109 protein-coding genes and 5 tRNA genes (2 of these 114 running past the window's edge) are annotated in these 115343 nt (G+C 37.5%); 45 read left to right on the plus strand and 69 right to left on the minus strand.

Annotated features, from left to right (window positions below; all coding sequences use genetic code 11):
• A protein-coding gene (locus tag AC1RJ8_RS15530) for a zinc dependent phospholipase C family protein (protein ID WP_492954616.1) crosses the window boundary here: on the plus strand, positions 1-204 show its 3' portion. It extends 753 nt beyond the left edge of the window; the window shows 204 of its 957 coding nt (coding positions 754-957); the start codon falls outside the window, past its left edge; it ends in the stop codon at positions 202-204.
• Here the strand turns inward: AC1RJ8_RS15530 and AC1RJ8_RS15535 are convergent, their stop codons facing one another.
• The 15 genes from AC1RJ8_RS15535 to AC1RJ8_RS15605 form a co-directional block, all read right to left on the minus strand.
• Positions 205-891 carry a DedA family protein gene (locus AC1RJ8_RS15535; protein WP_492954615.1) on the minus strand — a complete coding sequence of 229 codons (687 nt, stop codon included), beginning with the start codon at positions 889-891 and terminating at the stop codon, positions 205-207. It abuts the gene before it with no gap.
• Between the two features lie 64 nt (positions 892-955).
• Positions 956-1657, minus strand: coding sequence for a DUF4397 domain-containing protein (locus AC1RJ8_RS15540; RefSeq protein WP_492954614.1), 702 nt, complete (start codon positions 1655-1657; stop codon positions 956-958).
• Positions 1658-1716: 59 nt separating this feature from the next.
• Complete coding sequence (locus AC1RJ8_RS15545; RefSeq protein ID WP_492954613.1) at positions 1717-2394, minus strand: DUF4397 domain-containing protein; 678 nt, start codon at positions 2392-2394, stop codon at positions 1717-1719.
• A gap of 87 nt (positions 2395-2481) precedes the next feature.
• Positions 2482-3606 carry a DNA polymerase III subunit beta gene (dnaN, locus tag AC1RJ8_RS15550; RefSeq protein ID WP_086545224.1) on the minus strand — a complete coding sequence of 375 codons (1125 nt, stop codon included), beginning with the start codon at positions 3604-3606 and terminating at the stop codon, positions 2482-2484.
• 33 nt (positions 3607-3639) lie between these two features.
• Positions 3640-5325 carry a gliding motility-associated ABC transporter substrate-binding protein GldG gene (gldG, locus tag AC1RJ8_RS15555; RefSeq protein ID WP_492954612.1) on the minus strand — a complete coding sequence of 562 codons (1686 nt, stop codon included), beginning with the start codon at positions 5323-5325 and terminating at the stop codon, positions 3640-3642.
• The gene (gene gldF, locus AC1RJ8_RS15560; RefSeq protein WP_492954611.1) at positions 5325-6050 is read right to left on the minus strand and encodes a gliding motility-associated ABC transporter permease subunit GldF; all 726 of its coding nucleotides are present in this window, start codon (positions 6048-6050) and stop codon (positions 5325-5327) included. The genes gldG and gldF overlap by 1 nt, the downstream gene beginning before the upstream one ends.
• Positions 6051-6318: 268 nt before the next feature.
• Positions 6319-6975 carry a porin family protein gene (locus AC1RJ8_RS15565; protein WP_492954610.1) on the minus strand — a complete coding sequence of 219 codons (657 nt, stop codon included), beginning with the start codon at positions 6973-6975 and terminating at the stop codon, positions 6319-6321.
• 195 nt (positions 6976-7170) lie between these two features.
• Entirely contained in the window at positions 7171-7701 is a 531-nt protein-coding gene (locus AC1RJ8_RS15570; RefSeq protein WP_477584828.1) for a hypothetical protein, read from the minus strand.
• Between the two features lie 225 nt (positions 7702-7926).
• Positions 7927-8469 (minus strand): hypothetical protein, encoded by a 543-nt coding sequence (locus AC1RJ8_RS15575; protein ID WP_492954609.1) that lies wholly within the window; start codon positions 8467-8469, stop codon positions 7927-7929.
• A 4-nt stretch (positions 8470-8473) separates the two neighbouring features.
• On the minus strand, positions 8474-9181 hold the full coding sequence (locus AC1RJ8_RS15580; RefSeq protein WP_492954608.1) for an ATP-binding cassette domain-containing protein: 708 nt from the start codon (positions 9179-9181) through the stop codon (positions 8474-8476).
• Between the two features lie 87 nt (positions 9182-9268).
• Positions 9269-10189, minus strand: a complete 921-nt coding sequence (locus AC1RJ8_RS15585; RefSeq protein WP_492954607.1) for a glycerophosphodiester phosphodiesterase family protein — start codon at positions 10187-10189, stop codon at positions 9269-9271.
• A gap of 132 nt (positions 10190-10321) precedes the next feature.
• Positions 10322-10954 carry a response regulator transcription factor gene (locus AC1RJ8_RS15590; RefSeq protein ID WP_492954606.1) on the minus strand — a complete coding sequence of 211 codons (633 nt, stop codon included), beginning with the start codon at positions 10952-10954 and terminating at the stop codon, positions 10322-10324.
• The gene (locus AC1RJ8_RS15595) at positions 10951-11736 is read right to left on the minus strand and encodes a sensor histidine kinase (protein ID WP_492954605.1); all 786 of its coding nucleotides are present in this window, start codon (positions 11734-11736) and stop codon (positions 10951-10953) included. Before AC1RJ8_RS15595 ends, AC1RJ8_RS15590 begins: the two co-directional genes overlap by 4 nt.
• The gene (locus tag AC1RJ8_RS15600) at positions 11715-12362 is read right to left on the minus strand and encodes a hypothetical protein (RefSeq protein WP_492954604.1); all 648 of its coding nucleotides are present in this window, start codon (positions 12360-12362) and stop codon (positions 11715-11717) included. Before AC1RJ8_RS15600 ends, AC1RJ8_RS15595 begins: the two co-directional genes overlap by 22 nt.
• Positions 12363-12374: 12 nt before the next feature.
• Positions 12375-12929 carry a hypothetical protein gene (locus AC1RJ8_RS15605; RefSeq protein WP_492954603.1) on the minus strand — a complete coding sequence of 185 codons (555 nt, stop codon included), beginning with the start codon at positions 12927-12929 and terminating at the stop codon, positions 12375-12377.
• 338 nt (positions 12930-13267) lie between these two features.
• On the opposite strand from AC1RJ8_RS15605, the gene AC1RJ8_RS15610 reads away from it, so the two are divergent.
• The 7 genes from AC1RJ8_RS15610 to AC1RJ8_RS15640 all read left to right on the plus strand — a co-directional run bounded on the left by AC1RJ8_RS15610 (position 13268) and on the right by AC1RJ8_RS15640 (position 20385).
• Complete coding sequence (locus AC1RJ8_RS15610) at positions 13268-14704, plus strand: S8 family peptidase (RefSeq protein ID WP_083505339.1); 1437 nt, start codon at positions 13268-13270, stop codon at positions 14702-14704.
• Complete coding sequence (locus AC1RJ8_RS15615; RefSeq protein WP_492954602.1) at positions 14701-14904, plus strand: hypothetical protein; 204 nt, start codon at positions 14701-14703, stop codon at positions 14902-14904. Before AC1RJ8_RS15610 ends, AC1RJ8_RS15615 begins: the two co-directional genes overlap by 4 nt.
• Before the next feature lie 597 nt (positions 14905-15501).
• On the plus strand, positions 15502-17145 hold the full coding sequence (locus AC1RJ8_RS15620) for a glycine--tRNA ligase (RefSeq protein WP_492954601.1): 1644 nt from the start codon (positions 15502-15504) through the stop codon (positions 17143-17145).
• 230 nt (positions 17146-17375) lie between these two features.
• Positions 17376-18056: a 2'-5' RNA ligase family protein gene (locus AC1RJ8_RS15625; protein ID WP_492954600.1), complete on the plus strand. Its 681-nt coding sequence runs from the start codon at positions 17376-17378 to the stop codon at positions 18054-18056.
• 109 nt (positions 18057-18165) lie between these two features.
• Positions 18166-19008: a ThuA domain-containing protein gene (locus AC1RJ8_RS15630; RefSeq protein ID WP_492954599.1), complete on the plus strand. Its 843-nt coding sequence runs from the start codon at positions 18166-18168 to the stop codon at positions 19006-19008.
• A 118-nt stretch (positions 19009-19126) separates the two neighbouring features.
• Positions 19127-19534, plus strand: a complete 408-nt coding sequence (locus tag AC1RJ8_RS15635; RefSeq protein ID WP_057932418.1) for a helix-turn-helix domain-containing protein — start codon at positions 19127-19129, stop codon at positions 19532-19534.
• A gap of 86 nt (positions 19535-19620) precedes the next feature.
• Positions 19621-20385, plus strand: a complete 765-nt coding sequence (locus AC1RJ8_RS15640; RefSeq protein WP_492954598.1) for an SDR family NAD(P)-dependent oxidoreductase — start codon at positions 19621-19623, stop codon at positions 20383-20385.
• 150 nt (positions 20386-20535) lie between these two features.
• Here AC1RJ8_RS15640 and AC1RJ8_RS15645 read toward each other — a convergent pair whose 3' ends face one another.
• Complete coding sequence (locus tag AC1RJ8_RS15645; protein ID WP_492954597.1) at positions 20536-21741, minus strand: NlpC/P60 family protein; 1206 nt, start codon at positions 21739-21741, stop codon at positions 20536-20538.
• A gap of 139 nt (positions 21742-21880) precedes the next feature.
• On the opposite strand from AC1RJ8_RS15645, the gene AC1RJ8_RS15650 reads away from it, so the two are divergent.
• The 8 genes from AC1RJ8_RS15650 (at position 21881) to AC1RJ8_RS15685 (ending at position 28409) form a co-directional block, all read left to right on the plus strand.
• Positions 21881-22570 carry a CAP domain-containing protein gene (locus AC1RJ8_RS15650; protein WP_492954596.1) on the plus strand — a complete coding sequence of 230 codons (690 nt, stop codon included), beginning with the start codon at positions 21881-21883 and terminating at the stop codon, positions 22568-22570.
• A gap of 226 nt (positions 22571-22796) precedes the next feature.
• Entirely contained in the window at positions 22797-23318 is a 522-nt protein-coding gene (locus AC1RJ8_RS15655) for a GtrA family protein (protein ID WP_492954595.1), read from the plus strand.
• A gap of 697 nt (positions 23319-24015) precedes the next feature.
• A complete protein-coding gene (locus tag AC1RJ8_RS15660) occupies positions 24016-25797 on the plus strand; it encodes an aromatic amino acid hydroxylase (protein ID WP_492954594.1) in 1782 nt (593 codons plus the stop codon).
• Between the two features lie 31 nt (positions 25798-25828).
• Complete coding sequence (locus AC1RJ8_RS15665; protein ID WP_492954593.1) at positions 25829-26083, plus strand: hypothetical protein; 255 nt, start codon at positions 25829-25831, stop codon at positions 26081-26083.
• Positions 26061-26441, plus strand: coding sequence for a type II toxin-antitoxin system VapC family toxin (locus AC1RJ8_RS15670; protein WP_492954592.1), 381 nt, complete (start codon positions 26061-26063; stop codon positions 26439-26441). The genes AC1RJ8_RS15665 and AC1RJ8_RS15670 overlap by 23 nt, the downstream gene beginning before the upstream one ends.
• Before the next feature lie 178 nt (positions 26442-26619).
• Complete coding sequence (locus AC1RJ8_RS15675; protein ID WP_492954591.1) at positions 26620-27321, plus strand: SDR family oxidoreductase; 702 nt, start codon at positions 26620-26622, stop codon at positions 27319-27321.
• Positions 27322-27372: 51 nt separating this feature from the next.
• Positions 27373-27747 carry a DUF4870 domain-containing protein gene (locus AC1RJ8_RS15680; RefSeq protein WP_492954590.1) on the plus strand — a complete coding sequence of 125 codons (375 nt, stop codon included), beginning with the start codon at positions 27373-27375 and terminating at the stop codon, positions 27745-27747.
• 116 nt (positions 27748-27863) lie between these two features.
• Entirely contained in the window at positions 27864-28409 is a 546-nt protein-coding gene (locus AC1RJ8_RS15685; protein WP_492954589.1) for a C40 family peptidase, read from the plus strand.
• Position 28410: 1 nt separating this feature from the next.
• Here AC1RJ8_RS15685 and AC1RJ8_RS15690 read toward each other — a convergent pair whose 3' ends face one another.
• The 4 genes from AC1RJ8_RS15690 to AC1RJ8_RS15705 all read right to left on the minus strand — a co-directional run bounded on the left by AC1RJ8_RS15690 (position 28411) and on the right by AC1RJ8_RS15705 (position 31705).
• Complete coding sequence (locus tag AC1RJ8_RS15690; RefSeq protein ID WP_492954588.1) at positions 28411-29016, minus strand: YdeI/OmpD-associated family protein; 606 nt, start codon at positions 29014-29016, stop codon at positions 28411-28413.
• 24 nt (positions 29017-29040) lie between these two features.
• Positions 29041-29928, minus strand: a complete 888-nt coding sequence (locus AC1RJ8_RS15695) for a flavin reductase family protein (protein ID WP_492954587.1) — start codon at positions 29926-29928, stop codon at positions 29041-29043.
• Between the two features lie 258 nt (positions 29929-30186).
• Positions 30187-31182 (minus strand): fumarylacetoacetate hydrolase family protein, encoded by a 996-nt coding sequence (locus AC1RJ8_RS15700; RefSeq protein WP_492954586.1) that lies wholly within the window; start codon positions 31180-31182, stop codon positions 30187-30189.
• Positions 31183-31249: 67 nt separating this feature from the next.
• Positions 31250-31705, minus strand: a complete 456-nt coding sequence (locus AC1RJ8_RS15705) for a hypothetical protein (protein ID WP_492954585.1) — start codon at positions 31703-31705, stop codon at positions 31250-31252.
• Between the two features lie 281 nt (positions 31706-31986).
• On the opposite strand from AC1RJ8_RS15705, the gene AC1RJ8_RS15710 reads away from it, so the two are divergent.
• The 3 genes from AC1RJ8_RS15710 to AC1RJ8_RS15720 all read left to right on the plus strand — a co-directional run bounded on the left by AC1RJ8_RS15710 (position 31987) and on the right by AC1RJ8_RS15720 (position 35094).
• Positions 31987-33153, plus strand: coding sequence for a homogentisate 1,2-dioxygenase (locus AC1RJ8_RS15710; RefSeq protein WP_492954584.1), 1167 nt, complete (start codon positions 31987-31989; stop codon positions 33151-33153).
• Positions 33154-33278: 125 nt separating this feature from the next.
• Complete coding sequence (hppD, locus tag AC1RJ8_RS15715) at positions 33279-34409, plus strand: 4-hydroxyphenylpyruvate dioxygenase (RefSeq protein WP_492954583.1); 1131 nt, start codon at positions 33279-33281, stop codon at positions 34407-34409.
• Positions 34410-34623: 214 nt separating this feature from the next.
• Positions 34624-35094 (plus strand): hypothetical protein, encoded by a 471-nt coding sequence (locus AC1RJ8_RS15720; protein ID WP_492954582.1) that lies wholly within the window; start codon positions 34624-34626, stop codon positions 35092-35094.
• Positions 35095-35176: 82 nt separating this feature from the next.
• Here AC1RJ8_RS15720 and AC1RJ8_RS15725 read toward each other — a convergent pair whose 3' ends face one another.
• Entirely contained in the window at positions 35177-35512 is a 336-nt protein-coding gene (locus AC1RJ8_RS15725) for a winged helix-turn-helix transcriptional regulator (protein ID WP_492954581.1), read from the minus strand.
• 141 nt (positions 35513-35653) lie between these two features.
• On the opposite strand from AC1RJ8_RS15725, the gene AC1RJ8_RS15730 reads away from it, so the two are divergent.
• Complete coding sequence (locus tag AC1RJ8_RS15730; RefSeq protein WP_492954580.1) at positions 35654-36658, plus strand: NADP-dependent oxidoreductase; 1005 nt, start codon at positions 35654-35656, stop codon at positions 36656-36658.
• Between the two features lie 170 nt (positions 36659-36828).
• On the opposite strand, the gene AC1RJ8_RS15735 is transcribed toward AC1RJ8_RS15730, so the two are convergent.
• The 4 genes from AC1RJ8_RS15735 to AC1RJ8_RS15750 form a co-directional block, all read right to left on the minus strand.
• The gene (locus AC1RJ8_RS15735) at positions 36829-37347 is read right to left on the minus strand and encodes a DsbA family protein (RefSeq protein WP_492954579.1); all 519 of its coding nucleotides are present in this window, start codon (positions 37345-37347) and stop codon (positions 36829-36831) included.
• A 3-nt stretch (positions 37348-37350) separates the two neighbouring features.
• Positions 37351-37812 carry a redoxin domain-containing protein gene (locus AC1RJ8_RS15740; protein ID WP_492954578.1) on the minus strand — a complete coding sequence of 154 codons (462 nt, stop codon included), beginning with the start codon at positions 37810-37812 and terminating at the stop codon, positions 37351-37353.
• Between the two features lie 64 nt (positions 37813-37876).
• Positions 37877-38794 (minus strand): DUF58 domain-containing protein, encoded by a 918-nt coding sequence (locus tag AC1RJ8_RS15745; protein WP_492954577.1) that lies wholly within the window; start codon positions 38792-38794, stop codon positions 37877-37879.
• A 567-nt stretch (positions 38795-39361) separates the two neighbouring features.
• Positions 39362-40579, minus strand: a complete 1218-nt coding sequence (locus AC1RJ8_RS15750) for a PQQ-dependent sugar dehydrogenase (RefSeq protein WP_492954576.1) — start codon at positions 40577-40579, stop codon at positions 39362-39364.
• Positions 40580-40913: 334 nt separating this feature from the next.
• Between AC1RJ8_RS15750 and AC1RJ8_RS15755 the strand changes: the two genes are divergently transcribed.
• The gene (locus AC1RJ8_RS15755; RefSeq protein ID WP_492954575.1) at positions 40914-43223 is read left to right on the plus strand and encodes a TonB-dependent receptor domain-containing protein; all 2310 of its coding nucleotides are present in this window, start codon (positions 40914-40916) and stop codon (positions 43221-43223) included.
• A 147-nt stretch (positions 43224-43370) separates the two neighbouring features.
• On the opposite strand, the gene trxA is transcribed toward AC1RJ8_RS15755, so the two are convergent.
• The 3 genes from trxA to AC1RJ8_RS15770 all read right to left on the minus strand — a co-directional run bounded on the left by trxA (position 43371) and on the right by AC1RJ8_RS15770 (position 49290).
• A complete protein-coding gene (trxA, locus tag AC1RJ8_RS15760) occupies positions 43371-43691 on the minus strand; it encodes a thioredoxin (protein ID WP_029275428.1) in 321 nt (106 codons plus the stop codon).
• A gap of 157 nt (positions 43692-43848) precedes the next feature.
• Positions 43849-48282 (minus strand): DNA polymerase III subunit alpha, encoded by a 4434-nt coding sequence (gene dnaE, locus AC1RJ8_RS15765; RefSeq protein WP_492954574.1) that lies wholly within the window; start codon positions 48280-48282, stop codon positions 43849-43851.
• Positions 48283-48837: 555 nt separating this feature from the next.
• Positions 48838-49290 (minus strand): lipocalin family protein, encoded by a 453-nt coding sequence (locus AC1RJ8_RS15770; RefSeq protein ID WP_086545182.1) that lies wholly within the window; start codon positions 49288-49290, stop codon positions 48838-48840.
• Between the two features lie 150 nt (positions 49291-49440).
• Between AC1RJ8_RS15770 and mdh the strand changes: the two genes are divergently transcribed.
• From mdh to AC1RJ8_RS15815, 9 genes are all read left to right on the plus strand, one after another.
• On the plus strand, positions 49441-50379 hold the full coding sequence (gene mdh, locus AC1RJ8_RS15775; RefSeq protein WP_057932519.1) for a malate dehydrogenase: 939 nt from the start codon (positions 49441-49443) through the stop codon (positions 50377-50379).
• Positions 50380-50610: 231 nt separating this feature from the next.
• Positions 50611-51036, plus strand: coding sequence for an aspartyl protease family protein (locus AC1RJ8_RS15780; RefSeq protein WP_492954573.1), 426 nt, complete (start codon positions 50611-50613; stop codon positions 51034-51036).
• A 64-nt stretch (positions 51037-51100) separates the two neighbouring features.
• A complete protein-coding gene (locus tag AC1RJ8_RS15785) occupies positions 51101-51544 on the plus strand; it encodes a hypothetical protein (protein ID WP_492954572.1) in 444 nt (147 codons plus the stop codon).
• Positions 51525-51920: a group III truncated hemoglobin gene (locus AC1RJ8_RS15790; RefSeq protein ID WP_492954571.1), complete on the plus strand. Its 396-nt coding sequence runs from the start codon at positions 51525-51527 to the stop codon at positions 51918-51920. The genes AC1RJ8_RS15785 and AC1RJ8_RS15790 overlap by 20 nt, the downstream gene beginning before the upstream one ends.
• A gap of 62 nt (positions 51921-51982) precedes the next feature.
• Entirely contained in the window at positions 51983-52519 is a 537-nt protein-coding gene (locus tag AC1RJ8_RS15795; RefSeq protein WP_492954570.1) for an SRPBCC family protein, read from the plus strand.
• Positions 52520-52818: 299 nt separating this feature from the next.
• Positions 52819-53496 carry a response regulator transcription factor gene (locus AC1RJ8_RS15800; RefSeq protein WP_492954569.1) on the plus strand — a complete coding sequence of 226 codons (678 nt, stop codon included), beginning with the start codon at positions 52819-52821 and terminating at the stop codon, positions 53494-53496.
• Positions 53496-54848 (plus strand): sensor histidine kinase, encoded by a 1353-nt coding sequence (locus AC1RJ8_RS15805; protein ID WP_492954568.1) that lies wholly within the window; start codon positions 53496-53498, stop codon positions 54846-54848. Before AC1RJ8_RS15800 ends, AC1RJ8_RS15805 begins: the two co-directional genes overlap by 1 nt.
• Before the next feature lie 217 nt (positions 54849-55065).
• Positions 55066-55563: a hypothetical protein gene (locus AC1RJ8_RS15810; RefSeq protein WP_492954567.1), complete on the plus strand. Its 498-nt coding sequence runs from the start codon at positions 55066-55068 to the stop codon at positions 55561-55563.
• Between the two features lie 24 nt (positions 55564-55587).
• Complete coding sequence (locus AC1RJ8_RS15815) at positions 55588-56514, plus strand: bestrophin family protein (RefSeq protein WP_492954566.1); 927 nt, start codon at positions 55588-55590, stop codon at positions 56512-56514.
• 416 nt (positions 56515-56930) lie between these two features.
• On the opposite strand, the gene gyrB is transcribed toward AC1RJ8_RS15815, so the two are convergent.
• Entirely contained in the window at positions 56931-58889 is a 1959-nt protein-coding gene (gene gyrB / locus AC1RJ8_RS15820; protein WP_086545171.1) for a DNA topoisomerase (ATP-hydrolyzing) subunit B, read from the minus strand.
• A 739-nt stretch (positions 58890-59628) separates the two neighbouring features.
• On the opposite strand from gyrB, the gene AC1RJ8_RS15825 reads away from it, so the two are divergent.
• The gene (locus AC1RJ8_RS15825) at positions 59629-60228 is read left to right on the plus strand and encodes an OmpH/Skp family outer membrane protein (RefSeq protein WP_492954565.1); all 600 of its coding nucleotides are present in this window, start codon (positions 59629-59631) and stop codon (positions 60226-60228) included.
• Between the two features lie 82 nt (positions 60229-60310).
• Positions 60311-60787, plus strand: coding sequence for a nucleoside deaminase (locus tag AC1RJ8_RS15830; RefSeq protein ID WP_492954564.1), 477 nt, complete (start codon positions 60311-60313; stop codon positions 60785-60787).
• A gap of 150 nt (positions 60788-60937) precedes the next feature.
• Here the strand turns inward: AC1RJ8_RS15830 and AC1RJ8_RS15835 are convergent, their stop codons facing one another.
• On the minus strand, positions 60938-62863 hold the full coding sequence (locus AC1RJ8_RS15835) for a TlpA family protein disulfide reductase (RefSeq protein WP_492954563.1): 1926 nt from the start codon (positions 62861-62863) through the stop codon (positions 60938-60940).
• Between the two features lie 110 nt (positions 62864-62973).
• Here AC1RJ8_RS15835 and AC1RJ8_RS15840 point away from each other — a divergent pair, with 110 nt between their 5' ends.
• Positions 62974-63744 carry an EcsC family protein gene (locus tag AC1RJ8_RS15840; protein WP_492954562.1) on the plus strand — a complete coding sequence of 257 codons (771 nt, stop codon included), beginning with the start codon at positions 62974-62976 and terminating at the stop codon, positions 63742-63744.
• On the opposite strand, the gene AC1RJ8_RS15845 is transcribed toward AC1RJ8_RS15840, so the two are convergent.
• Positions 63745-64146 carry an RNA-binding S4 domain-containing protein gene (locus tag AC1RJ8_RS15845; RefSeq protein ID WP_492954561.1) on the minus strand — a complete coding sequence of 134 codons (402 nt, stop codon included), beginning with the start codon at positions 64144-64146 and terminating at the stop codon, positions 63745-63747. It lies immediately after the preceding gene.
• Positions 64147-64350: 204 nt separating this feature from the next.
• On the opposite strand from AC1RJ8_RS15845, the gene AC1RJ8_RS15850 reads away from it, so the two are divergent.
• Both AC1RJ8_RS15850 and AC1RJ8_RS15855 read left to right on the plus strand, forming a co-directional pair.
• The gene (locus AC1RJ8_RS15850; RefSeq protein WP_184469604.1) at positions 64351-65169 is read left to right on the plus strand and encodes a 2,3,4,5-tetrahydropyridine-2,6-dicarboxylate N-succinyltransferase; all 819 of its coding nucleotides are present in this window, start codon (positions 64351-64353) and stop codon (positions 65167-65169) included.
• 15 nt (positions 65170-65184) lie between these two features.
• On the plus strand, positions 65185-66384 hold the full coding sequence (locus AC1RJ8_RS15855) for a glycosyltransferase family 4 protein (protein ID WP_492954560.1): 1200 nt from the start codon (positions 65185-65187) through the stop codon (positions 66382-66384).
• Positions 66385-66751: 367 nt separating this feature from the next.
• Here AC1RJ8_RS15855 and AC1RJ8_RS15860 read toward each other — a convergent pair whose 3' ends face one another.
• Positions 66752-67309 carry a DUF4136 domain-containing protein gene (locus AC1RJ8_RS15860; RefSeq protein WP_492954559.1) on the minus strand — a complete coding sequence of 186 codons (558 nt, stop codon included), beginning with the start codon at positions 67307-67309 and terminating at the stop codon, positions 66752-66754.
• Positions 67310-67586: 277 nt separating this feature from the next.
• Here AC1RJ8_RS15860 and AC1RJ8_RS15865 point away from each other — a divergent pair, with 277 nt between their 5' ends.
• From AC1RJ8_RS15865 to miaA, 4 genes are all read left to right on the plus strand, one after another.
• Entirely contained in the window at positions 67587-68153 is a 567-nt protein-coding gene (locus AC1RJ8_RS15865) for an L-threonylcarbamoyladenylate synthase (RefSeq protein WP_492954558.1), read from the plus strand.
• 89 nt (positions 68154-68242) lie between these two features.
• Positions 68243-69697 (plus strand): CCA tRNA nucleotidyltransferase, encoded by a 1455-nt coding sequence (locus AC1RJ8_RS15870; protein ID WP_492954557.1) that lies wholly within the window; start codon positions 68243-68245, stop codon positions 69695-69697.
• A gap of 99 nt (positions 69698-69796) precedes the next feature.
• Positions 69797-70444 carry an IS1096 element passenger TnpR family protein gene (locus AC1RJ8_RS15875; RefSeq protein WP_057932466.1) on the plus strand — a complete coding sequence of 216 codons (648 nt, stop codon included), beginning with the start codon at positions 69797-69799 and terminating at the stop codon, positions 70442-70444.
• Between the two features lie 108 nt (positions 70445-70552).
• On the plus strand, positions 70553-71488 hold the full coding sequence (miaA, locus tag AC1RJ8_RS15880) for a tRNA (adenosine(37)-N6)-dimethylallyltransferase MiaA (protein WP_492954556.1): 936 nt from the start codon (positions 70553-70555) through the stop codon (positions 71486-71488).
• A 175-nt stretch (positions 71489-71663) separates the two neighbouring features.
• Here miaA and AC1RJ8_RS15885 read toward each other — a convergent pair whose 3' ends face one another.
• The 21 genes from AC1RJ8_RS15885 to rpsU all read right to left on the minus strand — a co-directional run bounded on the left by AC1RJ8_RS15885 (position 71664) and on the right by rpsU (position 92499).
• Positions 71664-72959, minus strand: a complete 1296-nt coding sequence (locus tag AC1RJ8_RS15885) for a G-D-S-L family lipolytic protein (RefSeq protein WP_492954555.1) — start codon at positions 72957-72959, stop codon at positions 71664-71666.
• Positions 72960-72970: 11 nt separating this feature from the next.
• The gene (locus tag AC1RJ8_RS15890; RefSeq protein ID WP_492954554.1) at positions 72971-74194 is read right to left on the minus strand and encodes an OmpP1/FadL family transporter; all 1224 of its coding nucleotides are present in this window, start codon (positions 74192-74194) and stop codon (positions 72971-72973) included.
• A gap of 77 nt (positions 74195-74271) precedes the next feature.
• Positions 74272-74583 carry a DUF3467 domain-containing protein gene (locus AC1RJ8_RS15895; RefSeq protein WP_055914859.1) on the minus strand — a complete coding sequence of 104 codons (312 nt, stop codon included), beginning with the start codon at positions 74581-74583 and terminating at the stop codon, positions 74272-74274.
• A gap of 202 nt (positions 74584-74785) precedes the next feature.
• Positions 74786-76519, minus strand: a complete 1734-nt coding sequence (locus AC1RJ8_RS15900; protein ID WP_492954553.1) for a DUF4091 domain-containing protein — start codon at positions 76517-76519, stop codon at positions 74786-74788.
• Positions 76520-76679: 160 nt separating this feature from the next.
• Complete coding sequence (rpoC, locus tag AC1RJ8_RS15905) at positions 76680-80966, minus strand: DNA-directed RNA polymerase subunit beta' (protein WP_131030857.1); 4287 nt, start codon at positions 80964-80966, stop codon at positions 76680-76682.
• Between the two features lie 88 nt (positions 80967-81054).
• On the minus strand, positions 81055-84858 hold the full coding sequence (rpoB, locus tag AC1RJ8_RS15910) for a DNA-directed RNA polymerase subunit beta (RefSeq protein ID WP_057932471.1): 3804 nt from the start codon (positions 84856-84858) through the stop codon (positions 81055-81057).
• A gap of 157 nt (positions 84859-85015) precedes the next feature.
• Positions 85016-85393: a 50S ribosomal protein L7/L12 gene (gene rplL / locus AC1RJ8_RS15915; RefSeq protein ID WP_010601097.1), complete on the minus strand. Its 378-nt coding sequence runs from the start codon at positions 85391-85393 to the stop codon at positions 85016-85018.
• Positions 85394-85459: 66 nt separating this feature from the next.
• The gene (gene rplJ, locus AC1RJ8_RS15920; protein WP_086545152.1) at positions 85460-85981 is read right to left on the minus strand and encodes a 50S ribosomal protein L10; all 522 of its coding nucleotides are present in this window, start codon (positions 85979-85981) and stop codon (positions 85460-85462) included.
• Between the two features lie 2 nt (positions 85982-85983).
• Positions 85984-86682, minus strand: a complete 699-nt coding sequence (gene rplA, locus AC1RJ8_RS15925; protein WP_025143259.1) for a 50S ribosomal protein L1 — start codon at positions 86680-86682, stop codon at positions 85984-85986.
• A gap of 20 nt (positions 86683-86702) precedes the next feature.
• Positions 86703-87146: a 50S ribosomal protein L11 gene (gene rplK / locus AC1RJ8_RS15930; RefSeq protein ID WP_010601094.1), complete on the minus strand. Its 444-nt coding sequence runs from the start codon at positions 87144-87146 to the stop codon at positions 86703-86705.
• A gap of 384 nt (positions 87147-87530) precedes the next feature.
• Positions 87531-88070: a transcription termination/antitermination protein NusG gene (gene nusG / locus AC1RJ8_RS15935; RefSeq protein ID WP_025143263.1), complete on the minus strand. Its 540-nt coding sequence runs from the start codon at positions 88068-88070 to the stop codon at positions 87531-87533.
• Positions 88071-88079: 9 nt separating this feature from the next.
• The gene (gene secE, locus AC1RJ8_RS15940; RefSeq protein ID WP_029279332.1) at positions 88080-88277 is read right to left on the minus strand and encodes a preprotein translocase subunit SecE; all 198 of its coding nucleotides are present in this window, start codon (positions 88275-88277) and stop codon (positions 88080-88082) included.
• 109 nt (positions 88278-88386) lie between these two features.
• Positions 88387-88457: transfer RNA gene (locus AC1RJ8_RS15945), tRNA-Trp, on the minus strand.
• Between the two features lie 84 nt (positions 88458-88541).
• Complete coding sequence (gene tuf, locus AC1RJ8_RS15950) at positions 88542-89729, minus strand: elongation factor Tu (RefSeq protein ID WP_057932476.1); 1188 nt, start codon at positions 89727-89729, stop codon at positions 88542-88544.
• 125 nt (positions 89730-89854) lie between these two features.
• A tRNA-Thr gene (locus AC1RJ8_RS15955) sits at positions 89855-89926 on the minus strand.
• An 80-nt stretch (positions 89927-90006) separates the two neighbouring features.
• Positions 90007-90082, minus strand: a tRNA-Gly gene (locus AC1RJ8_RS15960).
• A gap of 81 nt (positions 90083-90163) precedes the next feature.
• A tRNA-Tyr gene (locus tag AC1RJ8_RS15965) sits at positions 90164-90246 on the minus strand.
• A 39-nt stretch (positions 90247-90285) separates the two neighbouring features.
• Positions 90286-90358: transfer RNA gene (locus AC1RJ8_RS15970), tRNA-Thr, on the minus strand.
• A 536-nt stretch (positions 90359-90894) separates the two neighbouring features.
• The gene (gene hpf, locus AC1RJ8_RS15975) at positions 90895-91242 is read right to left on the minus strand and encodes a ribosome hibernation-promoting factor, HPF/YfiA family (RefSeq protein ID WP_025143266.1); all 348 of its coding nucleotides are present in this window, start codon (positions 91240-91242) and stop codon (positions 90895-90897) included.
• Positions 91243-91256: 14 nt separating this feature from the next.
• Positions 91257-92141 (minus strand): phage lytic cycle repressor MrpR family protein, encoded by an 885-nt coding sequence (locus tag AC1RJ8_RS15980; RefSeq protein ID WP_492954552.1) that lies wholly within the window; start codon positions 92139-92141, stop codon positions 91257-91259.
• A 163-nt stretch (positions 92142-92304) separates the two neighbouring features.
• Positions 92305-92499 (minus strand): 30S ribosomal protein S21, encoded by a 195-nt coding sequence (gene rpsU, locus AC1RJ8_RS15985; RefSeq protein WP_086549247.1) that lies wholly within the window; start codon positions 92497-92499, stop codon positions 92305-92307.
• Positions 92500-92668: 169 nt separating this feature from the next.
• Between rpsU and AC1RJ8_RS15990 the strand changes: the two genes are divergently transcribed.
• Positions 92669-93055 (plus strand): hypothetical protein, encoded by a 387-nt coding sequence (locus AC1RJ8_RS15990; RefSeq protein WP_029277247.1) that lies wholly within the window; start codon positions 92669-92671, stop codon positions 93053-93055.
• Between the two features lie 78 nt (positions 93056-93133).
• On the opposite strand, the gene AC1RJ8_RS15995 is transcribed toward AC1RJ8_RS15990, so the two are convergent.
• The 3 genes from AC1RJ8_RS15995 to AC1RJ8_RS16005 form a co-directional block, all read right to left on the minus strand.
• Positions 93134-93310 (minus strand): DUF6496 domain-containing protein, encoded by a 177-nt coding sequence (locus AC1RJ8_RS15995; protein ID WP_477584846.1) that lies wholly within the window; start codon positions 93308-93310, stop codon positions 93134-93136.
• Between the two features lie 258 nt (positions 93311-93568).
• On the minus strand, positions 93569-94723 hold the full coding sequence (locus tag AC1RJ8_RS16000) for an acyl-CoA dehydrogenase family protein (RefSeq protein ID WP_492954551.1): 1155 nt from the start codon (positions 94721-94723) through the stop codon (positions 93569-93571).
• A gap of 1084 nt (positions 94724-95807) precedes the next feature.
• A complete protein-coding gene (locus AC1RJ8_RS16005) occupies positions 95808-96707 on the minus strand; it encodes a ComEA family DNA-binding protein (RefSeq protein ID WP_492954550.1) in 900 nt (299 codons plus the stop codon).
• A gap of 95 nt (positions 96708-96802) precedes the next feature.
• Between AC1RJ8_RS16005 and AC1RJ8_RS16010 the strand changes: the two genes are divergently transcribed.
• From AC1RJ8_RS16010 to AC1RJ8_RS16025, 4 genes are all read left to right on the plus strand, one after another.
• Positions 96803-98554 (plus strand): bifunctional lysophospholipid acyltransferase family protein/GNAT family N-acetyltransferase, encoded by a 1752-nt coding sequence (locus AC1RJ8_RS16010; RefSeq protein ID WP_492954549.1) that lies wholly within the window; start codon positions 96803-96805, stop codon positions 98552-98554.
• A 339-nt stretch (positions 98555-98893) separates the two neighbouring features.
• Positions 98894-99700 (plus strand): lysophospholipid acyltransferase family protein, encoded by an 807-nt coding sequence (locus AC1RJ8_RS16015; protein ID WP_492954548.1) that lies wholly within the window; start codon positions 98894-98896, stop codon positions 99698-99700.
• Positions 99701-99881: 181 nt separating this feature from the next.
• Positions 99882-101036 (plus strand): hypothetical protein, encoded by a 1155-nt coding sequence (locus AC1RJ8_RS16020; RefSeq protein WP_492954547.1) that lies wholly within the window; start codon positions 99882-99884, stop codon positions 101034-101036.
• A 134-nt stretch (positions 101037-101170) separates the two neighbouring features.
• The gene (locus tag AC1RJ8_RS16025) at positions 101171-101446 is read left to right on the plus strand and encodes a hypothetical protein (protein ID WP_492954546.1); all 276 of its coding nucleotides are present in this window, start codon (positions 101171-101173) and stop codon (positions 101444-101446) included.
• Here AC1RJ8_RS16025 and AC1RJ8_RS16030 read toward each other — a convergent pair.
• Positions 101443-101595, minus strand: coding sequence for a hypothetical protein (locus AC1RJ8_RS16030; protein WP_492954545.1), 153 nt, complete (start codon positions 101593-101595; stop codon positions 101443-101445). The two genes, AC1RJ8_RS16025 and AC1RJ8_RS16030, sit on opposite strands and share 4 nt — an antisense overlap.
• A 147-nt stretch (positions 101596-101742) precedes the next feature.
• On the opposite strand from AC1RJ8_RS16030, the gene AC1RJ8_RS16035 reads away from it, so the two are divergent.
• Entirely contained in the window at positions 101743-102036 is a 294-nt protein-coding gene (locus AC1RJ8_RS16035; RefSeq protein ID WP_492954544.1) for a hypothetical protein, read from the plus strand.
• 90 nt (positions 102037-102126) lie between these two features.
• Here the strand turns inward: AC1RJ8_RS16035 and AC1RJ8_RS16040 are convergent, their stop codons facing one another.
• From AC1RJ8_RS16040 to AC1RJ8_RS16095, 12 genes are all read right to left on the minus strand, one after another.
• Positions 102127-103332 (minus strand): beta-helix domain-containing protein, encoded by a 1206-nt coding sequence (locus tag AC1RJ8_RS16040; RefSeq protein WP_492954543.1) that lies wholly within the window; start codon positions 103330-103332, stop codon positions 102127-102129.
• Between the two features lie 115 nt (positions 103333-103447).
• The gene (locus AC1RJ8_RS16045) at positions 103448-106264 is read right to left on the minus strand and encodes a TonB-dependent receptor (protein WP_492954542.1); all 2817 of its coding nucleotides are present in this window, start codon (positions 106262-106264) and stop codon (positions 103448-103450) included.
• A 111-nt stretch (positions 106265-106375) separates the two neighbouring features.
• Positions 106376-106891, minus strand: coding sequence for an Mpo1 family 2-hydroxy fatty acid dioxygenase (locus tag AC1RJ8_RS16050; protein ID WP_492954541.1), 516 nt, complete (start codon positions 106889-106891; stop codon positions 106376-106378).
• A 189-nt stretch (positions 106892-107080) separates the two neighbouring features.
• Positions 107081-108652, minus strand: a complete 1572-nt coding sequence (rny, locus tag AC1RJ8_RS16055) for a ribonuclease Y (protein ID WP_029277270.1) — start codon at positions 108650-108652, stop codon at positions 107081-107083.
• 331 nt (positions 108653-108983) lie between these two features.
• Positions 108984-109274: a cell division protein ZapA gene (locus tag AC1RJ8_RS16060; protein ID WP_492954540.1), complete on the minus strand. Its 291-nt coding sequence runs from the start codon at positions 109272-109274 to the stop codon at positions 108984-108986.
• Positions 109275-109307: 33 nt separating this feature from the next.
• The gene (locus AC1RJ8_RS16065; RefSeq protein WP_492954539.1) at positions 109308-109598 is read right to left on the minus strand and encodes a hypothetical protein; all 291 of its coding nucleotides are present in this window, start codon (positions 109596-109598) and stop codon (positions 109308-109310) included.
• A 31-nt stretch (positions 109599-109629) separates the two neighbouring features.
• Positions 109630-112029 (minus strand): phenylalanine--tRNA ligase subunit beta, encoded by a 2400-nt coding sequence (gene pheT, locus AC1RJ8_RS16070; protein WP_492954538.1) that lies wholly within the window; start codon positions 112027-112029, stop codon positions 109630-109632.
• A gap of 133 nt (positions 112030-112162) precedes the next feature.
• Entirely contained in the window at positions 112163-112357 is a 195-nt protein-coding gene (locus tag AC1RJ8_RS16075; RefSeq protein ID WP_029277278.1) for a hypothetical protein, read from the minus strand.
• Between the two features lie 15 nt (positions 112358-112372).
• Positions 112373-112567, minus strand: coding sequence for a hypothetical protein (locus AC1RJ8_RS16080; RefSeq protein ID WP_492954537.1), 195 nt, complete (start codon positions 112565-112567; stop codon positions 112373-112375).
• Between the two features lies 1 nt (position 112568).
• Positions 112569-113963, minus strand: a complete 1395-nt coding sequence (locus AC1RJ8_RS16085; protein WP_492954536.1) for a radical SAM protein — start codon at positions 113961-113963, stop codon at positions 112569-112571.
• 5 nt (positions 113964-113968) lie between these two features.
• The gene (locus AC1RJ8_RS16090) at positions 113969-114727 is read right to left on the minus strand and encodes a prolipoprotein diacylglyceryl transferase (protein ID WP_492954535.1); all 759 of its coding nucleotides are present in this window, start codon (positions 114725-114727) and stop codon (positions 113969-113971) included.
• Between the two features lie 3 nt (positions 114728-114730).
• Positions 114731-115343 carry the 3' portion of an endonuclease/exonuclease/phosphatase family protein gene (locus AC1RJ8_RS16095; protein WP_492954534.1) on the minus strand. 224 nt of this gene lie beyond the right edge of the window, so only the last 613 of its 837 coding nucleotides appear in the window; its start codon lies off the right edge, out of view — the gene reads right to left on this strand; it ends in the stop codon at positions 114731-114733.

The following is a 115343-nucleotide window of genomic DNA, read 5'->3' on the forward strand; positions in this document are numbered from 1 at the left end:
ACTAAAATGAATAACATGGTAGAAAAGCAAATGCGTGCTGCCATATTAAAAACAGGATCGTTCTGGTACTCTGCCTGGGTTGACGCGGGTCAGCCAGTGCTTAAAAACCTCATTAAAACAGCGTTATTACCTGATGAGAAAATAGAAAGTGAAGCTGTAGAAAGAAAATATCAAAATGGTTCCCTAATTGGTAGGGAACTATAATTATGCCTTTATATCCTCTCCTTCAATTATTGCCTCAATCTTTTTAGGTTGAAAACGACTTCTGATGGCTGCCCAGATGGCGGGAACAAAGGTTACCACAGCAATAAAAATAATAACCAGTTCGAAGTTGTTTTTAATTACCGGAATTTGCCCTAATAGATAACCACCTAACAATAATGCAAATATCCAGGCTACTCCACCAATAATGTTATAATAGGTAAAACGACCGAATGGCATTTTGGCAATGCCAGCTACAAATGGTGCAATGGTTCTGAAAATTGGAAGAAATCGGCTCAACATAATGGCCTTACCACCATGTTTCTCAAAAAATTCGTGAGATTGATGATAATATTTAAGCTTCAAAATCTTATTTTTTTCTTTAAATACACCTGCACCTAAAACACTGCCAAGTTTATAGTTAACTGTATTTCCTAAAATTGCTGCCACAATTAGAATAATAAGCATGATCCAGATATTTAAGCCGGTTTCATGTTCGCCAGCAATTAAAGCGCCCATTGCAAATAGCAACGAATCGCCAGGAAGGAACGGTGTTACAACAAAACCGGTTTCGGCAAAAATGATCAGGAATAAAATGAGGTAAGTCCAGGTACGGTATTCGTTAACAATTTCAGCTAAATGTACGTCTATATGAAGAATAAAATCTATAAGCTGCTGTAGTAGTTCCATTTATCTAATTTTGGGCAAAAGTATGAATATCAAAGGGATTAAATGCTAGTATATTGCAATAAAATTAGTTGGCAGAAATAATTCGATTTTTAAGTTCTCCCTTTTTATCGCCATCCAATAATATCAGGTAAACTCTACCATTATTAATATTAAGAGAATCTAAGCGTGGTACCACAGGCGGTGGGTTTGTTGCAGTAGGACTAGTTAATTTAAAGGCAAATTTCATGTTTCTATTAACTTTAACCTTGAAAGTTTTAATCGCTCCATACGCAATTGTAGATTCTACAGGTTTGGCCGTATTTGTGCTATCGGTAATTACAACACTAGAGCCTAGCGTATAACCAAGGTTTAAAAAAGTTAGTTTAGCTGAATCAAGGTCTGGTTTTACATCATCGGCATAAACCTTCAATTTTGCAGGGTCTCCTGTTTTTTCTTTATAATAAAAAACAGAATAATTCTGTCCGATTTTAAATGTTTGTTCTCCTAATGAGGCTACATCAACACCCGTGTTTATATCTCTTGTAGTTATATTATAAGCAGCATCGCCTGCAACAACCACATAACTTGTATTTGTACCATGAGCAACAGGTGTTCCTATTTGTATCCCATTTAAATAGAAAGTTTGGGTAGTATCAGTCGAAGCAGCCTGAAAGAATCTAACTTTAGCATCACCTTCAATTAAATTGTCGTTTTTGATGCATGAGCTGATTAAAACGGCAAGTATAAGAAGAAGAAATATTTTAGGAAACAATACTTTGTTTTTCATAATTAATCGCTGATGCTAATAAAACGTAAAGATAGCAGAAAGCATATTAAACTTTGAAATTAATTATCGGTAATGATATGTGCTTCTAAGGTTGCTGCCGTTGTACCACTAAACCAAATGGTATATATCTTCCCCCCTTCTAAAGCTGTACTTTGAATGGTTTTAACATTACCAGAACCCACTACCGTGTATCTTAAATTGAATCCAGTATCTACTGTAAAATAGCTTGACGCTTCTTTGAACGCCAATCCATTAACAAACTGGGTACCACCCTGTACCATAACATTTATGCCAGTGGCAAAATTAGGTGTAAGATTAATCAGTTTAATTTTAGCTTTATCTGACTCGGTATTACTTAAATTATCTTCATAACTTACTATTTCCATTTCTCCTTTTTTATTGGTAACCAAAAAAGTAGTGTAAGTAATAGATGGTGTAAAGTTTAATGAGGTATCTGTAGTGGTGTTATTTGTGCCGGCATAAGAAACACTTCTATTGCCAGAAGGTATTTTTACATAATCGCTGGTTTCGCCAAAGGCTAAAGCAGCAGTAGTTAGTTTTTCATTATCTAAATAAACATCCTGATACACATTGGCCTGCGCTGCATTGACCATTTTTACCTTGGCCTGGCCTTTTACTACTTCATCCGGGTTGTCCTTTTTACAGGATGATAGGCCCATACTAAATAAGACAGTGAGCAAAATCAGTGATTTCGAGAGATTGTTATAGATTGTCATTAGTTGTGTTAGTTGATTGTAAACAAAAATGGCTCGGTCAAAAACCAAGCCACTTTGTTATTAAAACTAATAAATTAGTTTTTTTTCTTAATAACTATTATTTAACATCACAGGCATCACCAACATTAAAACGTCTTCATTTTCATCATTGGTCTGTGGAATTAAAAGCCCTGCCCTGTTTGGTGTTGAAAGTTCTAAAGTAACTTCATCACCGCTTAAATTACTCAACATCTCGATCAAAAAGCGTGCATTAAAGCCTATTTCAAGGTCTTCGCCATCATACTGGCAACTTAAACGCTCGTGTGCTTCGTTAGCAAAATCTAAATCTTCTGAAGAGATATTTAATTCACTTCCACTAATTTTCAGCCTTACCTGATGTGTTGTTTTATTCGCAAAAATTACAACCCTGCGAAGTGTATTTAAAAACAAACTTCTGTCGATAATTAGTTTGTTAGGGTTATTGGTTGGAATTACTGCCTCATAATCTGGATAGCGCTCGTCTATTAAACGACACACTAAATTGATATTTTCGAACTTAAAGAAAGCGCTTGTTGCATTATAATCTACTGATACATTAATATCAGTTGAAGGTAAAGCAGCCTTCAAAAGTGTTAAAGCCTTTTTAGGGAGAATAAATGATGTTGCTTTATCTGCCTTGCTATCCATGCGGCGGTATCTCACCAGCTTATGTGCATCGGTAGCTACAAAGGTAATGTGCTGAGGGGATAACTGACAGAATACACCTGTCATAGCCGGGCGCAACTCATCATTACTTACAGCAAAAATAGTTTTTGTAATGGCTTCAGTTAAAACTGACGCAGGTAAGTTTACAGAAGACGCGTTTTCCACTACTGGAATCTTAGGAAAATCATCACCATTTTCACCACTTAATTTATATTTACCATCTCCGGCACTGATCTCGATCGCAAAAGTACTATCATCGATATTAAATGCGATGGGCTGATCTGGCAATGTTTTAAGCGTATCTAATAAAATTTTAGATGGAACAGCTACTTTACCTTCTTCTTTTGATTCTACAGCCAAAGCAGTTGTCATGCTGGTTTGCAGATCGGTAGCAGAGATAGTTAAGTTTCCATCTTTAATTTCGAAGAGAAAATTTTCTAATATAGGCAAAACCGTACTGCTGCTTGATGCACCATTTACGGTTTGTAAGTGTTTTAATAGAGTTGATGTGGATACAATAAATCTCATGATATTATTTAGTCTTCTTCAAAAATATAAAAATTATTTAGCGTACTTGTATTTGCGGTGATAATGTTGAAAAATCGCAAAGAATATTAACAATAGCAAGGGTGCCACCACATTTATAAATTGCCATTTCGTTTTTTCGAGCTTAATTTTGGCTTTATCCAACAATCTAATCTTTACTTCTTTATTTCGTAGCGCAATTAAGTTGTCGTTATCCGTAAAATAATCAACAATATTGAGCAATAAGGCCTTATTACCAAAAGTACGCTGCGAATAACGGTCGAAACCTAGCGGGAAGGGCGTTCCATTTTGCTCCGATACCTGGTTTTTAAAAATATCACCATCTCCTATTACAATCATTTTAGCCGGTTTGCTTATACTTTCCAGGGTATAAGGTTGCGTAATAGTAGCCGGTAAGGGCCGCCCGGCAAAAACTGACGGAAAATTACCTTCTAACATTAAACCAACAGGCTGTGCTTTACTTTGGAAAGACCGTGGATCTAACTGCTCGCTTACCATCTGCAAGCTAAACAATTTCGGCACATTATACACCTTATTGTAAGGAGATGTAGCCAAAATATATGATTTCTTTACACCTTTAACCCCAATAGTATCTACTGTGCTTGGAAATTCAGATTTCACGCCATCCAGTTTTTTCACCACACTTTCTGCAGTATCGGGCAATAAAATCGGGTAATAGATCCAGGGAACCAATTGCATCTGGTTTTGCCCCCCTACAACACCTGTAGAAACCGGAATTTCTGCACTGTTTGCCGGATCGGCAATAATACTATAATTAATCCTTGCTCCGTACATAAAAAGCATATCATCGAGGTTTAAATTACTGTTAACGGCCATCTGCCCGCTTTTTCCACGCAAACTATCCAATTCGGCATTTACCTGGTCAATACTCCAAAGTACTCGCCCCCCGTTCATTACGAAGTAATTGATTTTGTATTTCTCCGTTTCGGTAAAAGGTTTTTTTGGTTTGGCGATAATCAACATTTTCAATTTATCAAGCCCTGCTTTATCGATACTGTTTAAATCAATACGGCCAACCAGATAACTGCTAGATAGGGTATGAATGGCATCAGCCAATTGTAAATCGGAAAGTTCGCCGTTTGATTCTGAAAAGCCAATCCGGGGGTTATCACCCGAAAGTACTTTCTTTAAACCTGAAGTAAAAAGATACTCCAGGTTTTCAATTGAGCGGTTTATATTGTCTTCGTAATTTCCTCGGGTATCTAAATTCTGGAAAAGTTTAATAGGAAATTCCTTGCCATCGCTTTCCATCATGGCCATCGGAAATACGAGCTTCTGCGTTAATCCACTTTCAGTTTTAACACTTAAATTGGTTGCTTCTATACCGCTTTCGTACAAATTATTGATTACGGTATCCTGATCGGCCTGATTAAGACCTGCTAAAGGGTCGACAAAAACTACCTTAACTTCTGTCTTAGCATAAGCCTGATAATCAGATAAGATATCCGACACCGCAGCCTGCAGCCGTTTAAAAGCAGGAGGTAACTCTCCTGCTAAAAATACAGTAATGATTACCGGTTTTTTATTTTGCTCCAATAGCGATTTCGTTTTATCGCTTAAAGTAAAACGTTTATCAGCAGTAAAATCAAAACGATAAAAAGCGTACTGCCCCACAACATTTAAAATAATTAATGCAGCTATAACGATGATAGCATTAAGCCATATATTCTTCAGCTCCATTATCGTTTTCCTCCTATTATTATTTTGGTGAACAATAAAAACAGCACTGAAAAAGTGATAAAGTAAATCAGATCTCTCGTGTCTAAAACACCACGGCTTATCGAAGTATAATGTTGATTAATCCCTAAATTGCTGATGATGTGCTCCATACTTTGAAATGCAGCAAGCTGACTGCTGTAATCAAAACCTAAAAAAGCGAATGCACATAAAGCCGCACTGATCACAAAAGCAATCACCTGATTTTTAGTCAACGCAGATGAGAAAATGCCAATGGATGTAAAGGCAGCACCCAATAAAAACAAACCGATATAAGAGCCAATAACCGATCCTGAATCGATATTTCCTTCAGGAAAACCCAGTTTTGAAATGCTGTAGTAATAAATTAAGGTTGGGATTAGAGCAAATAACACCAGAACCAAACTTGCTAAGTACTTTGCTACAACAATCTGCCAGATTTGGATGGGCCGGGTAATTAAAAGCTCATAGGTTCCCTCTCTCCGCTCTTCGGCAAAAGAACGCATGGTAATAGCGGGAATAAGAAACATGAAAAGATAAGGTACTAAACTGAAAAAACCATCAAGTTCGGCATAACCATAATCAAGTATTGAAGTATCAGGAAAAAACCAAAGTAACAGGCCAGAAACCAATAGAAAAATGCCAATGGTAATATAAGCAACCATCGAACTTAAGAAACTGAATAACTCGCGTTTAAAAACTGCGTACATGTGCTATTAAAACGCCGAAGTTAACCATTTATTCCTGCAAATTTAAAAGGAATTGATTAAATGAGTCTATTATTAAATCAGTAATATTTAAATTTAAAAAGAGGCCGTATCATAAATAGAATTGTCATCCTGAGCCCGTCGAAGGACTTAGTTAAATAATCTTTTATGTGTTTCGACAGGCTCTCCGTAGGAGTCCTTTGGACAACATGACAAAATCTCAAAAGAAACCTTCTTTATGATACAACCACTTCTTTATTTCCCGGTTCTTTTAGAAAGAAAAACCTACACCAACTGAGAAAACTTTATTTTTAAAGGTAATATCATCCGATAGATCTGTATCTGCTATACTGCTTAGCCCCAATCCATAGCCTGCATGAATATTAAAACCATTGTTTAATTGGTAACCAGCTAAAAAGTTTAGACCGAAATCCGTCCGTTTAAATTCTGATTCTGCCTCACCAAATTTAATATCTTCTTTTATCGAGCCATATTTACCATTTGCACTTAATGCATACGCAAAATAAGGTCCCGCACCTAGAAATACCTTACCAGCGCTTCCTACTTTAAAATTCGCCAATAGGTTTACCGGTAACTCCAGATATTTAAAATTTAATGTTGCCTCTTCAGTAGTGTTAATATCGTTATCTTCGAAATCAATATCACCACTGGCCAGTTTTGTTCCTTTGTTTATAAAAGTTAAACCTGGTTGAATTGAAATTACATCAGATAATACAAATTCGGCTGTACCGCCAACATAATAAGATGTTTTTGCATCGAAACTTACTGATGCGTTTCCTGATGATATGGTCATGTTTGGAAAGGCTACTCCGGCTTTCACACCAAAAATTACAGGTTTGTTTGTTTGAGCTGAAGCTGCAAAGCTTAAACCTGCAACTGTTAATAAAGATAATACTAGTTTTTTCATCTGATTTTTTTTGAGAGTTTTTTTGAAAATTATTTTTTAGTTTCCGTGTCTTCACCTATCAAGCGAAAACAGTACAATGATAAACAAACTAACTTGATAGTTAAAATTATTTTGTAACCAATGAAACCTTAATCAGCTGATAAACAACAAAGCCCCCAATTTCTTGGAGGCTTTGGAATAAATTATGGTTTGATACTATAAACCAAATGCAAATGCAGCACGTAAGCCAATAAAGCCTGTAGAACCGCCATTTCCTGACCAATTTTCGTAACGTAAACCGAAATCTAAACTAGATTTATCGGCAACAGAAAATGATGCGCCTAAAGTTGGTGCAACTGCAAATAAAGTGCTACCACCTGTTTCAGTGCTAATTGCTGCACCTAATTCGCCAGCACCATAAAAGTTACCACCAAAATAGTATTTAGCACCAGCTTTTAATGGGATAACACCATAACTCGTTTTTGCCCCAATAGACTTCAAAAAATCTTTTGCATCTCCTGTGGCCATTAATGATAAATAACCAGCTGAACCAGTTAAATTTAAATCTTTAGCCACTGGATGTTCGTACTGCAATGAACCGCCTACGATTAAGGTATTTGAATTTTTTTCTGTCGGTAACCCAAATTCAGCACCAATGCTTAGTTTTTGAACCGCTCCTTCTGTTTGAGCTGAAGCTGCAAAGCCCAGGCCTGCAACCATTAATAAAGAAAGTAATACTTTTTTCATGTGATTTTTATTTATTGTTCGTTAATTATTTGTCCATTTTAGACAATCATGATGCCAAAAACGTTACAAATAAAACCTGAAAAAGAAATTTTAAAGCATAAAACACTGACTAACTGAATGTTAAGGAAAAAATAATTTATTCTAAAACGTTGTATTAAGTTATAAGTTTTAGGAGTATTGTATTTTTTTGACCAATAAACCAAACATTTAAACACTACAATTGTTTCACAGCCCAAAAACATAGGCAAATCTTATTCCCACAAATCCTTTTGTATCAGATCTGTTCAAGCCGATCGTATTATTCTTTCCTGTCCACGCTTCATAGCGGATGCCTAAATCGAGTTTATTTCCTCCTGAAAGTTTGAATTGATTGCCTATGCCGGGCGACCAGGCAAATAAGGTTTCCTGATTTTTATTTAAAGGCAATGCTGCGCCTAACTGCCCTTCGGCATAAAAGCTTTCTCCCAGCTGATATTTCAAGCCAGCTTTAGCGGGTATGTAAGTTAAATCCTGAACATTGAAAAGTTGATTCCGCCGACCAAAAAAGTTCATAAAACCTACATTTAAAGTTAAGGCCAAATTTTCTGCAACAGGAAGATCAGCTTTTACAGATGCGCCCAGGCCAATTCCTGAAAGATTGGAAAAGTTACCTGATGGTAAACCGATTTCTGCAGCAATGCCAATGTTAGTACTATTTTGAGCATTTAGTAGTATGGGACCTGAAAATAAAAGGGCAACGAGTAAAACTGCGATTTTTGAGCCAGACATGAAATTAAGCCGTAAGTTTTCTGAAAATATCTTCTAATGATTGTTGGTGGTGAGCTTTTTTCAAACCTTCAAGTGAGTTGTTAGCTACAATTTTACCCTTGCTGATGATGATAATATCATCGCAAATGGCTTCAACCTCTTGCATAATGTGCGTGGAGATGACGACCGTTTTAGCCGCTCCCAATGTTTTGATCAATTGCCTGATATCAACCAGTTGGTTCGGATCTAAGCCTGATGTAGGTTCATCTAAAATAAGTACCTCCGGGTTATGGATAATGGCCTGAGCCAGGCCCACCCTTTGGCGATACCCTTTAGATAACATACCGATTTTTTTATGCTGCTCGGGTGTTAAACCGACCATTTTGATGACTTCATCAATCCGCGCAGGTAAATTGCCAAGTTTATACGTTTGGCCAACAAAATTTAAAAATTCCTTTACGTACATATCCGTATAAAGCGGCGTATTCTCAGGGAGATAGCCAATATGTTTTTTAGCTTCAATAGCTTCTGAAAGAATGTTCTTTCCAGAAATTTCAGCCTCACCTGATGTAGGTTCCAAATAACCGGTAAGCATACGCATGGTAGTAGATTTACCAGCTCCATTAGGGCCAAGAAAACCCAAAATACGACCCGGCCTGGCTTCAAAGCTAATCGAATCGACCGCCTTTTGCTTATCGTAATGTTTAGAAAGGTTTTTAACTGAAATACTCATTTTATGTTTTATACCACAGATCTGCACAGATAAACACAGATTTCATCATTGGTTAAACCAATCTGTGTTCATCCTTTCCATCTGTGGTTAGTTTATATGCGCTGAACTTATTTTTTTATTATACCTAAACTTATCCAGTTCTTCTGATGCCTGCGGTAAATTATCGCCCGATAAAATATCTGCACCATTGTTAACCAAATGATAATAAACATTTTTTACCGGACTGGCCATGGCACTTTTATCGATGTTCCCCATGGTACCTAAAATAGTGGTAATGCCCTTATTGTGCAGGTATTGATACAATTCTTTATCCGGGGCAGAAACACCAACAAAAGCTACAATACGGTTATTGGGAATACCCAAGCTATTTAAACGTTTCAATTCTGCTTTCTTTTGAACAGAGGCTGAAATCATGAGTTCGGGTGCCAATTGATGCACCTCCCTGGCCTGATTGGCCGTATAGGTAATGATTATTGAATTGCTCTCTACTTTATATTGTCTTACTTTTTCGATCACTTTGGCATAAGAAACACCCTTTTTCAAATCGATGGTTAATAAAACTTTTCCTTTGCTCCAGCTTAATACACTATCTAAAGTCGGGATTTTAAACGTTGTTTCTTTGCCCTCATCATCCTTAAGGTTAAATGCCTTCAATTCTTCATAGGTATAATTGCCAATCGGCCCTTTTCCTGTCGAAGTACGATCGAGCTTATCATCGTGCATAATCACCATTACCGAATCTTTACTGTAAGCAATGTCGAACTCGATGATTACCGGATTATAAGTGGTGGCATTATCGAATGTTTCGATACAGTTTTCGGGAAAACCAGGCATTGGACCACCACGATGGGCACTGATTAATGGAAAACGGTTCTCTGGCGACCATTTTAAGAATTGATATAACTCTGCTAGTGTATTAAACTTAATATATTGATGGCTTTTTTCTTCTGGTTTGCATGAGGTAAAAACTGCAACCATAACCAAAAATAGCAAATGATGGAATTTCATGCTTCAAAAGTAAACAAATTGCTTAACTGTTAAACGGGTTAATCGGTTAATTGTCGGGGTGTTTAAATGGTTAATTCTTTAAATCGGTTAATTGCTTCATCCACAACTTTAAACATCATGTACAATTAACCTTTACGCAAATCCATTTTTGATGGCAAAAACAGCCAACCCTACCCGGGTTTTAAGTTCGAGTTTTTCGCAGAGCTGATCGCGATAGCTTTCAACAGTTCTTGGGCTACAGAACATTTTATCGGCTATTTCTTTATAATTAAGCTCGGTAACGGTGTATTTTAAAAACTCTTTCTCCCGATCTGAAATTTTGATCTCAACATCTTTGCTTTTATTTAGGCTGGAGAAAATAATTTTCGATGCCCAGTCAGGGTAAAAAAATCCGTTAATATTCAACTTTGTAAGCGCGTTTTCGAGTTCTACAGGATGCGCATTTTTTAACAGGTAACCTTTGGCACCGTTGCTAACCATTTTAATTACACTTTTTTCTTCACCCTGCATACTTAGGGCCATTACTTTTACCTCCGGATGGTGTGTAGTTACCCAGGTTACGGTTTCAAAACCGTCCATAATGGGCATACTGATATCTAAAAGTAAAATATCGGGGATTTTATTGCTGTTTTCGAAGTTTTTAATCAGCTCTTTTCCGTTCTCACAAACATACATCACCTCAAAAGCTGCAAAATTATCTATAATGCCCTGAAGTGCCTTTGCAATCAGGATATGATCATCAACAATAACTATAGTTTTTTTCATGCCGGGCCATTTAAAATAATAGTAAGTGTAGTGCCTAAATCGGGTTTGCTTTCTAAATTAAATTGTCCACCGATAATCTCGGCTCTTTTTTTCATGTTTTTTAATCCTATACCATCAGAAGTAATTTTACCATAATCAAATCCTACTCCATCATCCTGTATTTTTAATACTAAAAAAACTTCAGGAGAAGAGTTTAACTGGATTTTAATATTGCTACAATGTGCATGTTTTAAGCTGTTTTGAAGAAATTCTTGGGTTATCCTTAATAATACATTCTTTTTCACAAACTCCAGATCTATACTTTCGAAATTGTATTGAAAGGTTACCTTACATTTTTTCAAAGCATTGAGGTTGTTCACTTCTTCCTGTATTAAAGTTACAATTTCATTTTCACTTATATTATCGTTTGTTAAGTTTTTCGACAAACTTCTCAGGTCCTGCAGTGATGAATTAATAATATGATAAATCTGCTCAATTCTATTACTTGCCTGAGGCACTTTATTTTCGTGCACCAATTGTTGGGTATAAAGACTCACCAATGTTAATTTTTGCCCGATATTATCGTGTAGTTCGCGGCCAATTTGCTGCATGGTGGCCTGTTGTATTTCTAACTGGGTAGTTAAAAGTTCCTTTTGATGTATTTCGTTGGTGATTTTAATTTCATTCAGATATTCTCTTTTACGTTCCTTATATTTTTTGATATAAACCATAATGGCCACTACAAAGAGCACAAAAAACAGGTTAAAAAGGATAATTGTAATTAAGAGTTCTGTTTTCCCCATATGAATGAAATTGAGAATAATATATACATTACAATGCCCGAAACCAGGAAATAATCGAAATAAATATTCCAGATTTGGATATAAGCCCTTAATAACGAATAAAACGTAAGAAAAGGTAATGTACCGATATAGAATAAGGTTACACCCAAATTAATATAAAACATTCTATTTTCTTGAAAGTTGAGAATGTTGATTGAGTTTACCTGATTATAATATTCTTTGATAACCAAAAACATTAAGAGTAAACATCCAAAAGTGTAGCTAAAGGAAAAATATACTTTACTTTCTTTAAAGAATAACCTACTCAGTATAAATGAAATTATGTACAACAAAGCGAGTATCCAAAATAGTCTTTTATCCTTAAATGATTTTACCGCATAAAGCCAGTAAAAAAAGATAAACTGGAAAGGGATAACGATATAGTTATAATATTTAGTTTTTGAAAAGCTGATATATTCTCCTCCCCATTTCCCAATTACTTCACATATAAAAATAGTGATCAGATAATAGATAAAATACCTCCAATGTTGTCCCTTTAATTGTTTAAAGTAGCCTAACGCAATCAATGCAGTCCCTCCTTCAATCCAGAGAAAAATGTCGCTCAGAAATTTCTGGAAGTCGCTCATTTCATTAAGATATTAATAAGTTTCTATTGCTGAATCGGCTGGTGGAATGGTTTGTCCATGGTTTTGAGCCATTACCACACGCGATTGACTGTCACTACTATCCGAACTCATGGCCATTAAGGTAATGGGTTGCGCTTTTTCTCTTTCTTTTAAAGGGAAAGTAGTACGGTCTAAAGGATTAAAGTCGTAATCCTGGTAACTCCCATCACTGCTCTTCTTTTTTAAAGTAGGAATCATAACAAGTGTATGTTTTTGAGCATAATTTTTTCCTATCGATTTATCATCCTCAAAACCATTCCATTCGTTATCTTTTGGATAAGCCGCGTAATAGAAACGGATACCCAATGCACCATCAGCAATGCGTGGGTCTACTTTTTTGCTGAAAAATTCGATATCAGCAATGAATTTTTTCAGGGTTTTTAAACCGAAAGAAACAGAATGGGCATCGTTTATTCCCAATACTTTATTAATTGCTGCTAAATGGTTGTTGCGGTAATTATCTACCATTTGTTGGATTATTGCCGGATCCATTGTATTTGGACGTCCCCGCCTTTCATTTGTTTTCATAAGATCGATTAGTTTTAGTAACAGATAACATACCAGTACCCCACATAAAAATACGATAGCATAGCCAGGTAGATGTTGCATTTCCATAATTTTTGAGTTTTAATTAAAGTTAACTTTTATTCCCAAATGTGATAAAACTTTTATAGATAACAGATGGGGTTTTCCCCATATTTTACTGTTGTTTTTACCGCTTTTTATTTTGTTGCTTTTACTACTGGTTTTTAGTGTTTTACCTGCCATTTTTTCACTGTAACTATTTCAATTTTGGGTATTGTTTAACACAAAGGAACAAGCCGAAAATCCTGAATAGAGTAGGCAAAACCTAAAACATTAAAACCATGTCAAAAACATTGAAAAAAGAAGAAAAAGTAGAGTATACAGGAAGATACCTGGTACTACTACCAGAAGGATCCAACACCTCCGATTCTATTAACCAGATTAATTCTATTAGCGGATTAAACCTAAAAAGCTCTTTAGAATTTGAAAACGAGTTTTTCACTGATAAAGACCTCGCAAAAACCGATGGTATCATCTTAGACAAGCTGGGTATTGCTATCGTAAACGAAAAACCAAAAATTGAAAATTCAATCAGCAGTTTAGGCGAAAGTGAAATGATTGTAGAAAAAGAAAGGGTAGTTTATGCTATCGGAATGCTGGATGAAAGTACCCAAAATTATGTAGAGGGTTACAGAGATGCGGTAAACCAAATGACCAATGTATTAGTTGGAACCGAAACAGAAGATTACAACTATGAAGAGCAAGAATCGGAAGTAGAATCTGTTGGTGCTACCTGGGGATTAAAAGCTACTAATGTGGTACCAACCAGCTTTTTAAGGTACAACCCATATAATGGCGCAGGTATTAAAGTTGCCATATTGGATACAGGATTCGATTTCCATCACCCTGATTTTGCCGGCCGCCCTGTTGTTCATCAAAGTTTTATTAGCGGAGAAAGCACACAGGATGGACATGGCCACGGCACACACTGTACCGGTACTGCCTGTGGTCCTTCTAGCTCGCCATCTGCAACAGAAAGATACGGTATTGCTTATGCCGCCAGTATTTATATCGGAAAAGTTTTAAGCAATGGCGGTTCTGGTGGAGATGGAGGCATTCTGGCCGGCATTAACTGGGCAATTGCTAACCGTTGCGATGTGGTAAGCATGTCGTTAAGGGGTTTTGTAACCGGAGCAGGCTATTCTGCTGTTTTTGAAACCGCTGCTGCCCGTGCTTTAGCCCAAGGTACTTTAATTATTGCTGCTGCAGGAAACGATTCGGCAAGGCCAGGCACTGTAAGACAGGTAATGCATCCTGCAAATTGCCCATCAATAATGGCTGTGGGTGCTGTAGATGTAAATATGAACGTAGCGGCTTTTTCTAACGGAGGCCTTTACCCAACTTATGGTGCTGTAGATATTGCTGCTCCAGGTGTTAACGTGTATTCTTCTACAAAACTGCCTACTAAATATGCAAGCTGGAACGGAACCAGTATGGCTACCCCACATGTTGCTGGTATTGCCGCACTATGGGCACAGGCATCGGGTTTGAGAGGAATTAATTTATGGAGAAAATTAACCTCAACAGCAAAAGCATTACCTTTACCAGGTAGAGATGTAGGGGCCGGACTGGTACAGGCACCTACAAAAACAAGATTGATAAAATACCCAATTGATAGGTTCCCAATTGATAGATTCCCGATTGATAAACTCCCAATTTTAGTTAATCCGAAATTCCCTATCGATCCAATTGGCCCAATTGAAAAAATTATAAGATGAAAACAAAATGGTTAATATCTGTAAAGGATAACACGATGGATTTAGTAGTTAAAGAACTCAAGGAAATCGGTGTTAAAGATATCGAGGCTTTAGATTCAATTGGTGTAATCGTAATTGTTCCGGGCAATCATAAACTTGCAGATATCAAAAAAATTGATGGCGTTTTAAGTGTTGAAGAGGAAAGGGACATCAGCATTTAAGCCAGCAAAACCTAATCACTCTCTTAATTTTAAAATCGGTGCGACATTAGTTGCACCGATTTTTTTATAGTTGAGTTAGGCCTGATTAGATAATGCAAATGATTAGTAAAGGTGCTGTAGCATTTTATGGGGAGGGTTCGCCTGGGCTGTTGCTATATCTTTTGCTACCCTTCGATTCCGCTACCATTAACAGAATCCACAGAAAGGTCGTCATTGCGAGGAGGAACGACGAAGCAATCTTAAAGCGCAGACTAGTAACGATCGTTTTAAGATTGCTTCGTCGGCTGAAAAAGCCTTCTCGCAATGACGATTCCTCTCAAAAATCACTGCAATAAAAAAATTAAAGCGTAAAGCAGGAGCTCCGAAACCGACCAGCACGACTATTGCTTTCCATATTATTTGAACCATTTAAGAGATTTAAGGGCAAATAAGCTGACTCGCAAGGCTCCCTTTCGCCCGTTTTCGACCACCTAAAACACCTTAGCGCACCGAAGTTAAGTGCAGAAATTCTAAAATCTGCAGTTCCTTTGCCATTGATCAAAAACCTTTTACCTTTTACCTCTTACCTTTTACCTTATTTATTATCTTTGCTGCATTATGGCTCAAAAGAATAACGACGAACAATTTAAAAATGTAATATCACACGCTAAAGAATACGGTTTTGTATTTCAGAGCAGCGAAATATATGATGGCTTAAGTGCCGTTTACGATTACGGCCAATTGGGTGCTGAATTAAAAAATAACATTAAAACCTACTGGTGGAAAGCCATGGTGCAAATGCACGAAAACATTGTAGGGATCGACTCTGCAATTTTTATGCACCCTAAAGTTTGGAAAGCCAGCGGACACGTTGATGGTTTTAACGACCCAATGATCGATAACAAGGATTCTAAAAAACGTTACCGAGCCGATCAGTTATTGGAGAATAAAATTGATGAGCTATATTCGGAACTGGCTAATTTCAGCGCAGAAAATAAAGCCAAATTCGAAGAATTTCAACAAGAAATATTGGGCTTAAGTGATGAAGGTCAGGCGAGCTGGGTGCCCACATTTAAAGATGAGGAAACGATTTTAGATCACGCTAAATATCCTTTTGTGGAGGAAGCGAGCTGGAGATTTGTTAAAAAGGGTTTAACGCTTGAGGTGGAAATGAACCTAGCACTTAAATCTGAAAATCTAGCACAGCTAAAAGATTTAATTGTTGATTACAAAGTAATCTGCCCAATTTCTAAAACTTCTAACTGGACTGATGTACGCCAGTTTAACCTGATGTTTAGCACACAATTTGGTGCAATGGCTGAAGGAAGCGATGAAGTTTACCTTCGTCCGGAAACAGCACAGGGTATTTTCGTAAACTTTTTAAACGTTCAAAAATCGGGCAGGATGAAAATTCCTTTCGGTATTGCGCAGATTGGTAAGGCTTTTAGAAATGAGGTAATTGCCCGCCAGTTTATTATGCGTATGCGTGAGTTTGAGCAAATGGAAATGCAATTTTTTGTTCGTCCGGGTGAAGACAAAAAATGGTTCGAATACTGGAAAGAAGCGCGTTTGAAATGGCACAAAGCTTTAGGTACTTCGCCCGAAAAATACCGTTACCACGACCACGTTAAATTAGCACACTATGCCAATGCAGCAACTGATATTGAATTCGAATTCCCGTTCGGATTTAAAGAGGTTGAAGGTATCCATAGCCGTACCGATTTCGATTTAACACAACACCAGGAGTACTCTGGCAAAAAAATGCAATATTTCGATAACGATTTAAATGAAGAAGGTAAACCTTATGGCAACTACGTTCCTTATGTTATCGAAACCTCTATCGGTTTAGACCGTATGTTCTTATTAACCATGATTAATGCTTTTGAAGAGCAGGATTTAAGCACCGATGATAAACAGGATAGCCGTACGTTATTGCGTTTGCATCCAGCTTTGGCACCTTATAAAGTAGCTATTTTCCCATTAACCAAAAAAGATGGTTTACCCGAAAAGGCCCGCGAAATTATGGATACCCTGAAATTTGATTTCAACTGTATTTATGAAGAGAAAGATGCCATCGGTAAACGTTACCGCCGTCAGGATGCTGTTGGTACGCCTTTCTGTATCACTATTGATCACCAGAGTTTAGAAGACAATACGGTTACCATCCGCCATCGCGATAGCATGGAACAAGAACGTGTAGCCATTGCTGATTTAGGAAACATTATCGGCTCGGCAGTAAGCTGGAAAACTTTGTTGGCATAAAAAGCTTCGTTCTTCTGAGCAATCAGATCTTATCCAAAAATGTTAAAATGCCGATTATTATCTGTAAAGTCGTCATTTCGAGCGAAGTGCAACGTAGTCGAGAACCACGAAGTGCTCAGCGAAGCTAAATCTGCCATTGTAGATCTCTCCATTTCGCTACGCTTCAGTCGAGATGACGACCGTTTTATCAAGTCGCAGGTTTATCCCTGCGACTTTTTTGTGTATAAAAAATGAATTTAGCCGAGCATTACCATAAATTGTTTACCGACGCTGTTGCCAAAATATCAGCTGGCCGATATGAAATTGATCATTTAATCGATTCGGAAACTGATCAGCGTTTTGGAATCACACTGGTAATCAGACCAGATGCTGCAACGAAAGGTAAAATCCAGCAGTTTTTAACTGAAGTAAAAGCAATTGAACCTGAACAATATTATTATCAAAATTCTGATATCCACATTACCTTAATGTCTATCATTTCCTGTTATGAGGGCTTTGATTTAAAGGATATAAATATTCAGGATTACATTCAACTCATCCAACAGGTTTTAGCCAGGCATAAGCGTTTCAAGATTCAGTTTAAAGGACTTACGGCATCGGCATCCTGCATTTTAATTCAAGGTTTTTTAACCGATACCTTAAACAAAATCAGAGATGATTTGCGGGCTGGCTTTAAAAATTCAGACCTGCAACAGAGCATCGATAAACGTTATGCCATCCAAACCGCACATGCTACAGTAATCCGTTTCAGATCGGAATTAATCCATATAAACGCTTTGCTTAGTCTTATCGAAAAGTACAGGAACTTTGATTTTGGCACCTTTGAAGTGAAGCAAGTAGAATTAGTTTATAACGATTGGTACCAGCGGGAAAAATTTGTAAAAAAATTACATGTGTTTAAACTGGGATAATATTATCAATCGATTGAACTACTTGTAAAACCACGATTTGACTTTATTATCTCTTGAAGCAAATTCAATTAAACAGCATTTAATTAATTTAGTAAGATAATCTGGCCAAATGCACATCACCAAAAAATCGATACTTACTATTTTATTTATTGTTTTCAGCTTTGCCCTTACAAAGGCACAAAGCCGAGCAAAATTCAATGTAATTGCCTTTTACACGGCAAAAAACGATCAGGCGCATATCAGTTTTGTTCATGAAGCAAATAAGTGGTTCCCGAAAATGGCCAAAAAATATCATTTCAGCTACGATTCTACCGCAAACTGGAATAATTTAAATGCCGGCTTTCTGGCTAAATATCAGGTTGTTCTCTTTTTGGATACCCGTCCGGAAGATCCTGAACAACGCAAAGCTTTTGAAAAATATATGGAAAATGGCGGTGGTTGGATGGGTTTTCATTTCTCTGCTTTTGCCCTATCAAAATCGGCTTTCGATCAAAACTGGGACTGGTATCACCAGACTTTTTTAGGGTCGGGTGAATATGGCAGTAATACCTGGCGGCCTACATCAGCAATACTTAAGGTAGAAAACAAGAAACATCCCGTAACTAAAAACCTGCCCAATACCTTTAAAGCACAACCCAATGAGTGGTACCGTTGGCAAAATGATTTAAGAAAAAACCCTGACATCCAGATTTTACTGTCTATTGATTCATCTAGCTTTCCGTTGGGCACAGGACCAAAAGCACACGAAATATGGCACAGTGGATATTATCCGATAGTTTGGAGCAATAAAAAATTTAAAATGGTTTATGTAAATATGGGACATAACGATATCGATTACGAGCACAAGTACGGTAAAACCAATAGCACACTTTCTTCTACTTTTGGCAACGAAATACAGAACAAAATGATTATCAATAGCTTATTGTGGTTAGGAAGAAAAAAAACTAAATAAATGCCATAAGCTGCCTAATACTGCGTAATCCTTTGGTCACAAATATCATTACCATAGGTTTCGGATTTCATATTCATTATCCGAATATTATATTTGTTTAAACAGCAATCGCTTTAATATGAAAATCCCACAAAAGTTTTTTGCCCGTCAACACGAAATCGCAGCCGATTTTTTGAAGGAACTGGATAAACATTTAGACGATGTGGTATCGGGCAGGGCAACTGAAATGTTCGAAGTAAGAGATTTTGCCGAGCTTATTCACGTTCACCCCACACACTTAAGCAATACCATTAAATCGGCTACAGGCCACTCCCCTTGTTATTTCTTTGAAGAACGTTTAATGGAAATTTCGAAATCGATGTTACAGAATGTAAGTATGCCTATTGCCGAAATTGCAAGGACACTAACTTACGATCCATCTAACTTTACCAAGTTTTTTAAACACTTTTCTGGCCAAACACCAAAACAGTATAGAGAGGCTTATTTTCAATCTTTGGCCGCAAATAAGGAAATTGTCACCATATAAAACTTAAACAGTCACCATTTTTACTTAAGCTATCACCATTTTTACAGCGGCTTTCCATCTAACTTTGTTTAATAAATTAAAAGAAAATGGAAACACAAAATAAAATCGCCCTGGTAACCGGTGGTAGCCGCGGATTAGGAAAAAGTGCTGCTTTAAAAATCGCAGCAAAAGGAATTGGGGTAATTGTCACTTATCAATCCAAAAAAGAAGAAGCAGATGCTACTGTTAACGAAATAAAACAGCTAGGTGTACAAGCTGCCGCGATACAGTTAAATGTAGCCGACACCAAAACTTTCGATGCTTTTTTCGCAGAAGTTGCTACAGTATTGAAATCTGTTTTTAATGCCGAAAAATTTGATTTTTTAGTTAATAATGCGGGTATTGGCATTCATGCTTCATTTGCAGAAACTACTGAAGAACAGTTTGACACTTTGGTAAACATCCACTACAAAGGAGCCTTCTTTTTAACCCAAAAAGCTTTAGCATTATTAAATGATGGCAGCGGGATTATAAATCTTTCTACTGGTTTGGCACGTTTTGCTACCCCTGGCTATGCAGCTTATGCATCGATGAAAGGTGCTATGGAAACCTTAACAAAATACCAGGCAAAAGAACTAGGTGCAAGGGGCATTAGATCGAACATTGTTGCACCGGGAGCCATAGAAACCGATTTTGGTGGTGGCGTAGTGCGCGATAACGATCAAGTAAATGCAGGAATCGCCTCGAATACAGCCTTAGGCCGGGTAGGTTTGCCCGATGATATTGGTGGCGTTGTGGCCTTTTTATGTACTGAAGATGCGAGATGGATTAATGCACAACGCATTGAAGCATCGGGTGGTATGTTTTTATAAAATTTAGTTAACCGCTAAAGCGCAAGGGTCATAAATAAATTAAAACCCTTGCGTCATACTGAACTTGTTTCAGTATCTGTTACTATTAAGCCCCTGAGATGAACTCAGGATGACGCTAAAACTTGTTGAACATCTGCTTTAAACCTAACCTTAATAAGGTGAGGCTTCATACCAAGCATGTCGATTTACCCTTGTAATTTCGGAAGTACCAATCTGGTTCAGAAAACGTTTAGCACTCACCAGGGTTTTGCTTTCACGTTCATCAAAGTTAGCTGCATCTGGTTTCAAACTGTTAATCCTAACCATCCCAGCTGACTGAATAAACTCGCCATCGCCCATGTAAATAGCGGTATGTGTTATTCTTCCTCCAAGTGTTCCTTTCAATTTTGACGCAGCAAAAAACAATAGATCGCCAGCTTTTAAATTTTTAAGGCATTTAGTAAGACTAATCGAATCTTGTTCTAAAATATCTACATCTTCTCCAACCAAAGCTTGTTGCGAGGCATCTCTCGGAATAATAATTCCATTCAGGAAATAGCTTGTTTTGGTAAATCCACTACAATCTACCCCTTTAATTGATGTACCGCCCCAAAGATAGGGCACGCCAATTAATGTTTTTGCTGTAGCCAAAATAGCTTCAGCACTTGGATTAGGCCTATTTATCCAGCTCGAAAACAACTTCGCATCAGATTTTTTAATGTAGCCTATACGTTTATCGGGAAAAATAACCTGATAATAAGCTTTTTCTTCGCCAGTTAATACTAAGATATTGCCATTTACTAAATCGGAAACACGTGGGGAGTTCATATCCGCTTTGCTAAAAGCATGACCAAAATCGGAAGTAAAAATAATCCGTTTTGATTTTTTCCATTCCTCAAAAGCCGTCTTATTCATAACACTCACAGCGGTAGCATCAGTCCATGATAAGTAACCATCGGGTGTGCGTACCAAATAATAACCGCCTTGTTTTTTTAATACCTGAACAGGGGTGCCCAAAATCATCTGGGTCATCATTTCTGCTGCATTTTGAGGGGCTGCCCTATTGTTACAGACCGAAAGATTGGCTAATCCGTATTCCATTCCGGCCAGTTTGTTTGATGGAAGGAGTACATTGATCTTAACGAAACCCTTAAAATCTTTGCTTTGGTTATTTAGCACCTCAAGTACTTGCGCCGAGGTACTTTCTGCAAAAACAGTATCTCCTTTAAACTGAATATTAAAATAAACAGACCGTTTATCTGGGGCAAATTCTTTCTTTATCTGATTTGAAACTGCTCTATATGCTGCCGTATCTACCTGCGCCTTTAAGGAAACTGCAAAACTTAATAACCAGCCTAAGATCAATATTCTTTTCATCACCGTTTTCTAAAGCTAAAATTACGGATATTCATATTGCCTTATCAGATAAAGGCTGTAACTAATTGCTTACGCGAGATTATTTTTAACAGCCGAGAAATAAAAAAAATTAAATGACGTTATCCATGAAAATCATCCTATGTTTAAAATACTTCTACCTACCCTTTTGCTCTTCATTTTTTCCTGCCAGGTTAATGCTCAAAAATGGACTGATGCCGAATTCCGTAAAGCCAATACTGCAGCAAATGCTTCTTACTTAACCAACGAAGAAAAAAATATTGTGATGTATATGAACCTGATCCGCATTGATGGCGAAAAGTTTTATTATACATTTTTAGAAGACTACATCAATAACTACAATGCTAAAGTTCGGAAGTATAGAAATTACAATGAACTCAGGATTACGCGAAATAATTCCTACTACACTTCTTTACTTAAACATTTACGTGGTGTAAAAAACCTGCAGATGTTTTATCCTGATGATAAATTAACTTCGTTAAGCCGGAGCCATGCGCAGGATTTAAACAGGAATAATCTAGATACGCATGAAAGCAGTAACGGGGATAAATTTTCGAAACGATTATCCAGGTACTTCCCCAATAAAGCCATGAGCGAAAATATCGATTTCGGTTACTCGAACAGTTTAGATATTGTTTGCCATTTGTTGTTAGATTGTGGTGTACCTTCTCTTGGCCACCGTTTTAATTTACTCGATCAAAAATACAAGCTCAATACCGTTGGCGTAAGCATACAGCCCCACCCCTCTTATACCTGGTGCGCAGTAATCGATTTTGTTGCGCAACCTGCATATTACTCCAATAACGAGTAATTGCATAAATGATCTTATTACTGTGTCAATAAAAATATAATTGTAAATTGCGCCCAACAATAAAGGGTGCACAATAAATGCATATTTCAATGCCACCAGTCCTGCTGAACTCGTTTCAGCATCTTTATCGCAGGAAAAGATCCTGATCCCGAAGTTTCGGGACAGAATGACGACCGCTTATGCAATTTGATGTATGCCCAATAACAACAACGATCAGTTTTAAGTAATGCGCAAAATAATTTTAGCCGTAATAGATTTTTTTTACCCGCCTTTTAAAAAATTCATTTCCCTACATAATTTCAGGTATCTGGCCACTGGTGGCGGTACTTTGTTGTTGGGCATTTTAAGTTATTATTTTGCTTACTTTTTCATTTTTAAAACAGATGAGGTAAATTTTGGAGTTATTGTGCTTCAAAGAGAAACCGCATCATTATTGGTTGATTATGCCGTTGCCATCCCAACCAGTTTTTTGCTCAACAAATACATCATATTTACACATAGCGAATTAAAGGGCAGGGTTCAGCTTTTCAGATTTTTAAACCTCCAGTTCATAAACATATTGGCCAACTATGTTTTGTTAAAGTTTTTGCTGGAACTTTTAAGAGATTATCCAACTTTGGCAATGCTTTCGAGAATACTGGTTTCAGTTTTTATGGCGCTTTTCAGTTACCTCTATCAGCACTATTTTACGTTTAGCGTTAAAAAAATCGGAGAAAAAAAGCAAAAAGACATTAATAATCCTAAGTAATTGTTTGTCATGGAGGCAAGGAATATTTGTAGCGCAGTTTAGGTGGTCAATATTTGCTACTATTTTTGTTTTGCAGCCAACTGCTAAAAAAAACTAATTCATCAGTACCAGCCGTTGTAACTAAACGGGATGGAAGAAGTACCCTTTTTGCGGTCATCCTGAGCGGAGTCGAAGGATAGCGAACAGCCCTACAGAACCTCTATAATGAAATACCACAGCACCTTTCCACCAAAACCTTAATATTTTCGATAGTTTTTGGAAAGCAGTCTACAAGCACTTCGGTTTCTACGGTCCCGCCTTTACTTCAAGTCCTCACTCGTGCCTCGTTCCGGGCTTTACGCGCCAGTCGGGTTTAGTTGGCCAATATTTGCTACTATTTTCGTTTTGCAGCGAACTGCCTAAAAAACCAAGTTCATCAGCACAAGCCTTTGTAACTAAACAGGATGGAAGCGGCATCCTTTTGCGGTCACCCTGAGCGGAGTAGAAGGGTAGCAAAAGATACAGCGAACAGCCCGACCGAAGCTTCCCGATGAAATACCACAGCACCTTTCCTAATCAATAACAGATTATCAACGTTATCTTTTTCACACACCTAAACCTTTATTACTTTCACCTGTTAATTTATCCAATCACTTTCTTGATAAGATAAAAACAACATCCTAACTTAGCTGCCGACCAACTTATTTTCAGATTAACCATGAGCCATTTTAATGATTTTAATAATGCGCAGGTAACAAAATTGCCCAATCATTTAAAGCAATTTATTGTTGACCAGAATTACGAAAAATACACGCCGATCGACCAAGCAGTATGGCGTTACGTGATGCGTCAGAATTATAGCTATCTTAAAAATGTTGCCTACTACCCTTACATAAAAGGTTTACAACGAGCGGGTTTAAGTATTGAACACATTCCCGACCTGCAAACGATGAACGATAACCTGGGTAAGATTGGTTGGGGCGCCGTAACTGTTGATGGCTTTATTCCACCAGCTGCTTTTATGGAGTATCAGGCCTACCGTGTACTGGTAATTGCTGCCGATATCCGCCAGATTAATCACATCGAATATACACCTGCACCAGATATTATACACGAAAGTGCTGGCCACGCGCCGATCATTGCCGATACAGATTACAATAATTATTTAAGTTATTTTGGTTCGATTGGTGCAAAAGCCATGTTTTCGGCTAAAGATTTTGAACTTTACGAGGCCATTAGGAAACTATCGATTTTGAAGGAAGCCGTAGATGCAGATGAGTTTCAGATTGCCAAGGCAGAAAAAGAGCTGCGTTACATCAGCGAAAACATGGGTGAACCTTCTGAAATGGCTTTACTTGGCCGCTTACACTGGTGGACGGTTGAGTATGGACTGATTGGTACTTTAGAAAATCCAAAAATTTATGGTGCCGGTTTGCTTTCTTCTATCGGTGAAAGTGCAACCTGCATGCAAAATGATGTAGAGAAACTTTGGTACAACATCGATACGATTAACTACGCTTACGATATTACCAAACCACAACCGCAGCTTTTTGTAACCGAAACATTCCAAAATCTGATTGATGTTTTGGAAACTTTTGCCAACACCATGGCCTTTAGAAAAGGGGGCACAGAAAGCATTATGAAAGCAATTGCCTGTAAAAATGTGGCCACAGCCGTTTATAGCTCGGGCTTGCAGGTAAGCGGTGTATTTACCGATATTGGTGTGGGTACAAAAGATGAAGTAACTTTTATTAAAACAACTGGTCCTTCGGCACTGGCATTTAACGGAAAGCAATTAGCAGGCCATGGAAAACACTACCATGCTGACGGTTTTTCGTCTCCTGTGGGTAAGTTAAAAGATGCCGTAAAGACATTAGAAGATTACAACCCCACTGATTTACAGACCCTGGGGGTAATTTTAGGTGAAAAGGCTGAACTTATATTTGAAAGTGGCATTAAAGTAACCGGTATAGTTAAAGATATTATTACAGAAAAAGATAAGCTTCTTTTAATTGCCTTTAAAGATTGTACGGTTACAGAAGGTAATGGAAACATCCTGTTTAAACCCGAATGGGGCATTTACGATATGGCGATAGGTGAAACGATTGTTTCAGTTTTTAATGGGGCCGCCGATAAAGACGCCTACGAGGAGATTACTTTAATTAGCAATGAGAAAACGCATCACATTATTTATGACGATAAGACTTTAAAACTGCATAGTTTATACCAAACGGTTCGTGCGATTAGGGAAAGTGGCGAAGGTTTGGATCAGCTTGCCGAAATCTTTACACAACTTAAAACGAACCACAGGCAGGACTGGCTTTGTGCATTGGAAATTCTGGAGATTATTTACCATAAAAAGATTTATCATCAGTTGGAAAAGGAAATTCAGATCTATCTGGAAATAAAAGCTGGCAGGGAGCTTGATCATACGAAATTGATCAGCGATGGCTTACATGTAATTAAAAACCCGGTGAGTCAGCTGATTGTGGAGGATTGATTTATCTCTTTAATTTCATTAACTTTACTTTATGACAACCATCACAGTACAAGTAGATAACGAACAAAATGCTGCGCTTCTCGAAAAGATGCTTAAGGCATTATCTTTTGTAGAAGATGTTGATATAAAAAACCATCAGCCTAATATAGTGGAAGAGCCAAAAGGATCATACCAGAAATTAAAAAAGGCAATTGATAATACTGAAGGCAACATAATGTTTAAAGACATTAAAGATCCGTCTAAATGGCAAAGTGATTTAAGAGATGAGTGGGAACGTAATATTTGATACGAATATTGTTATCTATTTATCTAAAAAACTTTTAGCTCCCGAAAAAGTATTTACAGAAAATATCATGTATTCTATTTCCATAATTTCAAAAATGGAATTACTTGGGTATGCATTTAATAGCAACCTTGAAGAAAACTATATTAGCGAACTAATAGATTCTTTAAACGTCGTACCTCTAAATGATGCTGTGGTAAATATGACCATTTTGATAAGAAAAAACAATAGGATAAAGCTGCCCGATGCTATTATTTATGCTACAGCTCAGGTAATGAATGGAAAACTCTTAACCAATAATATATCAGATTTTGAAAAGCTAAATGGTAGTGTTGAACTTTTTAATCCCTTAAATTCATAAAATTACTATCACCATCGTTTGCAATATAACGCGTAAATCAAGGGATGTAATCGCTATTTTCTAATCCTTGTCGCCAAACAAGGTTCTAGTTGACTTACTCTTTTTTTCCTAACTTTGATTTCATCAGTTCCAAAACATTTCAACCTTTTAACTTTACAACAATTTTTAACTTTTTTTAATGAACATTATAATTACAGGTGCAAGTAGTGGAATCGGTTTCGAAACTGCTTTAGAATTTAGCTTACAGAAAGAGAACAAAATTGTAGCCATTGCCCGATCAGCCGATAAACTGCGCAAACTCTTAGAAATTGCTAAAGGCATTAATCCAGACTGTACACTTTTACCTGTAGAGTTTGACATTGTAAATGATGATTACGCTGCATTAGTTCCGTTTTTAAAAGAACGATTAGGGTCTGTTGATATTCTAATTAATAATGCAGGCGCTTTAATTAATAAACCCTTTTTAGAAACTACAGAAACTGATCTGGGCGAAATGTTACAGAGCAACGTGATTTCGCATTTCAGGATGATTCAGCATATTTTGCCTTTAATGCAAAGCGGAAGCCACATTGTAAACATCGGCAGTATGGGTGGTTTTCAAGGGAGCGTTAAATTTCCAGGGCTTTCGGCCTACTCGGCAAGTAAAGCGGCGCTGCATACCCTAACTGAATGTTTGGCGTTCGAATTGGCTGAAACAGGAATCAAAATCAATTGCCTTGCATTAGGATCGGCACAGACCGAAATGTTGGAAGCTGCTTTCCCTGGGTACCAAAGCCCGGTTATGGCCTTCGAAATGGGGAAATATGTTGCCGATTTTGCCAAAACCGGACATAAATTCTTTAATGGTAAAATTTTACCTGTTGCTGTTACCACACCATAATATTCCATATTATTTAGTAATTTACATGCTAAATCGAAAAACTAAAAACCTATGGAAACAAACTCACCTTTTAAAACAGCCGACAATGGAAAAAATGCCGCAATAGTAAGCTACTTTTGGTTTATTGGATGGTTAATTGCCTATTTCGCCATGTATAAAGATAATCAAACAGAATTGAGTAGATATCATTTAAAACAAACGCTTCTGTTCCATCTGGTATCAACCGTTTTGAGCTGGGCTTTAAGCTTATTTTTAATCCCTTTAATTTTTGCAACCGGCTTTTTAGATGCAGTTTATATACTCCGTATTGTTCAAATTGGATTATTCGTATTGTGGATTATCGGATTAATTGCTGCAATCCAGGGAGAAAAAAAACCTATTCCATTAATTGGTGAAAGAGCACAAAGCATGTTCCCAAGTATTTAACCGAAAACAAATATCTTAATCAGAAGTCCAGGCAAATTGTTTGGACTTTTTTATTTGCACTCATTTTCAACATTTTAATCGACTTTGGATATTTTTTATATCTTTGGTTCCTACATATGAAGAAAATAATAGTCCCGATTGCGTTTTTCATTTTGTCTGCCACGGCAGGAAAAGCCCAAACCATCATCCCGGCTCAGTACCAGGAGTTAGTTAAAAAGCTAGTTGCCAGCCTCCCTAAAGAGGATAAGCCATCAGGCAATTCCTCAGCTAAACAATCCGAAAGTTTAATCGAATTTGCTAAAAGCATGTTAGGTATCCCCTATCGTTATGCAACAAGTAATCCTAAAGTTGGTTTCGATTGCTCTGGTTTTGTGAGTTATGTATTCAGTAATTTTGGTTTTAAGGTTCCACGTTCTTCGCGCGAGTTTAGCTATGCGGGTAAAGAAACCAGCTTGGAAAACGCAAAAGTAGGCGATGTATTGATTTTTACAGGCAGTAATTCAAGAATAAGAAGAATAGGCCATGTTGGGATTGTTTATTCTATTGATGAAAATGGGATCAAGTTCATCCATGCCTCTTCGGGTAAAGCGCATCAGGTAACCATTACGGATCTTGATGGCCATTACAAGGCCCGTTTCATGAAAATTGTAAGTATTATATAACTTACTTTTTATATTTCCACATTCTTGTTTTACCTTCTGCGAGCCATTCCAGTGTGGTATCAAGCCGTTTTTGTTTAGTTGCTTCTGTTTTTGCTTCCTCAAGCCACATAACATACTCCTTTTTATTGGATAAACTAAAATTCTGAAATACAGCCAAGGCCCTAGGGTCATCTTTTAATGCTTCGATCAAATATTCGGGAATAGTCAGTTCTTTCTGCGCTGTAGATTTCGGTTTTGCAGGCAATTTTACATTATCCTCATTTAATTTAATGGCCTCTTGTATATAGGCAATCAGGATCTCATCTGAAGGCAAATCTTCCAAAGATGTTATTTTCCCTAATAAACCCATCGCTTCAGAACGTTCTTTAAAAATGCCGTACTCATCTTGCATTAACGATCCTTTCCAAAAACCAAAGGCACAGTGGTGTTTAAAAGATGCCATATGGCAAACCGTACCTTTAAAATCAAAGAATGGCATGCTCCACTTCATTTTTTCTTCAATCCGTGCATCAGCTTTATGAACCAGATTCCTTAAATGATCTAAAATAGGAATCGCGAATTCTGCCGAATTAATAATGTACTGGTCTACCTGAACAATTGTATGCATAGCTTAAAAATTACCTTAATAAATTTAAAGTAAAACTACCTTTAAAGCAAGCTCCACCGCTCCATTATGAAGAAACTTTTTTGCCAGTTCGTGCAGCTCTCTTTCGCGGTTGGTTATATCACCTATGGTAGCATCGAGTACTTCTTTTACTTCTGCATGGGTACTAATCAGGTCGATTTCTTCGTCGCTGGGTAAATGCTCAACGTTTCCCAACATGCCCAGGTCATTTCCGGATAATACTTTAGAAAAACGGACCGAATATGGTAAACGGTCTACACCGATGCCCAATTTAGCGAGGGGTTTAGCTACTTTAAATAAATTGTCGTTAGTAACCCTACAGTACCAATCGCCACCTAAACGCGCTACAAGATCGATTTTATGCTGATCAATCCGACCGTTTTCATCTAAAATAGCCTCATTGATATGCATTACTTTTATTTCAGCCAGAACCAGGTTGCCTGCACCATGATGATCGCCTAATGAAATCACCTCATTTACAACACATTCAAACTGCACGGGTGCTTCGGCAACTCTTGGCGGCCGAACCAGATCAGATTTCAACATGGTAAATCCCGCTTTCTCGAATTCGTTTACGCCTTTGGCATATTCAGTACTGGCCAAACTCATTTGCTGCACCATATCGTAATTTACAATATTGATGACACATTCTTTAACCTGTAATACATTTTCAAGGCTATGTTTGGTGGTATTATCACGCACCCTTCTTGACGGGGAAAAAATACAGATCGGCGGATTTGTACTAAACATATTAAAGAAACTGAAGGGACTTAAATTAATATTTCCTTCGGCATCGATAGTTGAAGCAAAGCAGATCGGCCGCGGGGCGATAGCATATTGCAAATAATTTTGCAGCTCTACGGGGGTTAAATCGGAGGTGTTTAAAGTTAGCACAGGTAGTTAAGTTACTATTTGCAAGGATTAAATGGAGATTAAAACCTTAAAACGGTCGTCATTTCGAGCGGAGAGAAACGTAGTCGAGAAATCTATCATAGATCTCTCCATTACGCTGCGCTTCAGTCGAGATGACGACTTTTCTATTACATTTTATCATTGGTAACATGTAATAGAAAAAAGATCATGAAATGAATTCAGAATTAGGACCACATTATTCAAGCGCGGATGATTAAACAAAAACGTTAAAGAACCTTTTTATTTCTTCAACGCCAAAATCGAAAAATCGGTGTCTGCTTTAGTAATCGTATTGGTTAAAGCACCAAGCCCTGTAATTTCCATTTCCACAACATCGCCCGGCTGTAACCACTGTACTTTATAATTTGGATCGTTAAGCAAACCAGTACCGTTTAATTCTAAGAAACAACCCGTCCCCACGGTTCCTGAACCAATTACGTCACCCGGAAGGATATCTACGCCATAAGCGCAACGCTCAATAATTTCGGCAAAAGTCCAGTCCATATCAGCGGCATTTCCTTTCGAAACTTCTATGCCATTTACCCTGCAGGTCATCTTAAGATCGTAAGCATTACCAACATGCCCTTCTTTAGGCGCAACTTTATATTGCAATAATTCATCAGGTGTTACCAACCATGGGCCAATTACCGTAGAAAAATCTTTTCCTTTGGCCGGGCCTAAGTTCAATAACATCTCTTCCATCTGCAAAGTACGGGCACTCATATCGTTCATTACCATATAACCAGCAATATATTCATCAGCCTCGGCAGCTTTAATATTTCTACCTTTTTTACCAATAACAATCGCAAGCTCTAATTCGAAATCCAGTTTATCAAAATGATCTGGCATACATTCAATTTCTCCAGTACCTTGAATAGCGTTGTGATTGGTGAAATAAAAGATCGGATACTCATCGAATTGAGGGATCATATCAACCTTTCTATTTCTACGTGCCGCAGCAACGTGCTGTCTGAAGGCGTATCCATCGCGACAACTGGTCGGATGCGGAACAGGCGCCAAAATCTCGTAAAAAATTTCTTCTTTAGCGGCTAAACTACCATCTTTTATCTGATCGTCTATTTTTTTTGCTCTTTCCATTAACACTTCACCACCTTGCAAAAACGTACTCATATTATCTGGAAGCAATTTATCGCAACTATTTAAGTTATAAATATGTCCGTTGATAAATATACCAAGATGCTCCCTGTCTTCGGTTTTATAAGATACTAGTTTCATATATGATTTGGTTAAATATGCGGTAAAGCTAAGAAATTAGGCCATTCAAAATAAAACTTAAGCGTTATTATTTTAATACGGTATATTTCTGAAGGTTTGATTTAATTAAAGGAAAATCTTTAGCCTGAAGTGCTTTATAATGTTTTTTGTTAGAGAGTAAACCACCAATTAATAACCCGCCCGATACCCCAACTGGCACGCCTGCAGCAATAAGCACCACCGACTCGACCAATTTATCGCTTTTTGCGGCCAATACAAAAAATGTTAAGCCTCCGGCAATGGCCAGCGGTGCGGCTATCCCTTTACGGTGAATGTATAATGCGCTGATACTATCGGCACTTAATTTAATGGTATCCTTCCGGTTTCTGATAATTGTTAAACCATCATCTGCCGCAGCGTAAAAAGACCCCCTCGTTGCATTTCCACTTCGGTCTATAACCCTAATGGTGTACTTGGCCTTTTGTTGCGCAAAAGTGGCATAGCTCAAGGCTAAAAAAAATAAGCATGTAAAAATAAATTTCATTGGGATGATTATATTGTAAGTAATTAAAGGTAATTAAAATTTCAATTTTTAAATAAAATACTTACCTTGGTACCATTAAAACCATGATCTTAAAAGCATTACATATTAATTTAGTAAACGACGCTATTGCAGCCCGTCGCTATAAGATGCTATCCAAGCTGATCATGGCTCAATATTCTCTGTAATTTTCACTTACCCTTTCTTTTTAATTGAAACGCATTACCGTTTTGATTGTTAATTCATTAGGATTTTTTCTTTTCTAACCATAACATCATTTTATTATGCCTATTTATCATAAATCGGGGCAGATTCCAGCTAAACGCCACACGGTTTTTCGTAAACCTGACGGAAATCTTTATGCCGAAGAATTGGTATCAACCGAAGGTTTTTCAAGTTTATATTCATTGGTTTATCATTGTCACCCACCAACCATTGTAAAACATTTGGGCGAAGCATACAGTGTTGAGCCAAAAATTGCCCGCGAAAAACACCTGAAGCACACCAGTTTAATCGGTTTCAATATTAAACCCGAAGATGATTTTCTAAAAAGCAGAAAAGCTGTCTTAGTAAATAGCGATCTACACATCGTTTTGGCGGCACCTAGAAAATCGATGACCGATTATTTCTACAAAAACAGCCAGGCCGATGAAATGATTTTCATACATGAAGGTTCTGGAAAGCTGAAAACAGGATTTGGAGAAATTAAGTTTGCTTATGGTGATTACCTGATCATCCCGAGGGGAACCATTTACCAGATGGAGTTTGATACTGAACAAAACAGACTATTCATTGTAGAAAGTTTTAGTCCGTTAAGGCCGCCAAAAAGATATTTAAACCAGTTTGGACAGTTAATGGAACACGCACCGTATTGTGAGCGTGATTTAAGGTTACCAGAAAACCTGCAAACCTTTGATGAATACGGCGATTTTAAAGTACTGATTAAAAAACAGGGATTAATTTATCCATATACTTACGGTACACATCCTTTTGATTATGTAGGCTGGGACGGTTATCATTACCCATACGCTTTCTCTATCCACGATTTTGAGCCGATAACAGGTCGTTTGCACCAACCACCTCCGGTTCACCAAACTTTCGAAGGACACAATTTTGTGGTTTGTTCTTTTGTTCCCCGCAAATACGATTATCACCCTGATTCTATTCCAGCGCCCTACAACCATAGCAATGTAGATAGCGATGAAGTGCTTTATTATGTAGATGGTGATTTTATGAGCCGCAAGAGTGTAGTTAAGGGGCAGATTACCTTACACCCTGGAGGTATTCCACATGGGCCACACCCGGGTACGGTAGAAAAATCGATCGGAAAAGAAAAAACCGATGAGCTGGCGGTAATGATCGATCCCTTTAAACCGCTAATGCTTACGCAGGATGCCCTGGACATTGAGGATGAAAATTACCACAAAAGCTGGCAGATTAATATAGAATAAAGGAGTCGGAAGTCGGGAGACCGGGGTCCGAAGATAAAGAGCAGATAAATAAGCAATCATCTAACATTTAAAACAATAGCACATCCGACTTCGGACCTCCGACCTCGGACTTAATAACAACAAAAATGGAAACACAAACATTCGCAGAAAAAATATCAAAAGCACCAGATTTTCTGCCTATTAATGGAACAGATTATATCGAATTTTATGTAGGTAATGCTAAACAAGCGGCCCACTACTACAAAACTGCATTTGGGTTTCAAAGCCTGGCTTATGCCGGACCAGAAACTGGCGTGCGCGATCGTTCATCGTATGTATTGCAACAGGGTAAAATCAGATTGATCTTAACCACAGCATTAAAATCAGATCATCCAATAGCAGAGCATGTAAAAAAACATGGCGACGGGGTAAAAGTATTGGCCCTTTGGGTAGATGATGCCTATAGTGCCTTTGAAGAAACCACCAAACGTGGTGCCAAACCCTATATGGCTCCTCAAACTTTAACGGATGAGAACGGAGAGCTTAAGATGAGTGGCATTTATACTTATGGCGAAACTGTACACATGTTCATTGAGCGTAAAAACTATAACGGAACCTTTATGCCAGGTTACCGTGTATGGGAAAGCGATTATCAACCTGCAGATGCTGGTCTGTTATACATCGATCATTGCGTGGGCAATGTAGGCTGGAACCGCATGAATGAAGCCGTACAATGGTACGAAGACGTAATGGGCTTCGTAAATATTTTATCTTTTGATGATAAGCAGATCAATACCGAATATTCGGCTTTGATGAGTAAGGTAATGAGTAATGGAAATGGCTATTCGAAATTCCCGATTAATGAGCCTGCTGAGGGTAAAAAGAAATCGCAGATTGAAGAATACCTGGAATATTATGAGGGCGAAGGTGTTCAGCACATTGCCGTTGCCACTAAAGATATTGTTAAAACGGTTAAAGAACTGAAAGCACGTGGGGTGGAGTTTTTAAGTGCACCACCAGAAGCTTATTACGACATGATGCCGCAACGCGTAGGCAAAATTGATGAAGAAATAGCATTGTTAGAAAGCCTGGGTATTTTAGTTGATTGTGATGAAGAAGGATATTTGTTGCAGATTTTCACTAAACCAGTTGAAGATCGCCCTACCCTTTTCTTCGAAATTATTCAGCGTAAAGGTGCACAAAGTTTTGGCGCTGGTAACTTTAAAGCCTTATTTGAATCGTTAGAACGCGAGCAGGAATTGAGGGGTAATTTGTAATATCATTCACGGCGAATAAAGTGATGTATTTAATTCAAGACGTCACCCTGAATTTATTTCAGGGTCTCAGACAAACGATACTGAAACAAGTTCAGCATGACGACAATCCAAAATTTAAGCGCAAAAAAGAGCGGGTTTAAACTTGCTCTTTTTTAGTTTTAACCAAATAATTCTTTAAATTTAGATACACACAAATATTTAAACCTTAAGAATTATGAAAACACAACTAATGCTGGTTTTACTACTGGCTGGATCATTCGGCGGCTTCGCGCAACCAAAAGCCGAAATTGTAAAAACCATCAATCAATTGCTGGCGAAAGCAATTGGCGGAACCGATATTATCTTACATAATGGCAAGGAAACTAAATTTAAAATTACAGAAAATTCATTCTCTATTGATGAAGAAATGAATTTCGGGGTTTTTACAGTTGGAAAAACCTTTGCCAGTTCAGACAATGCCAAAGAAGAAACCACCAACAAATCGCAAATACAGCATTGGAAAGGATTTAAGGTTAGTCCTGAACAGAATAGTATAACCCTTAAATCAATTTATCCTGTTTTCGAAAAGCGTGAAGATGAACCTGGCAATGACAAAAATGGAATTAAATATTATTGTCTTGCTGGAGATGAGGAGAAATTGATAACAGCCCTCATGCACCTGCAAAATCTTTATTCGAAAAAGTAATTAACTTAACCATTATAAAAGCTGGGAATTAATTCCTGGCTTTTGTTTTTATTTATTTGCCGTTTTAAATCCAGCAATCAATTTATAAATCATACCACTCCGAAAGGTTGGTCAAAATAGGCATTAATGCCAGTCCCTTTTCCGTTAGATGGTAATCTACCCTAACCGGAACCTCAGCAATAATTTCTTTGATCAGTAATTTATCTGCTTCCAGTTCTTTTAATTGTTTGCCTAAAGCCTGATCAGATATAGTAGGAAGTACATTTTTCAATAAGCTGAAGCGGTTCATTCCTTCAAAAATATGAATCAGGATCAATGCTTTCCATCTGCCTGAAATAATATCTAACGCACCGTTTATTCGGCATGAATTAAGCAAAAAAGCCTTATTTAATGCATTCGAGGAACTTTCTTTAATCATAACTCACTTTTTTTTGAGTAACTCCAAATAAAACAAGCCATTGCATGCTGTGTTTTTTAAATTCAATTTTGACCAAGTTAAGAAAAAGAGGACTGATTTTTTTCATGACTAAATCATAACCTTTAGTTAATTACAATATTTATGAAAGCAATAACATTAAAAGAATTCGGTAGTACAGAAAATTTTAAATTGGATAACTATCCCGTTCCAAAACCTAAAAATGATGAGGTATTAATCAAATTAAAAGCAACTGCTTTTAATCCTATTGATTACCAAATGCGTTTAGGAAGAAGGGAAAGCCACATGATGAATTCTCCTATTTTAGGACGTGAACTTGCAGGAATAGTGGAAGAAATTGGCGAAAACGTTAAAAACTTTAAGTTAGGAGATGAAATTTACGCTGCCTCAGGCAGTGGCGGATCAAATGGTAGTTATGCGCAATACATGACGTTGACAGAAAAACGAGTTGCGCTGAAACCAAAAAATATAACTTTTGAGGAAGCTGCAGCAATTCCTTCTGCTGGTTTAACGGCGTGGCAAACCTTTAGCCGACTTCATATTAAAAAGAAAGACCGTATTTTCATCACAGGAGGAAGCGGTGCTGTAGGATCTTTTCTTATCAGGCTATTAAAACCCAAGCATCTTGATCAAATTATAACCATTGCAGGAAGCTTAGAAAGTATAGATGCGATTAAAGCCATTGGATTAAAAGAATCACAAATAATAGATTATCGTAATCCAGATCTCGAAAGCATCATATTAAATGCAAATCACAATCATTATTTCGATTTTGCAGTGGATATAGTTGGTGATAAATCAGCAGAAATTGCTGCAAATACGCTTAAAGTAAATGGCGTATATGCAGATATAACATTTCTAGGCACACAAAAAACCCGGGAAATCTTATTTGATAAGGGAGCTTCAGTGCTCAATATTTCAAATTATGCTTTCACACTCGATAACAACCTCAATTGGTATGGAAACACCTTGAGGAAAATCACCGGCTTGATTGAAGCTGAAAAATTAGTTGCCCCATCAATAAATGTTTTGGGTAATTTTTCTTTAAAAACGGTACAGCAGGCGCATAACATGATGGAAAACAATTTAACCAGAGGAAAGAAACTAGTGATGACGATAGATTATTAATTTAATTCTTCACTAAAACTTCATAATTGAAGTGCACCTTTGAAATAACAAAACACGAAGCGATTTCAATTTTGTTAAATTCTAAAAACTCATAATTAGTTTTTTAGTTTTCCGGTTACCCTTATCTGATACCTCATGTATTGCAAAATACATGAGGTTTTTTATGCAAATTACTCAGCACTTTCTTTAAGCATCTGATAAAGGTCTGTTGCGCCTCCGTCAAACTTGGTTCCGTTTACATAAAACGAAGGCGTTCCGTTTACACCACTCCGCACACCGCTGTCAAAATCATCTTCAATTTTCCTTTTGATTTCTTCCGAAGTGCTGTCTTGCTGAAACTGCTCCAGGTCTAAACCAATCGTTTCAGCCAATTCGTCGAACAGCTCACCATTTAAGCGGTATTGATTTTCATATAGAGCGTCGTGCATTTCCCAAAACTTACCCTGTAAACCTGCCGCTTCTGCAGCAATGGCAGCCGGAAAAGCAAACTCATGGGCATTTGCCAAAGGAAAATGACGGAAGATAAATTTGATCTGATGACCGAATGTTTCCTCAATTTCCTTCATAATCGGGTAGGCATTACCACAATATGGGCATTGATAATCGCCAAATTCGACAATGGTAACACTCGCCGAATCATCGCCTTGGACGTGATCTTGATCGTTTATTTCAGGTTTTAAAGTACTCATAGCTTATTTCTTGTTTAATTCCTCCAATGCATCTAAAATTCCGTCGGCACCAGGATTAATGGCTATTGGCGACAAATAACTCCAGGCAATTTTTCCTTCTTTATCAATAACAAAAAGTGCCCTTTTGCTTTCGCCAAGTTCTTCATCATATACGCCATAAGCTTTAGATACCGCTCCTTTTGGTTCAAAATCGGCCAAAAGTGGAAAATGTAATTTCCTATTTTCTTCGAACGCGAGATGGCACCAAACACTATCAACAGAAACACCGAAAATCTGTGCATCGTACTTGTTAAAATATTTTAACATTTCGTTATAAAGTGCCATTTGGTCGCTACATACCGGGCTCCAGTCGGCAGGATAAAAAGCCAGGATAACATTTTTACCTTTAAAATCTTTAAGTTTTATTTTTTGATCGGGGGTAGCATTCAATTCGAAATCTGGTGCTGTAGCGCCTTTTTCTAACATATAAGGGAGTTTAAATTTAAATCATTTATAAACAACACTGAATCTGCGTTGTTTGCAACAAATTTTAGCCTAATTTTTGCCTTTTTATCAAATAAGACTGAAGCACTGGGTAAAACCCATCGTTCATATCGGCATCAATTAAGTCTATTTTATATTGGGCGCATTTTAGCGCAATCTGCTGTCGATATGAGGAAACTGCTGCTGTATAATTTTCCTTTACCTGATTGCTATGTACTTTAATCGTTTCGCCGGTTTCCATATCGATAAACTCGTATGGGCGGTTCTCAAAATTGAAATCAACTTCTTTTGATTTATCCACCACATTAAAAACTACCACTTCATGTTTGTTGAATTTTAAATGCTGCAAGGCATCAAAAAATTCGTCCGTTTTATCTGCGCTGGTTTGTGTGTTAAAAAGATCGCTAAAAATAATTACCAATGAACGTTTATGAATCAATTCGGCCACCTGGTGCAAAGCTTCGCTTAAATTAGTCTGTGCATTTACCTTAGGTTTATGTAACAGCTCTTCTAATTGTGTAAACAAATATTTCTGATGTACAGTAGTAGACTTTGCCGGCGAATTTAACAGTATTTCATCCGTAAACAAGCTTAAACCAAAGGCATCGCGCTGTTTCTTCAACAGGTACATCAAAGATGCAGCAGCCTGTATGGAGAAGATCAGTTTGTTATTTTTCAGTTCAGGAAAGTACATTGATGAGGAAACATCAATCACAAACTGGCAGCGCAAATTGGTTTCCTCTTCGAAACGTTTACTGTATAGTTTATCGGTTTTGGCGTATAATTTCCAATCGATATTTTTAACATTATCGCCATTATTATACTGGCGGTGCTCTGCAAACTCGACCGAAAAGCCATGGAACGGGCTTTTGTGCAGTCCGGTTATAAAACCTTCTACCACTTGCTGTGCAAGCAATTCTAAATTACCATAGCTTGTTTCGTTTTCGTAGTTTACAACCCGCATAGGGTAAAGCTAATAAAAGATTTATAAAAAAATCTTTATGGATTAAAAATAGCCAATTAGCTAACTGTAAACTGCTAACTGATAAGGGCGTTCCCCAAGCTTCGCAAGGGTAGGGCTTTGCAGGGCTGCGCTACGCTTCGGTACCGATGAAGGATCGGTACTGAACCCTTACAATCCCTAACGCAAAAACCTACCGCCTTAAAAACCTGGCGGCAAACCTGAGCAATTTGATGGCACCGACTGTGCTGCTATCCGTGGTGAATAAACCCGATGGTAGTGGCAGCTCCCGATTGAAAATCGGGACTAAAACGGACAGCGGGACTGAAAATGCCATAAAAAGCAGAACCCCACATTTCCAAAAAACAACGAACAATAAGCTTAAAACAAAAAATCCCGAGTTCAATAAATGAACTCGGGATTAAAGAAAACTGTATCATAAAACAATTTCTTGGTAGATTTTTGTCATTTTGAACCTGTCGAAACACCTACTAGTTTATTTAACTAGCTCCTTCGACAAGCTCAGGATGACAATTTATATTTATGATACATCATCCAGCTTAAATAATTTTACTTCTTAGCTATTCTAAACAAATGGCCATTATCGGTTACCGAATATAGCGCTCCGTCCTTTCCTTCTACCATATCGCGGAAACGTTCGCCTTTACCTTCCAGCAATCGTTCTTCGCCAACAATTTTATCATCTTTTATTACCAATCTTATAATATGCGAACCACCCAAGCCGCCTACAAATAAATTCCCTTTCCATTCGGCAATGCTGTTACTATTGTAAAATGCAATGCAGCCTGGTGAAATACTTGGATTCCAATAATAAACAGGCTGCTCCATGCCGTCCTTCTGCTGAATGCCATCGCCTACCTTTTTTCCACTATATTCCGTTCCGTAGGTGATAATTGGCCAGCCATAATTTTTGCCTGGTTTAATAATATTCACCTCATCGCCACCTTTAGGGCCAAATTCGGCTTCCCATAAATCACCGGTTAAAGGATTAATCGCTAAACCATCAGGATTCCGCAATCCGTAGGCATAAATTTCCGGTTTGGCATCTGCTTTGCCAGCAAAGGGCCCATTGGCCACCGCTTTACCATCGGTAGTCAGGTGTAAAATTTTACCCAAAGAAGAATTTAAATACTGCGCCTGAATTCTGATATCGCTACCAGAACGTTCGCCAGTACTTACAAATAAATTACCGTTTTTATCGAAGACAATTCTCGAACCATATTGAAGTTTACCGCCGTAAGCTGGTGTAGCGCGATAAATAATGGTTTGGTTCTCTATTGCAGTTTCATTAGCTGCTAATTTACCTTTGGCAATGGCCAGTAACACGCCTTTATCCTGAGGCTCTGAATAAGCCCAATAAATCATTCTATTTTTAGCAAAGTTTGGATCTAAGGTTACATCTAATAAACCGCCCTGGCCAGATGGATCTACCTTGGGTAAACCGGTTATCTTTTTGCTTAATTTCCCATCAGGTGTAAGAATTACCATTGTACCCTGCTTTTGTGTAATTAAAAAACCACCGTTCGGAAGAACCGAAATGGCCCAAGGATTTTCTAACTTTTCATTAATAATCGTAATATCCAGAGGGGTTTTGGTCTTTACACCTGCAATTCGGGTCTGCCCTGCAAATGCTGGCTTATAATCTGCTGATGGTTCGTTCGTTTCAACAGGGTTTTGCGCCGATACACATGCAATATTTGCACAGTTTAGGGTTAAACCTGCCAATAAAATACCTAAAGTTTTATTGTTAAATAGGTTAATAGACATGATTGTTAGTTTTTTATTAAAGAAACAAAAATAAGTTTATAACAAAAAGTCTGTGATAGTAATATTACTGTTAAAAGGTCTAAAAGCTTTCTCTTAAAACTAAAAAAAACGAGTTCAATTTATCACATTTTACAATTCGAACCTGTTTAAAAATCAATTAAATGAAGTACTTATATTAAAAATTGGGTTTAAACACCCGATTTAAGCTCATTTACGTGATTTTTTTGAGTGCAACGTTTTCGGATTGATAGTGTCCTATCTGTAAAATCAAATTATTTATATGAAGCTATTTTATAAAAGAGGTATACTAAGCTCTCTTTTGTTTTTCGTCATAATGTATCATAGTACAGCACAAACAATTTCCGGCAGGGTAAAAGCAACAAAGGGTATTGGAATTGAAAATGCAACTGTGGCACTTTTAAACATTACAGATTCGACTGTCGTAAAATATGGGGTAAGCAACAAAGAAGGTTATTTTGAGCTCAATAATTTAAGCAGGGGCATATTTAAAATTAAAATTTCTTGTTTAGGTTATCATACTCAATTATTAAAAGATATTAAGTTTGATGGTTCTTCAGTTAAATTAACAGATATCATTCTTGGCACAAAAGATAAAGAACTGCAAGAAGTAACTGTTGAGGCTAAAAAACCTCTTCTTGAACGAAAGGTTGACCGATTAATATTTAATTTAAACAATACCATCATGGCTAACGGTGCTTCTCTCTTTGAGGCCTTACAGATTGCGCCTCTTTTAATAGTCTCCGAAAACAGTATATCTATGGTTGGCAAAGGGAGTATGGGCGTTATGGTTAATGAAAAAATCATCAATTTAGGGGGAACTGACTTGGTAAACTACCTAAAAACCTTCCGATCTGAAAATATAGAAAAAATTGAAATCATAACCACCCCACCGGCAAAATATGAGGCCCAGGGGAATGGTGGTTTGATTAATATTGTTTTAAAGAAAAACGAATCTTTAGGCTGGCGCGGATCAGTAAGTTCAACATACCATCAAAATACCTATGGATCGTACAACAACAATCTAGCACTTTTTTTTCGATCAAAAAAAGTTAACAGCTCTTTTACATTTAACCAATCAAACTACCGCAGTATTATTAAAGAATCTGTAGATATAACCGGGCGCCCCAGCAAGATTCTAAGCGATGAGCAGCGCTTGGGAAACTCCCCTGGTTTACAAGCAGGTTTAAGTATTGATTATGAGCTAAATAAACACAACAACATTGGGCTTATATATAATATTTCAGACAACAAATCGAATACAAGCTTTAGTAACAACTATAGCTTTATTACAGGTAACACTCTTGACTCGGTTTTAAATACTACAGGAAAATTTTCAAGGCCGTTATTTACACAGACTTTCAATCTATACCATGATTTAAAGCTCGATTCGAATGGAAAAAAATTGAGTAGTTCTGTTAATTTTTTCACAAACACACCTGAAATGAAAAATGATTTTGTTTCTGAGTCTGAAAATACATATGCCAGTGTTCGGAATAATAACTTTTCAAAATACAATATCTGGTCATTTCAATCAGATTTAACATTACCTTATAAATGGGCCAAAATAGAAACGGGTATTAAGCTCGCTAATTTTAACAACAATGCTAATGTTGAATACTATAATTATATCCAAGAAGATTTCTTGTTAGATGAAACACGTAGTAACAAATTCAATTACGCCGAAAATAATCTGGCCGCCTATTTCAGTATGGAATCCGAACTATCAAAAAAGTGGACAGCTAAAGCAGGGTTACGCTATGAGTATACTATGATGGATGGATATTCGCCTACCTTAGATCAGCGTAACAAAGGTAATTACGGCGCTTTATTCCCTACAGCTTATATCGTTTACAAAGCTAACGAGGTTCATACTTTTTCGTTAAACTATTCCAGGAGGATAAACCGACCAAGTTTGAACGCCTTAAACCCATTTGCCTATTACACAAATATTTATACTTATTCTACCGGAAATGCATTGCTCTTACCTTCATACAGTAATAATATTGAATTTAACTACCTATATAAGGGCATGTTTTCGTTTACTTTATTTACACAACATATTAGTGATATAATTTCGAACCTTACAACGGTTAACGGCCCAGCAGTGGTAACCAGTAGAGGGAATTTTCTGACCCAGGATAATCTTGGTGCCTACGTATCTTTTAATCGGTCATTATTTAAATGGTGGGACAATAGCATTTCTGCTTCTTTTTCATATGCATCACCAAAATCTAAAATAGAAGCAATCAGCGCTCCAAATGGAACTGCTGCCTCATTCAGTGTCAATAATAGTTTCAAGGCAACTAACCAGTTAAGTTTTTATTTGAATTACAGCCAAAACCTTCCATCAACTGATAGAAATGTTTACAGCTACAGTCAACGTAGTTTGAGAACCGGGGCTAGGATAAAATTATTTAACAACAATTTGATCATCAGCCCAGCTTTTTTTATTGGCACAGTAAATAAATATGAAATTCGCTTTGTCGATTTTGTACAAACCGTAAAAACAGACTATAATTATAAAACCTTTAGTCTTGGTATTACCTACTCATTCGGGAGATCAAAGGTTTCCGGAAATAACAAGGACATCCGTTTTGATGAGAAAAGAAGAGCTCAACAATAAAAATGATTTAAGAATATGATAAATTTAGTTCTAAACGAAAAAAACCCAAATCCATCAAATGAACTTGGGTTTTTGTAATATTATTAGTGAAGTTTTGAAGATTTTGCGTTTACCTTAAACCCTCTACCTTTTACCTTCAACCTTTATTTAAGCCAATTGCTTGTTTAATTTTTCTGCTAATACTGATTTTGGAACAGCACCAACTTGTTTATCTACAACCTGACCATCTTTAAAGTATAATAAAGCTGGGATGTTACGGATACCAAACTGCATTGAAATTTGAGGGTTGTTATCAACGTTTACTTTTCCAACTACCGCTTTTCCATCATATTCTTTAGCGATTTCTTCTACTACTGGACCAACCATGCGACAAGGGCCACACCATTCTGCCCAAAAATCTACTAATACGGGTTTATCTGATTTTAATACAAGCTCCTCGAAGTTTGCATCTGTGATTTCTAATGCCATAATTATTTTTTTTATGTTCAAATATATGTATTCAATTGTAATGCCAACCCATCTGTAATGTCAATTTGACATTATTTTGAGGTAGAAGGTATAAAGGTCGAGGGTGGAAGGTTTTGGGCGCCTAAACCTTCAGCCTTTAAGCCTTCTGCCTTCACCCTTAGTTCAGCTTGTAATTTACCACATTAAGCCCCAATAATTGGTCTAAAAACTTATTGTTTGGGTTTATTTTAAGGTTTTTTGATGGCATATCCAACATAATCTCTTTTTCACGATCAAAAATAGCGAAGTTAAGTTGGCAGTTTTGTTGCTCGGAGTTTGCCTTATTGTCTGCTAGTATGGCTTCAATCTCACGCATCAGTTGATCGTTAACCCGCTCAATCGGCACCTGAATAGTTAAACTTTTAGCTAATTTATCCCTCAGCTCAGACATTAAGTTAATTGAGGTGATTTTAAACTCCCAATCTCCGGCTTTTCCGAAACGCTCACCAACCCTACCCCTGATCTGCAAGAAATATCCTTCAGTTAAAAACGATTTAAACTTTAAAAAATCTTCGCCGAATAAAGCCATTTCACTTGCATCGTCATAATCTTCGAAAACAAAAGTACCAAATGGCTTACCCGTTTTGGTAATCCGCTGTGATGCAGTTACCACAAGCCCGCCTACACAAAGCTCACGGTTTTTAAGTTTTTCGAATTCGGCCAATATATCTTCGTTGTTATCGCCCATACGTACCTTATTAATGATACTCAGCTGCTTAACACCATGGGTACAGAATTTATCGAGTTCGAGTTTATAATTATCTAAAGGGTGGCCTGAAAGGAAAATCCCAATAGCATCTTTCTCGTATTTTAACCTGTCCATTAATGCCCATTCTGGCGATACAGGTAAACTTGGTTCTAAAATAAGATCGGCTTTAGAACCACCGAATAAGGAGGCTTGTGAAGTACTTTCATTATTCTGAAAATCGTTGGCATATTTGATAATCTTTTCAATACCATTCATTTTATCGTTCGGGCCAATATAAAAATACTGTGCCCTATGACCTCCAAACGCATCGAAAGCACCGCTGTATACAAAACTCTCGTAAGCTTTTTTATTTACAATGCGGGTGTTAGAACGCTTGGCAAAATCGTACACATTACTGTAAGGCCCATTTGCCAGTCTTTCTTCAATAATACTTTCTACCGCCTTTTCACCTACACCTTTTACTGCCGACATACCGAAGCGGACTTCGCCCCTGGCATTTACAGAGAATTTGAGATCAGATTCGTTCACATCGGGGCCTAATACCGTAACACTCATCTGGCGACACTCTTCCATAAAGAAAGCTACCTGTTTAATATCACTCATGTTATTGGACAGTACCGCAGCCATATATTCAGCAGGGTAATGCGCTTTTAAGTATGCGGTTTGATAGGCAATCCATGCATAACAGGTAGAGTGCGATTTGTTGAAAGCGTAGGATGCAAATGCTTCCCAATCTTTCCATATTTTTTCCAAAGTTGTGGCATCGTGACCTTTTTCCGCTGCTTGTTTCACAAACTTGGGTTTCATTTTATCCAGAACGTCTTTCTGTTTCTTACCCATTGCCTTACGCAGCACGTCGGCCTCACCTTTGGTAAATCCGGCTAGTTTCTGCGACAAAAGCATTACCTGTTCCTGGTAAACGGTAATTCCATAGGTTTCTTTCAAATACTCTTCGCAGGCATCCAAATCGTACCTAATTTCTTCTTCGCCATTTTTACGGCGAACAAAACTTGGAATATACTCCATTGGGCCTGGGCGATATAATGCGTTCATCGCGATTAAATCGTCGAAAACCGTTGGTTTCAACTCCTTCATGTATTTCTGCATGCCCGGACTCTCATACTGGAAAATCCCGATGGTTTCACCCCGCTGGAAAAGCTCATAGGTTAATACATCGTCAATAGGGAAATTATCCGGATCAAGATCGATACCAAACCGTTTTTTAACCAGTTTTACGGTATCCTTTATCAGGGTTAGGGTTTTTAAACCCAAAAAGTCCATCTTTAATAAACCCGCGCTTTCTACAACCGAGTTATCAAATTGGGTAACATATAAATCAGAATCTTTTGCAGTAGAAACGGGAACAAAATTGGTAATATCGCTTGGCGTAATAATTACCCCGCAGGCATGGATACCAGTGTTCCGTAAAGAGCCTTCTAAAATCTGGGCCTGCTGAATGGTTTCGGCACTCAAATCTTTTAATCCACCAAGATTTTTCAGTTCAACAACACGCTCATATTCATCAGGGCGCAAAGCTTCTTTCAGTGTTTTCTCATCCAGCGTGAAGATTTTTGCGAGCTTCATATTCGGAATCAGCTTGGCAATCTTATCTGCTTCAAAAAGTGGCAGATCTAATACCCTCGCTGTATCGCGGATAGAAGATTTGGCGGCCATGGTTCCATAAGTGATAATCTGCGCCACCTGGCTGGAACCGTATTTACCAATTACATATTCCATTACACGGCCACGGCCCTCATCGTCAAAATCGATATCAATATCGGGCATGGATACACGATCGGGATTTAAGAAACGCTCAAAAAGGAGATCGTACTTAATGGGATCGATATTCGTGATCCACAAACAATAAGCCACCACCGAGCCGGCAGCAGAACCACGGCCAGGCCCTACCGAAACATCCCTGCGACGGGCTTCGGCAATAAAATCCTGTACAATTAAGAAATAACCCGGATAACCGGTTTTTTCAATAGTCTGCAATTCGAAATCTAAACGTTCAATAACCTCAGGGGTTAATACGCCATAACGTTTCTTGGCCCCCTCATAAGTAAGGTGACGCAAAAATTTATTTTCCCCACGTTTTCCTCCGTCGGCCTCATCTTCCGCCACTAAAAATTCGTCTGGAATATCAAATTTAGGTAAGAGTACTTCGCGGGCAAGTTTGTAGATTTCGATCTTATCTACAATTTCTTTAATATTTACAATCGCCTCCGGCAAATCGGCAAAAAGCGATTTCATTTCATCACCAGATTTGAAATAATATTCTTGATTGGGCAAACCATAACGGTAACCGCGACCACGGCCAATTGGTGTTGCCTGTTTTTCGCCATCTTTTACACAAAGCAAGATATCGTGTGCATTCGCATCCTTCTTGTTAATGTAATAGGTATTATTGGTAGCTACCAATTTAACAGCATGTTTTCTAGCCAGTGCAATCAACGATTCGTTTACACGGTCTTCATCTTCCTGGTTGTGGCGCATTACCTCCACATAGAAATCATCGCCAAACATGTTCTTCCACCAGATCAGCGCTTCTTCAGCCTGGGTTTCGCCCATGTTTAAAATTTTGTTAGAAATCTCTCCGGATAGGTTGCCAGATAAAACAATAATATCATCTTTATACTGTTCAATTACCGCCCTATCAATACGTGGAACGTAATAAAAACCTTTGGTATAAGCGATAGAAGACATTTTAGCTAGATTGTGATAGCCTTTTTTATTCTTCGCCAACAGCACCATCTGGTAACCATTGTCTTTTGCGGTCCGGTCTAAGTGATTATTACAAACAAAAAATTCTACCCCAACAATCGGTGTCATTACTACTTCTGTTGGACGCTCGCCTGCCTCGATTGCGGCAGCATTTTTTGCTTCAGCAGCTTTATTGTGGTTTAAAACATGGTTTACAAAGTGAAAAGCGCCCATCATGTTCGCATGATCTGTCATGGCTACAGCCGGCATTTTTTGTGCTGCCGCAGCTTTTACCAGATCGGGAATACTGATGGTACTTTGCAATACCGAAAACTGGGTATGGTTATGCAAATGCACAAAAGTTGCTGCTGCAAGTTCCTGTTTGTTTCCGGCAAGTTCCTGTTTCGAAATCCCACCGCCCTCAGTTTTTTGTAAACGCTTGCGGATTTCATCAGAAGCAGCTTTTAAATTGATGTGTTTTAAACCAACACCTTCAATCGTAGCTGGGTTTACCTCTCTAAAACGAGGAAAATATTCTACGTCAACCTGTAGTTCTTCTTTTTTAAAAACCTCTCTTTTTACCAATTCCAGGAAGCAACGCGTAGTGGCTTCCACATCGGCAGTTGCGTTGTGGGCTTCGTTAAAAGGAACACCGAACAAATAAGAATGTAACTCGGTTAAGGTTGGCAGTTTAAACTTTCCGCCCCTACCTCCGGGCAATTGTAAAAGCTGGGCGGTAACTTCGGTACAGGTATCCAACACAGGCATCTCGGCCAAACGGTTAGCCACACCAAAACGGTGAAACTCACAGCCCATAATGTTTACGTCGAAACCAACATTCTGGCCTACAATAAACTTAGCTTTAGCTAAAACTTCGTTAAACTTGGCCAGCATTTCGTCGAAACCGATGCCTTGTTCGGCAGCGAGTTCGGTAGAAATACCATGTATCCGTTCTGCATCGTACGGAATATTAAATCCCTCCGGTTTAACCAGATAATCCTGATGCTCAACCAATCTCCCCATCTCATCGTGCAGTTGCCATGCAATTTGTATACAACGTGGCCAGTTATCCGTATCGGTAATGGGTGCGTTATAATTACGAGGCAAACCAGTGGTTTCAGTATCAAAAATTAAATACATATTGTGCTTAAAGAATTAACCGTTTCAGAATAATAACGGTTCTTCAAAAATAGGAATTTTGGCAGGTGCTTTTGTCAGATTTTATCAACAAAATACGGTGGAAAATAAAAAAATATATTCCGTCTTAATCAGTACTGCGATTGCTTTCTCAATCAGAAAAAAAGACATAATAACTTCAAAAGTTTTTTTTGGAAATGTGCGGTTCGGTTTTTCATCGCCGTTTGCAGTCCCGCTATACGCTTTATCCCGATAAAAAAATCGGGATGTCCGCTCCTATCGGGTTTAGGCACCACAGATAGCTACATTGTGCTTAAATAGTCCTCGTTTGTAACGAGGATTAGTGAGATCAGCATTTGAAATGCACAACCAAAAGTTTAATGATGATAAAATCGTGTTTCTCATTCTACTAGCAATGCTTGTTAAAAAGATTGCTTTGTAGGCTAAAAAAGCCTTTCTCGCAATAAAGATCCCTTGCAGACTGCCGTTTGCCAAAAAAATCTGTCATTCGTATTGATATTTACACCATAAATTACCCTTCAGAATGAGAAGAAATTTTTAAAAATGCTCCTGACTCACCAACTCACTTACGTCATACCCCTTCTGCCTGCACCTTTCGATGATGTGCACCAATAAATCAGCCTCCATCTTGGGTTCGCGTGCCATAATAAACAGGTACTTTTCATCGGGATGACCTACAACCACATAACTATAATCGTCAGCCAGTTCGATAATCCAGTAACCGATTTTAAAAGGCCATAAAAATTGTGCCTTCATATCACCATCATGCTTTTCTTCATCGAAAAACAGTTTGGAAGTGATCGACTTTTCTTCAGGTTTTCCTTCTTTGTGATAAGTAGTATAAACATCAAAATGATCGTTGTCGGCCAGCGTGTAGGTTTCGGTGGTTTGTTTCCAATGTTTATCCAATAAAGTTGGGATAGAATATAATGAATACCATTTACCTTCAAAGGCTTTATAATCGATATTTGAAATGGGTTTGTTTTCCATAATTGGCCTTTACTTTTATGCTTCTGCTTTTGAACTTATTAAGTAAACCATCATCAAATTATAAAGTTTTGAAAAGGATTTTTAAACCCTATATTTATTTCTACCTTCGATTAAATATTTAACGATACGCAAACCATTAAAATAAAATATATGAAAGTAACGGTTGTTGGCGCAGGCGCAGTTGGTGCCACTTGTGCAGATAATATTGCCCGCAAAGAATTAGCGAACGAACTAGTCCTGTTAGATATTAAAGAGGGTTTTGCCGAGGGCAAAGCGATCGACATGATGCAAACCGCAACGCTTTTGGGTTTCGACACTAAAATTACCGGTGTAACCGGCGATTACAGCAAAACGGCTGGTTCTGATGTGGTGGTAATTACCTCGGGCCTGCCCCGCAAACCAGGGATGACCCGCGAAGAGCTGATTGGCATTAATGCCGGTATTGTTAAAGGTGTTGCCGAAAATATTTTAAAATACTCTCCTGAAGCTATCTTCATCGTAATCAGTAACCCAATGGATACGATGACTTATTTAGCCTTAAAATCGTTAGGCCTGCCTAAAAACCGTATTATCGGCATGGGCGGAACGTTAGATAGCTCCCGTTTCAAATTTTATTTATCGCAAGCATTAAATTGCAACCCTAACGATTTACAGGGCTTTGTAATTGGCGGCCACGGCGATACCACCATGATTCCTTTAACCCGCCTAGCTACATACCAAAGTTTACCGGTTAGTAATTTATTGGATAAAGCTACGCTAGATAAAGTTGCAGCCGATACCATGGTTGGCGGTGCTACTTTAACAGGCTTAATCGGCACTTCGGCCTGGTATGCACCGGGTGCTGCAGGCGCTGCATTGGTTGAAGCAATTTTACGTGATGAGAAAAAACTGTTTACCTGCTGCGTTTCGCTCGAAGGAGAATACGGACAGGAAGATATCTGTTTAGGCGTACCCGTAATTATTGGTCGTAATGGCTGGGAAAAAATCATCGATTTTAAATTAACTGAAGATGAGCAGGCTGCATTTAACAAAAGTGCCGATGCGGTAAGGAACATGAATAATGTACTGGCAGAAATGAAGTTGGTTTAAGGCCATTCTTAAGATTAATTTTTAACGAAAGCATTAAATTACTAAAATAGGTTTCCTCGGTTCGTCATTCCCAACTCGATTGGGAATCTTAATGCAATAGGCTTTAAGATTCCCGCCTGCGCGAGAATGACGATCGTTCTTTTATATCCGTGTAGTTCAATCCGCGGCCTTTTTTACACTTAAATATTTGTCACCCTGAGCGTAGTCGAAGGGCAGTAGACATCATAAACAATGAAATCAATTTCAATCCCACTAACACTGATAAACTTACAGGACGACGGTTTCCACCTTTTGGTGGAAATTGTTGTTTTTAAGAAAAAACATTTTGCTGTTTTAGATACCGGTGCCTCTCGAAGTGTGTTCGATAAATCGTTGATTGAACAACACCTATCAGAAAGCCTGCAAGTATCAGAAGAGATTAATGCAGCCACTCTTTTTACCACCACCACTACCATTCAGGCAACTATTCCTGAGGTAAAAATCGGATCGTTAAAGATCAAAAACTACGAAACAGTAGCTTTCGATTTGCAATCGGTTAGCGAAACCTACCAACAATTTGGCCACCCGCCTATTATGAGTATTATTGGTGGAGATATATTAATGCAATATAAAGCAGTTATTAATTACAAGAAGATGATCCTTAAGCTTTATAGATAAATGTAATTTTACTTTATGACTTTAATCATTTTTATTAAGCCATTTTAAATGATATTTGAACCTGATGAAAAAGTTAATCACAATCTTTTGTGTCATTTTTTGGGCAGGTTTAATTGGTGGAATTAGTTTTTTAGAAGCTCCATTAAAATTCCAGGCTCCAGGAATTACCATCCCACTTGGTTTAGGCATAGGGCAATTGGTTTTTCAGGCACTTAATAAAATAGAGATCGTATTGGTTATCATCATATTAGGCTCCTCCTTACCTGCACCTTTAAAAAACAGCCGCAGTATTTTACTTTTCTCGGTTACGATCCTTTTAATGGTAGACACTTTTTGGCTATTGCCAATACTCGATGAGAGGGCAAAGCTGGTTTTGGCAGGCAATGCTCCAATTAAAAGTTATCACCATATTTTATACATCATTATCGATGCCTTAAAATTTCTGTCATTAATTGTTCTGGGTTTTTTAAGTTTAAAATCACTGTACCATGAAAAAAGATATTCATAATAGAGAAGATATTGTCCTTTTAGTGGATACATTTTACAAAAATGTTGCGCTTAATAAACAGATAGGTCCCATATTTACCGATGTTGCCAAAGTAGACTGGTCGCACCACTTACCTAAAATGTACGATTTCTGGGAAAGCATCCTTTTCGGAAAAGCAATTTATAAAGGCAACCCCATGCTTACCCATTTTGCCTTGAATGAACAAACGCCCCTGCAAACTGAAGCCTTCGAGACCTGGAAAAACCTCTTTTTCCAAACTGTAGACGATCTTTTTAAGGGAGAAAATGCCAATCTGATTAAACAAAAGGCACAATCTATTGCCGATTTAATGCATTTTAAAATAAATTCGCCTCAATCGAAGATTAAAATTGTATAGATTTTCTGCTTTGATTTAAACTGCTTTCTTTATAAATTTAGTTAACCAAACTAAATCAAATTATGAAATTCCTCAAAATCTTACTAGGCATCATTGTCGTATTGGCAATAATCATTATTGTGGGTGGCTTCTTTTTACCAAAAAGTTATACAGTAAGCAGGTCTACAGTAATCAATGCTCCAGACAGTGTAATTTATAAAAACATTGCCGACTTTAAAGAATTCTACAAATGGAATCCATGGGCAAAAATGGAACCTTCGGCAAAAACTACCTACGGTGGCGTTGCGGGCGAACCGGGCCATATTTACGAATGGAAAGGTAAAGAAACAGGAAGTGGCTACATGAAAATAAAAAGTGTAACACCTAACAAACAGGTAGATATCGAATTAAAATTTATTGAGCCTTTTGAAAGTTTAGCGGATACAAAATTCGACATTCAGTCAGAGGAAAGCAGCAATAAGGTAACCTGGACAATGAGTGGAGAAAATAACCTAATCAGTAAATGGATGTGTGTGTTTGTGAGTATGGACAAAATGATTGGGAAAGATTTTGAAGATGGGCTAAAATATTTGAAGGAAAAATCGGAAAAGGGAGTTTGATCGACTTGTCTTTTTGAGCGATATCGGCGGTGAGTCATCCTGAGCGGAGTCGATGACCCTTTTAATGATGGATGATGGAAGCCTAAAGCGCAAGAAAAACCTCTGCGCACGCTGTGCCTTTCCTCTATTCTCTCTGTGGTTAAAACATAACTAGCTTCTCTTTTGAGAGGCTTTTTTTTACGTCAATTTGCAATCATCCAAACAATTGTGTCGGCTTTGCGTTAAAAAAGCATTAAAAATCAGTTAACCAGCGATTAATATTTTGTAATTCCCTATTTTTTAGATTACTTGCCAGCAAAATGAATTTATTACTTGTAGAAGATGAACCGAGCGTTGTATCTGTAATTTCGAGGGGTTTAACCGATGAGGGATTTACCGTAAGTATAGCTCCTGATGGTTTAATCGGGAAACAGATGGCTATAGAAAATCAGTTCGATCTGATTATTCTCGATATTATGCTACCTGGAATAAATGGTTTGGAACTTTGCAAAATCATTAAAGATCAAAAACCAAATACACCTATTATTATGCTTACCGCTTTGGGTACTACAGAAAATGTAGTAAACGGACTGGATAATGGTGCGGATGATTATTTAATAAAGCCATTTAAATTTGCTGAACTTTTTGCAAGGATCAGAATGCTGTTGAGGCGATATCATGGTGTGGTTTCGCAAGATCAGATTGTCTCCATAGCAGACCTCCAGCTAAATTTAAGCGCAAAAACAGTAAAACGAAACCAACAGGAAATTATACTTACGGCAACAGAATATCGACTGCTTGAGTATATGGCCAAAAACAAATCAAAAATTCTATCGCGGATAGATATTTTAGAAAACGTTTGGGATATCGACTTTAACCTTGGCACCAATGTGGTTGATGTTTATGTTAATTATCTCCGCAAAAAAATAGATAAAAATTCCGATCAGAAACTTATTCACACTGTGGTAGGCCTGGGCTATATATTAAAAGAAAAATAATGAAGATAGCCAAAAAAATCACCTTACTTTTCGCCATTCTATCAGCAATTATTATCTCTTTATTAAGTGGTTTTGTTTGGTATTTTTCTAACGATTTTGCTTTTGAAGATTTTTATAAACGTTTAGAGGCCAGGGTTAAGATTGCTGCCCAGATCAAACTGTACGAAGATGGCAACAATAAGGTTTACGCTAAAATGCGTAATCAGTACCTGGAGCGCTTACCCTCTGAGAAAGAATACATCTTTGAGGCTGGCAAAGCACCCGGTAAAGTTGACCGCGAATTACCAGCTAGTTTTTATAACCGGATAAAAGCAGGGGCTATGGCGCGTTACCGGGTCGAAAACCACTTTTACGCAGGTAAATTCTTTAAAAACAACCATACCGGATATATTGTAATTGTTTCTGCAAACGATCCTTTCGGCTTTCGGGAACTAAAAGACCTGCAAAGAATATTGATTATCGGTTTTTTTCTTTCTGTTGTTTTATCTTTTGTAGTCGGCTGGAAATTTTCCAATTACATGTTAATGCCCTTAAGAAATATAATTAAGAGTGTAAAAAAGATAAAAGCGGAAAATTTGCATTTAAGACTGGATGTAAAAGAAGGTAACGATGAAATGTCACAATTGGCCCAAACCTTTAATAACATGCTTAACCGTTTAGAAACAGCTTTCGAAACACAGAATAACTTTATCAGTAATGCTTCGCACGAGTTAAGAACACCATTAACCATTATTAGTGGTGAAGTTGAGCTAGCAATGAAGACCATCGAGGATACCGCAAAACAGGAAAAAGCATTAGCAAAAATTAAGGATGAGGCAGAAAGATTAGAACATATCTTAACCAGTTTACTGGGCCTGGCACAATCTGGATTTAACGGAAAAAACCAACCCTGGGAAGAGGTGCGGATGGACGAACTGTTATGGGAAATTAAAGAATCCGTTAATCAGGTACACCCCAACAGTCAGATAGAAATCGATTTTACCAAACTTCCTGATGATGATGAATTACTAACCCTGCGGGTAAACAAAAATCTGATTAAGCTTGCCATCAGCAACATTGTAAACAATGCCTGTAAATACTCAAATGAGAATCTGGTAAGTATTAGTATTGAAAGCAATGCCAATATGCTTTCTATTGCTGTAACGGATAGAGGAATTGGAATACCACAAACAGATATACAGCATATATTTGAACCTTTTTATCGTGCATCTAACACCAACGATTTTAAGGGATATGGCGTTGGCCTACCACTTTCGTTGAATATTATCCGTTTACACCGAGGTAGTATTGCTATTAAATCGCAGGAAGGAGTTGGCACTGAGATCAAGGTTTTATTGCCGACGAAAAGTTAATGGTTCATTAGTTCACTGGCCATTAGTTCATACTATTAACTGATTTTTAGTTATTGGCTCCCAAACAAATGAACCAATGACAAATGAACCGGTGAACTGTCCACTCAAAAAAGGAGTGCACTCTAATCTCATTCTAATCTTACTCTTATTTCGCTATAATAACATCAAGCTAAACTTGTATAAATAATTTTTCAATTCATTTAAACAAGATATAGCGATGAAAACAGTATTAGTACCAACCGACTTTAAATTAGAAAGCATTAAAATTATTGATGCACTTGTTCAACATCAAAAAAATGAAAGCTTAAACATCATTTTTGTACACGCCTTTAAATTATCAGATTCGATAACCGATATGTTAATGTTGAGTCGCCGCAGCCGCGATTACGAAAATGTTAGCGACGAATTTTATCAGCAGATCAATCAAGCTAAGGCAAAATATCCTAGTCAGATCAATGCCATTGGCATCGAATATTTTTACGGAAGTACAGTAGCCGCTTTCAAAAACTTTATCGAAGCTTTTGATGTAGAGCGCATTGCCTACTTAAAAGAATACAATTTTACGCCGATCAATAAATATAGCATCGATCCTAAAATATTAACAGAACGTGCAGGCTGCGAAGTGATTCAATTAAACACATTAACTGTTCATGCCAGTGAAAATTTAATTGACACAAAAATAAACGAAACACAGTTGCAAGAAGCAAACGCTTAATTATCACATTTTAAACTTTATATTATGCTGTTACGAAATAATATTCCGCTCACTTATATATTCGGAAAGATCAAAAAGGAACTTCTGTTTGTTATTGGCTACTCTATAGGTATTGTGGTGTTGTATGAAAACTTTCATGTTACACGTATTTCCATTCCTGTTGCTGTGCCAGCGCTACTGGGAACAATCATTTCCCTGCTATTAGCGTTCCGGTCTAACCAGGCTTACGATAGATGGTGGGAAGCCAGAATTCTTTGGGGTGCAATTGTTAACGATTCCAGAACCCTATCGCGCCAGATATTATCTTTTGTAGAAAATCCTTACGGCTTAGATGAGGTTGAGGCATTTAAAGAACGTTTTATAAAAAGGCAGATTGCCTGGTGTTACGCCTTAAGTCAATCGCTAAGAGGTTTTAACCCACGTAAAGGTTTGGAAGAATACCTATGTGAAGAGGAAATCGCTTTTATTAAAAAACGTAAAAATGTAACTGCAACGATATTGGAGTTACACGCCATGGACTTAAAAAAGGCATTGCAAGAAGGCTGGATCAATAAATATCAGCAAATAGAAATCGATAAAACCATTACAGCTTTATGCAACCATATGGGCGGATCGGAAAGAATAAAAAACACCGTTTTTCCGGTTACTTATAGCAAATACATTAACATGTCTATCCATTTATTCATCGTGTTACTGCCTTTTGGTTTAATTGAGTACTTTGGTTACATGGAAGTTCCTTTAGTGGTGGCTATTGCTGCATTCTTTTTACTGGTAGAAAAAATGGCGGTACATCTTCAGGATCCTTTTGAAAATAAACCTACAGATACACCAACCACAACGATCTGTAGAACGATTGAACGCGATCTATGCCAGATGCTGGACGATAATAAAATATACGAGGATAAACCTCAAACCGAATTGGCACCTGTAGGGTCTTATTACATCCTGTAATAATAATTGCCGTAAAATAATCTCATCCATTGAGATGGTTAGTTAATCAAAATGTATTTGTACTGGATAGCACAATCATTTTGAAAGGTTTATAGTGAACCAAAGCCATTCGTAAACGGAATGGCTTTGGTTTTTCTTGTGTAGTCAGATGTTACCATCTGACTTATAAAAACTCAATTTACAAAAAAGAAAAATTTAATGCCGTGTAAGATGGCAACATCTTACACTACGATCTAGGTGCAGTCAGATGTTACCATCTGACTTATGACAATTAAACTCATCCAAAACAGAAAAATTCAATGTGGTGTAAGATGGTAACATCTTACACCACAATCAAAAAAAAACCTCTCCAAGATTTAACTTGGAGAGGTTTCATTTATTTCGCTATCAGCTTTTTCTTTGAGCTTTCAGCTCAATTAAGCATCAATTTTCGCATATTTTGCATTACGTTCAATAAACTCTCTACGTGGAGCAACTTCATCGCCCATTAACATAGAGAAAGTATGATCACATTCTGCAGCACTTTCGATTGTAGCCTGTAATAAAGTACGTGTAGCAGGATTCAACGTGGTATCCCACAGTTGTTCTGCGTTCATCTCACCCAAACCTTTGTAACGCTGAATGTGCACGCTATCTTCTTTACCATTCCCTTTAATACGTTGTACAGCTGCATCGCGTTGTACATCATTCCAGCAATATTCGAAATCTTTACCTTTTTTAACCTGGTAAAGCGGTGGCGATGCAATGTAAACATAACCCGCTTCAATTAAGGCCCTCATATAACGATAGAAGAATGTTAAGATCAATGTGGTAATGTGAGAACCATCAATATCAGCATCCGTCATAATTACGATCTTGTGGTAACGTAATTTAGTTAGGTTTAATGCTTTATCATCTTCTGGTGTACCAATACTTACACCGATAGCGGTAAACATGTTTTTGATCTCATCATTCTCATAGATTTTGTGCTCCATCGCTTTTTCTACGTTCAAGATTTTACCTTTTAATGGTAAAATAGCCTGAATGTTTCGATCGCGACCTTGTTTAGCGGTACCACCCGCCGAATCACCCTCTACCAGATAAATTTCACATCTTTCCGGATCACTATCTGAGCAATCGGCTAATTTACCTGGTAAACCAGATCCGCCCATCACACTCTTACGCTGCACCATTTCGCGGGCCTTACGCGCCGCAGCACGTGCAGTAGCCGCTAAAATTACCTTGTTGATGATCATTTTAGCTTCTTTCGGATTTTCTTCCAAATAGTAACCTAACGCTTCACCAACAGCAACATCTACTGCTCCCATTACCTCACTGTTACCCAGTTTGGTTTTGGTTTGCCCTTCAAACTGAGGTTCCTGTACCTTTACCGAAACTACCGCGGTTAAACCTTCTCTAAAGTCATCACCCGTAATTTCCATTTTAAGGTTTTTCAACAAACCCGATTTATCAGCATAAGCTTTTAAAGTACGGGTTAAACCCCTACGGAAACCTGCAATATGCGTTCCCCCCTCGTGTGTATTAATATTATTCACATAAGAGTGAACATTTTCTGAATAACTATCGTTGTACTGAAAAGCCAATTCAACGGGAATGCCATTTTTGATACCCTCGATATAAATCGGTTCAGGCAAGAAAGATGCTCTTGTTCCATCTAAAAAGGCAACAAATTCTTTCAAGCCGCCTTCTGAATGGAATACTTCTGATAAGAATTTACCATCTTCTAAAACTTCGCGCTCATCTGTTAAGGTTAGTGTGATTCCTTTATTCAGGAAAGCCAACTCACGTAAACGACCTGCTAAAGTATCATATTTATATTCAGTAGTTTGTGTAAAAATCGTAGCATCCGGACTAAAAGTTACAATCGTACCGCGTTTATCGGTTTCACCCACTTCTTTAACATCGTATAAAGGTTTACCGATGTTATATTCCTGCATCCAGATTTTACCTTCACGGTGAACTTCGGCTTTTAAATGTGTAGATAAGGCGTTAACGCAACTTACCCCCACACCGTGTAAACCGCCTGATACTTTGTAGGTATCTTTATCAAATTTACCACCCGCGTGTAAAACCGTCATTACGATTTCAAGCGCCGATTTATTCTCTTTTGTATTAATTCCGGTTGGAATACCCCGACCGTTATCTTCAACTCTGATGGAGTTACCTTCTAAAATCCTAACATCGATTGTATCTGCATGACCGGCTAAAGCCTCATCAATTGAGTTATCTACAACCTCGTAAACCAAATGGTGTAAACCTTTTACACCAGTATCACCTATATACATTGAAGGGCGCTTACGCACCGCTTCTAAACCTTCTAAAACCTGTATATTATCTGCCGAATAATTTGACTTTAAATCCTGTTCTTCGCTCATATTTTAATTAAAAACAATAAGTATCAAAAATACGGAAATTTTGGCATTTAAACTAATATGTGGATAAATTTTGAGCTGTTAAGAGATTACAGTTAAAGCGATTAAAACAGGTTTAAATCAGGTTTTAGAAAGCAAAACCGGCATTCCAATCCATGTCTCCTCCCGCTTTCCATTATAAGTCCCGCAGAAGAAGCGGGAGCTTTCCATTTCAATCGGGTTTAGGTGGTCACAACCTGCAAATATTATAGGATTATCGCACCCACCAAACGTTCCTACGGAACGAAAACGCCAATTATTCAATTGGCTACCCACGAAACGTCCCTAAGGGGACGTTAAGGATTAAGATTTCCAAATCGCAAACCGTTCCAGAGGAACGCCTCATGGGTAGAAAAAAAATGAAACATTTTTTTCGTTCCGTAGGAACGTTTGGTGTTATGAAATTTACTATGGCCACCCTGCAACCCCAAATAGCAATACCAGCTGTGCCACCTAAACCCGATGGAAGCTGGCATGAAATAAAGCGGACAGCGGGAGGAACAACAGTTTGAAATACAGGCTTTGCTTTTCAAATCACCACTATCAGATTTTCGCGATTAGCGTTAGAGGCTTAGCTTTGAGTAAATTAAACGCTTTACCCGCTACGCCAAACGCAAAAGCACTCTTGTATTGCAATAGGCCTTTCTTTAAATTGGATATAAAAACTAATTTATATAAGTTTGCTAAAATTTATTAAACAAGAATGGAAAGAAGAACCTTTAAAACCTTTGGTTTACTTGCAACAGCAACTTTGATAACTGCTTTCTCTGCATGCCAGAACAAAGACACTAAAACTACTGAAACTAAAAAAACAGAGGGTACTACTGCAGCGGTTTCTCCAGCTGAGAAAATTGTGTATGTAAACTCCGACTCGTTACTCACAAAATATGAATACTTCAAAGATCTTAAAGTGAAATTTGAAGGTAAGACCAAAAATGCTCAGGCAGACATGCAGGCTAAAGGTCAGGCTTTTCAAAGAGAAGTGGCACAATACCAGCAATCGGCACAAACTTTATCGGCCGATCAACGCAAAAGCACCGAAGAGCGTTTAGCACGTAAACAACAAGAACTACAAACTTACCAACAAAATGCTGGTGGTGCTTTACAGAACGAGCAAGCTGCTGAAAATGAAAAACTTTATGATAAAGTGGCAGATTACCTAAAAGGTTATGCTAAAGAAAAAGGTTATAAAATGGTTTTGACTTACTCAAAAGGTAACAGCGCTATTTTATTTGCCGACGAAAGTTTAGATGTTACTTCAGAAGTAATTAAAGGCTTAAACGCAGAATACAGCAAAAAATAAGCGGATAGCGATTAAAATATAAATGCCTCGTATAAATCGGGGCATTTTTTTTGTGCTGTTTTTTATAAAAGATCAAATTAATATGGACAATCAACATCAGGAATATATGCAGATGGCAATCGAGTTATCTGTACAAAATGTAAGCGAAAGCATTGGTGGGCCTTTTGGAGCTGTAGTGGTAAAAGATGGGAAGTTGATTGCCAAATCGGCAAATAAAGTAACCTCTACCAACGATCCAACTGCGCATGCGGAGGTTTCTGCCATTAGACTGGCCTGTACCGAATTAAATACTTTCGATTTAAGTGGCTGCGTAATTTACACCAGCTGTGAGCCCTGCCCTATGTGTTTAGGCGCAATTTATTGGGCAAGAATTGACAAGATTTATTATGCAAATACCAAGGCTGATGCCGAGCACATTGGTTTTAGTGATAAATTTATCTATGAAGAGCTAGACAAGCCGATGGAAAACAGAAGCCTGCCGGTTATCCAGCTGATGCGTGATGAAGCCCTGGCGGCTTTTAAACTATGGGAAACCTCACCAATGAGGATAGAATACTAAATAAAAAGAGGTTGTATCATAAAGGTGTTTCTACAGGCTGTCATGTTGAGCCTGTCGAAACACCTTAAAACGGATTTAAGCAGGTCCTTCGATAAGCTCAGATGACAAATCTATATTATGATACAACTTCTCCCTCATTAAAATCATTGTTTATTTGCTCGATTCTTTTCCGGCAAGCAAGCCGATCATCGAATCTATTTCTTTCACCACACCATCGTCAGAGCCAGAGAAACCTACAGCTTTAAACCTGATATTACCATCCCCATCAATCACAAATTTGGTTGGGATTCCATCAACTTTATAGGCACTTACCACATCAAATTTGGAAGGGTCTTTTACGTTTTTGGTATCGTACAGCACATTAAAATTGTATTTTTTTGCCGTAATAAAATCAGTTACCAATTTTTCTCTATTCTCTTCTGTTTGCCAGGTATTTACAAACAGGAATACCACATTTGGATTACTGGCGTATTTGTTTAAGGCTTTTTGCATACCTGGGAAAGAAGACACGCATGGTCCGCACCAGGTTGCCCAATAATCTAAAATTACAATCTTTCCTTTCAAACTGGCCAGGCTTACGGTTTCACCTTTAAGGTTAGTTAACGAGAACGCAGGGGCTGGAATATTAATCATTTTTTTTGTCCATTCTGCCCGCTCTTTTTCCAATGCTGCTTTTTCTAAATTGGCCAGGTAAGTTTCATAAGTCCCATCCTTCTTCAGTTTAGTATAAAGCATTTTAAATTCGTTCTTTAGCGAATCATTGCCTTTACCCTCTTTAATTAATTTTTCGGCCTCAGTATATGCTTTATCATCCTGGCCATCTTTAATTAAATAAGTTACATAACGTGACAATACATCGGGTGGAACTGTTGCATATAAAGGAATGGCCTTCTCTTGCATAGCCAAAGCCTCTTTAAATTTTCCCTGATGATATAACAACAGTCCATAAGTATCAGCATACATACCATAAGCGCCGTCTAAATATTTGAGGTATTCTTCTTTAGTGTTGTAATATTTTGGCACCTCATCATTTCTCGATGCTTCTATCAGTTCGAGCGACTGTTTGGAAAGCTGGGCAGCAAGCTCGATATTCTCTTTTTTCTCAGCAGAAGGCCAGGCAAAACTATTGTTATACAAACTTGCCCTGGTCATTTTATCGGTGACCTTTTTGGCATAATCCTGAAATTTCTCCAGATCTTTAGCTTTTACAGCACTATTGGCTAACATACTATAAATGGAATTCAACTTACCGGCATCTAATTTTTTGGTTTGATCAAGGTTAAATCTGCTAATCATTTCATCGGCCTTTTGTATTTGTGCGGCAAAATCTTTTGTGCTATAAAGTGAATTCATCCCATCATTCCAGGCGTAATTTCCTGTAGGGTACTTTTTAATGATGATGGCTTTAACAGAATCTGCCTGAGCTTTTTTCTTTAACAGGGTGTAAAGGCTAATAATAGTACCCAAGTCTTCTTCTTTTGGTTCTTTCAGTTTTGATAGGGTCGAAATATTTTCATTAATCAACTTTGTACCATTGTCTTTATCTGCTTTGTACTCAAGCGACAGGTATTGATTCAGATTTTTCTTTTTCAGCTCGGGCTTTAAAGCAAAAGCTTGTTTATACAGTGAAACGGCCTTTTCAGGGTCGATAGTAAGCCCTAAATAATAATTCCCTGCTAATCCATACAAAAAAGCTTCGTTAAGATAGGCTTCAGCTGGCACTTTATCTGCTTTAGTGAATGCTAAAACATAACCGGCAGGCGCTTCATCTTTTTGATCACCTACCGAAAAAGCAAGCCCAACCACGGTAACACTATCCGGGGTAGAAATTTCTCCCTTATAAACCGTTCCGTCTTTAGTAAGTTCAATTTTAGCACTTTTGGGACTGGATTTTGAAAAAAAAGTATAACTCGTACATTTTACATCTGCCAGATTTTCGAGATTGGTTCCCTTTGGGTCGTATGTAAATTTAACTGTACTTCCTGCTGCAGGTTTATCAGCAGAAAATTTCACGCCTTGTGCATTTGCTACTCCAGTAGCAAACATGAGCAAGCATAACAATTTTAAGATTTTCATAATGAAAGGATTAAGTTTTTTTATTAGGCAACTAAATATATAGTTTATTCTTTATTCTTCAAAGTTATTTTATGTTAAATTTTAAGGAATAATTATTGTAGTAATTAAGCATGACCTATGAACAAAAAATAAGTGGTGAACTAAGTTTCTGGAAGTTTAAAACTTTGCAAAAACCTTCGCTTTTGAATAAAGTGACGAATAAAGTGCAGAAAAAAATAAACAGCTATATTCCCGATAAGGTTCACAATGCCATAACTACTGCGATTAAACAGATGGTTAAGGCTGTGCTTTTTGGTTCAACATTCACAACGGCAAAACCGATTACCGATTTAACCTTAATGCACCGCGAGGCATTAATTAAGCAAAAGATAGAAAACTATAAAAAAACAGGTGCTGCAGAAGGCGGAATTACAGGTGCAGGAGGTTTTTTAATGAGCCTGGCAGATTTTCCGCTATTGCTGGGTATAAAGATGAAAATGCTTTTTGATATTGCCGCAGTTTACGGATACGATGTTAAAGATTACCGCGAACGTTTATATATTTTACACATCTTCCAGCTGGCCTTTTCAAGTAAAGAAGAAAGCCAGAATATATTTATGAAAATGCAGGATTGGGATGATAAAGCCCATCAATTGCCTACCAATATTGATGAATTTGACTGGCTTACCTTCCAACAGCAGTACCGCGATTATATTGATTTGGCCAAACTTGCACAGATGCTTCCATTTGTGGGAGCAGCAGTTGGTGCCGTTGCCAATTATAAACTGATCGAAAAACTGGGCAAAACAGCTATGATGAGCTACCGGATGCGGTATTTCAATTTGCAGTATGCAGTGATCAGTACACAAACTGAAAACCGCAAACTAGAAACTGGAAACTAACTAATCCTCCTCTTCAAACATTCCTCCAATCAGGTCATCTGTCTCCCGTCGGTCTTTTTTAGTCGGGCGGCCGGTACCTCTATCGCGTTTTAGGTTTGGTGCATGAAACATCGATTTAAAAGCATGCGTTTCTTCAATGGGCGTTAAGTCTTTATACTTTGTTAAGGCTGTTGGCGAATCTGTTCTGTTGTACGAAAGTTCTACCACTTCGATAATTTTCTTTTCGATCCCTTTCGATACCTGATAAACTTCACCTACTTTCACAATAGCTGAAGGTTTAATATTCTGCCCTTTGAGTTTCACCCTCCCTGCTTTACACGCATCAGTGGCCAGGCTCCGTGTTTTAAACAACCTGATCGCCCACAAATATTTATCGATCCTAAGTTTTTCTGTCTCTGTCATAAAATTCAAAAATACATAATTAGGTTAATTGCTATGTTGGTTAATTGTAGAAACTGGTTAATTGGTTAACTGTTATATCATGTGCTTACCCACGATTAACCAGTTTAAACGATTTAAACAATTAACCTACCAACAAAACAATTTAAACAATTAACCATTTAATAAGCAAAAATTGATTTATTTTGCGTAAAATTTAAAAACATCATGTATTCAGATTTAAAGAAATTAATTGAAGCCGCTTGGGAGGATAGAACCCTTTTAAAATACAGCAACTATTGCGAAGCCATTGAAGCCGTTATTATGGGGCTTGATAAGGGCGAAATCCGCGTTGCTGAGCCAGTTTTAAACTCTTGGGGCATTAATGAGTGGGTAAAGAAAGCGGTAATTTTATATTTCCCGATTCGCGAGATGAAAGAAATTAAAAGCGGTCCTTTTGTTTACCACGATAAAATGGATTTAAAAACCGATTATAAAACAACTGGTGTACGTGTTGTGCCTATGGCAAGTGCGCGTTACGGTGCGTTTTTAGCAAAAGGTGTAATCATGATGCCATCGTACGTAAACATTGGCGCTTATGTTGATGAAGGTACTATGGTTGATACCTGGGCTACTGTTGGTTCTTGTGCACAAATTGGTAAACGCGTTCACTTAAGTGGTGGCGTGGGTATTGGTGGTGTTTTAGAGCCAGTACAAGCTGCTCCGGTTATTATCGAAGATGACGCTTTCTTAGGCTCTAGAGCGATTGTGGTAGAAGGTGTTAAAGTTGAGAGAGAAGCTGTTTTAGGTGCTAACGTAGTATTAACAGCATCAACTAAGATTATTGATGTTACCGGTCCTACGCCAGTAGAATATAAAGGAATTGTTCCTGCACGTTCGGTTGTAATACCAGGAAGTTATACTAAAAAATTCCCTGCTGGCGAATTCCAGGTACCTTGTGCTTTAATTATTGGCAAACGTAAAGAAAGTACAGATAAGAAAACTTCACTTAACGATGCGTTGAGAGAAAATAATGTAGCAGTTTAAGCTGAAAGCACAAAGGTGAAAGCTGAAAGCGAAACTCAAACTCAAAAAGCCGAAAGTACCGAACTTGAGCAATCAAGCTTTAGTCTTTCGGCTTTAAGCTTTTCGCTCAAAATTGGATACGATGGCAAGCGTGCGGCTAATAACTTAACAGGATTAGGGAATTACAGCCGGTCTTTAATTGAGCATTTGGCACATCAGTTTCCTCAACATCAATACCTAGTTTATGCGCCCAAAGTAAAAGCGGCCAAACAGATCGATGCGTTTTTCGAAAATGATAACATCGAGCTTAAACTTCCTAAAAACGGGCCATTTTTATGGAGGACTTTAAATATCCTGAAAGATCTAACCCAGGATGACTGTCAGATTTTTCATGGTTTGAGCCATGAGATTCCATTAGCCATACAACATACGAGGATTAAATCAATTGTTACCATTCATGATTTAATTTTCCTTCGTTTCCCTCAATATTACAAATTTATCGACCGGAAATTATACGAGTGGAAAAGCAAATCTGCTTGTAAACGGGCCAATAAAATTATCGCCATCAGCGAAAAAACAAAGGCAGATATCATCGAACTTTACGGGATTAGTCCGGAGAAGATTGATGTAATTTACCAAAGCTGTGATGATAGTTTTAAAACACCTTTCCCGAAAGAAACATTAAGCAGGATTAGCGCAACCTATAAACTACCTGAAAAATATATTCTTAACGTTGGCACCATTGAAGAACGTAAAAATCTAAAATTGGCTGTTCAGGCTTTAAAAGAGGTAAATGAAGCATATAAACTGGTGGTGATAGGCAAACAAACGGCTTATTTTAAAACGGTTGAGCAAGAAATAGAGAAACTTGGCCTTAAAAACAGAATTCTATTCTTAAAAAACATCCCTTTTTCCGATCTGCCTGGTATTTATCAAATGGCTAGTGTTTTTGTTTATCCTTCATTTTACGAAGGTTTTGGTATTCCGATTATCGAAGCGCTATATTCTGGCGTTCCGGTTATTGCGGCAACAGGGTCATGCCTGGAAGAAGCTGGCGGACCAGATAGTTTATACATTTCGCCTGATGACGCTAACGGACTTACAAAAGCCATTAATCAAATTCTTGAAAGACCGCAGCTCCAAAAAGAGATGAAAGAAAAAGGGCTGGAATTTGTTCAAAAATTCAACAGTGCTGTAGTTACACAGCAATTAATGGATTGTTATTTAACGCTTTAACTGTCCTTCAACTACGCTCAGGATGACAATCATTTATACTTCCCCTTATTTACTACCAAAGAGGAGTTTATCAATTTATTACCACAATCCAGCTCAATCTAAACCTGACATTCGCGAAAAGCCTGTAATCCGATCCTTCCATCGGATGAGGACTTGCAGCATTGGCAGGACTAACGGTTAATAGTAGCACTACCCCTGCTTTTCAAATATAAAAAACTCAATTTCTGTAAATCGACAGTTTCTTTTTTTACAGGCCAATAAATCCCATGTCTCTAAAAAAAGAAAAAGGGCTGGAATTTATTTAAAAATTCAACAGCCCTTGTTATTAATAAATTCTATTCAGATCTTTTAACTTAACAGCTAAATTTTATTTAGCAACTGTAACATTAGGTGGGTATTGTGCCAATATTTCTTTTACGCCTGTATATAAACGTTCTTCTCTTTTGTTAAAGCTATCCAGGTTAAAACCAGATCCCTGTCCGTGCCAGAATAAAATCTTTTTAGCTGGATCTAAGAAATCGATAATGATTGTACCTTCAATATATTGGTTTACATAGGTTCCGCCGCCGCCCCAGAAAGGATTTCCCCAGCCGCCACGCCAGCCCCAACCCCAGCCACCATAGTATCCTGGACCATATACATCGGTTTTTTCACGGGCTACCACTACCAGATTCACCAATAAATCAGGTCTGTCTGATTTGGTAAATCCTTTGGCGTTCATTTCAGATTCAACCGCGGCCATTAATCTGCGTTTATCCAGATTATTAAGCTTAACTCTTGCTATGCCTTTATCGTAAAAATTGTAGGTTTTGTAACCGCTTAAATCAACATTTTTATCATAATCTGATGCGGTGCGGAGTGATGTACATCCTGCTAATGCCAATACCACTGTAAAAAGCATTAATAATTTTTGTGCTGTTCTCATTTTGTGCGTTGTTCTTTAAATAACCTGAATTAAATATAACGATTTTGACAATCAAAAAGGAAAATCATTTATATTTTTTACAATCAGATTGTTATGTTTAAAAACACCCCTTAATTAATTATGTTTTGACGCGCTATATCCTAACTAAATATTTTACAATTCGATTAAAAAATGTATCACAGGGACTTAAATCTTAAGTAAAATTGCACTCCAAAAATCAACAAAGTTTCCTACAACACATTCCTTATAAACTTCTTAAATAAATTAACTTTGCAACATGTTAAGAGACGAAATTAATAAGGCTTTTGAAGTATTAAAATCAGGAGGAGTTATTCTATATCCAACGGATACCATTTGGGGCTTAGGCTGTGATGCAAGTAACCCTGAGGCAGTAGATAAATTACTGAAGATAAAAAACCGCCCTGCAGAAAAGAGTTTAATCGTACTATTGGATGTAGACAGCAAACTGCAAAGTTATGTGGCCGAAATACCTGATGTGGCATATGATTTAATTGAATATGCTGAGAATCCATTAACCATTATTTTCTCTGGGGCAAAAAACTTAGCCCAAAATGTAATCAATGCAGATGGAAGTGTAGGGATCAGGATTGTTAAACACGATTTTTGCACACCATTAATCCAACGCTTTAGGAAACCTATCGTTTCTACCTCTGCAAATTTAAGCGGACAGCCTTCGCCAAAATTCTTTGACGACATCGCTCCTGAAATTATTGATGCTGTTGATTACGTGGTTGACTTTGAGCAGGAAAACCGGACCAACAGAAAGCCTTCAACGATTATGAAACTTTCTCCCGGCGGACAATTTGAGTTTATTAGGAAGTAAACCCCAACCCCTAAGGGGCTTTGAATCGCTGATAGTCTTTACCGACCAAATGTTTTGCTTAATTTTGAACAAATGAATTACCCTTATATATGCAGTCTGAATTAAATGAAGGGAACTCCAAGTCCCCTTCAGGTGATTTAGGGGTTCACCTACAAAACCCAATATTTAAAACCTTATCCACAATTGCCGATAAGAACCATACCGAAGCATATGTAATCGGAGGCTTTGTGCGCGATTTATTTTTAGATCGCCCTTCAAAAGATATTGATGTGGTTGTGGTGGGCAGTGGAATAGAATATGCTGAAGCAGTAGGTAGAAAACTGAATACCAAAGTTGCTGTTTTTAAAAATTTTGGCACAGCAAATATTAAATATCAGGATTTAGAAGTTGAGTTTGTAGGCGCCAGAAAAGAATCTTACCGTTCTGACTCACGTAAACCAATTGTTGAAGATGGCACCTTAGAAGATGACCAGCTGCGCAGAGATTTCACCATCAATGCTTTAGCCATTAATTTAAATACTGATCATTTTGGTGAATTGTTAGATCCGTTTGACGGGATTAAAGATTTAGAAAATAAACTCATCCGTACCCCACTCGACCCCGAAATTACTTTTTCTGACGATCCTTTGCGCATGATGAGGGCAATCCGCTTCGCTTCGCAGCTTAATTTTAACATCGATCCAGCTGCCCTAAATGCCATAAAAACGCAAAAACAGCGTATTACTATTGTATCAAAAGAACGGATTACCGATGAGATGAATAAAATCATCCTCTCTAAAAAACCTTCTGTGGGCTTTAAACATCTTTTTGATACAGGCTTATTGCAGCTCATTTTCCCTCAAATGGCACAGCTTTACGGGGTAGAGATTATTAAAGGAAAAGGACATAAAGACAATTTTTACCATACGCTGGAAGTATTGGATAACATCTGTGCAGACACGGATGATTTATGGTTGCGTTGGGCGGCTATTTTACACGATATTGCCAAACCAGCCACTAAACGTTTTGAAGAAGGGCACGGCTGGACATTCCATGGGCATGAAGATAGAGGAGCCAGAATGGTTCCGAAAATATTTGCACAGTTAAAACTGCCTTTAAACGAAAAGATGAAGTACGTGCAAAAATTGGTACAGCTTCATTTACGCCCGATTGTTCTGGCGCAGGAAACCGTTACAGATTCGGCAGTTAGGCGATTACTTTTTGATGCCGGCGAAGAAATTGAAAGTTTAATGCTGCTTTGCAATGCCGATGTAACGACTAAAAACGAATACAAAAAAACAAAATACCGAAACAACTTTGAGCTGGTTAAGCAAAAGCTCAAGGATGTAGAAGAACGCGATAAAATTAGAAACTGGCAGCCCCCTATTTCAGGAAACGATATCATGGAAACTTTCGGTCTCGATGCAGGAAAAGAGGTTGGTTTAATCAAAAATGCCATCCGTGAAGCCATATTAGAGGGCGAGATTACAAACGACTATCAAGAAGCATTTAATTTTATGCTAAATCAGGCAAAACAAATGGGATTAAATCCTGTTAATAAATAATTTAATTGCTAAAACACTACAATTAGGCTGTCTTTTATGCCACCTGATATTTGTGGTAATTATAAATTAACTTTATTTTTACGGTTCCAAAACACTATAATGGCTATTTATAAATTTAGAATTACTTTCGAAGATTTTGATGATGTTGTGAGAGAGATCGACATTAAATCAAACCAAACATTTGAAGACCTGCATAAGGCTATTCACAGATCTACGGGTTATAATGCCGAAAAATCTTCCTCTTTTTACGTAAGCACCGATAATTGGTTAAAAGGTGATGAAATTGCTTATTTACCAAGCGAACGTAAAAAAGACCGTGTAGTTTTAATGGAGAATTCTAAACTGAGTGGCTTTATTGAAGATCCGCATCAAAAGTTTTACTATATCTACAATTTCGATCGCCCTTATGATTTTCATGTAGAGCTGGTAAAAATAATCCTAGATGCTGATCCAAATATCGAATACCCATTTTTAGCGAAAAGCAGTGGTGAGGCGCCAAAAATAATGGAGCAAAATAGTCCACAGGCTGTTGATCCGAGAGGTGCAGCGGCGGCCGCAAGTGAATTTGATTTCTTAAATGAAATGAACTTTGTGCCAGAAGATACCGACGAATTGGAAGCCATGGGTGAAATGGGTATCAACGCCGAAGAGCGAGATGAAGATGAAGAAAGCGAAGAAGACGAATTCGGCGACGAATTTTCTGATAGTGATAACTTCGAAGATGATAGCCACAAAGACGACTATTAATTACGATATCGTCATGCTGGCCCGAACTTTCGGGAACAGCATTAAATGAACGAATTATTATCCATACAAAGTCAGATGTATACATCTGACTTTTTCTTTTAAAATGTTATGCTTACTGCAGATCAAACTATTAAAAAACCAAAAACCTTAGTTTCTATTGTTGGCCCCACCGCTATAGGAAAGACGGCTTTGGCGATACAATTGGCGCAACATTTTGATACAGAAATCATTTCTGCCGATTCCCGTCAGTTTTTTAAGGAAATGGCCATAGGAACGGCCAAACCTGATGCTGGAGAGTTAGCAGCGGCAAAACATCACTTTATTGATTCACATTCGGTTTCACAACTATTTAGTACTGGCGATTTTGAAGTAGAAGGTCTAAATACCCTCGATCAAATTTTCAAAAACCACAATCTTGCCATTATGGTTGGAGGCTCGGGTTTATATGTTAATGCCTTAATTAATGGCTTGGATGAAATGCCAGATATTGATTTAACCATACGTGAAAGGCTGAATAAACAGTTTGAAGAAGAAGGATTACCAAGTATCCAAAAACAGCTGGCAATATTAGACCCTGAATATTTCGCAAAGGTAGATCAACAAAATCCACAAAGAATGATCAGAGGTTTAGAGGTATTTTTGTCAACAGGTCAAAAACTTTCGTCAATGCTTTCTGCAACAAAAAAAGAAAGACCATTTAATATCATCAAAATTGGTCTCAATACCGATCGTGCTATCCTTTACGACCGGATTAACAGAAGAGTTGATAAAATGATAGCTGATGGTTTAGTAGAAGAAGTAAGGTCGCTAATACCATTTAAAAAATATAATGCTTTAAACACGGTAGGCTACAGCGAACTTTTCGACTACCTAGACGGGAAATTATCGCTTGAGGATGCCGTTTCGGCAATTAAACAAAATACGCGTCGCTTTGCCAAACGCCAGCTCACCTGGTTTAGAAGAGATGAAGAGATCAATTGGTTTGAACCCAATCAAAGCACAGAAATTATAAACTTTATAGAAGATAAAGTAACGGCGAAATAAAAAGAGGTTGTATCATAAATGCAATTTCACTTTAGATCCTGTCATGTTGTCCAAAGGACTCCTACGGAGAGCTTGTCGAAACACCTTAAAACGTATTTAACAGGTCCTTCGACAGGCTCAGGATGACAATTCTATATTTATGATACAGCCTCTTCTTATACCATTAAAAGTCTAATTATTTATCCGGGAATTTAACGCCTCTATATTGCGTAATATCAATGTTTGGTACAGTAGAACCGTATTTAGCATTAATGGCATCTATAAATACATTGGCAATTACTGCATTTCCACGCGGCGTTAAGTGAATACCATCTAAAGAGAATGCACCACCAGTAATAAATGAAGCATTGATACCAACACCCTGAACATTAATACCAGTTTTAACCTGATTAAAATAAGCGTAAGTGTCTGCAATAGCTAAACCTTTGCTTGTGGCTAAAGATTTAATGCTGCTATTATAGCTATTTACATAATCTTTCACTTTAATTACTTCATCCTTATCCAATACCCACTTATTTTCAATCGGATTTAAGGGGTGCAGGCCATAAGGGATTCCGGAACCATTTGGTTTGCCAAATATGCCTTCTGATTGAAATGGCAAACGGATTAAATCTTCAGCAGTTGCAGGCCTTACCGCACCTGTTCCTGTTTGGATATAAATAGCTGCAGCTGCAGGATTAATTGCTTTAGCCGCATTTAATAAAGCGGCTACGGTAACCGTATTAAAATAAGGAACAGCAGTTACATCAGGAATAGTACCAACTATACCTTTTTGGCCCCCGGCAGTTAAGGCATTTAAAAAATTAGCATACAAAGAAGAGAAGGTAACCTTATCCGTTAAAGTGGTAGTTGGATCAGTAGATACAGTTACCGCTCCATTTAAAGCATAACCCAATACATCATTATTTCCAAGCCACAATGAAAAGAAAGTATGGTTTTTGGTTTGAACATATTGAAAATAACTTGTAGTACCCACTTGGGCATCGGTTAATAAACGTTCAAAAAATGGATTTGCAGCACTAAATGCTGTTGCAAAAGCCAGATCAACACGCATGCCGGGAATACCTAAGTTTTGGATTTCGCCACTGTATTTGTCTAAATGCTTTGCTGCATCTCGTATAGCCAGTTTATCAGTTACAGGAGTTAAAGTTGGGGTACCATTAACCAGTGCCGTTAAAGAAATATAACCTGAACCATTTGAATGTTCTTCACTGAAAAAAGGAGAGGTAAATGCCCCACCACCTACCGTAGCCATTTTGGCTGCAATTAAGTTTGGATACGCAACTTTCTGTCCTTCTAAATATAAACCGCCATCAGCATATCCTGAAGTTAAGGAGTTACCTACTGCAATGTATTTACTAAAATTAGCTTGTCCGGCGGTTGTACCTGCAGGCGTTTCAATTTCGGGTTTACAAGCTGCTGCAAAAAGGATGATAGCAGCAACGAAACTATTTAATATATATCTTTTCATTTAAATTTCTCCTACCATTTATAAGTTAACGAAATACCTGGTGCATAAACCAAAGTTTTAAAGGTACCATCCAGGCCCGTTTCGATATTCTTTTGTTTACGCGATTTAACATCTTCAAAAAAGAACGATGCATTAACTTCGAAATGGCGGGTAGGTGTATAACCTAAACCAGCACTTAAAATATAACGGTCCGCATCAGGAGCTTCGGGTGTTACATACCCATCCTGCACTGGAGAAAAGGCATAACCAACACCTGCTCTTAATGCTAATTTTTCTGATGCCTGGTGGTTAATACCTAATTTAAACGAAGAACCATCACGATAATTGCGCGCTGATTTTGTATCAACAAGCGCAGGTGTATTGGTCGCATAATCAAAAGATAAATCCTGATAAATATGCCATTGTACCCAACTTGCATCAAAAGCTAAAACTGTGCTTTTTGACAATGGAATACCTACGCCTAAACTTGTGGTAGCTGGCAAAGGTAATTCAGCGTTAAAGGTATTTCCCGCTGGAAAAGATCCTTCTAACGACTTTGGAACTTCAAATTCTGCTGAGCCACCATCAAGTTTTGTAATTACCTTCGATTTGTGTACGAGTGCAAAAGAGATATTGCTTAATGTTTTAATGTATAAACCCGCATTCCATCCATAACCTGTTCCGGTACCGTCTAAAGTTGCTTTTCCTGAACGGCCGTCAGGAAAATTTACAGGAATAGCTCTTTGAAGATTTACATCGCCATGGTTATAAACAAAGCCTGCACCTATACCAATACGATCGGTAATTTTTATACTTAATGTTGGTTGAAAATAGATTGCTTTTAAATTTAATGAGGTTAAAGCATATTTACCAGACCAATTATCGCCCCAATCTACCAACCCTCCGAAAGGAGTATACACACCCAAACCTAACTTCCATTTATTTGATTTTGGACCCCAAACCGCATAAAACTCGAAAGGTGGAGCAATTTTGTTCTTCACATCTTCTGTAACATTCGAACCGGTTTGCCTAAAAGCTGATTTAAATAACAATGGGTTTACACCTGCTGAAACTGAGTTTTTCTCTAAGAAAGTTACTGCACCTGGATTGTAAAATACGGAAGCCTCATCTAAAGCTAATGCAGAACCTGCACCAGCCATACCAATTTGTTTCTGTCCTTGTAAATTAACCTGGAAACCCTGCCCCAAAACCCAAAGTGGGGCAGAAAGTAATGCGCTCAATAAAATTTTTCTCATCTATATATGGTTAAATAACAAATATATACTATGCTAACATAGCAAACAAACATTTGTTTGTAAGATTTTGAATAGTCTTATGCTTGAGCGGTTGGTCCGCCGAAGCCCATAGGAAAAGGTGGCTCCTCTTGAGTCTTGATGCGTCCGTTTACGGCTTCGAATTTCTGAATATTATCTTCTAATGCTGCTAATAAACGCTTTGCGTGTTCTGGGGTTAAGATAATTCTTGATTTCACCTTTGCCTTCGGAATTCCCGGCATTACACGGATAAAATCTAATACGAATTCGGTATTAGAATGGGTAATAATAGCTAAGTTAGAAAAAATTCCTTCTGCAATTTCTTCTGATAACTCTATGTTTAACTGATTCTCGTTTTGTTGTTCTTCCATAATAACAAAACTAAGTGTTTTTATAAATAAAATATCAGTTAATTAAATATTTTGGCCTGGTCGGTGGATCTTTTGTTAAGTAAATGAAAAAGATTATCCTTCGATTAGGCTACCATTGAAGATTCCTATTGAAAGCTCCTCAGCCATAAGTCAATTCCAATACACCGGGCAGATCATCAACCCTAAAAAATGGTTTCATCTATTATTTGTTTAGTAGCGGTTTTACGCGTTTCAAAGTTTCCTCTGCAGTAACAGTTGATAAAGATTTTAAGTTGAAATTTTCTAATGCTTTATTCAATTCCTCAAGTGCTGCTGTATTTTTATTTTTGGTATAAAGTGCCTGTAGCTGTTTAATTTTCTCGAAATCCTGTCCGCCTTCAATCAATTTCTCAAACCTCACCGATGTTAAAGGCCCAGGATAAACCTGGTAGGTATCGCCAGCAGGCCAAGCTGTAAAACGCGTATCGGTTAAAGGATTTTTGGTCCAGCTGTTATAGGCCCAACGCAAATAACCGTCCATATTTTTATTGGCGGTGTACCAGCCCATCCATACTTGTTCTGCAGGCGAAGAGAAACTAAATGCATTTGGGTAAGGTTCGGTACAGCAAGTATACCAGGTGCTGGTTTTACCTTGTGCGTTACGTTTTTGTAACACATCAGCGGGAAATTCCCATTTTGAAGCAATGCAATAATTATCGATATCTTTTTCGATTTCCTGATGGTATTCACCAGCTAAAGCGAGTTTCCATTTCGGATCAACACTTTTTAATAGTTTGATTACAGCCTGCATAGCTTTCATTGGGCGTTCATCCATAGCGATATAGGTCTTCTCGAACCAGTTCTTAACTTTTAAATGTTTAGTAAAATCGGTAAGCATGTTCTTCCAAAAGGCATTGTAAGCAGGAGTACCAATAGCCTCGGTAAAAACAGCTTCTTGCTCTGTACTTTCATCCCAATAGGTAAAAGCAATTTTCCATGGCACCATACTGTAGCAATTAATGCGTTGATTTATGCCGGTGGTCATCACAAAAGCAATGTATTTATCAAATAGGCTATAATCGTAAAGCCAACTGCCATCTTTTTTCTTTATCCATTTGATTAAACTTGGATAATCATCATAGGTTTGATGCCCCCAGGGTTCGTTTACAATACTTGCTGTAATTGTTTTCTGTCCGGCATTGGCCAACATGGTGTAATATGGTTTCATTAATACAAAATGTTCGTCGCTCCATAATTTTACGTTATGCGCCCGGGCAATAGCAGCAGGATGCTGCCATAAATCTAAATCGTATTTCCACTCACTTGGAGGTGGTAAAGTTTTATCGAGTACTTGGATTTTAATGGGTAAATCGTATTCTTTTTTGCCTTTTATTTTGACCGTTCCTGAGTAATTTCCGGCTTTTACATTAACAGGAACTTTTATACTTAACCAAACTGGTTGTGTATTTTTAGCATTAATGCCGATTGTATTAAGTTTGGTATCGATCAGGTCTGCTACATACGATGAATCAAAATCTGCAGCTTTACGGTAGCCACAGCCATCTCTAAACTCGTCGGTAATTACATATTTAATTATGCCTGAAGTAATGTTTTCTTTTTTTATGCTATTGCCTTGTTGATCTTTCAGATCAGAAACCTGTATACTGATGTTGGTATGCTTAGCTTTTGTCCAAAGTAACAGCTGGGTATGTACTTTTTCTCCTTTCCAGGCAGCAGTATTCCATGTATTTTGAATTGAAACGGCTGGAGGTACCTCTTTTGCAAACCTGAGGTTACTATTAGCAAAACTAATATTTAATCCTTCAGCGGCATTATTCCACTCCTTATTTAGAATTTCGCTATCTGGCAATTTTGCTTTTTGTAAGGCCAAACTAACATCCTGCGCTGCGCTTGTTAAACCCAAACTCATTAATAGTATCAATAATAAAAACTTCATAAACCTAAGTTAATCAAACCTACCAGAATAAGATTAAGTGATTAAGAAGGTGCCTCTACGCAAACGTTTGAGAGACTGTAACAAAATAGATAGATTATTCCATTAACAAAAAAGCCCCCGATGTAAAATCGGGGGCTTAAAATTATTGTTAGATTAAAACCTAAGCTTCTACTTCTTCTTGTTTCGAAGCTAATAATTTATCGTATTCTTCTTGCGAACCAACGATGATTCTTTCGTAACCACGTACACCAGTACCTGAAGGGATTAAGTGACCAACGATCACGTTTTCTTTCAAGCCTAACATATTATCGCGTTTACCTGCAATAGCTGCCTCATTTAATACTTTCGTAGTTTCCTGGAACGAAGCCGCAGAAATGAACGATTTAGTACCTAATGATGCACGTGTAATACCTTGTAAGATAGAACTTGCAGTTGCTGGTCTTGCATCTCTAACCGTGATCTGTTTTAAATCTTTACGTTTCAATTGAGAATTTTCGTCTCTCAATCTACGTAATGAAACAATCTGACCTGGTTTGAAATCTGTAGAATCACCTGCGTCTTCAACCACTTTCTTGTCGTACATCGCATCATTCTCGTCAGCAAAATCCCAACGGTCAACAGCATTGTTTTCTAAGAAAATAGTATCACCTGGATCTTCAATGTGAACTTTCTGCATCATCTGGTGAACAATTACCTCGAAGTGCTTATCGTTAATTTTCACACCTTGTAAACGGTAAACCTCTTGAATACCATTAACCAGGTATTCTTGAACCGCTGCAGGGCCTTTAATTGATAAGATATCGGCAGGAGAAATTGAACCATCTGATAAAGGCATACCCGCTTTTACAAAGTCGTTATCCTGAACAAGGATGTGTTTCGACAATGGAACCAGGTATTTTTTAACTTCACCATCTTTCGATTCGATAGTGATTTCACGGTTACCACGTTTAACGCCACCTAAAGTTACCACACCATCAATCTCAGTTACTACAGCTGGGTTAGATGGGTTACGTGCTTCAAATAATTCCGTTACACGAGGTAAACCACCTGTAATATCTCGGGTTTTACCAGTTGCACGAGGAATCTTGGCGATAATCTGACCAGTTTGGATGGTTTCACCTTCATCAACTGAAACGTGGGCACCTACCGGAATGTTATAACCTTTGATGAATTCACCTTTCTTATCAACGATCTGAACTGAAGGGTTTTTAGTTTTATCACGTGTATCGATAATTACTTTTTCACGGTGACCAGTTTGCTCATCTGATTCTTCACGGAAGGTTACACCTTCAATAATGGCATCAAATTGTGCTTTACCGGCAAATTCTGATAGAATAACCGCGTTGTACGGATCCCACGAACAGATTTTATCACCTTTTGAAAGTTTATCACCTTCTTTTACGAACAAGAATGCACCATAAGGAATGTTGTTGGTAACAATGATACGTCCGGTTCCTGGCTCAACAATTTTGAACTCACCTGAACGACCCAATACCACCTGAACTGTTCCTTCTTCTGTTTGTGTATCAACAGTACGGATATTTTCGAATTCGATCACACCATCAAACTTAGCTACGATGTTAGATTCTGCAGCAATGTTTGATGCAGTACCACCCACGTGGAAAGTACGAAGTGTTAACTGTGTACCCGGCTCACCGATTGATTGTGCTGCAATTACACCAACTGCCTCACCTCTTTGAACGCGTTTACCAGATGCTAAGTTACGGCCATAACATAATGCACAAACACCACGTTTAGATTCGCAAGTTAGTACTGAACGGATCTCGATACCTTCTAGTGGAGATTCTTCGATCAATTTAGCAACATCTTCGTTAATATCTTCGCCAGCACCTACCAATAAAGTGTTATCCAATGGATTGTACACATCATGTAGTGAAGTACGGCCTAAAATCCTGTCGTATAATGGCTCAACGATATCTTCCTGATCTTTTAAAGCGGTTGTATACATACCTCTTAAAGTACCACAATCGTTGTCGTTAACAATCATATCCTGCGCTACATCATGTAAACGACGGGTTAAGTAACCCGCATCCGCCGTTTTTAACGCCGTATCTGCCAAACCTTTACGCGCACCGTGAGTAGAGATAAAGTACTCTAATACCGATAAACCTTCTTTAAAGTTTGATAAGATCGGGTTTTCGATGATATCGCCACCTGAACCTGATTTTTGAGGTTTCGCCATCAAACCACGCATTCCGCAAAGCTGACGAATCTGCTCTTTAGATCCACGTGCACCTGAATCAAGCATCATGTAAACCGAGTTAAAACCTTGGTTATCTGAAGATAACTGAGTCATAACGAAAGTAGTTAACCTGTTGTTGATACGGGTCCAGATATCGATAATCTGGTTGTAACGTTCGTTGTTGGTAATGAAACCCATGTTATAGTTGTTTCTTACCTCTTCAACTTCAGCTGCTGCCTGTTCTAATAAAGTATGTTTTTCTACCGGAATGTTTACGTCTTGTAAGTTGAACGATAAACCTCCCTGGAATGCCATTTTGAAACCTAATTCTTTGATATCATCTAAGAACTGAGAAGCACGGGCCATACCAGTCATTTTTACTACTTCACCAATAATATCTCTTAAAGATTTTTTGGTTAATAATTCATTGATATAACCAACTTCTTCAGGAACCATTTGGTTGAACAATACTCTTCCTACAGTAGTTTCTGTTAATTTATTAACGATAGAACCATCGGCTTGTTTAACATTTACCCTTACTTTGATAAATGCGTGCAAGTCTAATTCTTTCTCGTTATAAGCAATAATCACTTCTTCCGGAGAATAGAAATTCGAATCCTGTCCTTTTACAACTCTGGTTTCATCTGTTCTACGGCCTTTAGTAATATAATAAAGACCCAAAACCATATCCTGAGATGGTACTGTAATTGGTGTACCGTTTGCAGGGTTTAAGATGTTGTGCGCTGCCAACATTAATACCTGGGCTTCCAAAATTGCTGCGTTACCTAACGGTAAGTGGACAGCCATCTGGTCACCATCAAAATCGGCGTTGAATGCAGTACAAACTAATGGGTGTAACTGGATTGCTTTTCCTTCAATTAATTTTGGCTGGAAAGCCTGGATACCTAGTCTGTGTAGCGTAGGTGCACGGTTTAATAATACCGGGTGACCTTTTAATACATTTTCTAAGATATCCCAAACTAATGGATCTTTTCTATCAACAATTTTCTTGGCAGATTTAACTGTTTTTACTACACCACGCTCAATCATCTTACGGATAATGAACGGTTTGTAAAGCTCAGCAGCCATATCTTTAGGAATACCGCACTCGTGTAATTTAAGGCTAGGCCCTACAACAATTACCGAACGCGCTGAATAATCCACACGTTTACCTAATAAATTCTGACGGAAACGACCTTGTTTACCTTTCAGGATGTCTGAAAGTGATTTCAAGGCACGGTTACCTTCAGTTTTTACCGCGTTAACTTTACGTGAGTTATCGAACAACGAATCTACAGCTTCCTGCAACATACGTTTCTCGTTACGTAAAATTACCTCTGGTGCTTTAATCTCGATCAAACGTTTTAAACGGTTGTTACGGATAATTACACGACGGTATAAATCATTTAAATCGGAAGTAGCGAAACGGCCACCTTCTAATGGTACTAACGGACGTAATTCTGGTGGAATAACCGGAACGATTTTAACAATCATCCACTCAGGGCGATTCTCAATACGTGTATTAGCACCACGGAAAGCTTCAACAACCTGAAGACGTTTTAAAGCCTCATTTTTACGTTGTTGAGAAGTTTCGTTAGCTGCCTGGTGACGTAAATCATAAGATAAAGTATCTAAATCAATACGTTTTAATAAATCTTCTAATGCTTCAGCACCCATTTTGGCGATGAATTTATTAGGATCTTTATCATCTAAGTATTGGTTTTCTTTAGGTAATTTATCTAAGATATCTAAATATTCTTCTTCCGTTAAGAAGTCCATATAGTTGATACCTTCTTCGGCCATTAAGCCTGATTGAATAACTACGTAACGCTCGTAATAGATAATTAAATCTAATTTTTTAGTAGGTAAACCTAATAAATAACCGATTTTGTTTGGTAAAGAGCGGAAGTACCAGATGTGTGCAACAGGAACCACTAAAGCAATGTGTCCCATACGCTCACGACGTACCTTTTTCTCCGTTACTTCAACACCACAACGATCGCAAACAATACCTTTATAACGGATACGTTTGTATTTACCGCAGTGACATTCGTAATCTTTTACCGGACCAAAAATACGCTCACAGAACAAACCATCACGCTCAGGTTTGTAAGTACGGTAGTTAATGGTTTCTGGTTTCAACACCTCACCGCTTGAACGTTCCAAAATAATTTCTGGAGACGATAAGCTAATCGTGATTGATGTGAAATTGCTTTTTAATTTATTATCCTTTTTGTAAGACATATCTTTTTGTTTTTAGTAGCAAGTACTTGATACCGAGTATCAAGACGGATAATCCAATCTTGATACTCGATACATTAATACTCAATACTTAGTCTAACGTAATATCTAAACCTAATCCACGTAACTCATGTACCAATACGTTGAACGATTCTGGTACACCTGGTGTTGGTAGGTTCTCACCTTTAACAATGGCTTCGTAAGTTTTGGCTCTTCCGATTACATCATCCGATTTAACGGTTAAGATCTCCTGAAGAATATTAGCTGCACCGAATGCCTCTAATGCCCAAACCTCCATCTCACCAAAACGCTGACCACCGAACTGGGCTTTACCACCCAATGGTTGTTGTGTAATTAATGAGTATGGTCCGATTGAACGGGCGTGCATCTTATCATCAACCATGTGACCTAATTTCAACATGTAGATAATACCTACAGTTGTAGTCTGATCGAAACGCTCACCTGTTAAACCATTGTATAAGTAGGTTTTTCCTGAAGCAGGAACTCCCGCTTTAGCGATCCATTCTTCCACCTCATCGTGCGTAGCACCATCAAAAATCGGCGTTGCAAATTTAACACCCAATTCTTTACCGGCCCATGCCAATACGGTTTCGTAGATCTGACCAAGGTTCATACGTGAAGGTACACCCAGTGGGTTCAACACGATATCAACCGGGCTACCATCAGCTAAGAAAGGCATATCTTCATCACGTACAATACGTGCAACAATACCTTTATTACCGTGGCGACCCGCCATTTTATCACCTACTTTTAATTTACGTTTTTTAGCTACATAAACTTTTGCCATCTGTACGATTCCTGAAGGAAGCTCATCACCTACACTGATTGCGAATTTATCGCGTTTGTAAGCACCAAGTTCTTCGTTAACACGGATACCGTAGTTGTGAAGCAACATTTTAATCATCTCGTTTTTATCATCATCAGTAGTCCATTTGTTAGGGCTAATGTGATTATAATCAAGCTCAGCTAAAATTTTCTGAGTAAATTTAGCGCCTTTAGCAACTAATAATTCTTTGTAAATGTTAAATACACCCTGAGATGTTTTTCCGTTTACAATGGTGAATAATTTGTCAACTAATTCTGCTTTTAATTTCTCAGTGATATTGTTATATCCTTTGTCTAATTTCTCAATTGCCGATTTTTCCTCAGCTTTTGTAGTTTTCTTAGCACGGCTGAATAATTTAGTATCAATTACCACACCTTGGATTGAAGGAGGAGTTTTTAAAGACGCATCTTTAACATCACCTGCTTTATCACCAAAAATTGCACGTAGTAATTTCTCTTCCGGTGAAGGATCAGATTCGCCTTTTGGCGTAATCTTACCAATTAAAATATCACCTTCTTTTACATCAGCACCAATACGGATAATACCGTTTTCATCAAGGTCTTTAGTAGCCTCTTCAGAAACGTTCGGGATATCTGGTGTTAATTCCTCTTCTCCACGTTTAGTATCACGTACTTCTAATTCAAACTCTTCAATATGCAATGAAGTGAAAACGTCATCACGAACAATACGCTCGTTAATTACAATCGCATCCTCAAAGTTGAAACCTTGCCAAGGCATAAATGCCACTTTCAAGTTTCTACCTAATGCCAATTCACCATTTTCAGTTGCATAACCTTCGCAAAGTACTTGTCCTTTAGTCACTTTCTGACCTTTCTTAACGATTGGTTTTAAGTTGATACAAGTATTCTGGTTGGTTTTTTTGAATTTAATTAAACGGTAAGTTTTGCTATCACCTTCAAATGAAACTAAACGATCATCTTCGTTACGCTCGTATTTAATGGTGATTTCGTTAGCATCAACATACTCTACAACACCGTCACCTTCTGCGTTGATCAAAGTTCTTGAGTCACGTGCAACGCGACCTTCCAAACCTGTACCTACAATTGGTGCTTCAGGACGTAACAATGGTACGGCCTGGCGTTGCATGTTCGATCCCATCAAAGCCCTGTTCGCATCATCATGTTCTAAGAACGGAATTAACGAAGCAGCGATTGAAGTAATCTGGTTAGGTGCAACGTCCATTAAGTCTAATTTCTCAGGCTCAATAATCGGGAAGTCACCCTCGTAACGCGCTTTAACACGTGGTGTGGTAAAGTTACCTTTATCATCATACTCTGCATTAGCCTGAGCGATGGTTTTACCATCTTCATCTTCTGCAGATAAATAAATAACGTCTGAATCTACAACTACTTTACCATCTTCAACACGTTTGTATGGTGTTTCAATGAAACCTAAATTATTGATTTTCGCATGCACACAAAGTGATGAAATCAAACCAATGTTTGGTCCCTCTGGAGTTTCAATCGTACATAAACGACCATAGTGAGTATAGTGAACGTCACGTACCTCGAAACCGGCACGCTCACGTGATAAACCACCTGGACCTAAAGCCGATAAACGGCGTTTGTGCGTGATCTCTGCCAATGGATTTGTTTGATCCATGAACTGAGATAACTGGTTAGTACCAAAGAAAGAGTTGATAACTGATGATAACGTACGGGCGTTGATCAAATCAGTTGGTGTAAACACCTCATTATCGCGAATGTTCATACGCTCACGGATTGTTCTGGCCATACGGGCTAAACCAACACCAAATTGTGCGTACAATTGCTCACCTACCGTACGTACACGACGGTTAGACAAGTGATCGATATCATCTACCTCTTCTTTTGAGTTGATCAATTTGATCAGGTATTTCACAATTGCAATAATATCTGCTTTTGTTAATACTTTAACCTCATCAGGGGTATTCATTTTTAATTTACGGTTGATGCGGTAACGACCAACATCTCCTAAATCGTAACGTTTATCTGAAAAGAATAAACGATCAATGATACCACGGGCTGTTTCCTCATCAGGTGGTTCTGCATTACGCAAAGCACGATAGATGTTTTCTACAGCTTCTTTTTCTGAGTTTGATGTATCTTTCTGTAATGTATTATATATAATGGTATAATCTGCCTGACTTGCGCCATCTTCTTTAGATAAGATGATGCTTTTTACGCCAGCCTCGATAACCATATCAATGTGTTCGTCTTCTAAAACGGTTTCTCTTTCAAGAATCACTTCATTACGGTCGATAGAAACTACCTCACCAGTATCTTCATCAACAAAATCTTCAACCCATTTTTTTAATACCCTTGCAGCCAGTTTACGACCGATGTATTTCTTTAAACCTGATTTACTAACTTTTACTTCGTCAGCAAGATCAAAAAGTTCTAAGATATCTTTATCAGAATCGTAACCGATAGCACGTAATAAAGTGGTAACCGGGAATTTTTTCTTACGATCGATATAAGCATACATCACGTTATTAACGTCTGTAGCGAACTCGATCCATGAACCTTTGAAAGGAATAACACGTGCAGAATACAGTTTGGTTCCGTTAGTGTGACGGCTTTGGCCGAAGAACACTCCTGGCGAACGGTGTAATTGCGAAACGATAACACGTTCTGCACCGTTGATAACAAACGTACCTTTGGGTGTCATATACGGGATAGTACCTAAGTACACATCCTGGATAATGGTTTCAAAATCTTCATGTTCTACATCATTACAAGAAAGCTTCAGCTTTGCTTTTAATGGAACATTGTAGGTTAATCCACGCTCAATACACTCGTGTATATCGTAACGTGGCGGATCAACAAAATAATCAAGAAACTCCAATACGAAGATATTTCTTGAATCTGTTATTGGAAAGTTTTCAGCAAACACTTTGAACAAACCCTCGCTAGAGCGATCGTCTGATGTGGTATCTATCTGGAAAAATTCTCTGAATGATTGCAATTGCACATCCAGAAAATCCGGATAGTCTATAATGTGCTTACTAGTTGCAAAATTTACTCTTTGTTCGACTGTCTTTGCCAATGGACTAAAAGATTTTAGTTTAAGAATAAACTATTTGTTTGGTTCGAATTTCAAACAGGCTCATTAACCAAACAAAATGAGATGTTTATAAACAGGTAAAGACACCGACATTTTCAGTCGGTGTCTAATACATTTTTAGCTTAGCTAAGTTAAGTGATTACTTAATCTCAACTACTGCTCCAGCTTCTTCTAATTGTTTTTTAAGAGCTTCTGCTTCGTCTTTAGCAACACCAGCTTTTAATTCTTTTGGTGCTCCGTCTACTAAGTCTTTAGCTTCTTTCAAACCTAAACCAGTTAAGTCTTTAACAAGTTTTACAACTGCTAATTTCTGACCACCAGCTTCTTTTAAGATTACATCAAAAGATGTTTTTTCTGCAGCAGCAGCAGGTGCATCACCACCAGCAGCAGGACCAGCAACTACAGCAGCAGCTGCAGGCTCAATACCATACTCATCTTTTAAGATTTGAGCTAATTCATTAACTTCTTTTACTGTTAAGTTTACTAATTGCTCAGCAAACGCTTTTAAATCTGCCATTTTATTAAGATTTTAAAAATTTACGTGTGTAATAATTTTGTTTAATTTGCGAACTTAAGGTGTTCGTTAACCTTCTCTTTCTTGAAGAGTTTTAACAATTCCTGCAATTTTGTTACCGCCTGATTGAAGCGCAGATAGAACATTTTTAGCTGGTGACTGTAATAATCCAATGATATCGCCAATAAGCTCTTCTCTTGATTTTAAGCTTACTAAGTTATTCAATTGGTCGTCGCCAACGTATACTGATGAATCTATATATGCTGCTTTAAGCACTGGTTTATCAGATGTTTTTCTCAAAGTTTTGATCAACTTAGCCGGAGCGTTTGCTGTTTTTGAGAATAATAATGATGATGAACCTTTAAGGGCTTCGTATATCTCAGAAGCATCGCCATCTAAACCTTCAATCGCTTTGCGGATTAAAGAGTTTTTAGCAACCTTCATTACGATATCACCTTCGAAACATTTGCGGCGGATGTTATTGATCTGCTCTACAGAAAGGCTAGAAGTATCAGCAATATAAAAATTGCCAAACTCTTGCATTTGTCCTTGTAGTTCTAAAACTACTTCGTTTTTTTCTTCTCTGTTCATGATTAGATCCCCGCTACTGATTTTGTTTCAATTGCAATCCCAGGACTCATTGTAGAAGACACGTGAATGCTCTTAAAATAAGTTCCTTTTGCAGCAGATGGTTTTAATTTAGAAATTACCTGAATGATTTCAAGTGCATTCTCATAAATTTTATCTGCTGGGAATGATACTTTTCCTATCGAGGCGTGTATGATACCCGTTTTGTCTACTTTAAAATCAATTTTACCTGCTTTAACCTCTGTTACAGCTTTACCAACTTCGTTAGTTACTGTACCAGATTTTGGGTTAGGCATTAAGTTCCTTGGACCTAAAACACGGCCCAATTTACCTACCTTAGCCATACAAGCTGGTGTAGTGATAATAATGTCTACATCGGTCCAACCACCTTCAATTTTAGCTACATACTCGTCTAAACCTACGAAGTCTGCGCCAGCTGCTTTTGCTTCTTCTTCCTTATCAGGAGTTACTAAAGCTAAAACACGTACAGTTTTACCTGTTCCGTGTGGTAAAGTAGCAATACCACGTACCATTTGATTGGCTTTACGCGGATCTACTCCTAAAGATACATCAATATCAACTGAAGCATCGAATTTAGTAGTAGTGATTTCTTTTACCAAAGCAGCAGCATCCTTCAAAGTATAAGCCTTACCAGCTTCTATTTTAGCATGTGCCTTTTTTTGATTTTTAGTTAATTTCGCCACTGTTGTAAACTGTTTTTTAATTAATTGTTCCAGGGTGCGTCACCAGAAACGGTGATTCCCATACTGCGTGCTGTACCGGCAACCATACTCATTGCAGATTCGATTGTAAATGCATTTAAATCAGGCATTTTATCTTCAGCAATAACTTTAATCTGGTCCCAGGTCACCGATCCAACTTTTTTACGGTTAGGCTCAGCAGAACCACTCTGTAATTTAGTAGCATCTTTTAACTGGATAGCTACAGGAGGGGTTTTGATGATGAAATCGAATGACTTATCAGCATAAACAGTAATTACAACTGGCAATACTTTACCTGCTTTATCTTGGGTACGAGCGTTGTACTGTTTGCAAAACTCCATAATGTTCACCCCTTTAGCACCTAATGCAGGTCCTACTGGTGGCGATGGATTTGCCGCTCCGCCTTTGATCTGTAATTTGATCATTGCACTGACTTCTTTTGCCATTTTGTGTTTTTTGTTTATTTAAAACTCAATGTTAAATATTGGAAGCATGTAACATTTAATTCCTTAGGGCTCCTATAAAGCTTAAAGGACTGCAAAGATATGGATAATCTTGTAAATGCACAATAGATGGAGAGAAATATATTTTATAATATATCAGGTATAAAAAATATGCTTAATAGATAAGCCATTAAGAAAACCAATTCCTGCAATAATAAATCACTAATGTATAGCTGCACAGCACTACAAGGCCACTTTCTTGTTCTCAATGAAGAAATTAAATCGTAAAACTTAAATTATTTATCGGGCGGTTAAAAAACCAATCTAAAAAGAAAAAACCGCAAGAAATAAATTCTGCGGTCTTTTTTATATTTCGAAAATAAATTCTTACTCTTTTTCTACTTGCATGTAGTTAAGCTCCAACGGCGTTTTACGACCAAAAATCTTAACCATCACTTTCAGTTTTTTCTTCTCTTCATTTACCTCTTCGATAATACCTGAGAAACCGTTGAAAGGTCCGTCCATTACTTTAATGCCTTCGCCAACGTAATAAGGTACATTCATCGTTTCTCCTTGCTCGCTCATTTCATCAACCACACCTAAAATACGGTTAACTTCTGCCTGGCGCATTGGGATTGGATTACCGGCTTTATCACCAAGGAAGCCAATAACACTATTGATTCCTTTAATGATGTGCTCTAATTCTCCATCTAATGTAGCTTCGATTAAAACATAACCAGGATAAAAGTTACGCTCTTTGGCAATTTTTTTACCATCTTTCATTTGGTAATATTTTTCCATTGGTATTAAAACCTGAGGAACCAAATGAGAGAAACCTAAACGGCTGATCTCAGCATCAATGTACTGTTTTACTTTCTTTTCCTTACCGCTAACAGCCCTTACAACATACCACTTTAGATCGCTCATTAGTAAATATTAATTAGAAAGTGATTTATAAAAAGTATCTAACACAAATGTTGATCCTTTATCCATTGCAAAAATAACCAATGCAATAATTAAAGAAGCCACTAATACAAGAATTGCCGAACTTTGCAGTTCACCCCAGGTAGGCCATGTAACCTTCTGGGTCATTTCATCGTACGATTCTTTTATAAACTCAACTACTTTAGCCATATTTAATTTATTGAATGACAGAATGACTAAATGAGTGAATGATAATATTCGAAAGCTAACCTTCAAATTCAATCATTCACTCATTCAATTACTCAATCATTGTTTTGAGCACGGGAACAAGGATTCGAACCCTGATCAAAGGTTTTGGAGACCTCTATTCTACCGTTGAACTATTCCCGTAATTAGAAAGCAAAGTGCTTAAGCGTGCTCAAACACTTTGCTTTTCTTATTTTTCTTTAGTCCCGATAAATCGGGATTTAAGATTTATTTTAAAATTTCAGTTACCTGACCAGCACCTACTGTTCTACCACCTTCACGGATAGCGAAACGTAGACCTTTTTCCATTGCGATAGCGTTGATCAACTTTACAGTGATGGTAACGTTATCACCTGGCATTACCATCTCAGTACCTTCAGCTAGTGAAATCTCACCAGTAACGTCTGTAGTACGGAAATAGAATTGAGGACGGTATTTGTTGAAGAATGGCGTGTGACGACCACCTTCTGCTTTTGATAATACATAGATCTCAGCTTTGAAATCAGTGTGAGGAGTTACTGAACCTGGTTTACAGATTACCATACCACGACGGATATCAGTTTTCTCAATACCACGTAACAATAAACCTACGTTATCACCAGCTTCACCATAATCTAAGATCTTACGGAACATCTCAACACCAGTTACTGTAGATTTTAAGTTCTCAGCACCCATACCTAAGATTTCAACTGGATCTCCAGAGTTGATTACACCACGCTCGATACGACCAGTTGCTACAGTACCACGACCAGTGATCGAGAATACATCTTCAACAGGCATTAAGAATGGAAGATCAGTTAAACGTGGAGGAATTGGAATGTAGCTATCAACAGCATCCATTAATTCCATAATTTTTGCTACCCATTTAGCATCTCCGTTCAAACCACCTAAAGCAGAACCTTGAATAACAGGAATATCATCACCAGGGAAATCGTAGAACGATAATAATTCACGAACTTCCATTTCTACTAATTCTAATAATTCAGGATCATCAACCATATCCACTTTGTTCATGAATACAACCAATGAAGGTACACCAACCTGACGAGCCAATAAGATGTGCTCACGAGTTTGTGGCATTGGACCGTCAGTAGCAGCAACAACGATAATAGCACCATCCATTTGAGCCGCACCTGTAACCATGTTTTTAACATAATCCGCGTGACCTGGACAATCTACGTGTGCGTAGTGACGGTTTGCAGTTGAATACTCAACGTGCGCAGTATTAATTGTAATACCTCTTTCTTTTTCCTCAGGAGCTGAGTCAATTGAATCGAATGAACGTGCCTCAGATAAACCTGCATCAGCTAAAACTTTTGTAATAGCTGCTGTTAAAGTTGTTTTACCGTGATCGACGTGACCGATTGTACCGATGTTTAAGTGCGGTTTACTACGGTCAAATTTTTCTTTTGCCATTTTATTTATAACTAATTAGTAGGTTAACTTTTTATTAATTTTATTTATTGTTTTGATGCAATGCAACACAAAAAACCTTGTCTACCCTGCATATTAAACAGATTTAACAAAGCTTTATTATCCTGAGCCAACTATGGGAATTGAACCCATGACCTCTTCCTTACCAAGGAAGTGCTCTACCGCTGAGCTAAGTCGGCTTTTTAGTTTCCAGTTCCAGCCTTTTAGTTTTAACCAAATTAAAACTGTTACCGATAACTGCCCACTTTCTAATTTTTATTGGAGCGGAAGACGAGGTTCGAACTCGCGACCTATAGCTTGGAAGGCTATCGCTCTACCAACTGAGCTACTTCCGCTTTTAAAAACTAGTGATTGATTGAATGAAAGAATGATAGAAATAATCTCTCATTAAAACATTTGGTCGTTCATTTAAAGTGTGGGGAGAGAAGGATTCGAACCTTCGAAATCTTGCGATAACAGAGTTACAGTCTGTCCCATTTGGCCGCTCTGGAATCTCCCCATTTTCTACTTTAAAATGCTAACACTTTAAAATAAAAAGAGCCTCCTATCGGAATCGAACCAATGACCTACTGATTACAAGTCAGTTGCTCTACCAGCTGAGCTAAGGAGGCTTTAAATTTTGTGCAATGATACGAAAAATCTTCATTTTTCATACTATTAACGTGTTTTTTTAAAACTTTTATCTTTTTAAAGAACAAGCCTTTTCTTCTTGGCCTAACACCGTTTCCGAAAGGGAATGCAAATATACACACTTATATTTCACTTCAAAATAAATTTGAAAAAAAATAGTCAACTTTTTTAGCCCTCCCACTCAATTACGATGATTTAAAATAATAGGTACTTCATAATCAGTCGCTTTGCTTTCGCTTAAAATTGTATTATTTTTTTAACTTTTTCTGTGTTCTAACGAATATGAATCGGTTTTTAAGTTTAATTGCGCTTGCCCCCATGCCCTGGCACTTTCCAGCTACCACTTCTTATATCCTTTAACACCACTAAATCGCTTATATCCTTATTAAATTTTTAAAAAAAACAATCAATACCATTATTTATTAGTCGAAAACAATAGTAAATCCCTCACTATAGCCCATAAAAAAAAGGCAACATAATGATTAATCATGTTGCCTTTTTAAAATTATGCTGATTTTTAGTAATCAGCAGCTTCGCTTTCGCTTAAAATTGCTTTATGCTCACTTAATTTAGCGCGTGTTTTATCCTTATGTTTAGTGATCTGCTTTCTTAACGATTCAATTGCCAGATCTGTGGCTTCTTCAAATGATTTACATTGTTCTTTAGCGAAGAGGGTCCCACCCGGTACAATGAGTTTTATCTCACTAATCTTATTGGCCTCGTCCTCTACGTTCTCTAACTTTAAATACACTTCTCCGCTAATGATCTGGTCGAAAAACTGATCTAGCTTATTTGCTTTTTTTTGTATAAAATCTAACAACTTACTGTCTGCACTGAAGTGGATTGATTGAACTCCGATTTTCATTTTTCCTCCTTTTTTTATGCCTTTGGATGGGCTTGTTTATAAATTGTTTTTAATCTTTCGATCGAATTGTGGGTGTAAACCTGGGTTGCTGCTAAGCTGGCGTGACCCAAAAGTTCTTTAATTGCATTTAGATCTGCTCCTGCATTTAGCAGGCTTGTTGCATAACTGTGCCGAAGCACGTGGGGACTTTTCTTCTCATTGGTTGATACGTGGTTTAGGTATGAGGTAACAATACGGTATATTAATTTTGGATACGCCGCTGTACCTGTATTGGTAACGATTAAGATAAGCAAATTGTTATTAAAGTTTTGCAACTTTTTTAGCTCAATATAGGTATTTACCTGATTGATAAGCTGTTTATTTACAGGAATGATCCGTTCTTTATTTCTTTTACCCAACACCTTTATCGTTCCCGAATAAATATCGATATCAGTATCCTTCAATTGAAGTAACTCTGCTAAACGCATGCCGGTACCAAAAAGCAGTTCGATTACCAGATGATCGCGAACGGATGGGAAACTTTCGTTAAAATACTGTTCCGAATCCAGTAAAAGATCCATTTTTGGCGTATCAACAAATACAGGAAGCCTTTTGGGTATTTTTGGCGCTTTAATTAAAACAGTAGGATTTTGATCAATCTCTTCCGTGCGCTGTAAGAATTTATAAAAGCTTCTTAATGTTGAAATTTTTCTATTGATGGTATGTTCTGATACTTTTTTCTCCATCAGGTCTACCATGTAGCTCCTTAGGTGAACATGCTTAACGGCTAAAAAGTTCAGATCGAACGTAGTATTGATATACTCTTCAAACTGATCTAAATCTGTTTGATAAGAGGTAATGGTGTGCTGAGAATAGCGCTTCTCGTGAGTTAAATAGGTTATAAAACTTTTTAGCAACATTCAATATCTTTTTGACGGGCATTGATATGAAGTTACAAATAGTTTTGATATAAAGAAATCATTAATTAATTGTTTATTGTAAAGTTTTTGATTTCTTTTTAAAACAAAAAAGTCCTCCCGATTTAACATCTGGAGGACTTTAATGTATTTATATCTTAAACAACTATGCAGTTGTATCTTGATTCATATTCTGAATGTAAACAGCATGTTTAATTTCAGTACGGCGAGCAACGGATTTTTTCTCGTATGCCTGGCGACTACGCAGTTCTCTCAATACACCAGTTTTTTCAAACTTTTTCTTGAAACGTTTAAGGGCTTTATCTAATGATTCGCCGTCTTTAATGTTGATAATGATCATAACGCTGAAATACCTCCTCTCGTGGTTTTTAAAATTTTCCCGTGTTATCGGGGCTGCAAATGTAAGCAAAATATTGAAAATGAGAAAGATTTTATAAAAAGAAATTATATTTAAATCATTGATTAAACTAAACTGTTGTTTACCTACATTTATATATACATTATATGATATGACAACAGGCAAAAAAGTAGGATCAATTATCGCGGTTATAGTCGTTATTTTACTCGTAGCAATTTGCTATTACCGGTATTTCTTTGTTTTTGGCGAAGGCGTTAAGGCCGGCGAATTAAATTATGTAGTAAAGAAAGGCTATCTCTTTAAAACCTATGAAGGGAAATTGATCCAGAGTGGGGTAAAATCCAGACAAGCGGGAACACTGCAAAATAATGAGTTTGAGTTTTCTATTGCAAGTAAAGAAATCGCAGATAAAATGATGGCCAATAGCGGCAAATTTTACGAACTCCACTATAAGGAATATAAAAATACCCTGCCTTGGCGCGGATTTAGCGTTTATGTAGTAGATAGCATTTTAACCACTAAAGATATACCGCAATAAGCTGAAAGTCCAAAGACTAAAGCGCTGTGCAGGCAGCTTAGTGTGTCTATATTTGCTTTGGTCTTTCAGCTTTGGTCTTTAATCTTTTTTCCTGGGTACCTTCGCCCCTTCCTTCCTGGCTTCCGATAATCCGATGGCAATTGCCTGCTTTTTGGAAGTCACTTTTTTACCTGATCCGCTTTTAAGCTTACCTTCTTTCATTTCGTGCATGGTTTTTTCTACTTTCTCACCAGCTTTTTCTGAATACTTTGCCATATTTTTGGTTCATTAGTTCAATAGTCAATAGTTCATTGGCAATTGCCCATTGGTTATTGCTCTTTAGTCTTTAATCTTTAGTAAAAACACAGACAATTGAAAGTTGGTTTTTAAAATTTTAAAACAAAAAAATCCGGAGGTGGTTAAACCGTCCGGATTACTCATAATATATTTGGTTTGTTGTTTATAAGGTTGAAGGCGAAAGGTTTAAGGTATAAGGTTCTATGCATAAGCCCTAAACCTTCTACCCTAAACCCTCTACCTTGATAATACTTCTCTGGCAATTACAATTTTCTGTATTTCAGATGTTCCTTCACCTATTGTACATAATTTACTATCGCGATAAAATTTCTCAACCGGAAAGTCTTTGGTATAACCATAACCGCCAAATATCTGAACAGCATCTGTGGCTACCCTCACCGAAACCTCTGAGGCAAAATATTTCGCCATGGCCGATTCTTTTGTCATAGGCAAATGCCTGTTCTTTAAATCTGCCGCCTGACGAATTAATAATTCAGCTGCTTCAATTTCGGTAGCCATATCAGCCAGTTTAAAACTAATGGCCTGAAAGCTGGAAATTGGCTGACCAAACTGCTGGCGTTGTTTCGAATAAGCTACCGCGGCATCAAAAGCACCTTTTGCAATGCCCAAGGCCAATGCTGCAATAGAAATCCTTCCTCCATCTAACACTTTCATCGCCTGTTTAAAGCCTTCGCCAACATTACCCAATAAATTGGCTTTCGATACGCGGCAATTATCAAAAATCATTTCAGTAGTTTCTGATGCGCGCATTCCTAATTTATTTTCCTTTTTCCCTGCAGTAAAACCAGGTGTACCGCGCTCTACTACAATGGCCGAAATCCCTTTCGAGCTCCCCTGCTCTCCTGTTCTTACCATTACCACTGCAATATCGCCACTTTTACCATGGGTAATCCAGTTTTTTGCGCCATTTATTACATAGTCATCTCCATCTTCAACGGCAGTGGTCATCATCCTTAAGGCATCCGACCCGGTATTAGCTTCAGTTAATCCCCAGGCACCTATCCATTCGGCCGTCGCCAGCTTGGGCAACCACCTTTGTTTCTGTTCTGCATTGGCAAAAGCCAAAATATGCCCGGTACACAAAGAGTTGTGTGCTGCTAATGATAAGCCGATTGAGCCACAAACCCTGGCCACTTCTACAATTACATCAACATATTCCTGATAGCCCAATCCAGAGCCTCCATATTCTTCGGGAACCAAAACGCCCATTAAGCCTAATTCTCCGAGCTGTTTAAACAATTCGACAGGAAAATGCTGTGCCTCATCCCATTCCATTATATGTGGACGAATGTTTTTCTCTGCAAAATCGCGGACCATGGCCTTTACACTCTGCTGAGTTTCTGTTTCTGAAAAATCGAAGCTTACGCTCATTAAATTTATATTTTAAAGTTAGTTGAGGCAATTATAAACAATTATTTGATAGTTAGTTACCATTAAATATTTGTGCAATTACAGAATGAAATGGTATTCGGTTCAATTAGTTTATCGGTTAATTTTAAACCTTGAAATTAACGAAGAAAGTTTTTTCTATTTTTCTTACAACGATAGCCGAATAATTTCAGATAATGGCGTTTTCGATTGAACGAGGATAATGTATTAACAGTTCAGGAATCTTAACAAAAGCAGCATGATCGATACTGAAACAAGTTCAGTATAACGGCTCGAGGGAAACAACTGAAAGCCGCTTTTGGCCAAATGGATTTTTAAAACCTTAAATTGCAATTAACCTTGACCAGGCAATACATAAATTTGTCCTTCCTTTTTTGGAAATCAGGTACAGAAGCGTTTGGCGCTATTCAGTCCTGCTCTCCACTTTACTCCGTTACACTTCGTGTTCGTTCCGATCAGGTTTAGGTGGCTCGGCCGGTACTATGATTTGGGGTTGACAAGCACTGCTCTTACATAATTAAACCTGATTTGAACGGGCACCCTCCCGATATGAGTACTTGTTTCATAGGTTTTCATCGGGAGGGTAAAGTGTAAAGCAGGACTATCGGGACCGATTAGCACTACCATTGCTTTCCAAATCAAATAGAAAATTTATTCCTTTTAAACCTTGAATTGCAATTAACCTGGGCCAGGCAATACATAAATTTATTCTTACTTTTTTTGTAAATCAGGTACAGAAGCATTTGGCGCTATTCAGTCCTGCTCTTCACTTTACTCCGTTACACTTCATGTTCGTTCCGATCAGGTTTAGGTGGCTCGGCCGGTACTATGGTTAGGGGGTTGACCAGCATTGTCCCAACAGCACAAACCTGATTGGAACGGGCACCCTACCGATATGAGTACTTGTTTCACAGGTTTTCATCGGGAGGGTAAAGTGTAAAGCAGGACTATCGGGAGCGATTAGCACTACAATTGCTTTCCAAATCAAATAGAAATTTATTCCTTTTAAAACTTGTAACGGCATGTTATTGCTTTTCAAAAACGTTTAGCGCATAATCTTAAGCTTTTAAAAAGAAATATAAGGGGTAATTTTATCTATCACTTGTTGGTTAAGGAGCACAATCCTTTTCAGGTCAGATATGCCTGAATAATTGCCATGCTGCCTGCGGTATTCAATAATGGCATTGATCTGTTTGTAAGAAAGGTACGGATTGCGCTTTAAATCGTTAAACGTTGCTGTATTTATATTTATTGTTTTTAATGGGGCATTACTGATTTCAATCTGATCTTTAATTTCCGCATACTTATTAGAATCTAAGCCATAAACTTCCAGAAGCTGCTCTTTCTTGTAAAAACCGCCCAAACGTTCACGGTATTTAATAATTCTAAGTGCAAAAGTTCCGCCTATACCTTTTATCTCATCCAATTGTGCAGAATCGGCCTTATTAATATCAACGGTTACTAAAGTTTTTTTAGCGTATTCCTTTTTGTTTAAAGGTGCATATTTTCTTGAGATGCTGATGGACTGATCGGGTATGTTAACATATGGCAATATCTTTTTATACATTTCCGGCGAAATGGTATACATTTTCTGAAGATCTTCTGGTTTGTAAAACTTACCGCCTTTAGCGGTATAATTCAGAATCGATTGTGCCTGTTTTGCTGATAAACCTAAAGTTTGCCAACCCTGTGCATCTAAAGTATTGGGATTGAATTTAAAAAGTTTAATCGCTTTTTCGGGATTTGAATTTTCAATCCGATCTCGAATAGTACTGGCATATACCCGATCTGTTATGGTTATCTTCTGAATTTGTGCCAAAAGACCTGAACCATCATTTGAAACGGGCTGATAATAGCCATATATAATAGGTGTTGCCTTAATTACAATAATAATAAAGACTAGAAATAGCAATCCATTAAATTCACTTTTGCTGACACCAAAATTTTTGTTGAGCCAAATTCTCATTGATGCGATATGACATGTGTATTATAAATATAAATCTTATTTTTGGAATTGCAAAACAGAACAGGTTTTGCCTATCAACAATCTAAGAATTTTATATGAAGATCATAACTACATCTGAGTTTGCAAAAGCAACAAAGATAGATAAGCTAGGTGTGCCAGGTTTAGCAGGTTTGATGATGGAGATCATGAAACTGAACGACATCAACGACGTATTCGCTCAAAATCAACACTTTAAAGGCTTAGAATTTGTAGACAAGATATTAGAAACCATTGGCGTTTCTATAGAATTTGATGATGATGATTTAAATAGTATTCCGAAAACAGGCCCTTTTATTGCTATTGCAAATCACCCTTATGGTGGTGTAGAAGGTTTGGCTTTAGTTAAACTATTGTGTACGGTTAGGCCTGATGCCAAGGTGATGGTTAATTTCATTTTGAAAAAAATACCAAACCTTGATGAATTTTTTGTTGCTGTAAATCCTTTCGAAAATGTGCAGCACTCTTCGAGCATCAGTGGATTAAAAACTACTTTCGATCTGCTTAGAAATGGAACACCAATCGGTATTTTCCCTGCAGGAGAGGTTTCTACCTTTAAATTAGATGCCCAACAGGTAACCGACAGAATGTGGCATCCTGTTGTTGGAAAACTGATTGCAAAAGCTAAAGTGCCTGTTGTACCTATTTATTTTCATGGCAATAACGGTGTTTTCTTTAATATTTTAAGCTTTATCCACCCTACCCTGCGTACTGCAAAGTTACCTTCAGAGTTTTTAAATAAACATGGGCGCACCATTAAGGTACGGATTGGCAAACCAATAGCCGTATCTGAAATTTCGCACATGAACAGCAGTAACAAACTGATGGACTTTTTAAGAGCCCGTACATATGCCCTTGGTGTTGGTTTAGATACAGAGAAAAAACTCTTTAATCCACTAAACTTATTCAAGATTAAAAAGAAACCTGTTGAGGTAATTGAAGAAACTTCGAGGATTTTAATTAAAAATGAGGTAGCGCTTTTGGAGGATTTTAAAGTTTGGACGGAGAAAAATTACGAAGTATACATTGTTCCAACGTTAAAAATCCCAAATATTTTAAGAGAAATTGGCCGTTTACGTGAAATTACGTTCCGCGAGGTTGGTGAAGGAACCAACAAAAAAATCGACCTCGACAATTACGACATCTACTATAACCACTTATTTATTTGGGATAAGGATTTAGAAAATATTGTAGGCGCTTACCGGATTGGCAAGGGGGATGAGATTTTAGAAAGCATGGGCCGCCGCGGTTTCTACCTATCCGAGCTGTTTAAAATGAAAGATCAGTTCTACCCAATGTTGAGGCAGGGGATCGAGCTGGGCAGATCGTGGATCAGAAAAGAATACCAGGGTAAACCACTTCCATTATTTTTGCTCTGGAAAGGAATTTTAAAATACCTGATCGATAACCCACAGTACCGCTATATGTTCGGGCCGGTAAGTATCAGTAACAATTTCTCGAAATTTAGCAAAGCCTTAATTGTAGATTACATTACCAAAAACCATTTCGATTATGAGATGGCAAAGTATGTAAAGCCAAGAAACAAGTTTAAAGCCGATCTTTTACCAATTTCTACAGATACGTTGGTTGATAGCAGCGAATCTTTTAAAGATCTGGATAGCATTATCGGAGATATCGAAAACTCGCATATTAAGATTCCGGTATTGTTGAGGCAGTATATGAACCTGAATGCAAAGATTATCTCATTCAATATTGATCCTAAATTTTCTGATTGCTTAGATGGCTTTTTAGTAGTTGATACGCATAATATTCCGCCGGAAATGCTCGAAAAGCTCGGCAAGAACTTATAAGTTAATTCAATAAAAAAACCCAGACATCCATCTGGGTTTTTTATTATCAACTAACCTAAACTTTATAAATACTAACCAAATATTTATGCCACAAAAGTAGGCTTACCTTGTTAAATTGGTATTAATGAAATGTTATTTATAGAATTTTCTCCCTCACAATTTCTTAATCGATTAATACGCTGTTGTTCATATTATTCCATTATCTTTAGGTACTCTGTATGAGCTATGATAAACATTCTTCTTCGTGAGAACCGAATGTTTCCCACCCTTATATTTAGCTCAAATAAAAAATCATTTATCAAGTTGCTTCCCTAATGGAATCAATTTTGAACTATAATTATGACAGTCATTTCTAAAGAGAATTTTTCAAAGGCAACAGGCATTTGTAATATTCCAATCCCTGGTCTTGCTTCCTTTTTAATGAGGTTCTTAAAGATTAACGACTTCAATGGAATTATTAGAGATGCTAATACCTTAGAAGGAGAAAAATTTGCCAATCATATTCTGGATGTTCTGGGCGTTACTATTCAGATCAGTGATGAGGACTTAGCCAACATTCCAAAAGAAGGTGCATTTATTGCGATTGCAAACCACCCCTATGGTGCTATAGAATCATTGGCATTATTAAGTACGCTTGCCAATTACCGACCTGATACAATGTTTATGGGAAATTTTCTGTTAAAGAAAATCCCAAACCTTAAGAAATGTATTATCGCGGTTAATCCGTTCGAAAAAGTTCAGGATTCATCAAGTATTAGCGGATTAAAAACAACTTTAAAAGTTTTAAAAGATGGCAGCCCAGTTGCTATTTTTCCGGCAGGTGAGGTTTCTTCTTATAAATTCAGAAAAAATCAGATTACCGACCGCGAGTGGCATCCCGTGGTTGGGAAAATTATCTCAAAAGCTAATGTACCCATATTACCGGTATATTTTCATGGCAATAATGGCATCTTTTTTAGCCTGCTGAAATTTATACACCCTTCGTTACAAACAGCAAAGCTGATTTCAGAGTTATTCAACAAAAATGGTCACCAGTTAAAAATCCGTATCGGCAAACCCATTCATTTGGAAGAAATAGACTGTAAAGATTGTAATACCTCGCTTTTAAACCATTTAAGAAATGGACTTTACGCCCTAAAAAAGTAACCTGATCCGGATTCCTGAAAATACAATGTTAATTTCCCATTAAGTACCGCCCTCATTGTTCACATAAAGAAATTGTTGCTTTTATGTTAATAATAAGTAAATTTAATGTAACCAAATATTGCGCGGTTTGAAACGAGGGATTTACATATATGTTTTGAGGACTATTTTGTTCGTTTGCCTGATGATGAATACCTTCATCTCGAAGGGACAGAATTATTCTTTCGATTTTTATAATGGGACCTTTAATTTTAGTGTCGATTCTTCGGTAGTTTTTCCGATACCAAAAACAGCAACTGCATCAGCCGTTTCAAACTTTTACAACCACATCTCTTCTGGCCAATACGCCCCGCTTATTTCGTCTTTAGAAAAATACCAGAAAAAGTATAATTTAAACGACTGGATTTATTATCAACTGATCCGAAAAACAGCCGAACAGATTAGTCCGAAAGCAGCTAATTATTTTGGCTATACTTTATACAAATGGTTTTTACTGAGTAAATGCGGCTACGATGCACGGTTAGCTATAGGCAATGATCAGGTTATCTTTTATGTAAGAAACGAAGAGGACATCAGCGATATTCCCTTTTTCATGATTGACGATAAAAAATTTATGTGTCTGAATTACCATGATTATGGCAAACTTTTTAAACAGGCCGATGCTTATAAGCCTGTTAAAATTTTAATTCCAGAGGCTAAAAACCCTTTCTCTTATAAGGTAACAAGAATGCCCGATTTTAAACCAGAAAGTTATCAGGAAAAAGATATAGAATTTAGCTATCGGCAAAAAATCCATCATTTTAAGTTAAAAGTTAATGAAGATGTACAGACCATTTTCAAAAACTATCCGGTAGTAGATTTTGAGAGTTATTTTAATATTCCTTTGAGCCGGGAAACCTACAGCTCTCTTATCCCCACCCTGAAAGAAAACCTAAAAGGCATGGATCAGAAAAAAGGTGTTGATTACCTCATGAGATTTACCCGTTATGGTTTTTTATATGAAGATGACGGTGAAAATTTCGGCAAAGAAAAACGTTTCTCGCCTGAACAAACCTTATTAAGTACCTACAGCGATTGCGATGACCGGGCCGCACTATTTTTCTATTTGGTAAAGGAAATATATAACCTGCCGATGATTGCCTTGCTATACCCCAAACATTTAACTATTGCGGTTCAGTTTGAAAAACCAGTTGGCGAACCAATCACCTATAAGGGCAAAAAATATTCGTACTGCGAGCCTACACCCCAGGCTCAGAATCTAAAAATCGGACAACTTTCTTCAAATTTCAAGAACAGTAAATACGAAGTGGTTTATGCATATGAGCCTATCAAGAAATAATCCCTTAGCCTTAAATAAAAAAATACATATTAAATTAATGTTAAAAAATCATTATTTTATCAATAACAGGTTGATTGATGAGCTATTTAAGGTAATTTAGATTCTCATATTGAGTTAAATCTAAAACCTTATCTATGTCTGCTATTATCTATACCGTTTTAAAGGAATTTTTTGTTGAGGTGAACGGTCACGCTATAAAGGCTAGAATTATGTCGCCAATAAATGATGACAAAGTTTTCGTTTTCAAAATCAGTTCATTTTACAAAAGCAAAACTGATGCTGACGCTTATGAACCGGCATCAACATTTACTTCTTATGCAAATGCGGAACGGCATTTACTTCAATACCTGGAAGGTTTCCAGAATACACTAGATCTGGGCGGAGAAATTGCACCAGGACATACTTTCTAAATGTTTTCTTTATCGTCTTTCTCAGGCGGAAGTTCTGACTGGATTACCTCTTCTTCAAATTCCTTTTTGTCTTTTTGGTTTCTTTTGATCAGGTAAGCAATTAAAATAATGACCAGAACTGCAACGCCGATTAATATTGGATAATTCATATTCGTTCGATTAAATGCTAACCTATGTGATTTAACCTAAGTTATGAGAAATATTTTATATGTTAAGCGGCCAACTACGTGTTAACATAATCATAATATTAATTAACTTTCCGATTCTCTATCTTTGGGAAAACCCATAAGTTTTAGATGAAAAAGAACAAATCCAAGTCGAAAAATCATTCGACAAGCAAAAAACTACGCAAAGAATTAGAATCGAAATTAGCCCTTGCATTTAACGAACTTGTTATCCAGTACGGCAAAGCCAAAAAAACCGATAAAGTAATCGAAAAATTTGCAAAACAATTAACTAAAAAAGTTACTTTCGCCACTCAAGATGATTCTATAACGCCATATATCAAAGAAGAGCAAGTTACTCCTGCGGCTCCGAAGGCAAAAGCTGCTAAACCTGCTGTAGCGAAGAAAGCAAAAGAAAGAGGTTAAAGAGACAGTATAAAATACGATTTAAAATAAAGTGGGTGTTCACCATTATGATGAACACCCGCTTTTTATGGTTGTTGAGGAGTATTGCTATTATAAATTAGCTAACAAATCTACACCGTCAACAGTTGACCATTTTCCTTTTGTTAAAGCAGCACCTGTTGCAGTAGTAGAAACTGTCCAGTTTGTACCAAAACTTGCTGCGTTTACGGCAAAAGTTGCTGCACCAGCGATGAACAACGTCGGTGTATTGGTTACTTTAACGTTAGTTAATTTAATTTTTCCTGCTACAACCTGATCGTTATAGGTTACTAAATCTTTGATTTGAACTGCCCCACCGACAAGTGCTGTTGGGGTTGTTTGACTATTATATCCATCAATTATAATATTGCTAAAATCGCCATTACCCTGTGCTTTAAATTGAAAAGCATCTAACTGGATTTCACTTTGTGCTTCAGTTGTGGTACCAGCAGCTCTTTTTAAAGTAATATTGGTTACTTTAGGCCAAAATGCATTGTTAACACTTTTTGCTTCTACTTCCATGCCGTAGTTAGCCACACCAGTTTGATAAGCAAACCAGTTGGTATTATCCTGGCCTTTCCAGCCATCCTGCCAATCGAAAGCGTCATCAGCGTTACCATAAGAGATTAAGTTTTTACCACTTACAGTACCACCATAAAATTCGAAACCATCATCATTTCCTTTGTAAGAAACCAGATTTTCTAATACTGTTCCGCTACCTACTGAGTAGAATGAAAAACCATTTTGCTCTTTAGAGTTGGTAGTAATTACACGACCAGCGTATTCTACTCTTACATATTTTAACGAACCACCATTATGGGCAGCATTAGTACCACCGTAAGATAAATTTAAACCATCTTCTGAAGCTGCAGTTTGTGTACCTGTAGCAGTTGATGAATTTACAATCGGCGCATCACCATACATAATGATACCGTTCCATGAACCACCAACTTTTGATTTTTCGGTTAATACAATCGGATTATCGGCTGTACCATTGGCAATTAATTTACCACCGTTTAAAACGACTAAACCATCATCACCGTCAACCTTATCAGCAGTGAAAGTAGAGCCTGCTTCGATAGTTAACGTAGCACCTGGTTGAATTTTAACAATACCTTTTAACGTATAATTACCAAAAGCCAATGTCCTGTTAGCTGTAATATCACCTGTGATTTCCCCTACCACTGGAACTTTTGTAGGGATTTCATCATCTTCGTCTTTTGAACAGCCCGTAAAAATTGTAGCTGACACAGCAATTGCATAAAGTAATTTTTTCATTTTTAATCTTTTTTAATTTTCCTTTGATGTGTAAATTTAGTTTTCCTATGTTTTGAATACATTAACCCAGTTTTAACATTACATAAACCGAAGGTTAAGAAATTGTAATATTAAATTAGAATGTGTAGCCAAGGCCTAACGATACGCCAACACCTCTTTTATAATCTTTAACAGTAAGGCTGTTCTCGTATATTTTCACTAAGCTCTTTTCCCCCAAATCAACTTTATAAGTTGGGTTTAAGATATTCTCTACACCAAACTTTAAATCCCACTTGCTCGAAATCTTGTTGCTCCAGATCAGATCCAATTTTCCAAATGGTTTCTCGTAGTAGTTATCTAAGCCATTGGTACCTACAGCATAAATACGTTCGCCATAGATATTATAGGCTAATGTGATGGTGCTTTTCCAGTTTTTACTAAAATTACTTTCGTGTTTAATATCAGCATTGATTAACCATGGAGAAGCGCCTTGCAACCTGCGGGTATTTTCGTTACCAATAGCAGCCGTTTCTGCACTATTTTTTACTTTATCAATAGTAGTTTGGGTATACATCAGTGAGGTATTGAAACCAACTGAGAAATTAGAAAGTGATTCGCTAAACCTCGATAGTTGCAATAAAAATTCTAATTCAGCACCATATAAAACTGCTTTTTTAGAATTATCATAAGTAATGGCTAAACCACCACTCCCTGCGGTTTGTGTGAATAAACGTTCTATCGGATTTTTCAAATATTTGGCAAATCCGGTTATGGCAAACATTTCGGTATTAGAAGGGAAAAACTCATATTTTACATCAACATTGTAGTTTTTACTGTTTACCACATTAGGGTTACCATTTTCAATAGTCGCATCCGGGTTTACGAACTCTAACGGGAAAGCTTCCATAATAACCGGTTTGGTTAAGGTTTTTGAAAGTGATAGCCTTAAGTTCGTTTTCTCGCTAACCGAATATTTAAAGTTTACAGCTGGCAAAACGTCAGTATTATTTTTAGTCACCCGCAAAAGAGGATCATCAAAAGTACCCTGATTTCTAAACCTAGTAATCCGTTGCGATTGCTCTACCCTTAACCCTCCATTGATGTTAATTTTATCACCTATTACAAGAGATAAATCGGCATAACCTGCGTTTACACTTTCTTGCATGCGGGCAAGGTAAGTTGCTCCTGTACCTTCATTATAAGTAAAGCCGCCATTGGCAATCTGGCCAGCCAATGTAGCATCAGGCTGATTGGTATTAAAAGTAGCACTATTAGAGGCGAGGTTTTGCGAAACTAAAAACCTGAAATTAGATTCTATTTTATTGAAAGAGCCATTGTAACCCACTGTAAGTTTGTTGCTCTTTGCTAAATCGCTATTTCCAAACTTCCAGTTGTATTCTAATAAACCAGATCCGAAGAAGTCGCCGTTAAAATCCATATACTGTCTTGAAATACTGTTACCGGTATAACTAATTGATGTGGTATTCGCATCCAGCTGTACTCCTTTAAACGATTTTCTGTCAGGAAGCTCATAACTTGTTTTTGAATAAGAAGCTCCTGCCCTTACACTATGCCTGTCATCTTCCGTTATTTTATAATTCGCGAACACCTGACCGGTAAAGAAATCTGTCTTTTGTAATTGGTTTAAACGGATAAATGAGTTAGTAACCGTAGCCTGGCTATTGGTATAACCCAGTTGATCCTGAATCATTGTTTCTGTTCCTTTTAAATAAAAGGCATTTAAATTAAGGTTTAACCTGTTGGTACCATAATTAATTGCACCTAATACCGATGAATTGGTAGAAAACCTGTATTTAGTGGTATATAGGTTATTATCGTAAATACCTTGTGCTGTATTAAAGAAACGATCTACACCTTCTCTAATCTGAAAATTATTATCGGTATTAATTGAAACCAAATACTGGAATGAGCGGTTGTTTTCGAACCTGATTTTCTGTGTATGTAGTATACCAATATTTGTATTCAAAGGTGCATTTCCTTCTTCCACATCGAAGCCAGAGTCAAACTGTGAATTGGCTTCGTTTGCAGTCATGGTATAAGATGATGGCTTCTTACCGAAAACCTTAGGTATGCTGCGGTCATTGCTGGGAAAACCAAAGTAATCGCTAACTGAAGTCTCACCTTCCGGCCTTAAGAATTTCTTAAAGCTACTGTTAGAAAGAAAGCTGGTACCGATATTAATTTTCGTGACTGCCTTTTCGCCCTTAGCGGTTACAATATTAAATGTTCCACCTGCAAAATCGCCATATAAACCTGAGTTGAATGTTTTGTAGGTTTCTAAAACACTTACAATGTCTGTTGGGAAAAGATCTAAAGGGATAATCTTTTTGAAAGGATTGTTAGAAGGAACAGCTAAACCATTTATTAAAAGATTATTATACCTGTCTTCTAAGCCCCTTACAAATAGACCCCTGCCATCTACCTTGGTAATACCTGTAATTTTGGTTAATCCTTCTTCAACATCACTTACACCCTTTCTGGATAGTTCCTGGATTCCGATACCCTGTTTAATTTCTATTGCATTTTTTTGAAGCGATAAAAGTGCCGTTTCAGTTTCTCTGCTGGCCTGACCTTTTACCTGTACATCAGCTAATTTTTGAGAATTAGATTCTTCAAGCGCGAGGTTTAAAGTAGTTGTAGCCCCTCCGGTCACTTCCACAGCCGGTACTTCTTTATTGGCATAACCTACATAAGAAGCCTCTATAATAAATTTGCCATCTTGTAATGCAGCGATAGTATATTTACCATCAGCACCTGTAGAAGTACCTTTAGTTGTACCTTTAATTTTAACCGTTACCCCAATTAAGGTTTCGCCGGTTTTTTTATCGGTAACTGTTCCAGAAATTTTTCCTGTCTGCGCATATGATAATATGCTGATCGTTAAAGCGAACACCGTGAGTGCTGCTCTTTTAAAAGAGTTTAGTAAGTCCAATTTGCCTTTATTTGATAAGGGCAAAAGTATTACCACAGTGTTAACTACAGGTTAGGTGTTAATTAACATTGTTTTACTTTAAAGTTAACTAAACGTTAAGCGCTTTCCGAATCAGTAACGAATACCCACTTTCTTGCAAATGAAGTGCAATAACCAGATCGGACCTACTAACAAGAACTTAACATCATCAAGGAATGAAGGTTTTTTACCTTCAATTTTGTGACCAATAAATTGACCAATCCAGGCGGCTACAAATATTGCCGCATAAATAGCATAGGCCGTTCCACTACCTAAGCCTACTGCTTGTTCAATTTTTACGATGATGTAACTCATTAAACCCACCACCCAAATCATCAAAAAAAACAATACTGGCGAAAGTGTAAAGTAATAATACAAGCTAAAGGCCAATAGAAAAGATGCCCAGTTAAAGAAACCGTTGTAGCTACCTAAAAAACCGATATGTGGAAAAGGGATCTGCCAGATCAAACCCAGTAAGCTGAATACAATTAACGGAACACAGATCCAGTGCACCAGCTTGTTTGTCGGATTTTGGTGACTTTCGGCATACTTATCAAAAAGTACATCTACTGGCCGTTTGGGTTCGATTGTTATGGTTTGCTTGCTCATTATGTAAAAATAAAAAAAAGCGATGGAATATCCATCGCTTTATATTTTGTTTAATTCATTCGCCCAAACCTTTTTCTCCTATCGTTTCGTGAGGACACGAACCGAGGCTAGTATTAAACCACTCGTCATGCTGACCTGTAGCGCAGCGGAAAGCTACGCAGTAAAACAAGTTCAGGATGTCGATTTAGTCTATTTTGCAAATGCTACAGAACGGGTTTCTCTGATTACAGTAACCTTAATCTGTCCTGGATAAGTCATTTCGGTTTGAATGCGGGTTGAAATATCTGCAGCTAAAAGTTCTGCCTGTGCATCAGTAATACGTTCACTTTCTACAATCACACGTAATTCTCTACCAGCCTGAATTGCAAACGTTTTTTCTACGCCAGGATAAGATAAAGCCAGTTCTTCTAAATCTTTAAGGCGTTTGATATAACTTTCTACCACCTCACGACGTGCACCCGGACGCGCACCAGAGATCGCATCACAAGCCTGTACAATTGGAGAGATCATTGAAGTCATTTCAATTTCATCGTGGTGGGCCCCAATAGCATTACAAATTTCAGGGTGCTCTTTATATTTTTCGGCCAATTGCATACCTAAAATTGCGTGTGGCAATTCAGGGTTATCATCAGGTACTTTACCAATATCATGTAATAAACCTGCACGTTTAGCCATTTTAGCATTTAAGCCTAATTCGGCAGCCATAGTTGCACAGAAATTAGCTACCTCACGTGAGTGGTGTAACAGGTTTTGTCCGTAAGATGAACGGTAACGCATACGGCCAACCATACGGATTAACTCAGGGTGCAAGCCATGGATACCTAAATCAATCACGGTACGTTCACCAATTTCTACAATCTCATCTTCGATCTGTTTTTTGGTTTTTGCTACAATCTCCTCAATACGTGCCGGATGGATACGACCATCTGTTACCAAACGGTGTAAAGCCAAACGGGCAATTTCCCTTCTTACCGGATCGAAACCTGATAAAATAATTGCTTCCGGTGTATCATCAACAATAATTTCAATACCGGTAGCAGCTTCTAAAGCACGGATGTTTCTACCCTCTCTACCAATAACACGACCTTTAATCTCGTCGCTTTCGATATGAAAAATAGAAACTGAATTTTCAATTGCAGCTTCGGTAGCGGTACGTTGAATGGTTTGGATAACTACTTTTTTAGCTTCTTTACTCGCTGTTAACTTTGCTTCATCCACAATATCCTTTACCTGCATCATTGCCTGTGTACGGGCTTCTTGTTTCAGATTTTCTACCAATTGCTCTTTAGCTTCTTCGGCAGATAGACCAGCAATGGTTTCTAATTGTTTTAGGTGCTGGTTTTTAAGCACTTCAACTTCTTCTTGCTTTTTAATCGCAATTTCGGTTTGCTTTTCTAAAACGCTTTTTTGCTTATCGAGTTCTTGTTCTTTTTTATTAAAATTTTCCATGCGCTGGTTTACCGATTGCTCTTTCTGCTTCATGGTATTTTCGCGTTGGTTAATGTTATTGTTTTTGGCATTCACTTCTTGCTCATGCTCCGCTTTCATTTGCAAAAACTTTTCTTTTGCTTCTAAAAGTTTATTCTTTTTTAAGATCTCTGCATTGTTTTCTGCATCTTTTAAAATCTTTTTCACTTTGTTCTGTGCGGCAACTTCCTGCTGTTTAAGCAAGTTACGCAGGAGGAATCTTCCTACCACCACTCCGATAGCTATACCCGCTATTACGGCAAATACGTATCCTAATATTTCAACTATTTCCATTTTGTTTTTTAAGTAAAAAAAAACCGCAACTAATTTTTAAAGTCTCATACATTTTAAACCTCAACTAAGCATAATTAGGGTTTAAGCCATTTTCAGGTGCCATAGCAGATGAAATACGCCCTCTTAACCCTATAGATATTGAAGTGTTAAGTTTTATAAAATTTGAAACTCAAAAACTAGCCGCGGCTATGTTTTTATGCTAATATATTTAAAGCACGCGTCATCCTGAATTTATTTTACTACGTAGCTTTCCGCTGCGCTACAGGTCAGGATCTTATTAAACAGGCTCTGAAACAAGTTCAGAGTGACGTATACTTTGAAAGAACGAACCTTATTTTGAAAAGAAATTACTGAGTAAAACATCCAATTCTTCGACTTTATCGGCAACAGCAGTATCCTGGTTTTGTGCTTTATTTTCTGTTCTCAATACGGCTGTTGCATAATGTAACACTGCCATAGAAAGAAGATCCTGCTTATCTCTAACCGCATAATTATCCTGATAATCTTTTATGCGCTCATTGATCATTTTTGCTGCCCGTCTCACAATTTCTTCCTCTTCCATATTCACCTTTAGTGGATAAATACGGTCGGAAATGGTTATTTTAATCGAGATTTCTCCCATTTGTTTAGCTTAGTTTCTGATTTCTCCGCATCATTATTTTTTTAATAATGCAATACTTTTATCAATCTCCCGCACAAAATCGTTAATTTTTTGTTTAATGTCAAGCGATTTTTCGCTTGTTCCCTCTATACTTTTAGCCAATTTTGTAACCCTTAATTTTTCATCAAGTTCTACATTTTTGCCCTTCGCTGTATCGAGTGCTACTTTTAACGATTGATTTTCAAGCTTTAATAAATCATTTTCTTCCTGTAGCGCATTACATAGCTCTAATACCCGAGCCGTTTTTTGTAATACTTTATCTAATTGATCTGCAACAGAAGCCATGAATTTATTTCTAAAAATACGAATTTATATTTTATTTCCTAATTTCTGCACCAGCTTGTGCCGTTAAATTCGCGATTAATTTCTGCATGGTGTTTTCAATCTGCTTATCGGTCAAGGTTTGTTCTTCATCCTGTAGAATGAAGTTCAAGGCATACGATTTTTTACCTTCAGGTAATTTATCACCTACATACACATCGAACACACCAACCTCCTTGATCAGCTTTTTATCGGTTTTGAAAGCAATGCCTTTTAAAGTATCGAAAGTTACGGCCTGATCGATCAATAAAGATAAATCTCTACGCACTTGAGGGTACTTAGAAACTTCTTTATTAACGATTTTATTTTTCCTTACAATATCCAACAGGGCTGCCCAATCAAAATCGGCATAAAAAACCTCCGCATTTACATCGGCTACTTTACGGTCGGCTTTTGAAACGGCACCAAAACTTACCAGGGTTTTATCTCCACGGAAATATTTAATCCCATAAGCAAAGTTTTCGTCATTTAAAGCATCAGATTGATAGCTTGCAATACCTAAACGCGATATAATCGCATCAACTGCCGCTTTTAAATTATAGAAAGTTGCCGGTTTAGCATTGTGGTTCCATTGCTCGCCCTGTTTAGCACCCGAAATCAACAATAATAACCTTGAGCGCTCTACATACTGCTCATTAATTAAATGATAGGTTTTACCAAATTCGTAAAACTTAACATCAGCATTTTTACGGTTTTGGTTGTAAGCTACACTCTCTAATGCCGGCATCAATAAATGCTGACGCATTACATTTAAATCGCTGCTTAAGGGATTTAAAATAAATACGGCTTCATCTAAATTTTTCGAATAGGCCGATTTAGTTAACGAATTGCACATAATTTCTGCATAACCGTTTGAGGTAAGCATATCTGCAATTACGTTATGTGTATTTTCTTTTTCAGGCTTAATGCTGTAAGAAAGCGATGCATTTACCTTTGAAGGGATTTCGATATTATTATAACCGTAAATACGCAATACTTCTTCTGTAATATCACATTCGCGGGTTACATCAACTTTAAAAGATGGCACTCTTAAAGCCAAAGTATCTTCAGAGGTATTGGTTGCTGAAATACCTAAAGCAGTAATAATGTGTTTAATTTCGGCTGATGGAATATTTGCACCAATTAATTTATTGATGTTGGTATAACTTACTTCAAACTCGAAAGGCTTGATATGACTTGGATAAATATCGGATACTGATGAAGAAATTTCCCCGCCAGCCAGTTCTTTAATTAATAATGCTGCATATTTTAAAGCCGTAACCGTAATCTCCGGATCAGTACCACGCTCGTAGCGGAAAGAGGCGTCGGTTTTTAAGCCATGCCTTTTTGAAGTTTTACGAACGGAAACCGAATTAAAGTAAGCACTTTCTAAGAAAATATTTTTCGTATTGGCATCAACTCCAGAAGATTTTCCACCGAAAACACCTGCAATACACATTGGCGTTTCGGCATTGCAGATCATTAAATCATCTGCACTCAACTTACGTTCAACATCATCAAGGGTTACAAAAGGTGTTCCTTCGGCAACTTTTTTCACGATTACTTTTCCACCGGCAATTTTATCAGCATCGAAAGCATGCAAAGGCTGACCCAAACCATGAAGTACATAATTGGTAATATCAACTACATTATTGATGGGACGTAAACCAATTACCTTTAATTTATCTTTTAACCACTCTGGCGATTCTTTTACGGTAACGCCAGAAAGTGTTAAGCTGCTGTAACGCGGACAAGCTGCTAAATCTTCTACCTCCACCGGGATTACCAAGTTTTCGTTGTCTGTTTTAAAAGCTGAAAGATCAGGCATTTCATATTCACTTCTGAAATAAGCAGCTAAATCTCTCGCTACACCTAAATGAGAAGCTGCATCAGCACGGTTTGGCGTTAATCCGATTTCGAAAACAAAATCATCATCCATTTTGAAATGATCTTTAGCACGGATCCCTATTTCGGTATCCGCTGCAAGGATCATGATCCCATCATGCGATTTACCTAAACCAATTTCATCTTCGGCACAGATCATGCCCTGCGAAAGTTCTCCCCTGATTTTTGATTCTTTTATTTTAAATGGCTCACCCTCTAAAGGATATACGGTTGTGCCTACGGTAGCTACTACCACTTTTTGGCCAACACCTACATTTGGAGCACCGCAAACAATCTGAAGGTTTTCTTTTCCACCAACGTTTACCGTAGTAATGCGCAAACGATCGGCATTGGGATGCTGAACACAGGTTAATACTTCGCCGATAACCAATCCCTCTAAACCGCCTACAACAGGCTGCACTTTTTCTACACTTTCTACTTCTAAACCAACATTGGTAAGAATTAACGAAAGCTCTTGAGGTGTTTTATCGATCTGTACGAATTGTTTTAACCAGTTATATGATATTTTCATTTGGAGTATCAGGTAGTGAGTATCAGGTATCGAGACAAATCTCGACTGATACTCTATTTCTATAAAACGCAAAGATATTATTTAAAGGTCAAAGGAGAAAGTTAAACCCGCAATCTTGACACAATAAAAATGACTAATGGCCAATATTTAAATTAGATAGAATTACTGCACATGCCCCTGCTCCTATTACCAGCATGATAACAGATGCAATAACCAGTTTAAGGCCGGGTTTAACGGGTTGATTTTTAGCAGCTTTTACGATAATCTGAATGATGCCAATTACAAACAACAATACTACAATTACCCAATATACAATAAAAATTTCCATGAGCTTAATTTGAGATTAACTGTTGGCAAGCAATACTGCACAGGCACCAAAACCGATTACCACCATAATTACCGAAATGATAAGCAGTTTTAACCCGGGTTTTACGGGTTCGTTCCTTGATGATTTAATAATAATCTGAATAATGCCAACCACAAAGAGTACAACTGCAGTAAGACAATAAACAATGAATAATACAAATAAACCTCCCATGTTAGCTCATATATAATTTTTCCCTGATCAGATCTATTTTGTTGTCGCGGTAAAAAATATTCATGGTTTCGAAGGGTACCATTTTATATTTATCACTCACAATATGTACGCATGATTTTTTAACGGCGCGTACATCAAAATCCAGCGGATCCATAAAATTCATGATGATAATCCGAAATAAATTATCGTAACTTAAACTATCCGATTTTACCCTTGGCAGACAACACATCAATTCGCCAAAGGTATCTTCGGCACAATCTACTGAAACACCTGTACTAAAAAGATTGAGCATATGTTCTTTCAATTTTTCATCGTGTTCGAAAACGATGGTATTTTTTGAATTGTTGAGTAAATCTTCCGGATTGATCAGATGTGTCATCGGGATCACTTCATCGCCTATTTTTAATGCATAAGCCATACACAGGGCATCGGGATTACAGGGCACAGGGATTAAATCCTGAGGAGTAAAAATAGGATATTGCTCATAAATTTTTCTGCGCACCTCAGTTAGCGTTATTCTTCCCTGTTGATCATTATAATCATCATTTCTTCCGGCAACCTGAGTAGGCTGAAAAGTAACACCGCGAACACATTTCTGTTTAAGTGCGTAATCTAAAATATCCCCAATTTCGTGATCGTTAAGGCCATTTTGCAAAGTAACCACCAAAGTAGTAGATACATTAAACTGGTTGAGGTGATCGATGGCTTTTTTTCTTACTTCGGTAAGGTCTTCTCCCCTAAGCCTGGTCAATACTTCAGCACTAAAACTATCAAACTGCAGGTAGATTTCAAAATCGGGCATATAGCTTGCTAATTTTTCTACAAAGCCGATATCTTTTGCTATCCTGATCCCATTCGTATTTACCATTAAATGTTTAATGGGCTTTGTTTTGGCAAGGTCTAAAATCTTAAAAAAATCGGGATGTACGGTTGGTTCTCCACCCGAAAGTTGAACCACATCGGGCTCACCTTCGTTTGCCACAACAACATCCATCATGCGTTCTATCTCCGCCAAAGTTCTGTGCCTGCCATAACTTGGAGATGACATGGCATAACAGGTTGGACAGGCCAGGTTACAACGATCAGTAACCTCTATTACGGTTAAACACGAATGCTGTTCATGATCGGTACATAAGCCACAATCGTAAGGGCAACCGTAATGCACTTTGGTATTAAACTTAAGTGGCATTTCTGATTGTTTATTGTAATTGCGGATCTGTTTGTAATATTCTACATCATCGGCAATCATTACTTTGCTATCACCGTGCGTTCTGCAGTTTTTCAACATAAATACCTTAGCGTCCTGAAAAACAATTTTCGCATCGCAAAGCTGTAAACATTCAGGGCAAAGACTTTTGGTATAATCGTAATATATATAATCTCTGGTATTGGCCATAATGTTTACTGTTTATGTAAAATCTGTTTCGAAATTCTGATGATGAATCTATAATAATAAATAAAAATAAACAATGCAGACCAATGAATGCTACTTAAATTTAAAAATAACGAATGGTAAGGTTTTATAAATTCTACCCAAAAACGGAATAGGAAATACAATACCATAAACAATTTAAAGCGGTCTCCATTGATCAATGGCTTATTTTTCAAACCATTGAACAAAAAAATCAAAAGCATGAGGTAAAGCATTTCGTAGAGCATGATGGGATGCCGCAATATGCCATCACCCAAATCCATACCTGTAAAAAAATGGGTAGGGATGCCATAGGTTGGCTCGTCGATCCCCATGGAAAAACAACCGATACGGCCAATAATAAGGGCAATCAAAATCGGGATCACATAGATATCTCCGGAAGCGATATCCACACCTATTATCTTTTTTATTAATTCAACACCGAACAAACCGCCAAGCAAACCGCCAACAATGGTTTTACTCTGATAAAGAACTGAAAAACTAAGGTGGTGGAGTACTTCAGGCGTTTCGAGTACAGCAATTACACGCGAGCCAATTAATGCCCCAAGCATAGCGCCCAACATAATCCACAGCCTGTTTTCGTCAGATATCGGGTCTTTAATTCCTTTTTTATAGAAATAATACAACCTAACACCAATTATAAATGCCAGCGTTTCGAAAATATAGTGATAGTGGTATTGGTTACCAAAAAGTTCGAATTGAAAGGGAAACAGAGATTTTAACAGCATTTATTAAAACCAAAGTCTGCAAAAAACAGGTAAATGATCAGAATAGTACCTTTTATCCTGACTATCAGTTAATACGGCAAATTTCTGCACCTTAAATCCTTTGTTTACAAAAATGTAGTCGATCCTGTTTTTCAGGTCACTGTTAAAATCAAACCCATTAAAAGTGCCTGTCGGCCCATATGGAGGCTCTACAGAAACATCTTTTGCGTCGATAAGAAAAGATTTTATGGTAGCAATAGCTTCAGTTTCGGGTGTTACATTTAAATCGCCTGTAAAAACGACCGGTAAAGTAGGAGCTATCTGTTGTATTTTTTGTTTCAATAATTTAGCTGATTCAATTCTCGCTTTCACTCCAACGTGATCGTAATGTGTGTTAAAAACGATAAATTCTTTTTTATTCTGCTTATCGTATAATTTAACCCAACTGCATATCCGGTTAAGTGCAGCATCCCAACCTTTTGATGGAACATCTGGTGTTTCTGACAACCAAAAAGTTCCGCCATCCTTTTTAGTGAACCTCTTTTTATCAAAATAAACGGCAGAGAATTCGCCCTTTCTTTTACCATCCTCACGGCCAACACCTACTACATCGAAATTGGAATTCTCCAAAAGCGCA

It is taken from the genome of Pedobacter sp. GW822-FHT03F06 (assembly GCF_058801365.1).

What these genes read in the sequence shown, in the direction of transcription:
- AC1RJ8_RS16050 (WP_492954541.1), bottom strand. Translation starts at nt 106,891, where the DNA reads ATGAGCAAGCAAACCATAACAATCGAACCCAAACGGCCAGTAGATGTA.
- AC1RJ8_RS16005 (WP_492954550.1), bottom strand. Translation starts at nt 96,707, where the DNA reads ATGAGAATTTGGCTCAACAAAAATTTTGGTGTCAGCAAAAGTGAATTT.
- AC1RJ8_RS15725 (WP_492954581.1), bottom strand. Translation starts at nt 35,512, where the DNA reads ATGATTAAAGAAAGTTCCTCGAATGCATTAAATAAGGCTTTTTTGCTT.
- AC1RJ8_RS15575 (WP_492954609.1), bottom strand. Translation starts at nt 8,469, where the DNA reads ATGTCTGGCTCAAAAATCGCAGTTTTACTCGTTGCCCTTTTATTTTCA.
- AC1RJ8_RS15980 (WP_492954552.1), bottom strand. Translation starts at nt 92,141, where the DNA reads ATGTTGCTAAAAAGTTTTATAACCTATTTAACTCACGAGAAGCGCTAT.
- AC1RJ8_RS16085 (WP_492954536.1), bottom strand. Translation starts at nt 113,963, where the DNA reads ATGGCCAATACCAGAGATTATATATATTACGATTATACCAAAAGTCTT.
- AC1RJ8_RS15545 (WP_492954613.1), bottom strand. Translation starts at nt 2,394, where the DNA reads ATGACAATCTATAACAATCTCTCGAAATCACTGATTTTGCTCACTGTC.
- AC1RJ8_RS15740 (WP_492954578.1), bottom strand. Translation starts at nt 37,812, where the DNA reads ATGTTAGAAAAAGGCGCTACAGCACCAGATTTCGAATTGAATGCTACC.
- AC1RJ8_RS15785 (WP_492954572.1), top strand. Translation starts at nt 51,101, where the DNA reads ATGAAAAAGTTAATCACAATCTTTTGTGTCATTTTTTGGGCAGGTTTA.
- rpoC (WP_131030857.1), bottom strand. Translation starts at nt 80,966, where the DNA reads ATGTCTTACAAAAAGGATAATAAATTAAAAAGCAATTTCACATCAATC.
- AC1RJ8_RS15720 (WP_492954582.1), top strand. Translation starts at nt 34,624, where the DNA reads ATGAAAACACAACTAATGCTGGTTTTACTACTGGCTGGATCATTCGGC.
- AC1RJ8_RS15790 (WP_492954571.1), top strand. Translation starts at nt 51,525, where the DNA reads ATGAAAAAAGATATTCATAATAGAGAAGATATTGTCCTTTTAGTGGAT.
- AC1RJ8_RS16065 (WP_492954539.1), bottom strand. Translation starts at nt 109,598, where the DNA reads ATGGCTTCTGTTGCAGATCAATTAGATAAAGTATTACAAAAAACGGCT.
- AC1RJ8_RS15700 (WP_492954586.1), bottom strand. Translation starts at nt 31,182, where the DNA reads ATGAAACTAGTATCTTATAAAACCGAAGACAGGGAGCATCTTGGTATA.
- AC1RJ8_RS15590 (WP_492954606.1), bottom strand. Translation starts at nt 10,954, where the DNA reads ATGAAAAAAACTATAGTTATTGTTGATGATCATATCCTGATTGCAAAG.
- AC1RJ8_RS15865 (WP_492954558.1), top strand. Translation starts at nt 67,587, where the DNA reads ATGTTAAGAGACGAAATTAATAAGGCTTTTGAAGTATTAAAATCAGGA.
- rplL (WP_010601097.1), bottom strand. Translation starts at nt 85,393, where the DNA reads ATGGCAGATTTAAAAGCGTTTGCTGAGCAATTAGTAAACTTAACAGTA.
- AC1RJ8_RS15645 (WP_492954597.1), bottom strand. Translation starts at nt 21,741, where the DNA reads ATGAAAAGAATATTGATCTTAGGCTGGTTATTAAGTTTTGCAGTTTCC.
- hppD (WP_492954583.1), top strand. Translation starts at nt 33,279, where the DNA reads ATGGAAACACAAACATTCGCAGAAAAAATATCAAAAGCACCAGATTTT.
- gldG (WP_492954612.1), bottom strand. Translation starts at nt 5,325, where the DNA reads ATGGAGCTGAAGAATATATGGCTTAATGCTATCATCGTTATAGCTGCA.
- AC1RJ8_RS15565 (WP_492954610.1), bottom strand. Translation starts at nt 6,975, where the DNA reads ATGAAAAAACTAGTATTATCTTTATTAACAGTTGCAGGTTTAAGCTTT.
- AC1RJ8_RS15735 (WP_492954579.1), bottom strand. Translation starts at nt 37,347, where the DNA reads ATGAGTACTTTAAAACCTGAAATAAACGATCAAGATCACGTCCAAGGC.
- hpf (WP_025143266.1), bottom strand. Translation starts at nt 91,242, where the DNA reads ATGAAAATCGGAGTTCAATCAATCCACTTCAGTGCAGACAGTAAGTTG.
- AC1RJ8_RS16025 (WP_492954546.1), top strand. Translation starts at nt 101,171, where the DNA reads ATGTCTGCTATTATCTATACCGTTTTAAAGGAATTTTTTGTTGAGGTG.
- AC1RJ8_RS15780 (WP_492954573.1), top strand. Translation starts at nt 50,611, where the DNA reads ATGAAATCAATTTCAATCCCACTAACACTGATAAACTTACAGGACGAC.
- miaA (WP_492954556.1), top strand. Translation starts at nt 70,553, where the DNA reads ATGCTTACTGCAGATCAAACTATTAAAAAACCAAAAACCTTAGTTTCT.
- AC1RJ8_RS15810 (WP_492954567.1), top strand. Translation starts at nt 55,066, where the DNA reads ATGAAAACAGTATTAGTACCAACCGACTTTAAATTAGAAAGCATTAAA.
- rpsU (WP_086549247.1), bottom strand. Translation starts at nt 92,499, where the DNA reads ATGATCATTATCAACATTAAAGACGGCGAATCATTAGATAAAGCCCTT.
- AC1RJ8_RS16000 (WP_492954551.1), bottom strand. Translation starts at nt 94,723, where the DNA reads ATGAGCGTAAGCTTCGATTTTTCAGAAACAGAAACTCAGCAGAGTGTA.
- AC1RJ8_RS15610 (WP_083505339.1), top strand. Translation starts at nt 13,268, where the DNA reads ATGTCAAAAACATTGAAAAAAGAAGAAAAAGTAGAGTATACAGGAAGA.
- AC1RJ8_RS15585 (WP_492954607.1), bottom strand. Translation starts at nt 10,189, where the DNA reads ATGAAATTCCATCATTTGCTATTTTTGGTTATGGTTGCAGTTTTTACC.
- AC1RJ8_RS15895 (WP_055914859.1), bottom strand. Translation starts at nt 74,583, where the DNA reads ATGGAAGAACAACAAAACGAGAATCAGTTAAACATAGAGTTATCAGAA.
- AC1RJ8_RS15665 (WP_492954593.1), top strand. Translation starts at nt 25,829, where the DNA reads ATGACAACCATCACAGTACAAGTAGATAACGAACAAAATGCTGCGCTT.
- AC1RJ8_RS15595 (WP_492954605.1), bottom strand. Translation starts at nt 11,736, where the DNA reads ATGGGGAAAACAGAACTCTTAATTACAATTATCCTTTTTAACCTGTTT.
- AC1RJ8_RS15640 (WP_492954598.1), top strand. Translation starts at nt 19,621, where the DNA reads ATGGAAACACAAAATAAAATCGCCCTGGTAACCGGTGGTAGCCGCGGA.
- dnaN (WP_086545224.1), bottom strand. Translation starts at nt 3,606, where the DNA reads ATGAGATTTATTGTATCCACATCAACTCTATTAAAACACTTACAAACC.
- AC1RJ8_RS15690 (WP_492954588.1), bottom strand. Translation starts at nt 29,016, where the DNA reads ATGCATACAATTGTTCAGGTAGACCAGTACATTATTAATTCGGCAGAA.
- AC1RJ8_RS15605 (WP_492954603.1), bottom strand. Translation starts at nt 12,929, where the DNA reads ATGAAAACAAATGAAAGGCGGGGACGTCCAAATACAATGGATCCGGCA.
- AC1RJ8_RS15580 (WP_492954608.1), bottom strand. Translation starts at nt 9,181, where the DNA reads ATGAGTATTTCAGTTAAAAACCTTTCTAAACATTACGATAAGCAAAAG.
- AC1RJ8_RS15875 (WP_057932466.1), top strand. Translation starts at nt 69,797, where the DNA reads ATGGCTATTTATAAATTTAGAATTACTTTCGAAGATTTTGATGATGTT.
- AC1RJ8_RS15600 (WP_492954604.1), bottom strand. Translation starts at nt 12,362, where the DNA reads ATGAGCGACTTCCAGAAATTTCTGAGCGACATTTTTCTCTGGATTGAA.
- AC1RJ8_RS15885 (WP_492954555.1), bottom strand. Translation starts at nt 72,959, where the DNA reads ATGAAAAGATATATATTAAATAGTTTCGTTGCTGCTATCATCCTTTTT.
- AC1RJ8_RS15755 (WP_492954575.1), top strand. Translation starts at nt 40,914, where the DNA reads ATGTATCATAGTACAGCACAAACAATTTCCGGCAGGGTAAAAGCAACA.
- AC1RJ8_RS16075 (WP_029277278.1), bottom strand. Translation starts at nt 112,357, where the DNA reads ATGGAAATTTTTATTGTATATTGGGTAATTGTAGTATTGTTGTTTGTA.
- AC1RJ8_RS15870 (WP_492954557.1), top strand. Translation starts at nt 68,243, where the DNA reads ATGCAGTCTGAATTAAATGAAGGGAACTCCAAGTCCCCTTCAGGTGAT.
- nusG (WP_025143263.1), bottom strand. Translation starts at nt 88,070, where the DNA reads ATGAGCGATCTAAAGTGGTATGTTGTAAGGGCTGTTAGCGGTAAGGAA.
- AC1RJ8_RS15830 (WP_492954564.1), top strand. Translation starts at nt 60,311, where the DNA reads ATGGACAATCAACATCAGGAATATATGCAGATGGCAATCGAGTTATCT.
- AC1RJ8_RS15840 (WP_492954562.1), top strand. Translation starts at nt 62,974, where the DNA reads ATGACCTATGAACAAAAAATAAGTGGTGAACTAAGTTTCTGGAAGTTT.
- AC1RJ8_RS15685 (WP_492954589.1), top strand. Translation starts at nt 27,864, where the DNA reads ATGAAGAAAATAATAGTCCCGATTGCGTTTTTCATTTTGTCTGCCACG.
- AC1RJ8_RS16090 (WP_492954535.1), bottom strand. Translation starts at nt 114,727, where the DNA reads ATGCTGTTAAAATCTCTGTTTCCCTTTCAATTCGAACTTTTTGGTAAC.
- AC1RJ8_RS15630 (WP_492954599.1), top strand. Translation starts at nt 18,166, where the DNA reads ATGCACATCACCAAAAAATCGATACTTACTATTTTATTTATTGTTTTC.
- rny (WP_029277270.1), bottom strand. Translation starts at nt 108,652, where the DNA reads ATGGAAATAGTTGAAATATTAGGATACGTATTTGCCGTAATAGCGGGT.
- AC1RJ8_RS15670 (WP_492954592.1), top strand. Translation starts at nt 26,061, where the DNA reads ATGAGTGGGAACGTAATATTTGATACGAATATTGTTATCTATTTATCT.
- AC1RJ8_RS15990 (WP_029277247.1), top strand. Translation starts at nt 92,669, where the DNA reads ATGACAACAGGCAAAAAAGTAGGATCAATTATCGCGGTTATAGTCGTT.
- AC1RJ8_RS15660 (WP_492954594.1), top strand. Translation starts at nt 24,016, where the DNA reads ATGAGCCATTTTAATGATTTTAATAATGCGCAGGTAACAAAATTGCCC.
- AC1RJ8_RS16035 (WP_492954544.1), top strand. Translation starts at nt 101,743, where the DNA reads ATGAAAAAGAACAAATCCAAGTCGAAAAATCATTCGACAAGCAAAAAA.
- tuf (WP_057932476.1), bottom strand. Translation starts at nt 89,729, where the DNA reads ATGGCAAAAGAAAAATTTGACCGTAGTAAACCGCACTTAAACATCGGT.
- rplJ (WP_086545152.1), bottom strand. Translation starts at nt 85,981, where the DNA reads ATGAACAGAGAAGAAAAAAACGAAGTAGTTTTAGAACTACAAGGACAA.
- AC1RJ8_RS16020 (WP_492954547.1), top strand. Translation starts at nt 99,882, where the DNA reads ATGATGAATACCTTCATCTCGAAGGGACAGAATTATTCTTTCGATTTT.
- AC1RJ8_RS16080 (WP_492954537.1), bottom strand. Translation starts at nt 112,567, where the DNA reads ATGGGAGGTTTATTTGTATTATTCATTGTTTATTGTCTTACTGCAGTT.
- AC1RJ8_RS15625 (WP_492954600.1), top strand. Translation starts at nt 17,376, where the DNA reads ATGAATTTAGCCGAGCATTACCATAAATTGTTTACCGACGCTGTTGCC.
- AC1RJ8_RS15860 (WP_492954559.1), bottom strand. Translation starts at nt 67,309, where the DNA reads ATGAGAACAGCACAAAAATTATTAATGCTTTTTACAGTGGTATTGGCA.
- AC1RJ8_RS15805 (WP_492954568.1), top strand. Translation starts at nt 53,496, where the DNA reads ATGAAGATAGCCAAAAAAATCACCTTACTTTTCGCCATTCTATCAGCA.
- dnaE (WP_492954574.1), bottom strand. Translation starts at nt 48,282, where the DNA reads ATGTATTTAATTTTTGATACTGAAACCACTGGTTTGCCTCGTAATTAT.
- AC1RJ8_RS15635 (WP_057932418.1), top strand. Translation starts at nt 19,127, where the DNA reads ATGAAAATCCCACAAAAGTTTTTTGCCCGTCAACACGAAATCGCAGCC.
- AC1RJ8_RS15795 (WP_492954570.1), top strand. Translation starts at nt 51,983, where the DNA reads ATGAAATTCCTCAAAATCTTACTAGGCATCATTGTCGTATTGGCAATA.
- AC1RJ8_RS15995 (WP_477584846.1), bottom strand. Translation starts at nt 93,310, where the DNA reads ATGGCAAAGTATTCAGAAAAAGCTGGTGAGAAAGTAGAAAAAACCATG.
- gldF (WP_492954611.1), bottom strand. Translation starts at nt 6,050, where the DNA reads ATGTACGCAGTTTTTAAACGCGAGTTATTCAGTTTCTTAAGTTCGATG.
- AC1RJ8_RS15900 (WP_492954553.1), bottom strand. Translation starts at nt 76,519, where the DNA reads ATGAAGTTTTTATTATTGATACTATTAATGAGTTTGGGTTTAACAAGC.
- secE (WP_029279332.1), bottom strand. Translation starts at nt 88,277, where the DNA reads ATGGCTAAAGTAGTTGAGTTTATAAAAGAATCGTACGATGAAATGACC.
- AC1RJ8_RS15675 (WP_492954591.1), top strand. Translation starts at nt 26,620, where the DNA reads ATGAACATTATAATTACAGGTGCAAGTAGTGGAATCGGTTTCGAAACT.
- AC1RJ8_RS15730 (WP_492954580.1), top strand. Translation starts at nt 35,654, where the DNA reads ATGAAAGCAATAACATTAAAAGAATTCGGTAGTACAGAAAATTTTAAA.
- pheT (WP_492954538.1), bottom strand. Translation starts at nt 112,029, where the DNA reads ATGAAAATATCATATAACTGGTTAAAACAATTCGTACAGATCGATAAA.
- AC1RJ8_RS15770 (WP_086545182.1), bottom strand. Translation starts at nt 49,290, where the DNA reads ATGGAAAACAAACCCATTTCAAATATCGATTATAAAGCCTTTGAAGGT.
- AC1RJ8_RS16015 (WP_492954548.1), top strand. Translation starts at nt 98,894, where the DNA reads ATGACAGTCATTTCTAAAGAGAATTTTTCAAAGGCAACAGGCATTTGT.
- AC1RJ8_RS15620 (WP_492954601.1), top strand. Translation starts at nt 15,502, where the DNA reads ATGGCTCAAAAGAATAACGACGAACAATTTAAAAATGTAATATCACAC.
- AC1RJ8_RS15710 (WP_492954584.1), top strand. Translation starts at nt 31,987, where the DNA reads ATGCCTATTTATCATAAATCGGGGCAGATTCCAGCTAAACGCCACACG.
- AC1RJ8_RS15890 (WP_492954554.1), bottom strand. Translation starts at nt 74,194, where the DNA reads ATGAGAAAAATTTTATTGAGCGCATTACTTTCTGCCCCACTTTGGGTT.
- AC1RJ8_RS16010 (WP_492954549.1), top strand. Translation starts at nt 96,803, where the DNA reads ATGAAGATCATAACTACATCTGAGTTTGCAAAAGCAACAAAGATAGAT.
- AC1RJ8_RS15835 (WP_492954563.1), bottom strand. Translation starts at nt 62,863, where the DNA reads ATGAAAATCTTAAAATTGTTATGCTTGCTCATGTTTGCTACTGGAGTA.
- trxA (WP_029275428.1), bottom strand. Translation starts at nt 43,691, where the DNA reads ATGGCATTAGAAATCACAGATGCAAACTTCGAGGAGCTTGTATTAAAA.
- AC1RJ8_RS15845 (WP_492954561.1), bottom strand. Translation starts at nt 64,146, where the DNA reads ATGACAGAGACAGAAAAACTTAGGATCGATAAATATTTGTGGGCGATC.
- mdh (WP_057932519.1), top strand. Translation starts at nt 49,441, where the DNA reads ATGAAAGTAACGGTTGTTGGCGCAGGCGCAGTTGGTGCCACTTGTGCA.
- AC1RJ8_RS15680 (WP_492954590.1), top strand. Translation starts at nt 27,373, where the DNA reads ATGGAAACAAACTCACCTTTTAAAACAGCCGACAATGGAAAAAATGCC.
- AC1RJ8_RS15540 (WP_492954614.1), bottom strand. Translation starts at nt 1,657, where the DNA reads ATGAAAAACAAAGTATTGTTTCCTAAAATATTTCTTCTTCTTATACTT.
- AC1RJ8_RS15825 (WP_492954565.1), top strand. Translation starts at nt 59,629, where the DNA reads ATGGAAAGAAGAACCTTTAAAACCTTTGGTTTACTTGCAACAGCAACT.
- AC1RJ8_RS15535 (WP_492954615.1), bottom strand. Translation starts at nt 891, where the DNA reads ATGGAACTACTACAGCAGCTTATAGATTTTATTCTTCATATAGACGTA.
- rplK (WP_010601094.1), bottom strand. Translation starts at nt 87,146, where the DNA reads ATGGCAAAAGAAGTCAGTGCAATGATCAAATTACAGATCAAAGGCGGA.
- AC1RJ8_RS15655 (WP_492954595.1), top strand. Translation starts at nt 22,797, where the DNA reads ATGCGCAAAATAATTTTAGCCGTAATAGATTTTTTTTACCCGCCTTTT.
- AC1RJ8_RS15705 (WP_492954585.1), bottom strand. Translation starts at nt 31,705, where the DNA reads ATGAAATTTATTTTTACATGCTTATTTTTTTTAGCCTTGAGCTATGCC.
- AC1RJ8_RS15850 (WP_184469604.1), top strand. Translation starts at nt 64,351, where the DNA reads ATGTATTCAGATTTAAAGAAATTAATTGAAGCCGCTTGGGAGGATAGA.
- AC1RJ8_RS15815 (WP_492954566.1), top strand. Translation starts at nt 55,588, where the DNA reads ATGCTGTTACGAAATAATATTCCGCTCACTTATATATTCGGAAAGATC.
- AC1RJ8_RS16060 (WP_492954540.1), bottom strand. Translation starts at nt 109,274, where the DNA reads ATGGGAGAAATCTCGATTAAAATAACCATTTCCGACCGTATTTATCCA.
- AC1RJ8_RS15800 (WP_492954569.1), top strand. Translation starts at nt 52,819, where the DNA reads ATGAATTTATTACTTGTAGAAGATGAACCGAGCGTTGTATCTGTAATT.
- AC1RJ8_RS15745 (WP_492954577.1), bottom strand. Translation starts at nt 38,794, where the DNA reads ATGCGGGTTGTAAACTACGAAAACGAAACAAGCTATGGTAATTTAGAA.
- AC1RJ8_RS16040 (WP_492954543.1), bottom strand. Translation starts at nt 103,332, where the DNA reads ATGAAAAAATTACTTTATGCAATTGCTGTGTCAGCTACAATTTTTACG.
- gyrB (WP_086545171.1), bottom strand. Translation starts at nt 58,889, where the DNA reads ATGAGCGAAGAACAGGATTTAAAGTCAAATTATTCGGCAGATAATATA.
- AC1RJ8_RS15570 (WP_477584828.1), bottom strand. Translation starts at nt 7,701, where the DNA reads ATGAAAAAAGTATTACTTTCTTTATTAATGGTTGCAGGCCTGGGCTTT.
- AC1RJ8_RS15615 (WP_492954602.1), top strand. Translation starts at nt 14,701, where the DNA reads ATGAAAACAAAATGGTTAATATCTGTAAAGGATAACACGATGGATTTA.
- AC1RJ8_RS16030 (WP_492954545.1), bottom strand. Translation starts at nt 101,595, where the DNA reads ATGAATTATCCAATATTAATCGGCGTTGCAGTTCTGGTCATTATTTTA.
- AC1RJ8_RS15650 (WP_492954596.1), top strand. Translation starts at nt 21,881, where the DNA reads ATGTTTAAAATACTTCTACCTACCCTTTTGCTCTTCATTTTTTCCTGC.
- AC1RJ8_RS15750 (WP_492954576.1), bottom strand. Translation starts at nt 40,579, where the DNA reads ATGTCTATTAACCTATTTAACAATAAAACTTTAGGTATTTTATTGGCA.